This window comes from Blastococcus sp. TF02-8 (assembly GCF_003319175.1).
Classification (GTDB): Bacteria; Actinomycetota; Actinomycetes; order Mycobacteriales; family Geodermatophilaceae; genus Blastococcus.
Window position 1 is genome coordinate 1 of sequence record NZ_QOHK01000002.1, and the last position, 115343, is coordinate 115343.

The 115343-nt window shown below is 72.4% G+C and carries 101 protein-coding genes, 2 tRNA genes and 1 pseudogene (1 of these 104 running past the window's edge); 60 read left to right on the forward strand and 44 right to left on the reverse strand.

The features are described 5' to 3' along the window. Window positions 1–106 (forward strand): integrase core domain-containing protein (locus DQ237_RS04095; protein WP_147251739.1); only part of this gene is annotated, 106 nt, incomplete at its 5' end. Window positions 107–128: 22 nt separating this feature from the next. Here the strand turns inward: DQ237_RS04095 and DQ237_RS04100 are convergent. From DQ237_RS04100 to gyrB, 8 genes are all read right to left on the reverse strand, one after another. Continuing rightward, complete coding sequence (locus DQ237_RS04100; RefSeq protein WP_240619393.1) at window positions 129–989, reverse strand: rhomboid family intramembrane serine protease; 861 nt, start codon at window positions 987–989, stop codon at window positions 129–131. Between the two features lie 53 nt (window positions 990–1042). Further along, a complete protein-coding gene (locus DQ237_RS04105) occupies window positions 1043–1576 on the reverse strand; it encodes a peptidylprolyl isomerase (RefSeq protein ID WP_113797518.1) in 534 nt (177 codons plus the stop codon). 108 nt (window positions 1577–1684) lie between these two features. Beyond that, window positions 1685–1757 (reverse strand) — tRNA-Ala (locus tag DQ237_RS04110). Window positions 1758–1780: 23 nt separating this feature from the next. Beyond that, on the reverse strand, window positions 1781–1921 hold the full coding sequence (locus DQ237_RS19590) for a DLW-39 family protein (RefSeq protein ID WP_166509490.1): 141 nt from the start codon (window positions 1919–1921) through the stop codon (window positions 1781–1783). Window positions 1922–2002: 81 nt separating this feature from the next. Further along, window positions 2003–2076, reverse strand: a tRNA-Ile gene (locus DQ237_RS04115). Window positions 2077–2132: 56 nt separating this feature from the next. Then, window positions 2133–2792, reverse strand: coding sequence for a DUF3566 domain-containing protein (locus DQ237_RS04120; RefSeq protein WP_113797520.1), 660 nt, complete (start codon window positions 2790–2792; stop codon window positions 2133–2135). Between the two features lie 104 nt (window positions 2793–2896). Then, entirely contained in the window at window positions 2897–5365 is a 2469-nt protein-coding gene (gyrA, locus tag DQ237_RS04125) for a DNA gyrase subunit A (RefSeq protein WP_113797522.1), read from the reverse strand. Between the two features lie 122 nt (window positions 5366–5487). Then, a complete protein-coding gene (gene gyrB, locus DQ237_RS04130; protein WP_113797524.1) occupies window positions 5488–7518 on the reverse strand; it encodes a DNA topoisomerase (ATP-hydrolyzing) subunit B in 2031 nt (676 codons plus the stop codon). 284 nt (window positions 7519–7802) lie between these two features. Between gyrB and DQ237_RS20090 the strand changes: the two genes are divergently transcribed. Further along, window positions 7803–7991 carry an NAD-dependent epimerase/dehydratase family protein gene (locus tag DQ237_RS20090; RefSeq protein ID WP_240619394.1) on the forward strand — a complete coding sequence of 63 codons (189 nt, stop codon included), beginning with the start codon at window positions 7803–7805 and terminating at the stop codon, window positions 7989–7991. Then, window positions 7969–9294 carry an SDR family oxidoreductase gene (locus tag DQ237_RS04135; protein ID WP_240619395.1) on the forward strand — a complete coding sequence of 442 codons (1326 nt, stop codon included), beginning with the start codon at window positions 7969–7971 and terminating at the stop codon, window positions 9292–9294. The genes DQ237_RS20090 and DQ237_RS04135 overlap by 23 nt, the downstream gene beginning before the upstream one ends. 84 nt (window positions 9295–9378) lie before the next feature. On the opposite strand, the gene DQ237_RS04140 is transcribed toward DQ237_RS04135, so the two are convergent. The 6 genes from DQ237_RS04140 to dnaA all read right to left on the reverse strand — a co-directional run bounded on the left by DQ237_RS04140 (window position 9379) and on the right by dnaA (window position 17176). Beyond that, on the reverse strand, window positions 9379–10386 hold the full coding sequence (locus DQ237_RS04140; protein ID WP_113797526.1) for a hypothetical protein: 1008 nt from the start codon (window positions 10384–10386) through the stop codon (window positions 9379–9381). Between the two features lie 52 nt (window positions 10387–10438). Beyond that, window positions 10439–10939, reverse strand: a complete 501-nt coding sequence (locus DQ237_RS04145; protein ID WP_113797528.1) for a DUF721 domain-containing protein — start codon at window positions 10937–10939, stop codon at window positions 10439–10441. Continuing rightward, window positions 10936–12114: a DNA replication/repair protein RecF gene (gene recF / locus DQ237_RS04150; RefSeq protein ID WP_113797530.1), complete on the reverse strand. Its 1179-nt coding sequence runs from the start codon at window positions 12112–12114 to the stop codon at window positions 10936–10938. Before recF ends, DQ237_RS04145 begins: the two co-directional genes overlap by 4 nt. Before the next feature lie 93 nt (window positions 12115–12207). Continuing rightward, the gene (gene gnd, locus DQ237_RS04155; protein ID WP_240619396.1) at window positions 12208–13140 is read right to left on the reverse strand and encodes a phosphogluconate dehydrogenase (NAD(+)-dependent, decarboxylating); all 933 of its coding nucleotides are present in this window, start codon (window positions 13138–13140) and stop codon (window positions 12208–12210) included. Between the two features lie 103 nt (window positions 13141–13243). Beyond that, on the reverse strand, window positions 13244–14416 hold the full coding sequence (gene dnaN, locus DQ237_RS04160) for a DNA polymerase III subunit beta (protein WP_240619397.1): 1173 nt from the start codon (window positions 14414–14416) through the stop codon (window positions 13244–13246). A 1002-nt stretch (window positions 14417–15418) separates the two neighbouring features. Continuing rightward, the gene (gene dnaA, locus DQ237_RS04165) at window positions 15419–17176 is read right to left on the reverse strand and encodes a chromosomal replication initiator protein DnaA (protein ID WP_304557653.1); all 1758 of its coding nucleotides are present in this window, start codon (window positions 17174–17176) and stop codon (window positions 15419–15421) included. 666 nt (window positions 17177–17842) lie between these two features. On the opposite strand from dnaA, the gene rpmH reads away from it, so the two are divergent. The 8 genes from rpmH to DQ237_RS04205 all read left to right on the forward strand — a co-directional run bounded on the left by rpmH (window position 17843) and on the right by DQ237_RS04205 (window position 23443). Next, on the forward strand, window positions 17843–17980 hold the full coding sequence (gene rpmH, locus DQ237_RS04170; protein ID WP_091368159.1) for a 50S ribosomal protein L34: 138 nt from the start codon (window positions 17843–17845) through the stop codon (window positions 17978–17980). A 1-nt stretch (window position 17981) separates the two neighbouring features. Beyond that, entirely contained in the window at window positions 17982–18356 is a 375-nt protein-coding gene (gene rnpA, locus DQ237_RS04175) for a ribonuclease P protein component (protein WP_113797533.1), read from the forward strand. Beyond that, complete coding sequence (gene yidD / locus DQ237_RS04180) at window positions 18353–18739, forward strand: membrane protein insertion efficiency factor YidD (RefSeq protein WP_113797535.1); 387 nt, start codon at window positions 18353–18355, stop codon at window positions 18737–18739. Before rnpA ends, yidD begins: the two co-directional genes overlap by 4 nt. Next, window positions 18732–19811 (forward strand): membrane protein insertase YidC, encoded by a 1080-nt coding sequence (gene yidC / locus DQ237_RS04185; RefSeq protein ID WP_205730070.1) that lies wholly within the window; start codon window positions 18732–18734, stop codon window positions 19809–19811. The genes yidD and yidC overlap by 8 nt, the downstream gene beginning before the upstream one ends. An 82-nt stretch (window positions 19812–19893) precedes the next feature. After that, a complete protein-coding gene (locus tag DQ237_RS04190) occupies window positions 19894–20496 on the forward strand; it encodes a protein jag (protein ID WP_113797539.1) in 603 nt (200 codons plus the stop codon). A gap of 32 nt (window positions 20497–20528) precedes the next feature. Beyond that, on the forward strand, window positions 20529–21176 hold the full coding sequence (rsmG, locus tag DQ237_RS04195) for a 16S rRNA (guanine(527)-N(7))-methyltransferase RsmG (protein ID WP_205730071.1): 648 nt from the start codon (window positions 20529–20531) through the stop codon (window positions 21174–21176). Between the two features lie 136 nt (window positions 21177–21312). Next, window positions 21313–22365 carry a ParA family protein gene (locus tag DQ237_RS04200; RefSeq protein WP_113797544.1) on the forward strand — a complete coding sequence of 351 codons (1053 nt, stop codon included), beginning with the start codon at window positions 21313–21315 and terminating at the stop codon, window positions 22363–22365. A 25-nt stretch (window positions 22366–22390) separates the two neighbouring features. After that, window positions 22391–23443 carry a ParB/RepB/Spo0J family partition protein gene (locus DQ237_RS04205; RefSeq protein WP_113797546.1) on the forward strand — a complete coding sequence of 351 codons (1053 nt, stop codon included), beginning with the start codon at window positions 22391–22393 and terminating at the stop codon, window positions 23441–23443. Window positions 23444–23478: 35 nt separating this feature from the next. Here the strand turns inward: DQ237_RS04205 and DQ237_RS04210 are convergent, their stop codons facing one another. The 9 genes from DQ237_RS04210 to DQ237_RS04250 all read right to left on the reverse strand — a co-directional run bounded on the left by DQ237_RS04210 (window position 23479) and on the right by DQ237_RS04250 (window position 35426). Beyond that, entirely contained in the window at window positions 23479–24474 is a 996-nt protein-coding gene (locus DQ237_RS04210; RefSeq protein ID WP_113797548.1) for a D-alanine--D-alanine ligase, read from the reverse strand. Continuing rightward, on the reverse strand, window positions 24471–25895 hold the full coding sequence (locus DQ237_RS04215; protein WP_240619398.1) for a PLP-dependent aminotransferase family protein: 1425 nt from the start codon (window positions 25893–25895) through the stop codon (window positions 24471–24473). The genes DQ237_RS04210 and DQ237_RS04215 overlap by 4 nt, the downstream gene beginning before the upstream one ends. Before the next feature lie 31 nt (window positions 25896–25926). Next, window positions 25927–27081, reverse strand: coding sequence for an N-acetylmuramoyl-L-alanine amidase (locus DQ237_RS04220; RefSeq protein ID WP_240619399.1), 1155 nt, complete (start codon window positions 27079–27081; stop codon window positions 25927–25929). Window positions 27082–27238: 157 nt separating this feature from the next. Continuing rightward, window positions 27239–27565 carry a thioredoxin gene (gene trxA / locus DQ237_RS04225; protein WP_113797550.1) on the reverse strand — a complete coding sequence of 109 codons (327 nt, stop codon included), beginning with the start codon at window positions 27563–27565 and terminating at the stop codon, window positions 27239–27241. A gap of 89 nt (window positions 27566–27654) precedes the next feature. Next, window positions 27655–28635, reverse strand: a complete 981-nt coding sequence (gene trxB / locus DQ237_RS04230; RefSeq protein WP_113798468.1) for a thioredoxin-disulfide reductase — start codon at window positions 28633–28635, stop codon at window positions 27655–27657. Window positions 28636–28742: 107 nt separating this feature from the next. Continuing rightward, window positions 28743–30425, reverse strand: coding sequence for a protein kinase family protein (locus DQ237_RS04235; RefSeq protein WP_166509492.1), 1683 nt, complete (start codon window positions 30423–30425; stop codon window positions 28743–28745). Between the two features lie 74 nt (window positions 30426–30499). Further along, a complete protein-coding gene (gene murJ / locus DQ237_RS04240) occupies window positions 30500–32593 on the reverse strand; it encodes a murein biosynthesis integral membrane protein MurJ (protein WP_240619401.1) in 2094 nt (697 codons plus the stop codon). Between the two features lie 14 nt (window positions 32594–32607). Further along, window positions 32608–34953, reverse strand: coding sequence for a DUF6049 family protein (locus DQ237_RS19595; RefSeq protein ID WP_166509493.1), 2346 nt, complete (start codon window positions 34951–34953; stop codon window positions 32608–32610). Beyond that, a complete protein-coding gene (locus DQ237_RS04250) occupies window positions 34950–35426 on the reverse strand; it encodes an NUDIX hydrolase (RefSeq protein WP_113798474.1) in 477 nt (158 codons plus the stop codon). The genes DQ237_RS19595 and DQ237_RS04250 overlap by 4 nt, the downstream gene beginning before the upstream one ends. Before the next feature lie 245 nt (window positions 35427–35671). On the opposite strand from DQ237_RS04250, the gene DQ237_RS04255 reads away from it, so the two are divergent. Together DQ237_RS04255 and DQ237_RS04260 are read left to right on the forward strand one after the other, a co-directional pair. After that, window positions 35672–37159: a CCA tRNA nucleotidyltransferase gene (locus DQ237_RS04255; RefSeq protein WP_113797554.1), complete on the forward strand. Its 1488-nt coding sequence runs from the start codon at window positions 35672–35674 to the stop codon at window positions 37157–37159. Window positions 37160–37278: 119 nt separating this feature from the next. Beyond that, on the forward strand, window positions 37279–38163 hold the full coding sequence (locus tag DQ237_RS04260; RefSeq protein ID WP_240619402.1) for a matrixin family metalloprotease: 885 nt from the start codon (window positions 37279–37281) through the stop codon (window positions 38161–38163). Between the two features lie 3 nt (window positions 38164–38166). Here the strand turns inward: DQ237_RS04260 and DQ237_RS04265 are convergent, their stop codons facing one another. Beyond that, the gene (locus tag DQ237_RS04265) at window positions 38167–39444 is read right to left on the reverse strand and encodes an MFS transporter (RefSeq protein ID WP_113797556.1); all 1278 of its coding nucleotides are present in this window, start codon (window positions 39442–39444) and stop codon (window positions 38167–38169) included. Window positions 39445–39519: 75 nt separating this feature from the next. Between DQ237_RS04265 and DQ237_RS04270 the strand changes: the two genes are divergently transcribed. After that, on the forward strand, window positions 39520–40173 hold the full coding sequence (locus tag DQ237_RS04270; protein WP_240619403.1) for a YqgE/AlgH family protein: 654 nt from the start codon (window positions 39520–39522) through the stop codon (window positions 40171–40173). 127 nt (window positions 40174–40300) lie between these two features. Here DQ237_RS04270 and DQ237_RS04275 read toward each other — a convergent pair whose 3' ends face one another. The 3 genes from DQ237_RS04275 to DQ237_RS04285 all read right to left on the reverse strand — a co-directional run bounded on the left by DQ237_RS04275 (window position 40301) and on the right by DQ237_RS04285 (window position 42962). After that, window positions 40301–41053: a hypothetical protein gene (locus DQ237_RS04275; RefSeq protein ID WP_113797560.1), complete on the reverse strand. Its 753-nt coding sequence runs from the start codon at window positions 41051–41053 to the stop codon at window positions 40301–40303. 104 nt (window positions 41054–41157) lie between these two features. Continuing rightward, a complete protein-coding gene (locus DQ237_RS04280; protein WP_113797562.1) occupies window positions 41158–42237 on the reverse strand; it encodes an inositol-3-phosphate synthase in 1080 nt (359 codons plus the stop codon). 95 nt (window positions 42238–42332) lie between these two features. Continuing rightward, a complete protein-coding gene (locus DQ237_RS04285; RefSeq protein WP_113797564.1) occupies window positions 42333–42962 on the reverse strand; it encodes a PadR family transcriptional regulator in 630 nt (209 codons plus the stop codon). Window positions 42963–43118: 156 nt separating this feature from the next. Here DQ237_RS04285 and DQ237_RS04290 point away from each other — a divergent pair, with 156 nt between their 5' ends. The 3 genes from DQ237_RS04290 to DQ237_RS04300 all read left to right on the forward strand — a co-directional run bounded on the left by DQ237_RS04290 (window position 43119) and on the right by DQ237_RS04300 (window position 47699). Next, window positions 43119–43535 (forward strand): DUF5318 family protein, encoded by a 417-nt coding sequence (locus tag DQ237_RS04290; RefSeq protein WP_113797566.1) that lies wholly within the window; start codon window positions 43119–43121, stop codon window positions 43533–43535. 141 nt (window positions 43536–43676) lie between these two features. Continuing rightward, entirely contained in the window at window positions 43677–46166 is a 2490-nt protein-coding gene (locus DQ237_RS04295; RefSeq protein ID WP_240619404.1) for a transglycosylase domain-containing protein, read from the forward strand. 75 nt (window positions 46167–46241) lie between these two features. Then, window positions 46242–47699 (forward strand): glycosyltransferase family 87 protein, encoded by a 1458-nt coding sequence (locus tag DQ237_RS04300; RefSeq protein WP_240619405.1) that lies wholly within the window; start codon window positions 46242–46244, stop codon window positions 47697–47699. Here the strand turns inward: DQ237_RS04300 and DQ237_RS04305 are convergent. Beyond that, window positions 47679–48491 carry a deoxyribonuclease IV gene (locus DQ237_RS04305; RefSeq protein ID WP_113797570.1) on the reverse strand — a complete coding sequence of 271 codons (813 nt, stop codon included), beginning with the start codon at window positions 48489–48491 and terminating at the stop codon, window positions 47679–47681. The two genes, DQ237_RS04300 and DQ237_RS04305, sit on opposite strands and share 21 nt — an antisense overlap. Window positions 48492–48661: 170 nt before the next feature. Here DQ237_RS04305 and DQ237_RS04310 point away from each other — a divergent pair, with 170 nt between their 5' ends. The 7 genes from DQ237_RS04310 (at window position 48662) to DQ237_RS04340 (ending at window position 55495) form a co-directional block, all read left to right on the forward strand. After that, complete coding sequence (locus DQ237_RS04310; RefSeq protein WP_113797572.1) at window positions 48662–49633, forward strand: hypothetical protein; 972 nt, start codon at window positions 48662–48664, stop codon at window positions 49631–49633. A gap of 219 nt (window positions 49634–49852) precedes the next feature. Next, the gene (rpsF, locus tag DQ237_RS04315; RefSeq protein ID WP_113798480.1) at window positions 49853–50140 is read left to right on the forward strand and encodes a 30S ribosomal protein S6; all 288 of its coding nucleotides are present in this window, start codon (window positions 49853–49855) and stop codon (window positions 50138–50140) included. A 2-nt stretch (window positions 50141–50142) separates the two neighbouring features. Further along, window positions 50143–50634: a single-stranded DNA-binding protein gene (locus DQ237_RS04320; RefSeq protein WP_113797574.1), complete on the forward strand. Its 492-nt coding sequence runs from the start codon at window positions 50143–50145 to the stop codon at window positions 50632–50634. 88 nt (window positions 50635–50722) lie between these two features. Next, window positions 50723–50959: a 30S ribosomal protein S18 gene (rpsR, locus tag DQ237_RS04325; RefSeq protein WP_012951016.1), complete on the forward strand. Its 237-nt coding sequence runs from the start codon at window positions 50723–50725 to the stop codon at window positions 50957–50959. A 2-nt stretch (window positions 50960–50961) separates the two neighbouring features. Beyond that, window positions 50962–51417, forward strand: coding sequence for a 50S ribosomal protein L9 (gene rplI, locus DQ237_RS04330; protein ID WP_240619406.1), 456 nt, complete (start codon window positions 50962–50964; stop codon window positions 51415–51417). A 625-nt stretch (window positions 51418–52042) separates the two neighbouring features. Continuing rightward, window positions 52043–53413 carry a replicative DNA helicase gene (gene dnaB / locus DQ237_RS04335; RefSeq protein WP_113797576.1) on the forward strand — a complete coding sequence of 457 codons (1371 nt, stop codon included), beginning with the start codon at window positions 52043–52045 and terminating at the stop codon, window positions 53411–53413. A 168-nt stretch (window positions 53414–53581) separates the two neighbouring features. Then, window positions 53582–55495, forward strand: a complete 1914-nt coding sequence (locus DQ237_RS04340) for a hypothetical protein (RefSeq protein ID WP_147251740.1) — start codon at window positions 53582–53584, stop codon at window positions 55493–55495. Window positions 55496–55578: 83 nt separating this feature from the next. Here DQ237_RS04340 and DQ237_RS04345 read toward each other — a convergent pair whose 3' ends face one another. Next, window positions 55579–56775 carry an acyl-CoA desaturase gene (locus tag DQ237_RS04345; protein ID WP_113797580.1) on the reverse strand — a complete coding sequence of 399 codons (1197 nt, stop codon included), beginning with the start codon at window positions 56773–56775 and terminating at the stop codon, window positions 55579–55581. A 28-nt stretch (window positions 56776–56803) separates the two neighbouring features. Continuing rightward, entirely contained in the window at window positions 56804–57904 is a 1101-nt protein-coding gene (locus tag DQ237_RS04350; RefSeq protein ID WP_113797582.1) for a ferredoxin reductase, read from the reverse strand. 95 nt (window positions 57905–57999) lie between these two features. Between DQ237_RS04350 and DQ237_RS04355 the strand changes: the two genes are divergently transcribed. The 3 genes from DQ237_RS04355 (at window position 58000) to DQ237_RS04365 (ending at window position 60618) form a co-directional block, all read left to right on the forward strand. Continuing rightward, entirely contained in the window at window positions 58000–59208 is a 1209-nt protein-coding gene (locus DQ237_RS04355; RefSeq protein WP_240619407.1) for a CdaR family transcriptional regulator, read from the forward strand. Between the two features lie 32 nt (window positions 59209–59240). Next, entirely contained in the window at window positions 59241–60131 is an 891-nt protein-coding gene (locus DQ237_RS04360; protein WP_113798486.1) for a hypothetical protein, read from the forward strand. 109 nt (window positions 60132–60240) lie between these two features. Continuing rightward, window positions 60241–60618 (forward strand): hypothetical protein, encoded by a 378-nt coding sequence (locus DQ237_RS04365; RefSeq protein ID WP_113797584.1) that lies wholly within the window; start codon window positions 60241–60243, stop codon window positions 60616–60618. 7 nt (window positions 60619–60625) lie between these two features. Here DQ237_RS04365 and DQ237_RS04370 read toward each other — a convergent pair whose 3' ends face one another. The 3 genes and pseudogenes from DQ237_RS04370 to DQ237_RS04380 form a co-directional block, all read right to left on the reverse strand. Beyond that, window positions 60626–61219, reverse strand: a complete 594-nt coding sequence (locus DQ237_RS04370) for a bifunctional 2-polyprenyl-6-hydroxyphenol methylase/3-demethylubiquinol 3-O-methyltransferase UbiG (protein WP_113798488.1) — start codon at window positions 61217–61219, stop codon at window positions 60626–60628. A 22-nt stretch (window positions 61220–61241) separates the two neighbouring features. Continuing rightward, entirely contained in the window at window positions 61242–62813 is a 1572-nt protein-coding gene (locus DQ237_RS04375) for an FAD-binding oxidoreductase (protein WP_113797586.1), read from the reverse strand. Next, a pseudogene (locus DQ237_RS04380) lies at window positions 62810–64158 on the reverse strand (DNA polymerase IV). The gene DQ237_RS04375 and the pseudogene DQ237_RS04380 overlap by 4 nt, the downstream one beginning before the upstream one ends. A 56-nt stretch (window positions 64159–64214) precedes the next feature. Between DQ237_RS04380 and DQ237_RS04385 the strand changes: the two are divergent. Then, entirely contained in the window at window positions 64215–64754 is a 540-nt protein-coding gene (locus tag DQ237_RS04385) for a DinB family protein (RefSeq protein ID WP_113797587.1), read from the forward strand. 3 nt (window positions 64755–64757) lie between these two features. Here DQ237_RS04385 and DQ237_RS04390 read toward each other — a convergent pair whose 3' ends face one another. Continuing rightward, the gene (locus tag DQ237_RS04390; RefSeq protein ID WP_113797589.1) at window positions 64758–65183 is read right to left on the reverse strand and encodes a hypothetical protein; all 426 of its coding nucleotides are present in this window, start codon (window positions 65181–65183) and stop codon (window positions 64758–64760) included. Window positions 65184–65252: 69 nt separating this feature from the next. Continuing rightward, a complete protein-coding gene (locus DQ237_RS04395; protein WP_113797591.1) occupies window positions 65253–66992 on the reverse strand; it encodes a helicase in 1740 nt (579 codons plus the stop codon). Window positions 66993–67064: 72 nt separating this feature from the next. On the opposite strand from DQ237_RS04395, the gene DQ237_RS04400 reads away from it, so the two are divergent. The 5 genes from DQ237_RS04400 (at window position 67065) to DQ237_RS04420 (ending at window position 73371) form a co-directional block, all read left to right on the forward strand. Then, window positions 67065–67913, forward strand: a complete 849-nt coding sequence (locus tag DQ237_RS04400) for an alpha/beta fold hydrolase (RefSeq protein ID WP_113797593.1) — start codon at window positions 67065–67067, stop codon at window positions 67911–67913. Beyond that, on the forward strand, window positions 67910–68245 hold the full coding sequence (locus tag DQ237_RS04405; RefSeq protein WP_113797594.1) for a YnfA family protein: 336 nt from the start codon (window positions 67910–67912) through the stop codon (window positions 68243–68245). The genes DQ237_RS04400 and DQ237_RS04405 overlap by 4 nt, the downstream gene beginning before the upstream one ends. Window positions 68246–68366: 121 nt before the next feature. Beyond that, window positions 68367–71084, forward strand: a complete 2718-nt coding sequence (locus DQ237_RS04410; RefSeq protein ID WP_166509494.1) for a DEAD/DEAH box helicase family protein — start codon at window positions 68367–68369, stop codon at window positions 71082–71084. After that, window positions 71081–72457: a restriction endonuclease subunit S gene (locus DQ237_RS04415; RefSeq protein ID WP_113797598.1), complete on the forward strand. Its 1377-nt coding sequence runs from the start codon at window positions 71081–71083 to the stop codon at window positions 72455–72457. The genes DQ237_RS04410 and DQ237_RS04415 overlap by 4 nt, the downstream gene beginning before the upstream one ends. Beyond that, window positions 72454–73371: a restriction endonuclease gene (locus tag DQ237_RS04420; protein WP_113797600.1), complete on the forward strand. Its 918-nt coding sequence runs from the start codon at window positions 72454–72456 to the stop codon at window positions 73369–73371. Before DQ237_RS04415 ends, DQ237_RS04420 begins: the two co-directional genes overlap by 4 nt. 27 nt (window positions 73372–73398) lie before the next feature. On the opposite strand, the gene DQ237_RS04425 is transcribed toward DQ237_RS04420, so the two are convergent. Then, window positions 73399–74613 (reverse strand): HNH endonuclease signature motif containing protein, encoded by a 1215-nt coding sequence (locus DQ237_RS04425; RefSeq protein WP_113797602.1) that lies wholly within the window; start codon window positions 74611–74613, stop codon window positions 73399–73401. A gap of 224 nt (window positions 74614–74837) precedes the next feature. Between DQ237_RS04425 and DQ237_RS04430 the strand changes: the two genes are divergently transcribed. The 6 genes from DQ237_RS04430 (at window position 74838) to DQ237_RS19880 (ending at window position 80414) form a co-directional block, all read left to right on the forward strand. Further along, window positions 74838–76340 (forward strand): class I SAM-dependent DNA methyltransferase, encoded by a 1503-nt coding sequence (locus DQ237_RS04430; protein WP_113797604.1) that lies wholly within the window; start codon window positions 74838–74840, stop codon window positions 76338–76340. Window positions 76341–76364: 24 nt separating this feature from the next. After that, on the forward strand, window positions 76365–77219 hold the full coding sequence (locus DQ237_RS04435) for a helix-turn-helix domain-containing protein (RefSeq protein WP_113797606.1): 855 nt from the start codon (window positions 76365–76367) through the stop codon (window positions 77217–77219). Continuing rightward, window positions 77216–77605, forward strand: a complete 390-nt coding sequence (locus DQ237_RS04440) for a VOC family protein (RefSeq protein ID WP_113797608.1) — start codon at window positions 77216–77218, stop codon at window positions 77603–77605. Before DQ237_RS04435 ends, DQ237_RS04440 begins: the two co-directional genes overlap by 4 nt. After that, window positions 77602–77928: an MmcQ/YjbR family DNA-binding protein gene (locus DQ237_RS04445; protein WP_113797610.1), complete on the forward strand. Its 327-nt coding sequence runs from the start codon at window positions 77602–77604 to the stop codon at window positions 77926–77928. Before DQ237_RS04440 ends, DQ237_RS04445 begins: the two co-directional genes overlap by 4 nt. 44 nt (window positions 77929–77972) lie before the next feature. Beyond that, entirely contained in the window at window positions 77973–79607 is a 1635-nt protein-coding gene (pgm, locus tag DQ237_RS04450) for a phosphoglucomutase (alpha-D-glucose-1,6-bisphosphate-dependent) (RefSeq protein WP_113797612.1), read from the forward strand. A 69-nt stretch (window positions 79608–79676) separates the two neighbouring features. After that, on the forward strand, window positions 79677–80414 hold the full coding sequence (locus tag DQ237_RS19880) for a hypothetical protein (protein ID WP_205730072.1): 738 nt from the start codon (window positions 79677–79679) through the stop codon (window positions 80412–80414). A gap of 24 nt (window positions 80415–80438) precedes the next feature. Here DQ237_RS19880 and DQ237_RS04460 read toward each other — a convergent pair whose 3' ends face one another. Continuing rightward, the gene (locus DQ237_RS04460) at window positions 80439–81341 is read right to left on the reverse strand and encodes a GGDEF domain-containing protein (protein WP_113797614.1); all 903 of its coding nucleotides are present in this window, start codon (window positions 81339–81341) and stop codon (window positions 80439–80441) included. 152 nt (window positions 81342–81493) lie between these two features. Between DQ237_RS04460 and DQ237_RS04465 the strand changes: the two genes are divergently transcribed. From DQ237_RS04465 to DQ237_RS04475, 3 genes are all read left to right on the forward strand, one after another. Continuing rightward, window positions 81494–82432 (forward strand): hydroxymethylglutaryl-CoA lyase, encoded by a 939-nt coding sequence (locus tag DQ237_RS04465; RefSeq protein WP_113797616.1) that lies wholly within the window; start codon window positions 81494–81496, stop codon window positions 82430–82432. After that, complete coding sequence (locus tag DQ237_RS04470; RefSeq protein WP_240619408.1) at window positions 82429–82935, forward strand: flavin reductase family protein; 507 nt, start codon at window positions 82429–82431, stop codon at window positions 82933–82935. The genes DQ237_RS04465 and DQ237_RS04470 overlap by 4 nt, the downstream gene beginning before the upstream one ends. 81 nt (window positions 82936–83016) lie before the next feature. Next, window positions 83017–83790 (forward strand): hypothetical protein, encoded by a 774-nt coding sequence (locus tag DQ237_RS04475; RefSeq protein ID WP_113797618.1) that lies wholly within the window; start codon window positions 83017–83019, stop codon window positions 83788–83790. 26 nt (window positions 83791–83816) lie between these two features. Here the strand turns inward: DQ237_RS04475 and DQ237_RS04480 are convergent, their stop codons facing one another. From DQ237_RS04480 to DQ237_RS04490, 3 genes are all read right to left on the reverse strand, one after another. Further along, a complete protein-coding gene (locus tag DQ237_RS04480) occupies window positions 83817–84269 on the reverse strand; it encodes a hypothetical protein (RefSeq protein WP_205730073.1) in 453 nt (150 codons plus the stop codon). Beyond that, the gene (locus DQ237_RS04485; RefSeq protein WP_113797620.1) at window positions 84262–84627 is read right to left on the reverse strand and encodes a hypothetical protein; all 366 of its coding nucleotides are present in this window, start codon (window positions 84625–84627) and stop codon (window positions 84262–84264) included. The genes DQ237_RS04480 and DQ237_RS04485 overlap by 8 nt, the downstream gene beginning before the upstream one ends. 84 nt (window positions 84628–84711) lie before the next feature. Further along, window positions 84712–85704 (reverse strand): aldo/keto reductase, encoded by a 993-nt coding sequence (locus DQ237_RS04490; protein ID WP_113797621.1) that lies wholly within the window; start codon window positions 85702–85704, stop codon window positions 84712–84714. A 108-nt stretch (window positions 85705–85812) separates the two neighbouring features. On the opposite strand from DQ237_RS04490, the gene DQ237_RS04495 reads away from it, so the two are divergent. From DQ237_RS04495 to DQ237_RS04510, 4 genes are all read left to right on the forward strand, one after another. After that, window positions 85813–87294: a S8 family serine peptidase gene (locus DQ237_RS04495; RefSeq protein WP_113797623.1), complete on the forward strand. Its 1482-nt coding sequence runs from the start codon at window positions 85813–85815 to the stop codon at window positions 87292–87294. Window positions 87295–87499: 205 nt separating this feature from the next. Further along, a complete protein-coding gene (locus DQ237_RS04500) occupies window positions 87500–89284 on the forward strand; it encodes an N-acetylglutaminylglutamine amidotransferase (protein ID WP_113797625.1) in 1785 nt (594 codons plus the stop codon). Window positions 89285–89294: 10 nt separating this feature from the next. Further along, complete coding sequence (ngg, locus tag DQ237_RS04505; RefSeq protein ID WP_205730074.1) at window positions 89295–91049, forward strand: N-acetylglutaminylglutamine synthetase; 1755 nt, start codon at window positions 89295–89297, stop codon at window positions 91047–91049. Window positions 91050–91153: 104 nt separating this feature from the next. Further along, on the forward strand, window positions 91154–91549 hold the full coding sequence (locus DQ237_RS04510) for a hypothetical protein (protein ID WP_147251741.1): 396 nt from the start codon (window positions 91154–91156) through the stop codon (window positions 91547–91549). 6 nt (window positions 91550–91555) lie between these two features. Here the strand turns inward: DQ237_RS04510 and DQ237_RS04515 are convergent, their stop codons facing one another. Next, window positions 91556–92653 (reverse strand): CaiB/BaiF CoA-transferase family protein, encoded by a 1098-nt coding sequence (locus DQ237_RS04515; RefSeq protein WP_113797631.1) that lies wholly within the window; start codon window positions 92651–92653, stop codon window positions 91556–91558. Window positions 92654–92740: 87 nt separating this feature from the next. On the opposite strand from DQ237_RS04515, the gene crcB reads away from it, so the two are divergent. The 7 genes from crcB to DQ237_RS04550 all read left to right on the forward strand — a co-directional run bounded on the left by crcB (window position 92741) and on the right by DQ237_RS04550 (window position 101487). Beyond that, window positions 92741–93124 carry a fluoride efflux transporter CrcB gene (gene crcB, locus DQ237_RS04520; protein ID WP_113797633.1) on the forward strand — a complete coding sequence of 128 codons (384 nt, stop codon included), beginning with the start codon at window positions 92741–92743 and terminating at the stop codon, window positions 93122–93124. Next, window positions 93121–93480: a CrcB family protein gene (locus tag DQ237_RS04525; RefSeq protein ID WP_113797635.1), complete on the forward strand. Its 360-nt coding sequence runs from the start codon at window positions 93121–93123 to the stop codon at window positions 93478–93480. Before crcB ends, DQ237_RS04525 begins: the two co-directional genes overlap by 4 nt. 50 nt (window positions 93481–93530) lie before the next feature. After that, entirely contained in the window at window positions 93531–94946 is a 1416-nt protein-coding gene (locus DQ237_RS04530) for a trehalose-6-phosphate synthase (protein ID WP_113797637.1), read from the forward strand. Further along, window positions 94943–95689 (forward strand): trehalose-phosphatase, encoded by a 747-nt coding sequence (otsB, locus tag DQ237_RS04535; RefSeq protein ID WP_113797639.1) that lies wholly within the window; start codon window positions 94943–94945, stop codon window positions 95687–95689. The genes DQ237_RS04530 and otsB overlap by 4 nt, the downstream gene beginning before the upstream one ends. A 324-nt stretch (window positions 95690–96013) precedes the next feature. Further along, entirely contained in the window at window positions 96014–97621 is a 1608-nt protein-coding gene (locus DQ237_RS04540) for a methyl-accepting chemotaxis protein (protein ID WP_113797641.1), read from the forward strand. Between the two features lie 295 nt (window positions 97622–97916). Beyond that, window positions 97917–99524: a methyl-accepting chemotaxis protein gene (locus tag DQ237_RS04545; RefSeq protein WP_113797643.1), complete on the forward strand. Its 1608-nt coding sequence runs from the start codon at window positions 97917–97919 to the stop codon at window positions 99522–99524. A gap of 397 nt (window positions 99525–99921) precedes the next feature. After that, window positions 99922–101487 (forward strand): methyl-accepting chemotaxis protein, encoded by a 1566-nt coding sequence (locus DQ237_RS04550; protein ID WP_369832198.1) that lies wholly within the window; start codon window positions 99922–99924, stop codon window positions 101485–101487. A 220-nt stretch (window positions 101488–101707) separates the two neighbouring features. On the opposite strand, the gene DQ237_RS04555 is transcribed toward DQ237_RS04550, so the two are convergent. Continuing rightward, window positions 101708–102163 (reverse strand): ATP-binding protein, encoded by a 456-nt coding sequence (locus DQ237_RS04555; protein ID WP_113797647.1) that lies wholly within the window; start codon window positions 102161–102163, stop codon window positions 101708–101710. A 227-nt stretch (window positions 102164–102390) separates the two neighbouring features. Beyond that, window positions 102391–102684 (reverse strand): STAS domain-containing protein, encoded by a 294-nt coding sequence (locus tag DQ237_RS19600; RefSeq protein ID WP_166509495.1) that lies wholly within the window; start codon window positions 102682–102684, stop codon window positions 102391–102393. A 174-nt stretch (window positions 102685–102858) separates the two neighbouring features. On the opposite strand from DQ237_RS19600, the gene DQ237_RS04565 reads away from it, so the two are divergent. Both DQ237_RS04565 and DQ237_RS04570 read left to right on the forward strand, forming a co-directional pair. After that, window positions 102859–103281, forward strand: a complete 423-nt coding sequence (locus tag DQ237_RS04565; protein ID WP_113797649.1) for a MarR family winged helix-turn-helix transcriptional regulator — start codon at window positions 102859–102861, stop codon at window positions 103279–103281. A gap of 249 nt (window positions 103282–103530) precedes the next feature. Next, entirely contained in the window at window positions 103531–105069 is a 1539-nt protein-coding gene (locus DQ237_RS04570; RefSeq protein ID WP_166509496.1) for a bifunctional diguanylate cyclase/phosphodiesterase, read from the forward strand. Between the two features lie 21 nt (window positions 105070–105090). Here the strand turns inward: DQ237_RS04570 and DQ237_RS04575 are convergent, their stop codons facing one another. Then, window positions 105091–107193 carry a SpoIIE family protein phosphatase gene (locus DQ237_RS04575; protein ID WP_113797653.1) on the reverse strand — a complete coding sequence of 701 codons (2103 nt, stop codon included), beginning with the start codon at window positions 107191–107193 and terminating at the stop codon, window positions 105091–105093. Between the two features lie 400 nt (window positions 107194–107593). On the opposite strand from DQ237_RS04575, the gene DQ237_RS04580 reads away from it, so the two are divergent. The 5 genes from DQ237_RS04580 to DQ237_RS04600 all read left to right on the forward strand — a co-directional run. Continuing rightward, complete coding sequence (locus DQ237_RS04580; RefSeq protein WP_113797655.1) at window positions 107594–109237, forward strand: methyl-accepting chemotaxis protein; 1644 nt, start codon at window positions 107594–107596, stop codon at window positions 109235–109237. Between the two features lie 341 nt (window positions 109238–109578). After that, complete coding sequence (locus DQ237_RS04585) at window positions 109579–111177, forward strand: methyl-accepting chemotaxis protein (protein ID WP_113797656.1); 1599 nt, start codon at window positions 109579–109581, stop codon at window positions 111175–111177. A 260-nt stretch (window positions 111178–111437) separates the two neighbouring features. Beyond that, window positions 111438–113039: a methyl-accepting chemotaxis protein gene (locus DQ237_RS04590; protein WP_240619411.1), complete on the forward strand. Its 1602-nt coding sequence runs from the start codon at window positions 111438–111440 to the stop codon at window positions 113037–113039. A 289-nt stretch (window positions 113040–113328) separates the two neighbouring features. Further along, window positions 113329–114993, forward strand: a complete 1665-nt coding sequence (locus DQ237_RS04595) for a methyl-accepting chemotaxis protein (RefSeq protein WP_240619412.1) — start codon at window positions 113329–113331, stop codon at window positions 114991–114993. Between the two features lie 159 nt (window positions 114994–115152). After that, window positions 115153–115343 carry the start of a chemotaxis protein CheA gene (locus tag DQ237_RS04600; RefSeq protein WP_113797660.1) on the forward strand. 2200 nt of this gene lie beyond the right edge of the window, so only the first 191 of its 2391 coding nucleotides appear in the window; its start codon is at window positions 115153–115155; the stop codon falls past the right edge of the window.

Below are 115343 nucleotides of genomic sequence, written 5' to 3' on the forward strand. Positions count from 1 at the left end.
CGACGAGCGCACCACGGCCCTGGACAGCTGGCTGAGCCACTACAACACTGCCCGCAGCCACTCCGCCCTCGGAGGCCACCCACCGGTCAGCCGCCTCGCCGTGTGAACAACGTGTCCGGTCGCGACATCTAGCCGCCCAGCACGGCGACGGTCGGGACGCTGAGCGCGACGACCACGAGGAGAACGGCCAGGAGCGCCAGGGCGGCCCACTGGGCCCGCGGCTGCCGGCGGGTCAGGACGAGCACGCCGGCCGCCAGCACACCGCCGACCAGCCCGCCCAGGTGCCCGAGCAGCGAGATGCCGGGCAGGAAGCTGACGACGACGTTGATCGCGAGGAGGGCCAGCAGCCCGCGCAGGTCCTGCTTGCGGAAGAGCAGCAGGACGCCGAGGCCGCCCATGAGGCCGTAGATCGCGGTCGACGCCCCGGCGACGGCCACGCTGGGATCACCGAACAGCTGGATCGCCACGGCGCCGCCGAGCGCCGAGAGCAGGTAGAGCGCCAGGAAGCGGGCCCGGCCGACGGCGCGCTCGAGCTCGGACCCGAGCATGAGCAGGGCCAGCATGTTCATGACCAGGTGGACCGGTCCGATGTGCAGGAACGCCGCGGTCAGGATGCGCCACCACTCGCCGAACAGCGAGACCCCGTAGGGCCACTGCGACAGCGCGTCGAACACCGGTGAGTCCGCGTTGGACAGCGGGGGGTTGCCCGCCGTCACGGCCGAGACCATGGTGACGACGAACATCGCGACGTTGACCGCGATGAGCGCGACGGTGACGACGCCCCAGCGACCGGTCGCCGTGCGCCACGCGCCGGTCGGACGGGCGGCCCGGACGGAGGCGTTGCCGGCGCGGACGCACTCCGGGCACTGGAAGCCGACCGAGGCCGGGATCATGCACTCCGGGCAGATCGGCCGGCCGCAGCGGGTGCAGCTGATCCCGGTGGGGCGGTCGGCGTGCCGGTAGCAGGCCGAGGGCCCCGTCCCCCCCACCCCTGGCTCGCCCGGGGTGGGGTCCTGGACGGGGCCGCCTCCAGATTCCTGCGTCAGCTGCGCTGCACCTCGACGGACTCGATCACGACGTCCTCGACGGGACGGTCCTGGCGTCCGGTCTGCACGGCAGCGATCCGGTCGACGACGTCCCGGCTCTCCTGGTCGGCGACCTCACCGAAGATCGTGTGCTTGCCGGTCAGCCAGGTGGTCGGGGCGACGGTGATGAAGAACTGCGAGCCGTTCGTGCCCGGACCGGCGTTGGCCATGGCCAGCAGGTACGGCTTGGTGAAGGCCAGGTCGGGGTGGATCTCGTCGCCGAACTGGTAGCCCGGGCCGCCGATGCCCTGACCGAGCGGGTCACCGCCCTGGATCATGAAGCCGGAGATGATGCGGTGGAAGATCGTGCCGTCGTACAGCTTGTCGGTGGTCTTCTCGCGCGTGGCGGGGTGCGTCCACTCACGGGCACCCTCGGCCAGGTCGGCGAAGTTCGCGACCGTCTTCGGCGCGTGGTCGGGGAACAGGTCCACCGTGATGTCGCCGTGGTTGGTGTGCAGGACCGCGCGGCGGGCGGGAGTCGATTCAGTCACGGCTCCACTCTCCCACTGTCGTCGGAGCAGCTGTCCCGCGGCCCGGTGGACGCGCTCCACGTGGAACATCGCCGACGCCCGCCGGCCCGCCGCGGAGGCGGTGTGCGGTGGAGACGAGGGGAATCGAACCCCTAACCCCCGCCTTGCAAAGGCGGTGCTCTGCCAATTGAGCTACGTCCCCGAGGGCCCTTGCGGGCCGGTGGATCAGCGGGTGGGGGTGCTGACCGCCCCCGGGCCGCTCGTGGCCTCGTGCCACAGGTCCGCCTCGCCCTTGCCGCCGGACCGCCGGCGCACCGCGGCGAGTGCACCGGCCGCGATCGCGGCGAGGGCCAGCTTCTTCAGCACGCGGAGAACCTCCTCGAGCGCAACGCCGGCCGTGGGACGGCGACCGGAGGGGCGCGGAGTCGTCTGACTCCGGCACACGGGTGGGCCTGGGAGGACTTGAACCTCCGGCCTCATCCTTATCAGGGATGCGCTCTAACCGCCTGAGCTACAGGCCCGTGAACCTCCGACAGCGTACCTGGCCGGCGGAGCCGCTCCGCAGGGGGGTCCTCGTTCAGTCCCGCTCGGACAGGGTGACCTCGAGGCCGCCGACGAGGTCGGAGCAGAGGTTGTAGATGTAGGTCCCCACCGTGCACAGCGCGGTCAGCAGGACGACGTTGATGGCGCCGATGATCGCCGCACCCCAGAAGAAGACCCCCGGCGTGATCACGTCGTTGCCCTCGCCGGCCTCGGAGCCGAGCTGGCCGACCAGGCCGTTGAGGGTGTCGAAGACGCCCAGCCCGTTGAGCACGAGGTAGAGCAGGCCGACGGCGACCATCCAGATGAAGAACAGCGCGATGGACAGCGCCAGGGAGATCTTCAGGGCCGACCACGTGTCGACGTGCCGCAGCTGCAGCCGGGCCCGCCGCGGGCCGCGGCCGACGCTCTTGGCGGCCGGACGAGAACCGGTCGCCGTGACCGCCGGGCCGGCTCCCGTGGTGGGAGAGGCCCCAGCGGCGGATGGCGCCTCCGACGAGGGACTGCTCGCAGGAACCTGCCCCTCACCGGTCAGCGGCTGGGGCACGACGGGCATGGCACCCGAGCCCGGAGCGACGGCACGCTGCGCGCCGGTGGCCGGAAGGGCCTGCGTGGCCGATGCCGGCGACTGCCCGTCGGCAGGCGCCGCCTCGGCCCGGGAGTCGGTGCGCACCGAACCCTGAGTCCGGTCGCTCATACCAGTCTCCCGTTCCGCAGCGGCCATACCGCTCCCTCAGTGCCGGGTCCCGCGGCGACCGAGGCCGCCGCGGGACACGTCGCGTGCGTGACTAGCTGCTCACACTAGGCCGCGGGCTCGTCGTTGTCCGTCGTACGCGCGATCGCCACGATCGACACGTCCTCAGGCAAGTTCATGAGCTTGACACCCATGGTGGCGCGGTCCTTGTTGTGCCGCACCCCGTTGACCGGCGTCCGGATCACGCCGCCGCCGGAGGTGATCGCGTACAGCTCGTCGCCGAGACGGACGGCCAGCGCTCCGACCAGGTTGCCCTTGCGCGCCTTGGGGTCGGCGGTGAGCACACCCTTGCCGCCGCGCCCCTGGGCCGGGTAGTTCTCGATCCCGGTCCGCTTGGCGAACCCGCGCTCGGTGGCGACCAGGACGTCGACGCCCTCCTCGACCACCATCATCGACAGCAGCGCGTCGTCGTCGGCCAGCGAGATCCCGCGGACACCCTCGGTGGCCCGGCCCATCGGCCGCAGCGCGGCGTCGTCGGCCTTGAACCGGATGGACATGGCCTTCTTCGTGACCAGCAGGAGGTCCTGCTCGGAGCTGATGAGCGCGGCGCCCACCAGCTCGTCGGTGTCGCGGAGGTTGATCGCGATGACGCCGCCCTGGCGCGGGGAGTCGAAGTCGGTGAGCCGGGTCTTCTTCACCTGCCCCCGCGCGGTGGCCAGCACGAGGTACGGCGCGACGCCGTAGTCCTTGATCTGCATGACCTGGGCGATCTTCTCGTCCGGCTGGAAGGCCAGGATGTTGGCCACGTGCTGGCCGCGGGCGGTGCGGTTGGCCTCGGGCAGCTCGTAGGCCTTCGCCCGGTAGACCCGGCCCTTGTTCGTGAAGAAGAGGATCCAGTCGTGGGTGGAGCCCACGAAGAAGTGGTCGACGATGTCGTCCTGCTTCAGCTGGGCCCCCATCACGCCCTTGCCGCCGCGGCGCTGCGACCGGTAGAGGTCGCTCTTCGTCCGCTTGGCGTACCCGGTGCGGGTGATGGTGACGACGACCTCCTCCTCCGCGATGAGGTCCTCGATGGAGACGTCGCCCTCGTTGGCCACGAACTGGGTGCGACGGTCGTCGCCGTACTTCGCGACGATCTCGGCGAGCTCGTCCCGGACGATCTGCCGCTGCCGCTCGGGGGAGTCGAGGATCGCCTGGAGGTCGGCGATGCGGGCCTCGATCTCGGCCAGCTCGTCCATGATCCGCTGCCGCTCGAGGGCGGCGAGGCGGCGCAGCTGCAGGTCCAGGATCGCGACGGCCTGGATCTCGTCGACGTCGAGCAGCTCCATCAGGCCCGACCGGGCCTCCTCGGCCGAGGGGCTGCGGCGGATGAGGGCGATGACCTCGTCGAGGAGGTCCAGCGCCTTGGCGTAGCCGCGCAGGATGTGCGCCCGCTCCTCGGCCTTGCGCAGCCGGTAGCGGGTCCGCCGCTGGATGACCTCGATCTGGTGGTTGACCCAGTTGCGCACCAGCTCGTCCAGGCGCAGCGTCCGCGGGACGCCGTCGACGATGGAGAGCATGTTGCAGCCGAAGGAGGTCTGCAGCTGGGTGTGCTTGTAGAGGTTGTTCAGCACGACCTTGGCGACGGCGTCGCGGCGCAGGGTGATGACCAGCCGGCGGCCGACGCGGTCGGAGGACTCGTCGGCGATCTCGCTGATGCCCTGGAGCCGGCCTTCCTTGACCAGCTCGGCGATGTTCTCGGCGAGGTTGTCCGGGTTGACCTGGTAGGGCAGCTCGGTGACGACCAGCTGCACCCGGCCCCGGGAGTCCTCCTCGACGGTGACGACGGCGCGCATCTTCACCGAGCCGCGGCCGGTGCGGTACGCGTCCTCGATGCCCTCGCGGCCGACGATCAGGCCGTGGGTCGGGAAGTCCGGGCCCTTGATCCGCTCCATGCACGCGGTGAGGGCCTCCTCGGCCTCCGCGTCGGGGTGGTCGAGGATCCAGTAGGCGGCCTCGGCCACCTCGCGGAGGTTGTGCGGCGGCATGTTGGTGGCCATGCCGACCGCGATGCCGGCGGAGCCGTTGATCAGCAGGTTCGGGATGCGCGCCGGCAGGACGACCGGCTCCTGGGTGCGGCCGTCGTAGTTGCCCTGGAAGTCGACGGTCTCCTCGTCGATTCCGGCCAGCATCTCCATGGCCAGCGGGGTCAGGCGGCACTCGGTGTACCGCATGGCGGCCGCCGGGTCGTTGCCCGGCGAACCGAAGTTGCCCTGGCCGTCGATGAGCGGGTACCGCATCGACCACGGCTGGGCGAGGCGGACGAGGGCATCGTAGATCGCCGAGTCGCCGTGGGGGTGGTAGTTACCCATGACCTCGGCGACCGGACGGGCGCACTTCACGTACCCGCGGTCGGGCCGGAAGCCCTGGTCGTACATGGCGAACAGGACGCGGCGGTGCACCGGCTTGAGGCCGTCGCGCACCTCCGGCAGGGCGCGGCCGACGATCACGCTCATCGCGTAGTCGATGTAACTGCGCTGCATCTCCTGCTGGAGGTCGACCGCTTCGACGCGGTCGCGGGCTGGGGTCTCCGTCACGGTTCAGGTCTCCACAGGTCGGTGCACAGGGGTGGACAAAAGGCCAAGTCGACCGCTAAGGGCCGTGGCCCCGTCCGGAGGCTCACCCCGAGCGTGCGAGGGGTGAGAGGGACGGGGTCCTCTCAGACGTCGAGGAAGCGGACGTCCTTGGCGTTGCGGGTGATGAAGCTGCGGCGGGCCTCGACGTCCTCGCCCATGAGGATGCTGAAGATCTCGTCCGCGGCTGCGGCGTCCTCCAGCGTCACCTGGCGCAGGATGCGGGTCTCGGGGTTCATGGTGGTCTCCCAGAGCTCGCTGGCGTTCATCTCGCCGAGACCCTTGAACCGCTGGATCATCTCGTCCTTGATCTTGCGGCCGCTCTCGACGCCGGCCTTCACGACGGCATCGCGCTCGCGGTCGCTGTAGGCGTACTCGTCGCCGACCTTGCCGCCCCACTTGATCTTGTACAGCGGGGGCTTGGCCAGGTACACGTACTGCCCCTCGACCAGCGGCCGCATGAAGCGGAACAGCAGGGTCAGCAGCAGCGTGCTGATGTGCTGGCCGTCGACGTCGGCGTCGGCCATCAGGACGATCTTGTGGTAGCGGAGCTTCGAGATGTCGAACTCGTCGTGGATACCGGTGCCGAAGGCGGTGATCATCGACTGGACCTCGGCGTTCTTGAGGACCCGGTCGATGCGCGCCTTCTCGACGTTGATGATCTTCCCGCGGATCGGCAGGATCGCCTGGTACATCGAGTCGCGGCCGGACTTGGCCGAGCCGCCGGCCGAGTCGCCCTCGACGATGTAGACCTCGGAGTTGCGCGGGTCGGTCGAGCGGCAGTCCGCCAGCTTGCCGGGCAGGCCGCTCACCGAGAGCAGGCTCTTGCGGGCCAGCTTGCGTGCGTCCTGGGCGGCGCGGCGGGCCCGGGCGGCCGAGGCGGCCTTGGTGATGATGGTCTTGGCCTCGGTCGGGTTCGCCTCGAACCAGTGGCCGATCTGCTCGTTGCAGATCTTCTGGACGAAGCCCTTGACCTCGGTGTTGCCGAGCTTGGTCTTCGTCTGGCCCTCGAACTGCGGGTCGCCGAGCTTCACCGAGATGATCGCGGCGAGACCCTCGCGGATGTCGTCGCCGGTGAGCTTCTCGTCCTTCTCCTTGAGCAGCTTCTTCTCGACGGCGTACCGGTTCACGATCGAGGTGAGCGCCGCGCGGAAGCCCTCCTCGTGCGTGCCGCCCTCGTGGGTGTTGATGACGTTGGCGAACGTGTGCACCGACTCGGAGTAGGCGTCGGACCACTGCATCGCGATGTCCACGGACATGGCCATGTCGTTCTTGCCGGTGCCCTCGGCGGAGAAGCCGATGACCGACTTGTGGATCGCCGTGCGCCGCCGGTTGATGTGGGAGACGTAGTCGACCAGACCGCCGTCGTACCGGTAGACGACCTCGGTGGGCTCGAAGGCCTCCTCCTCGGCCTCCACCGGGGCGGCCGCCTCGGCCAGAGACTCCTCGCCCATGCCGGTCTCGGCCTTGGCGTGGCCCGGGCGCTCGTCGCGCAGGATCATCGTCAGCCCGGCGTTCAGGAACGCCATCTCCTGGAGCCGGCGGTTGATCGTGTCGAACGAGTAGGTGGTGGTCTCGAAGATGCCGCCGTCGGCCCAGAAGGTGATCTGGCTGCCGCGCTTGTCGGTCGGGCCGACCTCCTCGAGCGGGCCCGGCTTGGCCTCCGTGTACTCCTGGTGCCACTCCTTGCCGCGCGTCCAGATGCGGACGTCGAGCTTGGTGGAGAGGGCGTTGACGACGGTGACGCCGACGCCGTGCAGACCGCCGGAGACGCCGTAGCTCTTGCCGTCGAACTTCCCGCCCGCGTGCAGGACGGTCATGATCACCTCGACGGTGGGCCGCTTCTCCACGGGGTGCAGGTCCACCGGGATGCCGCGCCCGTTGTCCTCGACCCGGACGCCGCCGTCGGCGAGCAGGGTGACCTTGACGGTGTCGCAGTACCCGGCCAGCGCCTCGTCGACGGCGTTGTCCACGACCTCCCACACCATGTGGTGCAGGCCGCGCTCACCGGTCGAGCCGATGTACATACCCGGGCGCTTCCGGACCGCCTCGAGCCCCTCGAGGACGGTGATGGAGCTGCCCGAGTAGTCGGACTCGGTCTGGGGTGCTGCGACCACGTGGGGCCTTCCTCTCGAGCATCCGGCGACCTCTCGCCCCCGACACGGGACAGGGGGCGGAACGGCGCACAAGGGCGCTCAGCCGGATGCTGACGGTTTCCGTCGTCCACGATACCGCGACGGCTGACAGGAATGCCGCCGTCCACGCCCTGACGTCGTGTCTGCGGTCCTCCCGGAAGCTCCGCCACCAACGATGTTGGGTGCCCGGTCGACACGCCGTCCTCGGTCCCGTGAGCGGTTCGCGGCGTCGGGCGCCGGCACGGAACCGACCGCAGACTCCACCCATGACCTCCGCGGCCCCCTCCTCGCTCACCTGCCTGGTCACCGGGGCCACGGGCTACGTCGGCGGGCGCCTGGTCCCGGAACTGCTGGCCGCCGGCCACCGGGTGCGGGTCATGAGCCGTTCCCCCGGAACGGCTGCGCGACCACCCCTGGGCGGACGACGTCGAGGTGGTGCGGGCCGACGCCGGTGATCCCGAGGACGTGACCGCCGCGTGCGCCGGGACCGACGTCGTCTACTACCTGATCCACGCCCTGGGGACCGGCCCGTCGTTCGAGGAGACCGATCGGCGGACCGCCCGCGTCATGGCCGACGCCGTGCGCGCCTCCGGCGTCCGGCGGTTGGTCTACCTCGGCGGTCTCGAGCCGCAGGACGAGGAGCTCTCACCGCACCTGCGGTCCCGGGCCGAGGTCGCCGCGATCCTGCTGGGGTCGGGCGTGCCCACCGTGGTGCTGCGGGCCGCCGTCGTCCTCGGCTCCGGCTCGGCGTCGTTCGAGATGCTCCGCTACCTGACCGAGCGACTGCCGGTCATGGTCACCCCGCGCTGGGTGCACAGCCGGATCCAGCCGATCGCCATCCGCGACGTGCTGCGCTACCTCGTGGCCTGCGCCCGGCTCCCGGCGGACGTGCACCGGTGCTTCGACATCGGCGGCCCCGACCGGATGAGCTACGCCGAGATGATGCAGCGCTACGCGCGGGTCGCCGAGCTTCCCCGCCGCCGGATCCTGCCGGTGCCGTGGTTCAGCCCGTCGCTCTCCAGCCACTGGGTCGGACTGGTCACGCCGGTGCCGGCGGGCATCGCGCGGCCCCTGGTGGAGTCGCTGCGCAACACCGTCGTCTGCACCGAGCACGACATCGCCGCCTACGTGCCCGACCCTCCCGAGGGGCTCCTCGGGTTCGACGAGGCCGTGCGGCTGGCCGTGCAGCGGGTCAAGGACTCCGCCGTCACCACCCGCTGGGCGACGGCCTCGGTGCCCGGCGCCCCCTCCGACCCCTTGCCCACGGACCCGGACTGGGCCGACGGGAGCCTGTACGTCGACGAGCGGGTGCGCGCGACCTCGGCACCGGCCGACCGGCTGTGGCGGATCGTGGAGGGCATCGGCGGCGATCGCGGTTGGTACTCCTGGCCGCTGGCGTGGAAGGTGCGCGGCTGGCTGGACCGCGCCGTCGGCGGCGTCGGTCTCCGTCGCGGACGCCGTGATCCGGACCGGCTCTACGTGGGCGATGCGCTGGACTTCTGGCGGGTGGAGGAGCGGGAGAGCGGGCGCCTGCTGCGGCTGCGCGCGGAGATGCGCCTGCCCGGCCTCGCCTGGCTGGAGTTCCACGTGGAACACGGGGACGGCGGCGGGGCGGTGGTCCTGCGCCAGCGGGCCACGTTCGCCCCACGCGGGCTGGCCGGGCACGCGTACTGGTGGGCGGTGGCGGTGTTCCACGGGTTCGTGTTCGGCGGCATGCTGCGCGGCATCACCCGCGCGGCCGAGGAGGCCGACACCTGACCCGCTGCCCCCCGGCGAGCGTCGTCCTCCCTCACCGTTCCGGGTCCCCCCTCACCGTCGACCGCGAGGGAGGACCCATGACGATCAGGTCACCTGATCATCAGGGCGCCCGAGGGTGCTGACGATCGCCGTCAGCAGGCGGGCGTGGTGCTCCAGCAGCTGAGGTCGGTGCCCGTCGGGCCGGATCGCCGCGACGTGCCCGGCCCCGGACCAGAACTCGTCCCCGTCGTCGGTGCCCAGCAGCAGCGCGTGCACCGCGGGATCCTGCGCGAGCCGGTGCAGCCGCGGGTCGTCCTCACCGGCCAGCAGCAGCCAGCGGGCGTCGAACGCCGGGTCGCCGGTGCCCAGCGGCACCAGCCCGCCGGTGCGGTGCCGCCAGAAGCGGGAGGGCAGCAGCCGGAAGACCGGGAGCCGGTCGAGCACGGGCGCCGCGGTGATCGCGTACTCCGGGACGACGTAGCGCCCGGAGGCGTAGACGACGTCGAAGGCGACCAGCTCCAGACCGCCGGCACGACCACGCAGCACGCTGCCGGCACGGTGGTCCTTCGTGGCGCGCACCGGGGAGCTCGCGATCAGGTCGGCGAGGGGCGCGTCCTGCGGAGCGGTTCCGTCGGAGACGGTCCACCCCTGCTGCAGCGCCCAGCCCTGCGCACCCACGAGGTCGCCCTGGTAGGCGAAGACCTGGTCGGCGGACCCGCGTGAGCGGCTGCCGCGCCGGCGGTCCTGCCCCCAGGACGGAGGCGGCGTCGACCCCGGCGGGACCCCGGGCACCGGCGGGCCCTGAGGCGGTGGGGCGTCGAACGACGGCGGAGGCTCGACCGGCGCCGGGGCGGGCTGCTGCGCCCCGGCGGACGGCGGGGTCGGGCGCTGCGGCTCGGCCGCCGGCAGGTCCCAGCCCGGCGGCTGCCAGGACGCGCTGCTGAGCGAGTCCGACTCGTCCCGCGGCGTGCGGCGCCGGTCGGCGAAGTTGGGGCGGTCCACGTCGTCGTCGGAGCCGGAGCCCGGACCGAGGTGCGGTGGCTCCCGCCAGCCGCTGCCGTCGGCACGGTCGTCGAAGCCGTCCCGGTCGTCAGGGTCGCGCGGGCTGCTCATCGGTCCATCGTCCTCTCGGGCCGTGCGGGTGGGCGAGCCGGCTGGGCGGGGCTCAACCGTAGGTGTCGCGCGGCCCCCGGCCGCGCACGGAGCGCGGGCCCTTCTTCCAGCTGGGCGCCGTCGGTCCGACAACGCGCAGCTTCGTCACGACGTCCCCGCCCACCTGGGCGCGCAGCTTCCCGAGGATCGACGGCGCGAGCAACCGCAGCTGGGTGGCCCACGCCGTGGACTCGGCGACGACGAGCAGCTCGCCCTCGCTCAGGGTCTCGGGGCGGCAGTGCGAGGCGATGTCCGGGCCGACGATCGCGTCCCACCGGCCGAACACCGAGCCGACCCGGGTCCGCTCCGACCAGTCCTGCTGGCTGATGAGCGAGTCGACCAGGCGCCCGAAGGGCTGTGGGTCGTCGGCGCCGGGCCCGGGGCCGCTCCAGCTGCGCCGCGGACCGGCCACCCGCCGCCGGGTGGGCTTTGGCCGGGCGGCGGACGCCGCGCGCGCCGCCTCGAGCGCGGCACGGGCGATGTCGCTGGGCCGGGCGGGCCGGTCCTCGCTCACGCCGTGCCCCCTTCCCCGACCGGGATCGCGTCCTTGACGACGACGGCGAACCCGTCGCCCACCTCCACCCGTGCCCCGCGCAGCTCGGGCGGGACGTCGTCCACCACCGCGGCGGTGATCAGCGTCTGCTCCGCCGACCGGGCCACCGCCGACAGCGCCGCCCGACGCTCGGCGTCGAGGGTGGCGAAGACGTCGTCCAGGACCAGGATGGGGTCCTCGCCCTCGGCCCTCAAGAGCGCGAAGGTCGCGAGCTTCAACGCCAGTGCCAGCGACCAGGACTCGCCGTGGCTGGCGAACCCCTTGGCCGGCGCGGGGCCCAGGTGGATCACCAGGTCGTCCCGGTGCGGGCCCACCAGCGTCATACCCCGGTCGAGCTCGTCCCCCCGCCGTTCGGAGATGCGGGTGCGCATCGCCTCGGACAGCTCCGCCACGGTGGGCAGCCGATCCTCCGGCACCAGCGCGGTCCCGTCACCTGCCAGCGGCACGGTCGAGGTGTAGCCCAGACCGGCGGCCGCCGCGCCGGCCCCGGCCACGCCCGCGTAGGCCTCCGCCACGTGCGGGGCCAGGTCGGCGACGAGCCCCAACCGCGCCGCCAGGAGCTGACCACCCAGCTCCGTCAGGTGCCCGTCCCACACGTCGAGGGTCTCCATCGCTTTGCCCCGCGCCATCCGGGCGGTCTTGAGCAGGGCGTTGCGCTGCTTGAGCACCCGCTCGTAGTCGCTGCGGACGCCGGCCAGCCGCGGGGTCCGGGTGGCGAGCAGCTCGTCGAGGAAGCGGCGCCGCTCGGTGGGGTCGCCCCGGACCAGGGACAGGTCCTCGGGGGCGAACAGCACGGTGCGGACCAGCCCGAGCAGCTCGCGCGGGCGGGGGAGCGGGGCGCGGTTGACCCGCACCCGGTTGGCCTTGCCCGGGTTGATCTCGATCTCCACCAGGAGTTCGCGGTCGCCACGGCGCAGGGCGGCGCGCACGACGGCCTGCGCGGCACCGTGCCGTACCAGCGGTGCATCGCCGGAGACCCGGTGGCTGCTCATGGTGGCGAGGTAGCCCACCGCTTCGACCAGGTTCGTCTTGCCCTCACCGTTGCGGCCGACGAAGACGGTCGGCCCCGGCTGCAGCGCGAGGTCCACCCGTTGCCAGCTGCGGAAGTCACCGACCTGCAGATGGCGGACGTACATGACCTCAGCTTCCCAGCAGCGCTGTCAGCGAACGGCCCCCGTGCAGGGACCCGCCGCGAGCCTGCGAGCGGTGGGGGGCACGGGGGTCCTCTGTCAGGCCGGGCGCTCGGCCTCGGCGGCCTGGACGGCGCGCACCGCGTGCCCGCCGAACTGGTTCCGCAGCGCGGCCACGGCCTTCATCGTGGGGGAGTCCTCCTGGCGCGAGACGAAGCGCGCGAACAGCGACGCCGCGATCGTCGGCATGGGGACGGCGTTCTCGATCGCCTGCTCGACGGTCCAGCGGCCCTCGCCCGAGTCCTCGGCGTAGCCCTTGACCTTCTCCAGCGCCGGGTCCTCGTCCAGGGCGCGGACCAGCAGGTCCAGCAGCCAGGAGCGGATGACCGTCCCCTGGGTCCAGGAGCGGACGACGCCGGGCACGTCCTCGATCAGGTCGACGGCGGCCAGCAGCTCGTAGCCCTCGCCGTAGGCCTGCATCATCGCGTACTCGATGCCGTTGTGGACCATCTTGCTGAAGTGGCCGGCCCCGACCGGGCCGGCGTGCACGAAGCCCGCCGCCGGCAGCTCCTGGCCGGACTCGTCCACCGGCGCCGGGGGCTTGAGGGCGTCGAAGATCGGCTGCACCTTCGCGACGTCGTCCGTCGACCCGCCGACCATGAGGGCGTAGCCGTTCTCCAGGCCCCAGACACCGCCGGAGACGCCGGCGTCGACGTAGCCGATGCCCTTCTCGCGGGCCATGACGTCGTGCACCTGGTCGTCGGTGTACTTGGAGTTGCCGCCGTCGACGATGACGTCGCCGGGCTCGAGCAGCTCGACCAGCTCCTTGACGGTCCCGCGGGTCGGCTCCCCCGCCGGGACCATCACCCAGACCACCCGCGGAGCGGAGAGCGCCTGGACCAGCTCCGGCAGCGTCTCGACGTCGCGCTTGCCGGGGGCCCGGTCGTAACCGACCACCTCGTGACCGGCGCGGCGCACGCGCTCGGCCATGTTGCCGCCCATCTTGCCCAGCCCGATCAGCCCCAGCTGCACGTCTGCTCCCTCGGTGACACTGCTTCGTGGTCTTGGTTGCACGGCCCCGTCGCAGGGTCCCACGCCGAGCGGAGCGAGGCATGGGGGGCGACGGGGCCCTTGCTCACCCCGGCAGCCGCACCGGCATGATCAGGTAGCGGTAGCTGCCGGGCCGCTGGGCGGGAGCCGCCGGGGCGTCGTCCGCGGGCGGCTCCTCGACCCCGGAGAGGACGGCCGGCTTCAGCGGGCTGGTGAAGTCCATCCGCGCCCGCTCGGTGTGCACGGCGGCCAGTCCGTCGAGCAGGAACGTCGGGTTGAAGCCGATGGTCAGCGGGTCACCGTCGAAGTCGACGTCGCAGCGCTCCTCGGCCTGCCCCTCGTCGTCGGTGCCGCCGGCCCGCAGGGTGACCTGACCAGGCGTGAACTCGCAGCGCAGCGGCGTGCCCCGCTCGGCGACCAGGGCGACGCGCTTGGCGGCGTCGGTGAACAGCCCGACCGGCAGCGTGGCGTGCGACAGCGACTCGCTCGGCATGATCGCCCGGTACTTCACGAACTCGGCGTCCAGCAGGCGGGTCGTCGTCTGCCGGTCCTTGCCCGACAGGCCGAGGATGCCCTCGCCGGAGCTGCCCGAGGAGAGCGACAGCGTGATCTCCGGCCCGCTGGTCAGCGTCTTGGCCGCATCGGCCAGCGTGCGCGCGGGCACGAGGACGGCGGCGGAGAGGCCCGAGGTCTCTGGTCGCCAGGCGAACTCGCGGACGGCCAGCCGGTAGCGGTCGGTGGCCGCCAGGGTGATCAGGTCGTCCTCGATCTCCAGCCGCACACCGGTGAGCATGGGAAGGGTGTCGTCCCGTCCGGCGGCCACCGCGACCTGGCTGACCGCCTCGGCGAACACGTCGCTGTCGACGAGGCCGGCCGCCGAGGGCATCGACGGCAGGGACGGGTAGTCCTCCACCGGCAGGGTCGGCAGGCTGAAGCGGGCGTTGCCACAGGTGATCGCCAGCCGCGGACCCTCGGCGGTGATGTCGACGGGGTGCGGCGGCAGCGCACGGGTGATCTCGGCGAGCAGCCGGCCGGGGACGAGGACGCGACCGATCTCGCTGGTCTGCACGTCGATCTCCGCGCGGGCCGACACCTCGTAGTCGAAGCCCGACACCGACAGGTGGCTCCCGTCGACCTCGAGCAGGATGCCGGCCAGGACCGGCACCGACGGCCGCGGCGGCAGGCTGCGCGCCGTCCAGGCGACGGCGTCGGCGAGCACCTCACGTGCCACCCGGAACTTCATCTCTGACCCACCCATGTTCGGTCCGTGCCCACGGTCGCCAGGTCGTGGCATCCGGTGCGGCACGGAGCTCGTGCTCCGTCGTGCATCCGGCGGGAAGCCGCGATGCGGTGCTCATCGTGCCTGGTGCGGTGCCCTGTCGGGCAACCCCGTCCCTCGGTAGACCGACTCTCCGGCCCCAGGTGCCTCCTGCTGCCCGTCCAGCTGCCTCTCCTGGGGCCGGTCGAGCCCTGCCCAGCGCAGCGTCCCCACCCAGAGTGTGGTTCGAGAATTCTCCGGGATAACTCCTTCATCCTCGTCATCACTGGTGTGGAAGCTGGGGATCGGACCCGTTCTCCCAGGTCAGCGGCCGATCGGGCCTGTTGGTGCGGTGTGGGTGGTCGGCGTCTCCCTGTTGTCGACACGTGGACAGATCGACGGTTGTTCACCGTCGTGCGCCGTCGTCCACGAACCGTCCCCCGTCCACCCCCGGCCCGTCCCCAGTCCGTACCCAACCCCCGCGGCCCGGCCGACGGCGGTCCGTCGCCCTCGCACGGGCTCTGGATGCATCCGTGCAGGTCAGCGGGGGGATCGAGGCAGTTGGAGGGGTGTCCCGGCCATCCGTGGAAGACGGGGCCGGGAGGACGCCGGCAGGTCCCGGGGAGAGATCTCCCCAACCTGTGCACATTCCTGGGGACAACTTCTCGATGTGTCGACCACGACCGATCGCCGTAGCCCCGCCAACGGCCCGGAATCCTGGGCTTCCTCCGTCCCCAGGGATCCACACAGGTGTGGACAACGACTTGTCGACCGCTTCGAGCAGGTGACCGGACCCGGTGGAAACGATGACCGTCCGGTGCCCGGCCACGGGTACGAAGCGGACGTCGAGCGAGCCGGGGTACGGACCTGCGGACGTCGGGAACGGGACCACCAGGGGTGCTACCGAGTGGTGGCCGCGGGCCCCGCGCAGGTACGACGAAGCGGCTCCGGCTCAGGCGGGGAACGGCACCTGGCCGCGGTGCGGTCCGGAGGACCGCGATGTCACTGCCGGGCGCGGCTCTTGATGCGGGCGGTCAGCTCCGTCACCTGCGTGTACGTGGCCCGCCGCTCGCTCATCAGGTTGGTGATCTTCTTGACCGCGTGCATGACCGTGGTGTGGTCCTTGCCGCCGAAGGAGGCACCGATCCGCGGCAGGGACAGCTCGGTCAGCTCGCGGCACAGGTACATCGCGATCTGCCGCGCGTTCACGAGCGTGCGGCTGCGGTTGGTCCCCTGCAGCTCCTCCATCGTCACGGAGAAGTACTCGGCGGTGGCGGCCATGATGATCGCGGCGGTGATCTGCGGGCCCTGCTCGTCGCTGATCAGGTCCTTCAGCACCAGCTCGGCCAGCGGGAGGTCGACCTGCTGCTTGTTGAGCGAGGCGAACGCCGTCACCCGGATCAGCGCGCCCTCGAGCTCGCGGATGTTGGTCTGCACCTTGCTGGCGATGAACTCCAGCACCTGGTCGGGGACCTGGAGCCGCTCGCCCCAGGCCTTCTTGCGCAGGATCGCGATGCGGGTCTCGAGGTCGGGCGCCTGGACGTCGGTGATCAGGCCCCACTCGAAGCGGGTCCGCAGCCGGTCCTCCAGCGTCGTCAGCTTCTTCGGGGGACGGTCGGAGGTGATCACGATCTGCTTGCTGGCGTTGTGCAGCGTGTTGAACGTGTGGAAGAACTCCTCCTGCGTCCGCTCGGCGCGCTCCAGGAACTGGATGTCGTCGATGAGCAGGAAGTCGATGTCCCGGTAGCGCCGGCGGAAGTCCTCGGCGCGGCCGGAGTGCACCAGGTTGATGAACTCGTTGGTGAACTCCTCGGTGCTGACGTAGCGCACCTTGACGTTCGGGAACATGCGCGCGGCGTAGTGGCCGATCGCGTGCAGCAGGTGGGTCTTGCCCAGCCCGGACTCGCCGTAGATGAACAGCGGGTTGTAGGCGCGCGCCGGTGCCTCGGCGACGGCGACGGCCGCGGCATGGGCGAAGCGGTTGCTGTTGCCGATGACGAAACTGTCGAAGACGTACTTGGGGTTGAGGCCCGGGTCCAGACCGGCGGGCCGGCCACCCTCGGGGCGGCGCGTGCGGCCTCCCCCTCCCCCGGAGCCACCGCGGCGCGGCTCCCCCGGCCCGGCGTCGACGTCGAAGGGCAGCACGTCGGCGGTCCGCTCTTCGTCCGGGGAGTCCGTGGCGTCGGGCCCCCACGGCGTCGTGCTCCAGTCCTCGGGCGCACCCCGGTCGACCGGTGGCCGCTGCGGGCCGTCGGCCGGGTGCAGCTCCCTGACCTCGGGGAACTCCGACGGCGCCGGCCGCTCCGCGGAGCCGTCCCGGTCCCAGGGCGCCGGTCCGACGGCATCGGTACGGACACCGAAGGCGCTGCGGCCGTCGTCGGCGCGGTCGCGCGTCGCGCGGTCCTCCTCGGCGCGCTGCGCCTCGGCGGCGGACCACGGACGGCGGACGGGCTCCTCCTCGCGCGGCTGCTCCGGCTGGGCAGGGGCGTCCTCGAGCTGGACGGCGACGCGGATGTCCCGCCCGAACCGCTCGGACAGCGCCTCGGCGAGCACCCGCCGCATGCGCGACTCGAGCACGGTCTGCGTGAACTCGTTCGGCGCGGCCAGCACCGCCGTGTCCTCCACCAGCATCAGCGGCCGCGTGAGGTTGAGCATGGCGTTCTGCTGCGGGCTCAGGCTGGTGGCCAGCCGCTCCCGGATCTGGTCCCAGACCGTGGCCAGGTCCAGCGTGGCGTCGGCCATGCCGTCTCGTCCTCCCATGCAGTCGACCCCGCGGCCGCTCCCGGTGCGCCGGCAGCTGGTGCCGGACCCTCGTGCTCGCGCCGGGCGTCCCTGCAGAGGATGCCCGCTGTGGACACGTGAACACACGTGTTCCACACCGGTGTCCACAGGCTGTGCACGGTCGGCGGCGCAGTGCGCCGGCCCCGCACGGGACGTCGGCCTGATCAGCATCCGTGGTGGTCAGCGGCCTGTTCGGGCGGGTCGGAGGGGTGTTCGACGGTCGGTCGACCGACGGGGTCGGCCCGCGCGCCGTGACCCTGACGTCCGACGCGGAGCGACGGCGACGCTAACAGCTTCGTCCACAGCCCGGCAACGACGGTCGGTGCCGCGGGGACGGCGTTCCGGACTCCGCCCATCGGGCTCCGCGCGGCGTGCCGTCGTCCCGGGGAGGGCCCGGCAGGGCGACCATGGGCGGTCGGCCGCGACCGGCCACCACCCGCCGCCGGTCCTCGGTTATGCTTGCCGGAGTCTGTGGACGGGTCTGCCCGTTCCCGGTCGCTGCAGCCTGCCTGTGCGGTCGGGTGCGGTGCTCGTCCCAGTGCCAGCTTCCGGGCGATCAGGAGCGGCCGCCGTGCCGGTCCGACGCCCCGCGCCTCCGTCCACCGACGGGAGCGCACCGCCGATGTCGTGTAGTGGGAGTACCTCGTGAGCAAGCGCACGTTCCAGCCGAACAACCGCCGCCGGTCCAAGACCCACGGCTTCCGGCTGCGGATGCGTACCCGCGCGGGCCGGGCCATCCTGACCGGCCGTCGGCGCAAGGGCCGCGAGAAGCTCTCCGCCTGACGTGCTGCCCGCGCAGGCACGCCTGCGCCGGCGCCCGGAGTTCACCGCCGTCGTCCGTACCGGCCGGCGGGCCGGGCGGCCGACCATGGTGCTGCACTACCTCCCCGAACGGCCCGCGCAGCCGGCCGGCGACCTGGCGTCCCCGGCGGTTGCTCGGGCCGGTTTCGTGGTGGGGAAGAGCGTGGGCAACTCCGTCGTCCGCCACCGCGTGACCCGACGCCTGCGCGCGGTCGTCCGCGCCGAGCTGGACCGGCTCCCGCGGGGGGCGGATCTCGTCGTCCGGGCCCGACCCGAGGCAGCGGAGGCGACGTCCGCGGTCCTGCAGCGCGATCTGACCAAGGGCTTGGACCGCCTGCTGGGGGACGGCGCCCGATGACCGCGACCGCAGCTCGCCGCGTCTCCCCGGTGGCCCGGGCACTGCTCGCGGCCGTTGGCTTCTACTCCCGGGCGATCAGCCCGGCGTTCCCGCCGCGGTGCCGGTTCCACCCCACCTGCAGTGCCTACGCCGCCGAGGCGGTGGCCGTGCACGGTGCCGGTCGCGGCTCCTGGCTGGCGCTGCGGCGGCTGCTGAAGTGCGCTCCCTGGCACCCCGGCGGCGTCGACCTGGTGCCGCCCGCCGTCCCGGCCGGAACCGCGCAGGCCGCCCGCTCGTCCAGTTCCACGGTGTCCGTGCCCCGGACGCCGTCCGATGCCCCGGGTTCCGGCCCGGTCACCCCGCCGGCTGCCGGCCAGGCGTTCGAGGAGACCTCCGTTGCTTGACTGGCTCTACACCGCCATCTCCTTCGTCATGGCGCTGTGGCACTCGCTGTGGAACTCGCTCTTCGGTGACCCGCCCACCGAGAGCGGGCTGTCGGGCCTGGCCTGGGCGCTGGCCATCGTCTTCCTGGTGGTGACGATCCGGCTGATCCTGTTCCCGCTGTTCGTCAAGCAGGTCAAGTCGCAGCGGGCGATGCAGGAGATCCAGCCGGAGCTGATGAAGCTCCGCAAGCAGTACGGCAGCGACCGCCAGGGCCTGGCTCTGGCCATGCAGAAGCTGCAGAAGGAGCGCGGGGTCAACCCGCTGGCCGGCTGCCTGCCGATCCTCCCGCAGATCCCCGTGTTCCTCTCGCTCTTCCACGTGCTGCGCCGCCTGGCACCGGGCAAGCCCGGTCTCTACAGCTGGGACGCGCAGCTCACCGACGAGGCGGCCAGGGCCAAGGTCTTCGGTGCCCCGATCTCGGCATCGTTCAACATGACCGGCGCCAAGGAGCAGGCGATCCTCGGGTTCGCCAGCTACGGCACGATCCGCACGGTCGCCTTCGTGCTGATCATCGTCATGTGCGTGACGACGTTCTTCACGCAGAAGCAGATCATGAAGCGCTCGGGGCCGGTCGAGGGTCAGGCCGCGATGGTGCAGAAGCTGATGCTCTACGGCGTCCCGGCCAGCCTCTTCGTCTCCGGGTTCATCTTCCCCATCGGTGTGCTCATCTACTGGATGACGAACAACCTCTGGACCCTGGGCCAGCAGTTCTTCATCCTGCGCAAGATGCCCCCGCCCGGCTCGGACGCCGCCAAGGCCAAGGCCGCTGCGGACAAGCCGGCCGTCGACCCGCGTGCCCTCGCCCCGAAGCCCGGCGCCAAGCCGGTGCGCACCAAGGGCGGCCGCGCCACCGTCGCGCCGGCCAGCACCACCTCCGCGGACACCGCGCTGGACGCCGACAGCGACGCCGGCCACGGTGTCGACGGCGTGGCGCCCCCCGGCGGGGCCTCCGGCTCCACCCGGAGCGGAGGCGGATCCCGCCCCGGCTCGGGGCAGGGCCCGGCCAACCGGGGCAAGCGCAAGCGGCGCTGAGCGCTCCGCCCCCCGCCGGCCCGTCCGGCACACAGACCACCGGGTTCGCCCGGATGCCCGCACCGACCTGGGAGGAACACCCGTGAGTGCTCCGCAGCAGCCTGCCACCGACAGTCAGCCCGCCCTGCCCGACGCCGACCCCGCCAGCGACGACGCCGTCGTGGAGGCGGTCGAGCTGGAGGCCGGCGGGACCGACGGGGCGCGTGGGACGCAGGGGGCGTCCGACGACCTCCTCGTGCGCGAGGGGGACGTCGCCGGGGACTACCTCGAGCGGCTCCTCGACATCCTCGACGTCGACGGCGACATCGACCTGGACGTCGAGGGCGACCGTGCGTCGGTCGCGATCGTCGGCGGCCGGCTGAACGACCTGATCGGTCCGGACGGCGCCACGCTGGAGGCCCTGCAGGAGCTCACCCGGCTCGCCGTCGCCCAGTCCACCGGGGTGCGCAGCCGGCTGATGCTCGACGTGGGCGGCTACCGCGCCAAGCGTCGCTCCGACCTCACCTCACTGGCCGGCGAGACCGCCCGCCGGGTGGCGTCCAGCGGTCAGCCGGAACGCATGAGCCCGATGAACCCCTTCGAGCGCAAGGTCGTCCACGACGTCATCGCCTCCGTTGCCGGGGTCCACAGCGAGTCCGAGGGCGAGGAGCCCAACCGCCGCGTCGTGGTCCTGCCCGACAGGTGAGCGACGGCCCTTCTGCGGGGCAGGGCGGCCCCGTGAGCGCCCCAGTGGCCCCTCCCGCGGCCGAGGCGGTGTTCGGAGAGGCCTTGCCGCTCGCCTGCCGGTACGTCGAGCGACTGGCGACCGACGGGGTCACGCGCGGGCTGATCGGCCCGCGTGAGGTGCCCCGGCTCTGGGAGCGGCACGTCCTGAACAGCGCCGCGGTGGCGGAGGCCGTTCCCTCCGGTGCCCGTGTGGTCGACGTGGGCAGCGGGGCGGGGCTCCCCGGCATCCCCCTCGGTCTGGCGCGGCCGGACCTCGGACTCACCCTGGTGGAGCCGATGGCGCGCCGGGTGGAGTTCCTGGAGGAGGCGGTGAGCGAGCTCGGCGCGGCCGCGTCGTCCTGGCGCGTCGTCCGCGGGCGGGCAGAGGACCGCTCGGTCGTCTCCACGGTCGGCCCGGTCGACGTCGTCACCGCTCGTGCGGTCGCTCCGCTGCCCCGGTTGGTGGCCTGGTGCCGCGGGCTGCTGCGCCCCGGGAGCCAGCTGGTCGCGCTCGTGGGCGCGCGTGCCCTGGAGGAGCTCCCCTCCTTGTTGCCCGAGCTGCACGCCGCGGGGATGCGGGACGTCGAGCCACGGGCCGTCGGTGCATCCTTCGGGGAGGCTGCCACTACCGTGGTGGTCATGACGCGCGGAGCTCGGTGACCCGGCTCCCCGCAGGGGCCCACTGCGAGCTCGCAGGTCGTGGGGGGCGGGGTGTCCTTAGTCTGTTCCACGTGGAACAGGAACAGATGCCCACCCCGTTCCACGTGAAACGCCGTCGGCAGAGGAAGGATTCGCGATGACCGACCCGGGCGAACGGCTGCGCAGCAGTCTCGCCGGCGACCAGTCGTCCGGCGCGTCCTACGGGCTGGCCGACTTCGACAGCCCCATCGCGATGGAGGCCCTCCGGGCGACCCGCGTCCTGCACGCGGCCGACCAGGAGCCCTTCCCGGCGCCGGGCCGGATCCGCGTCATCACCATCGCCAACCAGAAGGGCGGGGTCGGCAAGACCACGTCCACGGTGAACCTCGGTGTCGCGCTGGCCCTGTACGGCCTGCGGACGCTGGTCATCGATCTGGACCCCCAGGGCAACGCCAGCACGGCACTCGGTGTCGAGCACACCGTCGGCACGCCGTCGATCTACGACGCCCTGGTCGGCGACAGCACGCTGTCGGAGGTCGTGCACCCCACCACGGCCAGTCCGAACCTCTTCTGCGTCCCCGCCACCATCGACCTCGCGGGCGCGGAGATCGAGCTCGTCTCCGTCGTCGCCCGCGAGCACCGGCTCCGCCGGGCGATCGAGGCCTACGTGGCCGCGCTCCCCCAGGACCGCCGACCGCACTACGTGCTCATCGACTGCCCGCCGTCCCTCGGCCTGCTCACGCTGAACGCGCTGGTGGCCGGTGACGAGGTGCTCATCCCCATCCAGTGCGAGTACTACGCGCTCGAGGGTCTGGGGCAGCTGCTCAACAACATCGACCTGGTCCGCCAGCACCTCAACCCGGGGATCGCGGTGCGGACCATCCTCCTCACCATGTACGACGGGCGGACCAAGCTCGCCGACCAGGTGGCCGACGAGGTGCGCAACCACTTCGGGGACCTCGTCCTCGAGGCGGTCATCCCCCGCAACGTCCGGGTGTCCGAGGCGCCGGGTTACGGCCAGTCGGTCCTCACCTACGACCCGGGTTCCCGCGGCTCGACGAGCTACGTCGAGGCCGCGCGGGAGCTCGCCCGCCGCGGCGTCGACCTGCAGCCGCTCGACGCCGCGACCGGCGGCGCCGGCGCGACGCCGGTCGGCGCCCTGTCCTTCGGCGAGACGGCCGAGCCGTTCCGCACCCAGACCTCCCAGTGAGCACCATCCCCGACGAGGAGCAGTCATGACGAAGCGAGGCGGCCTCGGACGCGGGCTGGCGGCGCTGATCCCCACCGGGCCCGCGCCCACGCCCGCGCCGGTCGCTCCCCCGGCACCGGTGGCCGACGCGACGCCGGAGCCCCGACGGGACGACGAGACGCCCGGTGCCGCGGCGACCTCGGCCGCGGACTCCCCCGCTCCGGCGTCGCCGGTCAGCCTGGTCCCGGCTCCCGCGGCTGAGCCGGAGAGCGCGGCCGTGGGTGTCCCCGGCGCGCAGCTGCGCGAGGTGGCCGTCGACGACGTCGTCCCGAACCCGAAGCAGCCACGGCAGGTCTTCGACGACGAGGCGCTGGAGGAGCTCACCCACAGCGTCCGCGAGTTCGGGTTGCTCCAGCCCATCGTGGTGCGCGAAGCCGGCGACGGCCGCTACGAGCTCATCATGGGCGAGCGGCGGCTGCGGGCCTCGAAGGCGGCGGGGCTGGAGACCGTACCGGCCATCGTCCGCGACACCACCGACGACGCCATGCTGCGCGACGCCCTGCTGGAGAACATCCACCGGGTCCAGCTCAACCCGCTGGAGGAGGCGGCGGCGTACCAGCAGCTGCTGGAGGAGTTCGGCGCAACCCACGAGGAGCTGGCAAGCCGGATCGGTCGCAGCCGCTCGCAGGTCACCAACACGATCCGGTTGATGAAGCTGCCGGTAAAGGTGCAGACCCGCGTGGCCGCCGGCGTGATCTCGGCCGGGCACGCCCGCGCCCTCCTGGGACTGCAGGACCCGGTGGCGCAGGACGCCCTGGCCACCCGCATCGTCGCCGAGGGCATGTCGGTGCGCGCCACCGAGGAGGCCGTGGCGATGGCCGCGGCCGACGAGCCGGCGACCAAGCGGCGCACCCGGCGCATCTCGGCGCCGGGCGTCGAGGAGCTCGGCTCGCGGCTGTCCGACATGTTCGAGACCAAGGTCAAGATCCAGATCGGCCGGTCGAAGGGCAAGATCGTCGTGGAGTTCGGATCGGTCGACGATCTGCAGCGGATCATCGGCGTGATGGCGCCGGACATCACCGGGCGACGCAGCGAATAGCCCGGCAGCCTTTCGTCGTGTGACGAAAGGCTGCCTCAGGTGGCGGAGGCCGCCCGGCGCTGCAGCAACCGGGCCAGGACGTCGCCCAGCTCGTGCCCGGCGGCCTCGACGGCCATCGGGAACATCGAGGTCTCGGTGAGCCCCGGCGAGACGTTCACCTCGAGGAAGTGCACGACGCCGTCGGGAGTGACGATCGCGTCGGTACGCGAGATGTCGGCAAGACCCAGCGCTTCGTGCACCCGCACCGCCAGGGCCGCCGCGCGGGCCGCGACGTCCTCGGGCACCCGGGCCGGTGCGTGGTACTCGGTCAGCCCCGGCGTGTAGCGGGCGGTGTAGTCGAAGACCCCGGAGGCCGGCTCGATCTCGACCGCCGGGAGCGCCTGCGGCCCCTCCCCCAGGTCGACGACGGCGAGCGCCAGCTCCACGCCCTCGACGTAGCGCTCCACCATCACGGTGTCCCCGTAGGCGAAGCAGCTGACCATCGCCGCCGGGAGGTCCTCGACCCGGCTCACCTTCTGGACGCCCAGCGCGGAGCCTCCCGACGCCGGCTTGACCATGAGCGGCAGACCCAGCCGGGCCACCATCAGGTCCAGGACGGCGCCCGCCCCGAGCTCGCGGAAGGTGCTGTGCGGCAGGGCGACCCAGTCCGGCGTCGTCACACCCGCGGAGCGGACGACGGACTTGGCGGCCGGCTTGTCCCACGCCAGCCGGCAGGCGGCGGCCGGGGAACCGACGTAGGGGACACCGGCCAGGTCGAGCACGGCGCGCAGCGCCCCGTCCTCCCCCGTGGCGCCGTGCAGAGCGATGAAGACGGCGTCCGCCGGGGCGGCGGCCAGGCCGGGCAACAGCTCGGAGTCGGCGTCGCGCAGCTCGGCGTCCAGACCGGCTCGGGTGAGCTCTTCCACCACCTGCGTACCGGAGGAGAGACTGACCTCGCGCTCGAAGGCCAGCCCCCCGGCGAGGACGACGGCGCGCAGCGGGTGGGAGCGGGTCGCGGCTGCGGTGTCGGCTGCGGGCGCGGTCTCGCTCATCGGCCGTCCTCGTAGGTGTCGCTGTTGGCCGGGCCGACCATCGACTCGGCGTCGTGACCGGAGCCCGCCGGGATGGCCCGGAAGGTACCGGTGTCGACCTTGTCGAAGGTGGAGTGCAGGTCCAGTTCCGCCTCGATCACCCGGGCCAGCCGGCGGACGCCCTCGCGGATCTGGTCGGGCTCGGGGTAGCAGTAGGACAGGCGCATGAACTCGCGGCCGTTGCCGTCGGCGAAGAAGCCGATCCCCGGCACGTAGGCGACGTGCGCGTTCACCGCGCGCGGCTGCATCAGCTTGGCGTCCAGGCCGTGCGGGAGCTTCAGCCACACGTAGAAGCCGCCCTTGGGTTGCGTCCAGACCGTGCCCGCAGGCATCAGCGCCGTCAGCGATTCCAGGGTCGCATCACGCCGCTCGCGGTACAGCTCGGCGAAGACCTTGATCTGCTCGCGCCACGGCTGGGTGTCCAGGTACCGCGCGACCGCGTACTGGGTGAGCGACGGCGGGCAGAGGACCTGGGCCTCGGTGGCCAGCACGAGCTTCTCGCGCACGGCGAGCGGGGCCAGCACCCAGCCCACGCGCAGTCCCGGGGAGAAGGTCTTGGAGAACGAGCCCAGGTAGATGACCCGCTGGTTGTTGCGGGCCCGCAGCGCCCGGATCGGCTCCTGCTCGAAACCGAGCAGGCCGTAGGGGTTGTCCTCGATGATCAGCAGGTCGTGCCGCTCCGCGATGGCCATGACCGCCTCGCGGCGGGCCTCGGAGAGGGTGACGCCGGCCGGGTTGTGGAAGTTCGGCACGGTGTAGAGGAACTTGACCCGCTCGTTGTTGGCCCGGCAGTCGGCCAGGGCCTCCTCCAGCGCCTCGGGGATCAGCCCGTCGTCGTCCATGGCGACGTGCCGGACCCGGGCCTGGGCGGCCTGGAAGACGCCGAGCGCGCCGACGTAGGACGGCCCCTCGGCCAGGATCACGTCACCGGGGTCGCAGAAGACGCGGGTCACCAGGTCCAGCCCCTGCTGGGACCCGACGGTCACCACGACCTCGCTGGGCGAGGCGTCGGTGATGCCCTCGAGGGCCATGACGTCGCAGATCCGCTCGCGGAGCCGGGGGTCGCCCTGACCCGACCCGTACTGCAGGGTCTGGGCGCCCATGCCGGTGACGAGCTCGCCGATCATCGACCCGACGGCGTCCAGCGGCAGCGCGGTGACCGCCGGCATGCCACCGGCCAGGGAGACCACCTCGGGGCGGCTCACCACGGAGAACAGCGCGCGGATCTCCGACGCCTGCATCCCGTGCGTGCGTGCTGCGTACCGGTCGGCCAGGGGGTCCAGCCGCGGGTGACGCGGGACGACGTGGGGCTGCGCACCGGTGCTCAGGTGCGCGCCCGGCTGACCGGGACCGGCAGGAGTGCCGGGCGGGAGGGTGGCCACCTTGAGCAGTGTATGCCCGGGCGGAACCGGCTCAGACGCGCGTGGGCAGCTGGAAGGTCCCGGTGGGGGGATCGGCCTCCGCGGGGAGGTAGAGGCGCTGCACGGCGGCCAGGACGGCGTGGGCCATGGCGCTGCGCACCCGGGCGTCCAGCAGCAGGAGCCGGTCGACCGGGTGGGAGAGGTACCCGCAGTCGAGGCGGACCGCCGGCATGCGGGTCATCCGGAGCAGGTCCCACGTCTTGGGGTGGGAGCCGAGGTCCAGCATCCCGGTGCGCGCCACCACCTCGCGACGGACGAGCTGGGCGAACTCCTCCCCCACCGTCGAGGAGGCTCCCGAGCCGGTGCCGTAGTAGTAGCTGGCCACACCGCGGGCGTGCTCGGAGTCGTGCGCGTCCAGGTGCAAGGAGATGAACAGGTCGGCGCGGGCGTCGTTGGCGAACGCGGTCCGCTCGGCCAGCGCGGGGTTCTGCGAGCGCCCGCGGGTGAGGTAGACCGTCGCGCCGGCGGCGGCCAGGCGGCCCTCGATGCGCGACGCGAGGTCGAAGACGAGATCGGCCTCGGTGGTCTCGCCGGAGGTGTTGCCGGGGTCGGAGCCGCCGTGCCCGGCGTCCACGACGATCCGCCGGCCGATCAGGTGCGGGCCGCTCTCGACGAAGGACGCGCTCTGCCGCAGCAGCTGAGGGCGACCGCCGGTGACCTTGCGGCCGAGCTGGCGCAGGGCGCGCAGGGTGGCCGGCCCGCAGGTGCCGTCGGAGGTGAGCCCGTAGTCCCGCTGGAACGCGCGCAGACCGGCCTCGGTCTCGGGGCCGAGGATGCCGTCGGCCCGGCCTGCGTCGTACCCGAGCTCGAGCAGTCGCTCCTGCAGGTTGGTGACGTCGTCGCCGCGCATGGGTCGCTCGGGGTCGAAGCGCAGCAGCCGGTCGCCCAGCGACCAGCGGGCCTCGCTGAGCGCCCGGTAGGTCTCCTCGCCGACCCGGCCGTCGACCGAGAGGCCGCGGACCTGCTGGAAGTGCCGGACAGCGAGCTCGGTGGCGTCGTCGTACTCGGCGGTCTCCAGCGCCGGCTCGGCGCCGTCGGCCGCGACCGCCGGCAGGAGGCCCAGGCTGCGGAGGGCGGCGTGGACGTCGGCCACGGCCGGCCCACGGTCTCCCCGCCTCAGGATCTGCATGCGGCTGTCGGTTCCCATCGTGTCACCGATTGTGGTCCCTCGGTCCGGGCGCGGCCCACCGGGGGCTGCCCCGCTCCCCCGAGGACGACGGAGGCCCCACCCGTCCGGTGGACGGCTGGGGCCTCTCGCCTACGCAGAGTCACCCGGATCGCGGGGTGACGAGCCGCGGTTCGGCTCAGATGTAGTCGGCGAGGTCGCTCAGGATGGCGCCCTTGGGCTTCGCGCCGATGATGCTCTTGACCGGCTTGCCGCCCTGGAAGACCGTCATGGTCGGGATCGACATGACCTGGTAGTCGCGGGCGATCTGCGGGTTCTCGTCGATGTTCAGCTTGGCGATGGTCAGCTTCTCGCCGTGCTCCGACGCGATCTCCTCCAGCACGGGGGCGACCATCTTGCACGGTCCGCACCACTCGGCCCAGAAGTCGACGAGCACGGGCTTGTCGCTGCCCAGCACGTCGGTGGCGAAGGTGGCGTCGGTGACCGTCACGGTGTTGCCTGCCATGGTCGTTCTCCCTCTCGGTCGTCCTGGCTCGTTGTGCCCACCGGTCCAACCGGGGGCACCGTCGTTCTATTTCGCGGGTCGGCGCCCGCTCAGCGCTCGTCGAAGGTGTCGGCGAGCCAGCGCTCGGCGTCGATGGCTGCGGCGGCGCCGGTGCCGGCCGAGGTGATGGCCTGGCGGTAGATGTGGTCGACGACGTCACCGCAGGCGAACACGCCCTCGACGCTGGTGCGGGTGGTGGGGTGCTCGACGACGACGTACCCCTCGTCGTCCAGCTTCAGCTGGCCGGCGAACAGCTCGCTGCGGGGGTCGTGCCCGATCGCCACGAACAGCCCGGTCACCGGCACGGTCTCGGTCGAACCGCTGTCGGTGTCGGTCAGCTGGACGGCGGAGACGGTGTTCTCCCCCAGGACGTCGGTGACCTGCTTGCCCAGTGCCCAGCGGATCTTCTCGTTGTCCTGCGCCCGCTTGACCATGATCTTGGAGGCGCGCAGCTCCTGGCGGCGGTGGACGACGGTCACGCTCTTGGCGAACCGGGTGAGGAAGGTGGCCTCCTCCATCGCCGAGTCGCCTCCTCCGACGACCACGATGTCCTGGTCCCGGAAGAAGAAGCCGTCGCAGGTCGCGCAGGCGGAGACGCCGCGGCCGAGCAGTCGCTGCTCGTTGTCCAGCCCCAGGTACCGGTACTTCGACCCGGTGGCCACGATGACGGCGTGGGCGCGGTGCACCGTGTCGCCGACCTTGACGATCTTGGGCGTGGCGGTGAGGTCCACCTCGGTGACGTCGGCGGGCACGAGCTCGGCACCGAACTTCTCCGCCTGGGTCCGCATGTCGTCCATCAGCTGGGGACCCTGGATGCCCTCGGGGAACCCGGGGAAGTTCTCCACCTCGGTGGTCGTCATCAGCGCGCCGCCGAACTGCGACCCCTCGAAGACCAGGGGGTGCAGGTTGGCGCGGGCGGCGTACGTCGCCGCCGTGTACCCGGCGGGACCGGAGCCGATGATGATCAGGTCGCGGATGCCGTCGTGCTCGGCCGGCGGGATGACCGGGTCCACGATCTCCTCGGTCGTCACGGCGGGGCCCGGCGTCGGGTTGTTCTCGGTGCTCGCGCTCACGGGGTCCACAACCCAGATGGTAGGGGCGGCATTCCGCCCTCACCCGTCCCGGGGAGGGGGCGCGCTCAGCCGGCGGTGCGGATCGCGACCTCGCCGAGCTGGGCGGAGAAGCCGTCGGTGCCGTCGACCAGTCCGGTGACCCAGACGAGCACGTAGCGCGCGGGAACGCCCTTGTCGAAGGCGAGGTCGGTGCTCGCGCCGAGGGTGCCGTCGGCGGCGAGGGTGAAGTCGTCCAGTGCCTCGCCGGCCTTCTCGCTCGTGCGGATCTCGACGGTCGCGCCGGGCACGGGAGAGGCGACGGTGACCCCGGAGACCGACTGGGAGCTGCCCAGGTCGTAGAGGACGCCGACGCCCGGCTTGAGGTTCCCGAAGGCGGGGGAGCCGCGGTACACCAGGGTGGACCAGGAGGTGGCCGGGTCCCCGTCGTAGGAGAGCGGCACGTCCTTGTCGTTCTCCGGTTCGCCGTCGCCGTAGGGGTCGAAGACCGCGGCCGCGCTGATCGTGGCCGTCGGGCCGCCGGCCGGTGCGGAGGAGTCGCCCGCGGGGGCGCTGACCGACGGCGTCGAACCCTGGGTGTCGTCCACCGAGCCGGTGACCGACAGGACGCTCGAGCCGAACCAGAAGGCCAGCCCGATCACGACCGCCAGCGCCAGCAGCGGGAGCCCGACGATCACCAGGCGGTGCCGCCGGGCGCCGTCCTCCTCGTCCGCGTCGCGGTAGGCGTCGGGGACGTCGTACTCGCCCGTTCCGCCGGCCCCGTCGGAGAGCACGTCGAACGGCTCGTCCTCCGCCACCCGCTCGTCCGCGTGCCGTCCGGCCACCGAGGCGCCGCGGCCGACAGCCGAGGCGTCGATCGTGTCCCCGCCCAGCGCGCCGGCGGGCAGGGGGCCCTGACCCGTGGCGGGCCGGACCGGCGGCAGCGGCGGCACCGGCGGGAGGGTGCCCGGCTCCAGCTTCTGCGGGGCCTCGTCCTCCGGCTCGGTCCGGCGGTCGCGCAGCTTCCACCGTCGGCCCTCGTCCTCCCCCCGGCCGGAGACCGAGGAGGTGGGGCCGGTGCGTGGCCGCTCGGCCAGCAGTGCGGCCATCGCGGCGACGCTGGACAGCCCCTGGCCGGGGTCGGAGGAGCGGGCCCGCCGCGCCAGGGCCACGAGGTCGGAGGGGCCGTTCAGCGGTTGCGCGCCCGGGCCCGTACCGGTGAGGCAGGCCTCCAGCAGCAGGCCGAGCGCCGTGACGTCGCCGTCGAAGGTGCCGGCGGCCGCGGGGACCGCCCGCAGACCGACGAGCCCGTTGGGCCGCAGCACCACGTTGTCCAGGGTCAGCCCGCCGACGGCCAGCCCGGCCCGGTGGGCCTCGGCGACGCCCTCGGCCAGGCGGCGCAGGACGAGCCGGACCTCGCGCTCGGGCATCGGGCCGGACCGCAGCCGATCGGCCAGGGTCTCGCCGTCGATCCACTCGTTGACGACGTAGGCCGCGCCGCCCGGGGTGGCGTCGTCACCGGCCCGGCCCTCGGAGGCGTCGTAGACCATCGCCAGCGCGGGGGTGGCCAGGCCGCCGGCGGTCAGCGCCCGGGTGATCCAGGTGTGCGCGGCAGGGCCGGCGGGGGTGTGCACGCGGACCGCGACATCGCGGTTGAGCACGCGGTCCTTGGCTCGCCAGCACTGGATGACGCCGGTCGGCGTCGTCTCGTCGGGGCCGATCTGGTCCAGCGGCCGGTAACGGTCGGGCAGTCCGGTGGTCGTGGACGCCATCGACACTGTCGACTCCCTGTGCTGCTCCGGCCGCCGGGGCGGCTGCTCCGGCACGGTCGGCTCCTGCGGGCGGCTCACGGTCGGCCCCGTCCCAGCCGGGCCCTGACCGCAGCCAGGGGCTCCCGGACCTCCGGAACACGGGCCACCACGAGACCGACCACCGCGACGCCGCCGATGACCACGGTACCGATCAGCACCTGCAGGAGCGACCCTGTGAAGGAGCGTCCGCCCAGGTCGGAGGTCACGATCCGGACAAGGAGGCCTGCGAGGGCGGCCGCCACGGCCACCAGCGTGACGCGGAGCACGGGAAGCAGCGTCTCACCGGTGCGCATCCCGCCGAGCCGCCGGCGCAGCGCGACGTCGCCGATCACCCAGCCGGCGACGTAGGTGACGCTGGTGACGAGCATCAGCCCCGCGACGACCTGCTCCGGCCCGACGACGGCGGGGACGAGCAGCAGCAGCGGTACGCGCACCGCCACCATGCCCACCTGGATCAGGGTGGGGGTGCGGGCGTCCTTCATCGCGTAGAAGACGCGCAGCTGCAGGAGCGTCACGGCCATGGGCAGCAGACCGAAGGCGCCCACGGCGAGGGCGGTGCCGATGCCCTCCGCCTCGTCCACCGACGTGTTCCCCCGGGCGAAGGCGAGCACTCCCAGCGGAGCGCCCAGCACGACCAGGACCGCGGTGACCGGCAGCAGCCCGAGGGCGGAGAGCCGGGTGCCCAGCGACAGGTCGGAGACCACGGCGGGCACGTCGTGCCGGGCGGCCGCGCGGCTCATCCGCGGCAGCAGCGCGGTCAGCAGGGCGACGCCGATGATCCCGTAGGGCATCTGGAAGAGCAGGCTGGCGTTGGCGAAGGCGAGCGACCCCAGGCCGCCGGAGCGGCCGGCCCCGTTGGCGATCCGCATCGCCACGGCGACGCCGACCGCGCTCACCGCCGAGTAGGCGACCACCCACAGGCCGAGGGTCCCCGCCTCGCGCAGGCCGGTGTCCTTGAGTCCCCACCGGGGGCGCAGCGGCACACCGACCCTGCGGAGCAGCGGGAGCAGCACGACGGCCTGCAGGGCGATGCCCAGGGTGGTGCCGATGCCCAGGAGCCACACCTGACCGGGGGTGATGGTGGCGGGGGTGAGGTCGCCGGGGCCGGCGGCGGCCAGGAAGAGCAATCCGGTGGCGATGACGACGACGTTGTTCAGCACCGGCGCCCATGCCGGCGGGCCGAACACCCCGCGGGAGTTGAGGATGGCCTGGGCCAGGGCGCCGACGCCGTAGAACACGATCTCGACCAGCAGCAGGCGGGCCAGCCAGTTCGCCAGCCGCACCTGCTCCGGGTCGTCCACGATGCCGTAGAGCCGGGTAAGCAGCGGCGCGGCCAGCACCGCGAGCGCCGTCACGACCACGAGCCCGGAGACGGCGATCGTGGCGAGCCGTTGCGCGTACGCGGTGCCGCCGTCGCGGTCGCGCTCCTGGGCGTGGACCAGCAGCGGCACCACCACGGAGGCGAGCACCCCGCCGAGGAGCAGCTCGTAGACGATGTTGGGCAGCGTGTTGGCGGTGTTGTAGGCATCGCCCACGGCCGCGACGCCGAGCGCCGCGGCCAGCACCATGGTGCGCAGCAGGCCGGTGATGCGGGAGACCAGGGTCGCCACCGCCATCGTGCCGGCGGCGCGGAGGATCCCCCCGCTCGCCCCCGCGGTGCCCTCGCGCTGCTCGACGTCCTCGTCGGTGTCGTGGGCGGCCCGTGGCACCGGCGGGAGCACGGTGATGGGGAAGACCTGCGTCTCGTCCGCCGCGGGCACCCAGCGGTGGCGCAGCGGGGGGAGGGGCGGGAGCGGCGCGGCCGGCCGCGGCGGCCGGGGAGCCGGCGCGGGGCGCGCCGACGCCGGCGGTGGCACCGGTCGGGGGGTGTCCGCGTCGACGGGGCCGGAACCGGGGCCGGGGCCAGAGGCCGCGGGCTGCCCCTCGACCTGCGGGTGCGGGGCCACGACGGCGTCCCGCGGCGGCGTCGCGAGGTAGGGCGCAGGCGGCAGGGGGCGACCCGTGCGCCGGGCGGGAGCGGGTCGCGCCGGGGGCGGGGGAGGCATGCGGACCGGCCGCGGCCGGCGCTCGTCCTCGGGAGGGCCGGGCCGGTCGCGCTCGTCATCGCCGGTGTCGGGGCGGTCGGTCACTTCGGGACGGTCGCTCACACCGGGCTCCGGGTGGGCGGCGCGGACAGGCCGGGCGGGGGGACCTCGGCGGCGGCCGCGCTCCGCCGGCGGCGACGCAGGAGGTTCACGAACCGGCGCAGGAACAGGAGGGCGAGGAGTGAGGCGGCGCCGATGGTGATCGACAGCGAGATGGGGCCGTAGGCGGTGCTCTTCACCTGCATGTCGACCTGCTGGCCCAGCGGCGTGCCCGAGGGCGTCGTCACCATCGCGGTGACCGCGAACCCGCCGGACTGCCGGACGTCGGTGGGCACCTCGAGGATCGTGCGCTCCGCCGGGGCGAGCGTCTGCGCACCGATGTCGCCGATGGACAACCCACGGCTGCCCCGGGTGCGCACCTGCAGCAGCACCTGCACGGCGAAGGGCAGGTCGTTGTCGACGGTGAGGACGAGGGGGGCGGTGCTGGAGGCCAGGCTGTAGGTGCCGTCGGCCGGCGCGACGACGGTGACCCGGCTGCGCAGCCGCTCGACGGCCCTGCGTGCCGCGGTGGCGGCGGCCCGGAACCCCTCGGGGTCGCCGGACCACAGCACCGAGGCGGTGCGCGCGATGCCGGCGTCGTAGGCCTGCAGGGCGGTCCCGGCGTCGCCCACGACCGCGCCGGCGAGGTCGTCGCGCGCGGCGACGGCCGCGGCGAGGGTGGCCGTCCCCTCGGGGTCGAGCCGTCGCACGTCGGGCGGGCCGGTGAGGCCGCCGGCGTCGGCGGTGGGCACGGCACCGAGCCCCTGCAACGTCTCGGGTCGCAGCCACGGCAGGCCCGCGGTGTCGGCCATCATCGCCCCGGCGCCCTCCGGGCCGGAGCGGACGTCCCGTGGTGGGGCCACGAGCAGGGTCTGCTGGCTACCCGGTGGTGACTGGAGGGTCAGCGCCGCAAGCTCGGCCAGGTAGCGCTGCTCGGCGAGCCGGGGACCGCCGGGGGTGTCCTCCGCGCCGCCGACGACGGCGGTGAGGGCCGGGTCCGCGACCAGGACGTCGACCGTCCCACCCTCGACCGGCACCGTGGTGTGCGCGACCGCGTCCGAGCCGTCCCGGCCGACGGCGGAGTCGCCCTCGGTGAGGGCGTCGCCGGCGAGCACCACGCGGTCGATCCCGCCGTCGTGCAGGACCTCCAGGCTGGGCTGCTCGAAACCGCCGTCCGCGGCCCAGGCCAGGTCGGTCACCGGGTCGACGTCCAGCACGTCGTTCAGGATCTCCGCGCCCGCCCCGGTGGTGCGCGGCTCCGTGTCCTCGGGGGCGGGGGCGTCCCCCGTGGGCGTGGCCGGCTGCGGAGCGGCGCCGGGCGGGTCCTGGGCGGTGCCGTCGGGAGAGCCCGGGAGGCTCCGGGAGAGGACGTCGGCGAGCCCTGCGCCCAGCAGGGTGTCGGCATCCACGTCCCCGTAGGGCAGCGCCACGACCGGGTGCCGGTCGGCGACCGCGCGCAGCCGATCGAGGTAGGCCTTCGCCTGCTCGGTGCCGGTTCCCGCGCCCGCGTCCCCGGCGACCGCGTACGGGCCGTCTGCCATGATCGCCAGCTCCTCCACGAGGGCGGGATCGATGGCCAGGGTCACGGAGAGGGCAGGTGCTCCCCCGTCGGCCCCGGCGGGCAGGCGCTCGACGACGGCGAGCGCGCGGTCGAGGCGGCCGCCCTCGGCGACGGCGTCGGCGAGCCCGTCGTCGGCGAAGCCGCCCGCGGGCGTGCGGTGGCTGCGCTCGGAGAGCGGCCACAACCAGGCGACGGCGGTGCTGGTCGGCGGCTGGACCTGCTGCTGGATGAGGAAGGTCGACAGCTCACCGACGCGGCGCTCCTGGTCGCCGTCCACGGTGCCGTTGACGTTCAGGAGCGCGGGGTAGACGCCGTCCCGGTCCAGTCGCAGCTCGTCGGACGGGACCGTGTAGTTGAAGTCGGTGCTGCTGCCGGGGGCGAGTTCGTCCTGGAGGGGGCTGAAGGAGGCGAGCACCGTGGTGGCCGGATCGGGATCGGCGACCGCCTCGGCGAGCTCCGACCGGTTCGTGCGGACCTCGCCGCGCTGCAGCCGCACGGAGAGGTCGCTGATGGGCTGGGACCCGGTGTTCGTCAGCCTGCCCGTCACGGTGATCAGCGATCCCGGGGTGACGGTTCGGGGCTCGAAGCGGCCCACGTCGATCCTCACCGGACGCTCGGCGTCGACGGTCCCGTCCGGGGCGGCCGGGAGTGGCGGCGCGGCCGACGCCGGGGCGGGGAGCAGAGGCGCGAGGGTCAGGGCGCCGGCGACGAGAGGGACGAGCGCGGCGACGCGCCGGGAGGCACCCGGCCGGGATGCGTCGGCGGCGGGGCGGCCGCCGGCGCGGGCGGCAGCCGGCCGCGTCACGCGCTGTCGGCCAGGAGTCCGGGAGCGCGCTCCACGAGTGCCCGCTCGTCGGCGTAGGCCAGCCGGGTGCTGAGCTCCTCGAGGGGCACCCAGGCCACCTCGGTGACCTCGACGTCGGCGTCGGAGAGGGCGCCACCCACGGCGCGGAGCAGGAAGTGGTGCACCGTCTTGTGCACGCGGCGCCCGTCGGCGACGAACCAGAAGTCGATGATGCCGAGCGGCGCGACGACCTCGCCGAGGATCCCGGTCTCCTCCTCGACCTCGCGGACGGCGGTGTCCTCCGGGGTCTCACCGGCCTCGATGTGGCCCTTCGGCAGGGACCAGAGCAGGCGACCGCGGCGGTCGGTGCGCCCGATCAGGGCGGCACGGGGCCCGGTCACCCCGTCGTCGGCGACCACCAGGCCCCCGGCTGAGGTCTCGTCGACCCGGCGCAACCGGCGGCCCGGGCGCCCTCGCCCGCCCGTCCCAGCCATGTCGAGAGGGTAGCGCGCGTCCGGCGACAGCTCCGGGAGCATCGCAGCGAGCAGAAGGACCCCGTTGCCCCCCGCGGCTCGCAGGCTCACCGCGGGACCCTGCAACGCGGCCGGCGGGAGCATCGCAGCGAGCAGAAGGACCCCGTTGCCCCCCGCGGCTCGCAGGCCCACCGCGGGGCCCTGCAACGCGGCCGCCGGGAACATGCCCACAGGGGCACCGCTGCGGCGCACTAGGCTGGCTCGTCGTGTCCGCGCAGCTTCCGAGTCGTCCCGACCCCGAGCCCGTGCCGGCGGCCGTCCAGGAGACCGTCCGCCGGCTGGTCGACGTCTCCCCCGTGCTGACCGAGCTGGGTCGGCGCTTCGCCGCGGCGGGCTTCGAGGTCCACCTGGTCGGTGGCTCCGTGCGCGACGCCCTCCTCGCCGCGGGCTCCGGCGAGCCGCGCGTGCCCGGCGACCTCGACCTCACCACCGATGCCCGGCCCGAGCAGGTGCTCGAGCTCCTGCGTGGCTGGGCTCGTTCCACGTGGAACACCGGCATCGCCTTCGGCACGGTGGGCGCCGACATCGGCGGCGACCGCGTGGAGATCACCACCTTCCGGGCGGACCGCTACGACCGGGAGTCCCGGAACCCCGAGGTCGCCTGGGGGGACTCACTCCTGGACGACCTCGTCCGCCGTGACTTCACGGTCAACGCGATGGCGATCAGCCTGGGTCCGGACCGGACCGTGACCGACCCCTTCGGCGGCCTGGGCGACCTGCTCGCCCGCCGGCTGCGCACGCCGGGGGCTGCGGTCGAGTCCTTCGCCGACGACCCCCTCCGGATGCTGCGGGCGGTCCGGTTCGTGGCCCAGCTTGGCCTGAGCCCGGTCGACGAGGTCGTGGAGGCGATGACCTCACTGGCCGGTCAGCTGTCGCGGATCACGCCCGAGCGGGTGCAGGCCGAGTTGTCGAAGACCCTGCTGCAGGACTCCCCCCGGGCGGCTCTGGAGCTGTTCGTCTCGACCGGCCTGGCCGACGTCGTGCTGCCCGAGCTCTCCGCCCTGCGCATGGAGATCGACGAGCACCACCAGCACAAGGACGTCTACACCCACTCGCTGACCGTGCTGGACCAGGCGATCGATCTCGAGAAGGCCGATCCCGACTCGGGCTCGCCCGACCTCGTGCTCCGCCTGGCCGCGCTGCTGCACGACATCGGCAAGCCGGCCACCCGCCGGCACGAGCCGAAGGGCCGGGTCTCGTTCCACCACCACGAGGTGGTGGGGGCGAAACTGGTGCGCAAGCGGCTGCAGGCGCTCAAGTACTCCAAGGAGATCGTGGAGTCGGTCTCCCGGCTCACCTTCCTGCACCTGCGGTTCCACGGCTACGGGTCGGGGGAGTGGACCGACTCCGCGGTCCGCCGGTACGTCACGGACGCCGGCGACCTGCTCCCCCGCCTGCACAAGCTCGTGCGCTCGGACTCCACGACCCGCAACAAGCGGCGGGCCGCCGCGCTCTCGGCGACCTACGACTCCCTCGAGCGGCGGATCGCCGAGCTGGCGGCGCAGGAGGACCTCAACCGCGTCCGCCCGGACCTCGACGGCAACGCCATCATGGAGATCCTCGGCCTGGGGCCCGGCCCGGAGGTCGGCGCCGCGTGGCGTTTCCTCAAGGACCTGCGCCTGGAGCGTGGCCCGCTCGACCCCGACGACGCCGAGGCCGCGCTGCGCGCCTGGTGGGCGGAGCGCGCGGGCTGACCGATGGGCCGGCCGACGCCTCGCTCCAGCACCGCGGCAGGAATGCCGAGATAGCACTCGTGCACCCGCAGGACCCGGTAGACGGCGGAGCGCACCTGCCGGCGTCCCCGACGGGGCGGGTGCCGCACTGGGTCCTCGACGAGGCCGCCGGACCGACGTCCCCGTCGGTGCCTCCCCGCCGTCGCCGCCGCTGGCTGCCCTGGAGCGGTCTGCTCGTGACCGCTGCGGTCGCCGGCGTGGTCACGTTCACCGACCCGGGCGACCTGCCGTGGGGAGACCGCCTGCCGCAGGCCTCCCCCGACCTCCCGGCGCCGTCCGCGCCGGCCCGACCGACAGACCGCCCGGCTCCCGGTGGACTGGTGGTCCCCCTGGGACGTCCGGCGGCGCCGCCGCCGGGCGGGGGCCCGCACGCCTTCACCGCCCTGCAGGACGACGGCGTCACCCCCGTGGCCTACGACCCGTGCCGGACCATCCACTACGTGCTGCGCCCGGACGCCGCTCCCCCGGGCGGCGAGGAGCTGGTCCACGCGGCGGTGCGGCGCGTCTCCGAGGTCACCGGCCTGCGCTTCGCCTTCGACGGCTACACCGACGAACCGCTCGCCGACGACCGGCCGGTGTACCAGCCCGAGCGCTACGGCGACCGCTGGGCGCCGGTGCTCGTCGGCTGGCAGACCGAAGCGGAGAACCCGGCGCTGACCGGCGACGTGGTGGGTCAGGCCGGCAGCTCCGCGGTCTCCCTGGGCGACGGCCCCAAGGTGTTCGTCACCGGCACGGTCGGTCTCGACGCCGGGCAGCTGCCGGAGATCCTGGACGGGCGCGACGGCATGTCGGTCGTCCGGGGCATCGTGCTGCACGAGCTGGGGCACCTGGTCGGTCTCGCGCACGTGGACGACGAGGCCGAGCTGATGTACCCCGAGGCACGGCGGGCGGTGGCCGACTTCGCCGACGGCGACCTCACCGGCCTGGCGGCCCTGGGCGCGGGCCCGTGCGTGCCGGATCTCTGAGCGTCAGACCCGTTCCCGGCTCATCCGGGCGTGCAGGACGGCGGTGAGCACGTATCCCCCGCCGACCACCGCCACGAGCGGTCGCGAGACGCCGCCGGACGGCAGGACGAACGCCGACACCACCAGTGCCGCGACAAAGCTGACGTTGACGAGGGTGTCGTACACGGAGAAGACCCGACCGCGGTGGTCGTCGTCCATCCGTTCCTGGAGCGTGGCGTCCACGCAGATCTTCACGCCCTGCCCCAGGAAGCCGAGCACGAACCCGGCGGCGACGGTCGCCGGAGGCGACACCAGCAGACCCAGCCCCAGCTGGGCCAGGCCGCCGACCACCAGGAGGGCGCCGATCCACGCCCTGGTCCCGGTCCGGCGCACCACCACGGGGGTGACGGCGGCGGCGCCCAGGGTGCCGAGCGCGCCGGCCGCGAGGACCTGCCCCAGGCCGGTCAGGCCTCCGGGGAACAGCCCCGAACCGTTGGTGAACGTCCCACGGTGCAGGAGCAGGGTCATCAGGGTCAGCACCCCGAACCAGCACCGGTGCAGCGCGATCACGGTCAGCGCCGCCCGCGCGGGCCGGTCCCGCCAGGCGTGCCGCGCGCCCGAGACCATCCCGGCCAGCACCGCACGGGCCGACAACCGCGCGGTGCGGGCAGCGTGGTCCGGGCCGAGCGCGCCCCGTCCGAACGCGGCGACGACGGCGGCCGCACCCAGGTACGGCAGCGCAGCGGACAGCGCCAGGGCTGCGTACCCGGCGTCCCCGCCCCCGGTCACCGGCGAGAGCACGAGGGCCGCTCCCCCGCCGGCGACCGTCGCCACGGCACCCGACGTCGTCGAGAGGGCGTTGGCGGGGACCAGTGCCGTCTCGTCGGTGGTGTGCGGCAGCCCCGCGGAGAGCGCGGACAGGACGAAGCGGTTGACGGCGAACACCGCCAGTCCCGCGACGTAGAAGGCGGGACCCTGCACACCGGCGAGGATCGCCGCGGCCACGACCGCGACGAGCAGGCCTCGCACGAGGTTCGCCCGGAGGAGGATCTGCCGGCGGCTCCAGCGGTCCAGCCACACCCCGGCGAACGGCCCGACGAGGGAGTAGGGCAGCAGGAGGACGGCGAAACCGGCGGCGACGTCGACCGGGTCCGCGGCGTGCTGGGGGTTGAACAGGACGGTGCCGGCCAGCGCCGCCTGGAAGACCCCGTCGCCGAACTGGGCGAGCAGGCGCGTGCCGAGCAGCCGCCGGAAGTCCCGCCGGCCCAGGAGTCCGCGCACCGCCGTCCCCGCACCGGCCACGCGGTCACCTTAGGGGCGCGGACGCAGGCCGCACCCAGGGCCGCTCGGTGGGGCACACTGGGGAGGATGTCCCCGGTGCCCGCGTCGCCCGATCCCGAGTCCGGTCCGCCCACCACGCCCGTGACCGGCCGTCGCCGCGCGCCCGCCGTGCCGACGCTGTCCATCGGGTGCCTCGACGACGTGAGCGCGGGGACCCTCCTGGTGGCCATGCCCTCGCTGCAGGACCCGACGTTCGCCGGCACCGTCGTCTACGTCCTCGACCACTCCGACACCGGCACGCTGGGCGTCGTCCTGGGCCGGCCCAGCCAGGTGGAGATCCGCGACGTGCTGCCGGGTTGGTGCGATCTGGCCGTCGAACCGGGCGTCTTCCACGTCGGCGGGCCGTGCGAGACCGACACCGCGCTCTGCCTGGCCACGGCCGAGGAGTCCGATCCGGACGCCGGACTGCGCCCGGTCGCCGGCGACGTGCACCTGGTCGACCTCGACGGGAACCCGGACGACCTGGCCGGGCGGCTGACCGGGCTGCGGGTGTTCGCGGGCTACGCGGGCTGGTCGCCCGGCCAGCTGGCCGGGGAGATCGCCGAGGGCGCGTGGGCGTGCGTGCCGAGCCGGCGTGGCGACGTGCTCAGCGAGCTGTCCGGCCTGGAGCTCTGGCGCCGGATCATGGGCCGCCAGACCGGCCGCCTCGCGGTGCTCTCCACCGCTCCCGCCGACCCCGCCGCGAACTGAGCCGCGCGCCGCGCCGGAGAACGGGCTGCGCGACGGCGCTCCGTCTGGTAGGAAGGACACCGGGAAGGGCGGTCTGGGGAAGAGACCGCCCTTCCCACTTGTCTGTGGCCCTGGAGAAGGCCCTTCCTCAGACGCCGAAGTCCGCCGCCACCTGCGGGTGGTCCGCCGCGGCCGCCGCCTCGCCGTCCTCCGGCAGCGTCACCCGTCGGGTCCCGTGGTCGGCCAGCGTGAGCGTCACGTCCAGCCCGCTGTCGGGCAGCGTGGCGCGGTACTGCACCAGCGTCCGGTCGGCCGCGTCGACCGCGACGCTGCGCCCGTCGCGCAGCCGGTACACCACCGTCGCCCGGCCGTCGATCGGCTCCTGGGCCTGCCACCGGTAGGGGCCGTCGAGGAAGAGCTCGGGATCGTCGGCCTCGGGCTGGGCCAGGTTCAGCAGCATCTGCACGAGCACGTCGAGCAGCTCGGGGTCCTGCGGGTCGGCCGGGAGCGGCCGGCGCAGGTACGCCGCGTCCGGGGCGCCGTCGGCGGCCAGCGCCTCGGGGAGGCCCGGGACGTCGCCGGCCCACAGCTCGTCGCGGTCGAAGAAGAGGGTCCGGGCGTCGCGCTCCTCGTCGTCGACGACGGTGACCGCCTGGGCCCGGCCGGCGCCGGTGCGGAAGTCCACCTCACCGGTGAGGGTGAGCAGCGCGTCGTCCCCGAAGGGCACGGAGACCACGAAGTCGGCTCCGCCCTCCTCGTGGTTGCGGTGCAGCAGCTCGGCCAGGATCTGCGCGTCGTCCTCCGTGACCGGCTCGCCGGGTGCGCGTTCGCCGTCGGAGCACGCCGTCAGGGCCAGCACCGCCAGCGCGACCGCGGTCGCGAGTGGTCGGCGCGCAGGCATGTCCGGAGCCTAGGGAGCGCGCGCCGCCAACCGGGGGAGGAACGCGGCAGGGCCCGCATCTCCACCGGAGATGCGGGCCCTGGTGACCTGCTGGGGGACGGTCCTCAGCGGTCGACGTCGCCCTTGATGAACGCCTCGACGGCGTCACGGGCCTCGCTGTCGCTGTACTGCACCGGCGGCGACTTCATGAAGTACGAGGACGCCGACAGGATCGGGCCACCGATCCCCCGGTCCTTGGCGATCTTCGCGGCGCGGACGGCGTCGATGATGATGCCCGCGGAGTTCGGGGAGTCCCAGACCTCGAGCTTGTACTCCAGGTTCAGCGGGACGTCGCCGAACGCGCGGCCCTCGAGCCGGACGTAGGCCCACTTGCGGTCCGACAGCCACGGCACGTGGTCCGACGGACCGATGTGCACGTTGTCCTTGCCCATGTCGCGGTCGACCTGGCTGGTGACGGCCTGGGTCTTGGAGATCTTCTTGGACTCCAGGCGCTCGCGCTCGAGCATGTTCTTGAAGTCCATGTTGCCGCCGACGTTCAGCTGCATGGTGCGGTCCAGCTGGACACCGCGGTCCTCGAAGAGCTTGGCGAGCACGCGGTGGGTGATGGTCGCGCCGACCTGGCTCTTGATGTCGTCACCGACGATCGGCACACCGGCGGCGGTGAACTTGTCCGCCCACTCCTTGGTGCCCGCGATGAAGACGGGGAGGGCGTTGACGAACGCGACACCGGCGTCGATGGCGGCCTGCGCGTAGAACTCGGCGGCCTGCTGCGAGCCCACGGGGAGGTAGCAGACGAGGACGTCGGCACCCGAGTCGCGCAGCGCGGCGACGACGTCGACCGGCTGCTCGTCGGACTCCTCGATGGTCTCCCGGTAGTACCGGCCCAGGCCGTCCAGCGTGGTACCGCGCTGCACGGTCACGCCGAGCGGCGGGACGTCGCAGATCGAGATCGTGTTGTTCTCGCTGGCCACGATGGCCTCCGAGAGGTCCCGACCGACCTTCTTGGCGTCGACGTCGAACGCGGCGACGAACTCGATGTCGGAGACGTGGTACTCGCCGAAGCGGACGTGCATCAGCCCGGGCACCGAGCCCGTCTCGTCGGCGTCGCGGTAGTAGTGCACGCCCTGCACGAGCGATGCGGCGCAGTTACCGACGCCGACGATGGCGACCTTGACCGATCCCATGACTCTCCTTCTCCCTGGACCGTTGGTCCGGTGTACGTGAACCGCGAACGGTCCGGTGATGACTGACGGCCGGGCCGGAGCCCCGCCGCCCTGGTTCAGGTGCTGACCGGTGGCTCCGACGGCGGTTCCGAGGACGGCTCCGACGCCTGCCGGCGCTCCGGTGACGGCTCCGACGCCTGCCGGCGCTCGCTGTCGATCAGCTCCGACAGCCACCGGACCTCCCGGTCCACCGAGTCCAGGCCGTGCCGCTGGAGCTCCAGCGTGTACCGGTCGAGCCGTTCGCGGGTACGACCGAGCGAGGCACGCAGGCCCTCCCGCTGCCGCTCCACGGTGCGGCGGCGACCCTCGAGGATCCGCAGCCGCACGTCGCGCGCGGTGTGCCGGAAGAACGCCAGCCGGACGCCGAAGGAGCCGCCGTCGTCGTAGGCCTCCGGGCCGGTCTGGCCGACCAGCTCGTGGAAGCGCTCCTTGCCCTCCGCGGTGATCGTGTAGACCACCTTCCCGCGCCGTCCGGTGAGCGGCGGTGCATCGGCCGGCAGCAGGGCACGCGGCGTGGGCTCGTCGGTGGTGATCAGCCCGGCCGCCTGCATCCGCCGCAGCGCGGGGTACAGCGATCCGTAGGAGATGCTGCGCAGCCCGCCGAGGACGGCAGCGAGCTGCTTGCGCAGCTCGTACCCGTGCATCGGCGACTGGTGCAGCAGGCCGAGGATGGCGAACTCGAGCATCTCGCCCTCCCGTCGTCTCCGAATCGATGTATCGAGACGATACATCGACGCTCAGCGGGCCACGACCCGGGACGGCGGGGACGGGTGTGCACAGCGCGACGGGTGTCGCCGCACGGGAGACCCCATCCGCGACGCGCCCTGCGTACATTGGCGGCCGTGCCCGGACGTCGATCCGTCGTGGACTACTCGCTGCAGCGGCGAGCCGTCCTCGCCGACGTGCACTCCGGGCGCACCGGTCTGTTCGAGGTGTGCGACGCCAGCCCGTACCTCTCGAGAGCGGCGAAGTACCACGGGCAGCCCACCGACGTGCCGTGCCCGGTGTGCCGCAAGGACCGCCTGACCCTCGTCAGCTACGTGTACGGCGACCACCTGGGCCCGGTGGCCGGCCAGGCCAAGACCGAGGTCGAACTCGCCCGCATGGACCGCGCGCAGGACGAGTTCTCCGTGTACCGGGTCGAGGTCTGCCGTACGTGCGGCTGGAACCATCTGGACTGCTCCTACGTGCTCGGCGCCGAGCCGGAGCCGGGGCGCCAGCCCCGGCGCGGACGCCGTCGCGCGGCGACGGAGCAGTAACCGGTCGACCGGTCCGCGACCTGCACGTGCGGGGAACGGGCCGGCGACCCGGCGGGCCGATCCCGCCCCACAGCTGAAGACGCTCCACCGTGTCCGGGCAGGTGTCCCGGCGCCCATGACAGTCCAGGAAGGGGTGTGCTCGTGCCCAGCCACGACGAGACCTCGCCCGTCGCACCGCGGGCCGGTTCGGTCCGCCGTCCCCCGGCCGCGCGTACCCGCAGCACCGGAGGCGGCGGCGGCCGGCCGCCGGTCCCGCCCGGCCGTGGCCGCACCACCGCATCCCGGGGTGGCACCACTGCCTCGCGCGGGGGGACGACGGCCTCGCGTGGTGGCACGTCGGCATCCCGCTCCGGGGGCGGCTCGGGCCGCCCGCCCGGTCGTAACGGCACCGCTGCCAAGGGTCGGCCCGCTCGCAGCAAGAAGCAGCGTCGCAAGCGCCGGCTGAAGATCGCCGCCGCCGTCGTCGGCGGCATGCTGGCGCTGCTCTGCGTCTTCGTCGGCGTCGTCTACGCCAGCACCGAGGTGCCCAGCCCGGACTCGGTCTCCACCAAGCAGACGACGATCATGTACTACTCCGACGGCACCACGGAGATGGCGCGTCTCGGCGACGAGAACCGCACCAACGTGACGCTCGACCAGATCTCGGAGCCCGCGCAGCGGGCCGTGCTGGCCGCGGAGAACCGCAGCTTCTACACCGACCCCGGCATCTCCTTCAGCGGGATCGTGCGCGCCGCCTGGAACAACGTGACCGGCGGCTCCACGCAGGGCGGCTCGACGATCACCCAGCAGTACGTGAAGAACGCGTTCCTGACCTCGGAGCAGACCTTCAGCCGGAAGTTCCAGGAGCTCTTCCTGGCGATCAAGCTGGACAACAACTTCTCGAAGCAGCAGATCCTCGAGAACTACCTGAACACCATCTACTACGGCCGCGGGGCCTACGGCATCGAGGCCGCGGCCAACACCTACTTCGGCGTTCCGGCCGCCCAGCTGACCGCGCAGCAGGGTGCGGTGCTCGCCGTCCTCGTGCGCAGCCCCTCCAGCTACGACCCGGAGACCAACCCCGAGGGCGCGCAGGACCGCTGGGGCCTGGTGCTCGACGCGATGGTCGAGGAGGGCTGGCTGACCAAGGGCGAGCGGGAGGCGTCGGTGTACCCGCCGGTGCTGCCCAAGACGGGCTCGACCCTCGGCATGCCCGACGGGCCGGAGGGCCACATCGTCAAGGAGGTCCGGGCCGAGCTCGAGCGCCGCGGCTACGACGAGCAGCAGATCAACGCCGGTGGCCTCCGGGTGACGACGACGATCAGCAAGCCCGCACAGGACGCGGCCGTGGCCGCGGTCGACGCGGTGATGACCGACGCCCAGCCGCCGGAGCTCCGGCAGGCGCTGGTGGCGATCGACCCGCGCACCGGCGCCGTGGTGGCCTACCACGGCGGCCGTGACGGCACCGGCACCGACTACGCCCAGGTGAAGCGCCAGCCCGGCTCGTCGGTCAAGCCCTACGTGCTGGCCACCGCGCTGGAGCAGGGCATCGGCATCCAGTCCCGTCGCGACGGCAGCGACAACCAGAAGTTCAAGGACCGCGAGAAGCCGGTCACGAACTCCGGTGGCGCCAGCTGCCCGGCCTGCACCCTGACCGAGGCGATCACCCGCTCGCTGAACACCACCTTCTACAGCCTGGCCTACGAGGTCGGGCCTGAGAACGTGCGCGACACGATCATGGCGGCCACCGGCCTGCCCGACACGTGGGGCGGCAGCGACTTCTTCGCCAACAAGAAGGTGCTCGCCAACGGTGACGGCAAGACCGGCTCCTCCATCGGCATCGGCGAGTACGAGATGCGACCGATCGACCAGGCGCAGGGCTTCGCCACCCTGGCGGCCGGCGGCGTCCGGCGCCCGGCGCACTTCATCGCGAAGGTGACCGACAGCGAGGGCACCGTGCTGATGGAGAACGGCGGGGAGGCCGGCGAGCAGGTGCTCCCGAGCGACGTCGTCAACGACACCACCGTCGCCATCAAGGGCGTCGCGGCCTACTCCAAGCGTGCCCTGGACGGGGGGCGCGAGGTGGCCAGCAAGACCGGTACGCAGGGGCTCAACTCGACCGACAACTCCGACGCCTGGATGGTCGGCTACACGCCGTCGCTGTCGGCAGCCGTCTGGGTCGGCGCCGACGAGCGCATCCCGATCCGTGACTCCTCGGGGCGGATCATCTACGGCTCCGGCCTGCCGGGTGCCATCTGGCAGCGCTTCATGAACGCCGTCCTGTCGGGCACGCCGAAGGAGAAGCTCCCGGACAAGGCGCTCATCACCGGCGACACCGGCAAGGGTGTGCCCGAGCCGACCACCGAGGCGCCTGCGCCGGTCACCCCGGAGGCGCCGGTGACCTCGGCGGCACCGACCACCAGCGCTGCGCCGACGACCCCGGCCAAGCCCAAGCCGGTGGACAGCGACGGCGACGGCGTCACCGACGACAAGGACCCCGCGCCCAACGATCCGACCATCCCGGTGCGCGGTCGTCCCGCGGTGGACAGCGACGGCGACGGCGTCACCGACGACAAGGACCCCGCGCCCAACGACCCGACCATCCCGGGTCGCAGCAACGGTGAGCCGGCGCTGCCTCCGCCCAGCCGCTGATCGTCGGGGTCCGTCCCGCACACTGCAGCCATGAGCACCACGCCCACGGGCCCGTCCGCCACAGCGGACGGGTCCGTGGTCGTTCCACGTGGAACCGGGCGCGGCGAGGAGCCCGACCGCGTCGTCCCCACGTGGACCGATCCGGTCGCGCGGCAGGCCAGCGAAGCCGTCGGGGGCCCGTGGGGCCGGTTCGCCACCACCGGCCGGGCGTTGTTCTGGACGCCGCTGCGCGTCTGCCTGCTCTTCGCGGTGCTGGCGCTGTCGCTCGCCTGGGTCAAGCAGGCGCCGTGCGCCGACGGCGACTGGTCGGGCCACGTGCAGTACACGCACTTCTGCTACTCCGACGCAGTGCCGCTGTTCGGGCTGCACGGGCTGGACGACGGCGCGATCCCCTATCTCGACAGCGAGGTCGAGTACCCGGTGCTGACCGGTGGCTTCATGGCCGCCGCGGCGGCGCTGTCGCGGGCCTACGACCGCGCGGCCGAGGCGTCGGCCCTGCTGCCCGCCGTCCCACCGGTCCAGAGCTACTACGTCGTCACCTGCCTGCTGCTCACGGCCTGCGCCTTCCTCGTCGTCCGCGCCGTGCTCGCCCTGACCGGCCGGCGCCCGTGGGACGCGGCGATGATCGGGCTCTCCCCCCTGCTGGTGGTGCACGCGTTCACGAACTGGGACCTGTTCGCCGTGGCGCTGGCCGCCCTGGGCATGTGGGCCTGGGCGCGGCGGCAGCCCGTCCTGGCGGGCGTGCTCCTGGGCCTGGGGGTGGCGGCCAAGCTCTACCCGGTCTTCCTGCTGGGCGGGCTCCTCCTGCTCTGCCTGCGTGCCGGGCTGCTGCGCGTGTGGCTGCGCACCGCGCTGGCCGCGGTGGCGGTGTGGGTGGTGGTGAACGCCCCGGTGGCCGCGCTGGCTCCGGAGAACTGGGCACGGTTCTTCCGGCTCAACAGCAGCCGCCCGGCCGACCCGGACTCGCTCTGGAACGTGGCCCTGCACCTGACCGGCAACCGCATCCTCGACGGACCGCTGGCGGAGGGGCAGACCCCGACGGTGCTCAACGCGCTCGTGGCGGTGACCCTGCTCGCCGGCGTCGCGGCGGTCGGCTGGCTCACGCTGTCGGCGCCGGTGCGCCCCCGGGTCGCCCAGGTCGCGTTCCTGCTCGTCGCCGTCTTCCTGCTGACCAACAAGGTGTGGAGCCCGCAGTACTCGCTGTGGCTGCTGCCGCTCGCCGTCCTCGCCCGGCCGCGGTGGCGCTCGCTGCTGCTCTGGCAGGCCACGGAGGCGCTGCTGTGGGTCCCCCGGCTGCTCTGGTACCTGGGGCCCCAGGACCGCGGTGTCGACGTCGAGTGGTTCCTGCTGGCCGTGGGTGTGCGCGACATCGCCGTCCTCGCGGTGATGGCCCTGGTCGTCCGGGACGTGCTCGAGCCCGACCGGGACGTCGTCCGCACCAGCTGGCCGGGGGTCGACGATCCGGCGGGCGGACTGCTCGAGCACACCCCCGACGCCGTCGTCCTCGGGCGCTCAGGCCAGCGCCTCCCGTAGCCGCGCGACCTCCTCCGCACGGCTCGCCGCGTCACCCGGGGTCTCCAGGACGACGGGGCAGTCGGCGGCGCGCGCCACCTCCAGGAGCAGGTCCTCGGGGATCTCCCCGCCGGCCAGCGGTGCGTGCCGGTCACGGCTGGAGCCGGCGGGGTCACGACTGTTGTTGAGGTGCACCAGGTCGATCCGGCCGGTGACCGACCGCACGTCGTCGACCGCGGTCGCCAGGTCCCACCCGGCGGCCCAGGCGTGGCAGGTGTCGAGGACGAACCCGGCGCCGAACTCCCCCACCGCCTCCCACAGCCGGGCGAGCGCATCGAGATCGCGGGCCATGGAGTTCCCGCCACCGGCGGTGTTCTCGATGAGGACGGGCACGGGGAAGCCGCCGTCGTCGGCCTGCCGGGCGAAGGTCTTGCGCCAGTTGTCCACCCCGGTGGCCGGGTCGTCGGCGGCCAGGACGTGCCCGCCGTGCACCACCAGTCCCCGGGCACCGATCGCGGCGGCGGCCTCGGCGTGCTTCCCGAGCAGCTTCCGGCTCGGGATGCGGATGCGGTTGTTCGTCGTGGCCACGTTCAGCACGTACGGGGCGTGCACGACGACGGCGAGGCCGGAGGTGCGCAGCGCCTCGGCGTCGGCACGGGGCGCCGGGGCCTTCCAGTCCTGCGGATCGGCGAGGAAGACCTGGACCCCGTCGGCGTCCACCTCGGCCGCGCGGGCGACCGGCCCACCCGCGGCGAGCTCTCCGGCGTCGGGCAGGCCGGCGCCGACGTGTACGCCGATCGGGTGCGATCCCATGCGTGCTCCTCGAATCAGCGACGAGATCCAGGGTTACCCGTATCGCCCGCGTCACATCATCGTTGAGGGCGTGACGGGGGTTACTCGCCGGTAGTGGTGTGGCGTCGACGTGGAGGTAGCAGAACATGGCAACGGGTCGCATACGACGGACAGCCCGCCGCGGTCTCGCCGTGGCCGTGCTCGCCTGGATCGGTGTCGCCACGGCCTCCGTCTCCGGTGCCCCCGAGGCGCAGGCCGCGCCGACGGCCACCGTGCCCATCCGCGACCTCACCCAGCTGGTCGTCTCCGTGGACCAGGGCGGCACGGTCACCTTCGTCAACGAGCTGCAGGACAAGCAGCTCAAGGTCGGGGGCACGCTCCTCCCGGCACTGGTCGACGTCACGGTGAAGACCGACGTCGCGCTCACCCTGCCCGGCCAGCAGCAGCCGAAGACGCTGGCGCCGAAGGAGCAGTTCGCCCAGAAGTTCGACGCCAGCTGTGTCGTGGGCTGCTGGCTGACCTTCACCTACCGGTACGAGAGCCGCGCCGCGATCACCCAGCCGCTCATCGATGCCACGAACAAGCTGCTGCCCCCGCTGCCGCGCCCCCAGCCGCTCGTCGTCAACACCCTCCTCCCGCTGCCGAACCTGGCCGGCGTCAACCTGCCCCAGCTGCCGCCCGTCCAGCTGCCGCCGCTGCCGCAGGTCCAGGTGCCGGGGGGCCCCGGGCAGACCCCGGTGACGCCGCCGATCGAGCAGCCGAACCAGGACGGCCCGGCCCAGCAGGGCATCGACGGCAGCCAGTACCAGTACCCGCTGGGCGGCGGCGGTGCCGCGAACCTGGCTCCTGCCACGCGCAGCGCGATCGCTGCCTTCGACCCGTCGGCGTTCTTCGTCCCGGCCACCGGCGGCGGCGCGCGCTCGGCCACCGGCGGCGGCTCCGGTGGGCTGGCCGGTTCCTACGACGGCGCCTCGGTGCCCGTCTTCGGCCAGCTGGCCGGCCTGGACGGTGCCGCCCTGGACGCGGAGAGCGCCGAGACGGTGAACGCCTCCGCCGAGCAGCCGGCGACGCTCCCGGCTGCGGCGCTGGCCGCCGTGGTCGCACTGGCCGCCGTCACCGCGGCGCTCGTCCGCACCCACCAGGCGTCGCGCGCCAGCCGCTGATCCACTCCGCCACCGTGGCCGCCGCCCCCGCCGGGGACGGCGGCCACGGCCGTTCCCGGGGGCCAGGTGGACGGCGGCCGGGGGCGCGAACCGCGTCGCTGGTAGGCTGGACCTGCGCGTTCCGGGTCTCGTAGGAGTCCCCGGGGCGCGCGACGCATGTACGACCCTCCTGCTGCAGATGCTCTGCAGCCGCTGAGACCAGAGGAGGTGGGGTTCTCCGTGCGCAATTACGAACTGATGGTCATCCTCGACCCCGATCTCGAGGAGCGCACCATCGCTCCCTCGCTCGACCGGTTCCTGACCGTCGTCACCAAGTCCGGTGGCACCGTCAAGACCGAGATCTGGGGCCGCCGTCGGATGGCCTACGAGATCAAGAAGCAGGTCGAGGGCATCTACGCCATCATCGACATCCAGGCCGAGCCGGCCGCCGTCCAGGAGCTGGACCGCCAGCTGAACCTGAACGAGTCGGTGCTGCGTACGAAGCTGATGCGGCCCGAGGTCCACTGACCATGGCCGGCGAAACCGTCATCACCGTGATCGGCAACCTCACCGCCGATCCGGAGCTGCGCTTCACGCCGTCCGGCGCTGCCGTCGCCAACTTCACCGTGGCGTCGACGCCGCGGACCTTCGACCGTCAGTCGCAGGAGTGGAAGGACGGCGAAGCCCTCTTCCTCCGCTGCAACGTGTGGCGTCAGGCCGCCGAGAACGTCGCCGAGTCGCTGACCCGCGGCTCCCGCGTGATCGTCAGCGGTCGCCTCAAGCAGCGCTCCTTCGACACGAAGGAGGGCGAGAAGCGCACCGTCATCGAGCTCGAGGTCGACGAGATCGGCCCCTCGCTGCGCTACGCCACCGCCAAGGTCACCCGCGCCTCGCGCGGTGAGGGCGGCGGAGGCGGCGGCTTCGGCGGCGGTGGCGGTGGCGGCTTCGGCGGTGGCGGTGGCGGCGGCGTGAGCGACCCCTGGTCGACGCCTGCCGGTCCGTCCGACGAGCCGCCCTTCTAAGAGGACCCCCTCGCCCCCCACGCCTCGCTCCGCTCGCCGCGGGGCCCTGCGAGGGGGCCGTTCCATCACACTTTTCTGGAGAGAGACAGTGGCCAAGCCCCCTGTTCGCAAGCCCAAGAAGAAGGTCTGCCAGTTCTGCAAGGACAAGGCGACCTACATCGACTACAAGGACACGACCCTGCTGCGGAAGTTCATCTCCGACCGCGGCAAGATCCGTGCCCGCCGCGTCAGCGGCAACTGCAGCCAGCACCAGCGTGACGTCGCCACGGCCGTGAAGAACAGCCGTGAGATGGCGCTGCTGCCCTACACCTCCACGGCGCGCTGATCATGAGCACGATGAAGCTGATCCTCACTGCTGAGGTCACCGGTCTCGGGTCCTCCGGCGACACCGTCGAGGTCAAGGGTGGCTACGGCCGCAACTTCCTCCTGCCCCGCGGGCTGGCCATCGTCGCCACCCGAGGTGCCGAGAAGCAGGTCGAGTCCCTGCGCCGGGCGCGTGCCGCCCGCGACGTGCGCTCGCTCGAGGAGGCGCAGGCCGTGGCCGGCCGCCTCGCCGGGCTGACCGTCCGGGTGCCGGCCCGTGCCGGTGACGGCGGCCGTCTGTTCGGCCGGGTCACCACCGCCGACGTCGCCGCTGCGGTCACCGCCGCCGGTGGCCCGGAGCTCGACCGTCGTCGCATCGAGCTGCCCAGCAGCATCAAGACCACGGGCCACCACACCGTCACCGTGCGGGTGCACCCCGAGGTCTCCTCCCAGCTGACGATCGACGTCGTCGCTGGCTGAGCCCGGTGAGCCGCTGAGAGGCTCTGCACCGCCCGCGAGGGGCGTCGGACATCCATCCGGCGCCCCTCGCCGCGTTCGTGGGTCAGGAGGCCACTGGGCCTGGTGCTGGACATCCGTGGCCGCCGAGCTCGTCGCCGCCGGTCAGCCGTGCCGGCCCTTCCCGGCGATGCCGTCCTGACCAGCACGCGTCGTCCCCTCCGCCCCGGAACGGTCGGGTGCTGCCGGTTCTGGGACCCGTCCGTCACGCGGGCACCACCGGTGACAGCGGTGGAAAAAAGTTCCGGAGAACTTCGCGTCCACAGCCGGGGGACGACGTTCGCGCAGGTCGGGAGCGGCTTCCCCGCCGTCGACCACCGCCCGTCCCCTGCCTTCTCCACATGTCGACACGCGTCCGTCCACCGACTTGTCCACAAGTTGTGCAGATCGGCGTGCACATCGGTGTTGGACGCGGGCCCCTCCCGGTTCCTAACGTCCTCCTCGGCCACCGCGCACCCGGGACTGTCGGTCCCCTGCGGTAGGCAGGAACCGAACAGCTGTTCGGTCCGGCGCAGTCCGCCGAGCTCGCGTACTTCCCCTGCGCGCAGTGGTGTCGCGGGCGCGCCCGCAAGGAGATGGAGGTACCCCCGTGGCGGTGGCCGACGAGTTCAGCCGACCGTCCGTGACGGCGCCGGAGTACGACCGGCAGCCGCCGCAGGACGTCGCGGCGGAGCAGTCGGTGCTCGGCGGCATGCTGCTGAGCAAGGACGCGATCGCCGACGTCGTGGAGGTCTTGCACGGCAACGACTTCTACCGTCCGGCGCACCAGGTGATCTTCGACTGCATCATCGACCTGTACGGGCGCGGCGAGCCGGCTGACGCGATCACCGTGGCGGCGGAGCTCAACCGCACCGACCAGCTGTCGAAAATGGGTGGCGCGGTCTACCTGCACACCCTGATCGCCTCGACGCCGACGGCGGCCAACGCCGGCTACTACGCCGCCATCGTGGCCGAGCAGGCGGTGCTGCGGCGGCTGGTCGAGGCCGGTACCCGCGTGGTGCAGCTGGGCTACGGCGCCGCCGGCGGCAAGGGCGACGTCGACGACATCGTCGACCGCGCCCAGCAGGAGATCTACGACGTCACCGAGAAGCGCATGAGCGAGGACTACTCGCGCCTCGAGGACGTCCTCCAGCCGACGATGGACGAGCTGGACGCGATCGCCTCCCGCGGCGGCACCGCGCGCGGCGTGCCCACCGGCATCCGCGACCTCGACGAGCTGACCAACGGCCTGCAGGCCGGTCAGATGGTGGTCATCGCCGCCCGGCCCGGTGTCGGCAAGAGCACCCTGGGCCTGGACATCGCCCGCTCCGCGACGGTCAAGCACGGCATGCCGGCCTGCATCTTCTCCCTGGAGATGAGCAAGCACGAGATCACCATGCGACTGCTGTCGGCCGAGGCGAAGGTGCCGCTCCACCACATGCGCGCCGGAACGCTGTCCGACGAGGACTGGGCGAAGCTCGCCCGCCGGATGGGCGAGGTGGCCGATGCGCCGCTCTACATCGACGACTCGCCGAACATGACGATGATGGAGATCCGGGCCAAGGCCCGGCGTCTCAAGCAGCGCAACGACCTCAAGCTCATCGTCATCGACTACCTGCAGCTGATGACCTCCGGCAAGAAGGTCGAGAGCCGTCAGCAGGAGGTCTCGGAGTTCTCCCGCGCGCTGAAGCTGCTGGCCAAGGAGCTCGAGGTCCCGGTGATCGCGATGTCGCAGCTGAACCGTGGATCGGAGCAGCGCCAGGACAAGAAGCCGATGCTGTCCGACCTCCGCGAGTCCGGCTCGATCGAGCAGGACGCCGACATGGTCATGATGATCCACCGCGAGGACATGTACGAGAAGGAGTCCCCGCGGGCCGGCGAGGCGGACATCATGCTGGTGAAGCACCGCAACGGCCCCACCGCGAACGTCACCGTCGCCTTCCAGGGCCACTACAGCCGCTTCGTGGACATGGCGAACTGACCGACGCAGCAAGCGCGCGACGAGAGGCCCGGGACCCGATCGGTCCCGGGCCTCTCGTGTCGTCGCGGGGTCCCCCGAGCGGGTGCAATCAACCGCTGCGCGCGACCCGGTGGTGTGTCGCCGATCACGCTCAGCTAGGAAGGAGCTCCCCGACACCGAGGAGTACCAGTGCCCTCTCGTGCCTGGCGGCGGACGACGACGTCCGCTGCTGCCGCATTCGCCGTGACCGCGACGCTCGCGGCCGCGGCCCCCTCCGCGCTCGCCGCCCCGAACAAGGCCGACCCGGTCTCGCTGTTCCCCTCCGACAGCCTCACGGTCGCCGACAAGGGTCAGCTGACCGGTCGCCGCGTGAACCTGCCGACGGCGAACTGCGGTGCGCCGATCAGCTGCGGGCTCACCGCGCAGCTCAACCAGCTCGACGGCTTCGACCTCGACCCGCGCATCGCCGTCCGCTTCGACGGGCCGGTCGACCCGGTCGAGGCCGCCGCGCGGATCACCCTGCAGGACGCGCACGGCGGCTGGCGCACCGGCGTCGACCGGGTGGTCTACGACCCGGCCACCACGACGCTGTACGCGCACCCCGAGCAGCAGCTCGCCCCCGGCACCACCTACAAGCTGCGCGTGCAGGGTGGGCCGGCGAACAAGTCCGCTCAGGACACCTTCACCACCATGAGCGCCACCGACGGCCTCCTGGACCTGCGCAAGCAGATCGACAGCGGCCGGGCGTTCAAGGACTCCGGCATCACCATGCCGGGGCTGCAGATCGACGGGGTCTTCCCGACCGCCGGCACCCTCGTGCAGCTGGTCGCCGACGTCACCGTCGGCGCACCCGACGCCGCTCCCACGACCGTCGGGTTCACCCAGGCCCCGGGGACCTACGTCTTCGGCTCCTACCTGGCGCCGAACTGGCTGCGCTCCGACGTGACGATCCAGCAGACGCCGACCCGCGACGCCGGGCCCACGGCGCTGGGCGCCGTCCGGCTGCCGTTCGTCGCCGTGCTCCCGGCCGGTCCCGCTCCCGCGGGAGGCTGGCCGGTCGCCGTCTTCGGGCACGGTTTCACGGGAAACGCCACGAACGTCATCACGGCGGCCAGCACGAACATGCAGCGTGGCATCGCCACGATCGGCACCAACGTGGTCGGCCACGGGTACGGTCCCGAGGGAGCGCTCCGGATCACCAGCGGCGGCAAGGTCACCACGCTGCCCTTCTACGGACGGGGCGTGGACCAGGACGGCAACCGCACGATCGGCAACACCGAGGGCTCCTCGGCCACCGGTGCCGCCACCGCGCAGTCCTCGCGTGACGCGCTGCGGCAGACCAGCGCCGACATCATGACGCTGATGCGCTCGCTGGGCGGCACCGACGTGGACGGGAACGGGACCGCCGACCTCTCCGGCACCGACGTCACCTACTTCGGGCAGAGCTTCGGTGGCATCTACGGCACCATGCTCACCGGCGCCGACCCGAAGGTCGCCCGCGCGGTGCTCAACGTGCCCGGTGGGCCGATCTCGGAGATCGCGCGGATCTCGCCGTCGTTCCGCCTGCTCACCACCCAGCAGCTCCAGGCCGCGAACCTGCTGAACAGCACCGACGCGACGCGGTCGTTCTTCCAGGAGCAGATCCCGCTGCGCGGCGAGGCCCCCGTGGTCGCGCCGGTGCCGGGCGCGCTCGCGATCCAGGACTACCTGGCGCGGGCGACGTGGCTGAGCCGCTCCGGGAGCCCGGAGACCTTCGCGCCGCTGATCGACGCCGAGCGGGTCCTGCTCCAGGTCGCGTTCGGTGACCAGACCGTGCCGAACCCGACGTCGTACACGCTGATCGACGCCGGGGACCTGTGGTCGCGCACCAGCCTGTACCGCAACGACCGGACGGCGAACGCGCGCAACAACCCGCACGGCTTCCTGCTCTCCGCGCTGCCCGCGGCGGCCGAGGGCAAGGAGCAGATCGCGGCATTCCTCGGCCGTGGCGAGGTCGTCGACCCGGATGCCGCCGGGAACGTGTGGGAGGTGCCGATCAGCGACCCGGCCCTGCTGCTCACGCTGAACTGGCCCGAGGGCACCCCGGTGCCGTCGCGCCGCTGATCGGCAGCAGGACGACGGAGGGGCCCGGAACCGTGACGGTTCTGGGCCCCTCTGCGTAACGTCTGCTCAGGCGCAACCCTTGCTCAGGCGGCGGCCCTCATGAGCTGGCGACGGACCTGCTTGCCACCGAAGGTCATGCGGGCCAGCTTGACGATCTGCGCCGGGGCGTTCTTCGGCGTCGTCTCCGCCAGCCAGCCGTTGGGCAGGGAGAGGCGGATGACCTTGTGCCACGCGCTTGCGACCTGCTTGTACAGCGGAGCGGAGTGATAGGTCAGCCCGTAGCGGTCGAAGACGTCCTTCACCTTCGGCGCGATCTCCGCGTACCGGTTGCTCGGGATGTCCGGGAACAGGTGGTGCTCCACCTGGTGGCTCAGGTTGCCGGTCATGATGTGCATGGCCTTGCTGCCCGAGATGTTGGCCGAGCCCAGCATCTGCCGGACGTACCACTCACCGCGGGTCTCGCCGTCGATGGAGGTCTTCTCGAAGGTCTCGACGCCCTCGGGGAAGTGCCCGCACATGATCACCGAGTGCGACCAGAGGTTGCGCACCACGTTGGCGGTGAAGTTGGCGACCAGGGTCGGCACGAACGAGGGGCCCGACAGGATCGGGTGCGCCAGGTAGTCCTTGGCCGCCTGGTTGCGGATCTTCTTCAGGACGTTCTTGGCATCGGCCCGGAACTTCGGGTTGCTGCGCCGCTTCTTGGTGGCCAGGTTCTTGCCCAGCTCGAGGTCGTAGGCGGCGATGCCGTACTCGAAGAAGCACGCGTTGATGAAGTTCCAGAGCGGCTGCGCCAGGTACATCGGGTGCCACTTCTGGTCCTCGTCGACGCGCATGATGCCGTAGCCGAGGTCGTTGTCCTTGCCGACGACGTTCGTGTACGTGTGGTGCAGCTCGTTGTGCGAGTGCTTCCACTGCTCGGCGGGGCTGGCCATGTCCCACTCCCACGTCGTGGAGTGGATCTTCGGGTCGCGCATCCAGTCCCACTGGCCGTGCAGGATGTTGTGCCCGATCTCCATGTTCTCCAGGATCTTGGCGACCGAGAGGCCGACCGTCCCGAGCACGAAGGCCGGCGGGAAGATCGAGGCCAGGAGGACGGCGCGGCTGCCGAGCTCGAGCTTGCGCTGCACGTCGATGACGGTGCGGATGTACTTCGCGTCGTTCTCGCCGAGGCTGTCGCGCACCTCCTGGCGGATGGTGTCGAGCTCCTTGCCGATGAGCTCGATGTCCTCCGCGCTCAGGTGGGCGATCGGGTTCTCGGGCTTCTTCTGGATGACGGTCATGGTGTCCGGCTCCTCTGGTTCAGCTGGATCAGTGGTCGATGGAGCAGGCGCCGGCGGGCGCGCTGATGCAGGTCTGGACGAGGACGCCGTCGCCGACGTCGTCCGCGGAGGTGATCTCGCCGTTGCGCAGGTCGCGGACCGCGCCCTCGCGGAGGGGGAGGACGCAGCCGTAGCAGATGCCCATGCGGCAGCCGCTCGGCATGAGGACGCCGGCCTCCTCGGCGGCGTCGAGGATCGGGGTGGTGCCCTCGACCTCGACGGTGGTGCCGTTCTTCGTGAAGCTGACCGCGCCGCCCTCACCGGCACCTGCCAGGACGCGGGGGCGGAAGCGCTCGGTGTAGAGCCGGTCGGCGATGCCAGCGGACTCCCAGTGCTCCTCCAGCGCCTCGAGCATGCCGACCGGCCCGCAGGCCCACGTCGCGCGCTCGTGCAGGTCGGGGACCAGCTCGGCGATGGACCGGGCGTCGAGCATCCCCGCGGTGTCGGTGTGCTGCTCGATCAGCGTGATCCGGCCCTCGGCCGCCATCTGCCGCAGCTCCTCGCCGAAGACGACGTCGTCGGCCGTGGGGGCCGAGTGCACGAGCACCGTGTCGGTGAGCTGGTCGGCGTGGTTGCGCAGGATGCCCATGACCGGCGTGATCCCGGACCCGGCGGTCACGAAGAGGGACTTGGCGGGCACCTCGACCGGCAGGCAGAACTCACCGGTGGCCTGGTCCAGCTGGACGATGGTGCCCGGCTGGACGCGGTGGACCAGGTGGTTGCTGACCTTCCCGTCGGGGATGGCCTTCACCGTGATGGTGAAGCAGCCGTCGGCGCGGCCGAGGACCGAGGTGATCGAGTAGGCGCGCCACTGGCGGACGCCGTCGATGTCGATGCCGATGCGCACGTACTGGCCGGGCACGTGCGGCAGCCAGTCACGGCCGGGGCGGATCAGGATCGTGGCGGCGTCCCGCGTCTCGGGGAACACGGCCTCGATGCGACCCCGCAGGGCCGCGCCGGAGCGCAGCGGGTCGAACAGGTCGAGGTAGTCGACCGGCAGCAGCGGGGTGGTGACCACCTCGGCGAGCTTCAGCACGCGGTCGCGCAGCGTGCTGCGGGCCGGGGAGGGCCGTGGCGTCGTCGCTGTCATGCATCCAGCTTTCCCAGCAGGAGAGCCAAATACCTGTGCTCTCGACGTGAATCGAGGGGTAGGTTCTGTTCGCTGAGGACAAAGGAGGCCGGACGGTGTCGGAGCTGCGGGGGTTCCCCGAGGCGGTCGCGGACGCGATGCGGGCGGAGTTGCCGCAGGTGGCGGAGCGCGCCGTCGAGGCGATCATCGTGGCGGTGCCCAGCTACGCCGACGCGTTCCAGGGGCCGATGGGCCGGAAGATCTCCAACGCCGTCGAGCTCACCCTGCGCGGCTTCCTCCAGCTGGCGGCCGCCGGTGGGACGGCCGATGCCGGCACCCCCGGTGGCCCGGTGGTCGAGGCCGCGTACGCGCTGGGGCGCGGGGAGGCGCGCAGCGGCCGCTCGATGGACGCGCTGCTGGCGGCCTACCGGGTGGGGGCGCGGGTCTCCTGGCGGGACATGAGCGCCACGGCGGTGGCGAACGGCCTCGGTCCGGAGTCGACGGCCCGGTTCGCCGAGCTGGTGTTCGCCTACATCGACCGTCTGTCGGCAGCCAGCGTGTCCGGCCACGCCGACGAGCTGGCCTCCAGCGGTCGCGCCCGGCAGCGGCTGCTCGAACGGCTCGCGCAGGGGCTGCTGCTGGGCAGCCCCCACGCGGAGCTGGTCGAGGCGGCCCAGCGCGCGGAGTGGGCACCGCCCCGCACGCTCACCGTCGTCGTCCTCCCCGCGGCACGCACGCAGGGGGCGCTGGTCTCGCTGGACGCGCGGACGCTGCGCTCCGTCGAGGAGGTGCCCGACGTGGAGCCCGAGGGCGAGCTCACCGTCCTCCTGGTGCCCGATGCCGACGGCCCGGCACGCCCGGCGCTGCTGCGCTCCCTGGAGGGCCGGGAGGCCGTCGTCGGCCCGGCCCGGCCCTGGTCGGAGGCGCACGCCTCCTACGCGCGCGTGCTGAGGGCCCTGCGGCTGGGGCTGCGGGCCGAGGAGCGCGCGCCGTTGGACACCGACGCCTGCCTGGCCGAGCTGGTCGTCCGCGCCGACGCCGAAGCCCTCGCCGACCTGCGGACACGGGTCCTGGCGCCGCTGGAGCGGCTCGGCGACACCGCACGGGAGAAGCTCACCGAGACGCTGCGCTCGTGGCTGCTGCACCACGGCCGGCGCGACCAGGTCGCTGCGGACCTCTTCGTCCACCCGCAGACCGTGCGCTACCGCATGACCCAGCTCCGCGAGCTGTACGGGGACCGGCTGGAGGACCCGCAGGCGGTGCTGGAGCTGACCATCGCCCTCGGGGTCGCCGACCGGCCCGAGCCGGCCGGCGACCGCGGCTGACAGCTGTCGGTGGCGTGCGGCAGGGTGACGCCGTGACCGTCGACCTCGGCGCGGCCGCCGACTTCCTCGCCGGAGCCGCCCGCGCACTGGACCGCCGTCGCTTCGAGCTGCTCTTCGCCGGCGGTGGAACGGCTCCGGTGCTGGCGGCGCTCGACGGCTACCGCAATCCCGACGGCGGCTACGGCTGGGGCCTCGAACCCGACCTCCGGTCGGCCACCAGCCAGCCCGGCGGCGCGCTGCACGCCCTGGAGACGCTCGCCGAGACCGGCGCCGACGGCCGCGACCGCGCGCTGGAGGTGTGCGACTGGCTGGCGTCGGTCACCCTTCGCGACGGCGGTCTGCCGTTCGCGCTCCCGATCCCCGATCCCGCCGCCTGCGCACCGTTCTGGGTCGGGGCCGACCCCACGCGGTCCTCGCTCCAGATCACCGCGGTCGTCGCGGCGACGGCGTACCGCGTGGCGGTGGCCGTGCCCGACGTGGCGGAGCACCTGTGGCTGCGGCGGGCGTCGTCGCACTGCTTCGACGCGATCGAGGAGCTACCGGCCGACGTGCACGCGATGGAGCTGGCGTTCGCGGTCCGGTTCCTGGACGCGGTGGCGACGGCCCGGCCGAGGATCGCGGAGGCCATGGTGGGCCTGGTGCGCTCGCACGTGCCGGCCGACGGGATGCTGCACGTCGCCGGTGGGGCGCCCGACGAGTACATGCGCCCGCTGGACTTCGCGCCGTTCCCCGGCGGCCCGGCGCGGTCGCTGTTCGCTCCCGAGGTGGTCGAGGCGGAGCTGGACCGGCTCGCGGCGGGGCAGCAGCCCGACGGCGGCTGGGCCGTGGACTTCGACAGCCACTCCTCCGCTGCGACGCTGGAGTGGCGTGGTCACCGCACCGTGGAGGCGCTCTCCCTCCTCCGGGCGAACTCTCGGCTCTGAGCGGCGTCTCGTAGCGCCCTCGCAGCCGGGTACCAGGGTTCTGCCAGGGACCGGGTCGACGTTCCCTCCTGTCCGGCCCACCGTGGGCCGGACAGGACAGGGGGACAGCATGAGCACCGACAACCCGCAGCAGCCGCAGCAGCCGGAGGTCGTCGAGCAGGCGATGGCGGCCGAACCGGCCCCGGCGCCGACCCGGCGGGCGCGGCTGCGGAGGGCCGTCGCCGCCCGCCGGCCCTCCCGGGCGACGCTGCGCCGCGGCGCGAAGCCGGCCGGCCTCGTGGCAGCCGGGCTGGTGGCCGGGCTGCTCCTCGGCCTGGGCGTGGGGTCCCTCGCCCACGACGGCGACGGTCGCCGGGATGCCGGCTACAGCGCCGAGGACGGGCGCGGCGGTCCGGGGCACCACGGAGGAGGGCCGGGCGCTCCGCACGGGGACGCCCCCGAGCGCGGTCACGACAGCGTGGACGGCGGGTCGACGGGCACCGCCTGACGTCGGGTCAGGCGGGGCGCAGGACCGCGACGAGGAACTCCGACTCCGGCGTGAACGGCCGGAGGTCCCAGGTGGACAGCAGCAGGTCGGGCACCCAGCCCTCGGCTCGAGCGTCGGTGAGGAACTCGCCGAAGTCGTAACCGCGTCCCGCGCCGAACCCGATCACCGCCCGGGACTCCTCGTGCACGTGGGCCCGCAGCCGCGCGAGCACCGTGCGCCGGGTGGAGGGGGCCAGGAACGCCATGACGTTCCCGGCGCTGACGATCGCGTCGAACTCCTCCCCCGGCAGGTCCAGCTCCGCCAGGTCGCCGACGAGCCAGCGCGGGCCGGGGTGGTCCTCCTCCGCGGCGGCGATCAGCACCGGGTCGACGTCGACACCGGTGACCTGGTGGCCCACCGAGGCGAGCCAGCCACCCACGCGGCCGGGGCCGCAGCCGGCGTCGAGCACCCGCGAGCCGCGCGGCAGCATCGCGTCGACCAGGCGGGCCTCCCCCACCAGGTCCACGCCCTGGGCGGCGAGGTCGCGGAACCGCTGCACGTAGGCCCGCGAGTGGTCGGGGTCCTCCTGGGTCATCCGCGTCCACGCGCTCGGCTCGGTCATGCCGGCCATTCTCGCCGACGCGTCAGCGGACCGGGACCTCGTCCACCAGCACCCCCGGGTTGAGGATCCCCGCCGGGTCCAGGGCCGCCTTCGCCGCGCGCAGGGCCAGGGCGAAGGGCTCCGGTCGCTGCCGGTCGTAGCCGGGCCGGTGGTCGCGGCCGACGGCGTGGTGGTGGGTGATCGTGGCGCCGAGCCGCCCCAGCACCTCCGACGCCGCCGTCTTCACGTCGTCCCACATGGCCACCTCCGAGCCGGGCCGCCCGGCGGCGATCACCGTGAAGTACGGCGCCGCGCCGTCGGGGTAGACGTGGGTGAACCGGCAGTTGACGTGGCCCTCGGCGCCGGTCACCTCGCGCACGGCGGCTCCCACCTGGGAGCGGACGGCCGAGTAGAGCTCCGCCACCCGGTCCCAGGTGCAGGCCGTCTCGAAGGTCTCCACGATCGCGCTCATCCGGGCCATCCCGTCGCGCACGTAGGGCATGCGCAGGAAGGTGCTCCGCCAGGCGTCGGCCGCGGCGTCGCGGCTCCCGTCGGCGACGGCCACCGTCCCGCCGTGCGCGCGGGCCAGGTCGGCCAGCTCGGCCAGCCGGCTCCCGACCGGCACGGCGGCGGACTCCACCCCGAGCACCAGCACCGCCTCGCCACCCGACGCGCCCGAGAGCGCCGCCTCGCCGGGGTCCAGCAGCCGGCAGTTGGCCGGATGGAGGGCGGCCTGGGCGATGGCCCGCACGGCGTCGATCGCCGCCGTCATCTCCGGGAAGGTCACCGAGGCCGACGCCTTGAACCGCGGGCGGTCCTGCAGCCGCATCCACGCCTCGGTGATGACGCCGAGCGTGCCCTCCGAGCCGAGGAAGAGCCGGTCGGGCGAGGGGCCCGCGCCGGAGCCCGGCAGCCGCCACGACTCGCTGACCCCGGCGGGGGTGACGACGCGCATCGACTCGACCAGGTCGTCGATGTGCGTGTGCAGGGTGGCGTAGTGCCCGCCGGCGCGCGTGGCCAGCCAGCCGCCGAGGGTGGAGAACTCGAAGCTCTGCGGGAAGTGCCGCAGGGTCAGGTCGTGCGGCCGCAGCTGCGCCTCCAGGGCCGGCCCCAGGGTGCCGGCCTGGATGCGGGCGGCCCGGCTGGTGCGGTCGATCTCCAGCACCTGGCCGAGGGTGGTGAGGTCCAGGGAGACCCAGGGACGGTCACCGCGGTACTCGACGCCGCCGACCACGGAGCTGCCGCCGCCGAAGGGAACCACGACCACACCGGCGCCGGCGGCCCAGTCGAGCAGGTCGACGACGTCGGTCTCGCTGTGCGGCAGGGCCACGGCGTCCGGGGCGCCACGCAGGTCCCCGTCGAGCGCCCGGACGACGTCGCGGTAGGCCTTGCCGAAGGTGTGCGCGGCGCGGACGTCGGGGTCGGTGGTGACCGGCAGCGCGGCGGGCGGGACGACCCGGGAGGGCGCCAGGATCAGGTCCCGCACCTCGGGGACGGCCCTCGGACGCTCGGGCAGGCCCGGGATGAGCCCGGCGAGCGCCACGCACTCGTCGTCGGGCAGGGCCCGGTCGGTCGTGCCCCAGCCCCACCAGGAGCGGGTCGCCGTCGCGGTCATCCGGGAGTCCTCCAGGGGGGTGGGTCGGCGGCGTGCAGCGCCGGGTCGTCGGCCGACAGCGTGCGCACCGGCCCGGGCGGCGTCAACGGCCCCTCGAAGCGGACGGTCACCCGGCCCAGGCCGCGGCCCCACACCCACCCGGCGCCGTGCTCGTCGTGCCGCACGTCCTGGCCCGGCCACCAACGTTTCTCCACCGGCAGCGCGACCGGCTCCGCGGCCCGCTGGATCTCCTGCTGGGGCTCGTCCGGGTCGTCGTCCTCGGCGAGCATCCCCTCGGCGAAGAGGTCGCCCTGGGCGTAGACGGACAGTCCCGAGACGCCGACTCCGAGCAGCCGCAGGCCGCCGGCGGTGCCGGCCTCGGTCAGCAGCCGGCGGGCCGTGGTGGCGATCAACCGCGGGTCGTCGGTCGGCTGGGGGAGGGTCTGGGAGCGGGTGAGGGTGGTGAAGTCGTAGCGGCGCAGCTTGAGCGTGACGGTGCGCCCGAGATCGCCCCCTTGCGCAGCCGCTCCCCCACCCGGGCGGCCATCGAGTCGATCTCCCGGCCCAGGACACCGACGTCGGTGAGGTCGCGCTCGAAGGTCTCCTCGTGCGAGACCGACTTGGCCTCCCGGTCGGGGACGACGGCCCGGTCGTCGTCGGCCCGCGCGAGGGCGTACAGGCCCGCGCCGTGCGCCCGGCCGGCGAGCGCCACCAGGTCGGGCAGCGAGCGGGCAGCGAGGTCGCCGACGGTCTTCACACCCACCTGGTGCAGCCGCTCGGCGGTGGCCGGGCCGACCCCGCCGAGCCGGGTGACCGGCAGCGGGTGCAGCACCTCCAGCTCCTGCCCGGGGGCGACGACGACCAGCCCGTTCGGCTTGTCGAGGTCCGAACCGATCTTGGCCATGAGCTTGGAGCTGCCGATGCCCACCGAGCCGGTCACCCCGCCCGTGGCCTCGGCGATGCGGTCCTTGAGGTCGCGGGCCAGGGCGGTGACACCCTCGACCGAGAGGTCGTGCGTGCCGGCGGCGGCCAGGTCGACGTAGGCCTCGTCGATCGACACCGGCTCCACCAGCGGCGAGAGCTCGCGCAGCAGGCCCATGACGACGTCGGACGTGCGCCGGTAGGCGGCGAACCGGCCGCCCAGGAACGCCGTGCCGGGTGGGCAGCGGCGGCGCGCCTCGGCGGTCGACATGGCCGACCTGGCGCCGTAGGCGCGGGCCTCGTAGGAGGCGGTGGCGACGACGCCGCGGCCACCGACGCCGCCGACGACGACCGGCCGGCCGCGCAGTGAGGGCTTGTCGCGCTGCTCGACCGCGGCGAAGAAGGCGTCGAGGTCGAGGTGCAGGATGCTCGCGGCTCCTCTCACGACCAGCGCCTCACCGCTCCATCATCCGCGTCGTCCGGGCGCACTAGGTTCCGGGCATGACGATCCTCGACGAGCAGGGCCGCCCCGAGCCGCCGATGGCGGGTGACGAGGTGTCGACCCTGCTGGGCTTCCTCGACTTCCACCGGGCCACGCTGGCGTGGAAGACGGCCGGCCTGGACGCCGACGCGCTGCGGGTCACGGTCGGTGCCTCGTCGATGAGCCTCGGTGGCCTGCTCAAGCACCTGGCCTACGTCGAGGAGACCTGGTTCGCCTGCCGGGTGCACGGCCTCTCCCGCAGCCCGGTCTGGGACGGCGTGGACTGGGAGAGCGACCCCGACCACGACTGGCAGTCGGCGGTGGCGGACTCCCCCGGTGAGCTGCGGACGCTGTGGGAGGACGCCGTGACGCGCTCGCGTCGGCTGGTCGCCGAGGCGTTGGCCGACGGCGGGCTGGACCGCCCGGCCGCCGTGGCGCTGCGGGACGGCCGGACCCCGACCCTGCGCTGGATCGTCGTCCACATGATCGAGGAGTACGCGCGGCACAACGGTCACGCGGACCTGATCCGCGAGTCGATCGACGGCGCGGTCGGCGAGTAGCGCTCAGGTCGCGGCGTCGACGATCGCCCGCGCCCTGTTCCAGGCGAAGCCGCAGTTGAGCCGGAAGATCTGCTGGCCCGTGGCCCGATCGGTGAAGTGGACCGTGGCGAGCAGCCCGGTCGTGTACGACAGCTGGACCGCGGCCCGGGGGAAGTCGATGACGAGCTCACCCACCGACGAGCCCATCTGCGGCTTGATGAACGCCGCGATCCGGAGGTCGGTCACGGCGACGTAGACCGGGGACGGCGTGCTCAGGCGCATCATGCCGACGCTGGTGACCGCGGCCACCGCGGTGCTCAGTGCCACGTTCGCCGCGATCCGCCGCCCCCCGCCGCCGGGCTTGAGCTGGGCGACGGTCACGTACCGGATCAGCTCGCCGGGCGGCAGCAGGTCCTGGATCCGCTGCCGCACCTTGTCCTTGACCGCCATGACGTCCTCCTCGCGTGGAACCCGCCCACCCATGGGAGCACGGAACGGGCGCCGGCATCGGCGCAGCGCTCAGGCGTCGGTGAGTGCGGCCCCGGGCAACCAGTCGGCGTCGAGCAGCTCGGCGATCTCCTGCAGCGACGCCGTGTCCGCGCCGGCCGTCGACCCGCTGACCGCCAGCCGCTCGACCATCACCTTCGCCACCTGCTCCTCCACCGTGTCGGCCGCGAAGGCGACCCGCCACGGCGAGGTCTTCCCGTCGCGGTGCGTCCGGCCGGTGACCTGCCGGGCCTGGATGCCGGAAAACCGCGGCTGGTGGAACAGGCCGACCCGCGGGTTCGCAGAGGCCGGCGACCCGTTCGGCAGGAGTTCCTCGGCGTGCAGGCTGATCGACGCCGTCACGGTGAAGACGCAGACCATCGCCTCGCCGCGCTGGAAGCGCAGCCGTTCGGCCTCGACGTCGAAGCGGTCGCGCCCGTAGATGCCGGCGACCGGGATCTTCGCGTCGAGCAGTGCCTCCCGGATCGGGTCGGCCGCCGTCTCGACGAACTCCACGGAGACGGCGACCTGGCGTTCGGCCTCCACCTGCGCCTTGATCCAGTCGACGGTCGCCTGCACGCGGATCAGCCCGGCCTTCTGCCGGAACCGGAGCAGCGCGGCCCGGCCGCGGGCGGTCTGCCGGCCGCGCCGGGCCAGCTGCATCTCCGCGCGGAACTCCGACCACTCCGCCTCGTACTGCGCGCGCTCGGCGGGGGTGAGCAGCACCGGCGTGCCGGTCACCGACACCGGTCCCCAGGGCGCCGGGCGGTGCAGCGTCGCGGGCGGGTGGGCATCGGCCAGCCAGGACTGCAGCCGCGCCAGGTCGGCGCGGCGCTCGTCGGCGTCCTCGGTCCACTGCCAGCCGTAGCGGCCACGTTCCACGTGGAACCCGTGCCGATCCAGCGCCGTGGGGAGGTCCGCCCACTCCTTGATCGACTCGCCGTGCCGGGCGGCGAACTCCGGCGCCAGGTAGGGCAGCTCCAGCGGGGTGTGCGCCGGGGTGGCCGTCGCGGCCAGGACGTAGGGGGTGTCCTTGACCCGCGCGGCACCGGAGACGGCCTTCCAGTGCTTCCAGCGCTGGGTGGTCGTGTGCCGCACCATGTGGGCCTCGTCGGCGACGACGACGTCGAACTTCTGCTTGGCCACCTTGCCGAGCCGGTCCCAGGTGGTGACGCACCAGCGCAGTCCGCCGTCGCCGAAGCCGGCGATCGAGCGCGCCCAGTGCGGGATGGTGATCGCGGCCGGCCGGTCGGCGATCACCAGGACCGTGCGCACCGGTCGCTGGGCGGCGATCTCGTGCACCGCGAGGATCGCCGTCCCGGTCTTGCCGACGCCCGGGTCGTCCCCGAGCAGGAAGACCCGGCCGCCGGCTGCGGCGTGCGCTGCGACCGCCTCGGCGCCGGTCTCCTGCGGCTCGCGGGGCACCAGGGCGGGGGTGACGGGCAGCGGGCGCGGGGTCTCGTTGAGCTCGTCCTCGAGGAAGCGTTCCAGGCTGTACGGCGGAGGGTCGTAGGGCGCGAGCTCGGCCGGCAGCGCGCGGCCGACCCACACGTGCGCCTGGAGCCCCGGGTGCCAGACGGCGCCGGGCGCCGGCGCGCGGAACGGCACGGCGAGCACCCACACCCGCTCCCCGGGGGCGGCCGTGGGCATCTCGGGAGCCGGCTTCTTCGCGGCGGGTCTCCGCGGCGCCGCCTTGCGGGCGCGGGTGTCGGTCGTCTTCGTGGCGGTGGTCTTGGTGCTGCGGTTGCTCGTGCTGCGCCGTCGTCCTGGCATGCGTCGGTACTCCCCCTCGTTCCCCGGCACGGTAAGCGGCGGGGACGACGACCCGTCTGATGGAATCGCCGGGTGACGGAGGAGACCGGCGCCGACGAACGCCTGGCGGCCCGCACGCTGGGCGAGGCGGGACCGCGCGTCGTGTTCGTGCACGGGCTGTTCGGCCAGGGCAAGAACTGGACCACGATCGCCAAGGGTCTGGCCGACGGTCACCGGGTCACGCTGCTCGACCTGCCCAACCACGGCCACTCGCCCTGGACGGAGCGGGTCGACTACCTGGACATGGCCGAGCTGGTCGCCGAGGAGCTGTCGTCGTTCGGCGAGCCGGTGACGCTCGTCGGGCACTCGATGGGCGGCAAGGTCGCGATGCAGCTGGCGCTGCGCCGCCCCGAGCTGCTGCGGGCGCTCGTCGTCGTGGACATCGCACCGGTCGAGTACCCGCTGCAGGGCGGGCGGACCGACGACGCCGACGAGGAGGCATCCCCCTTCGAGGAGTTCATCGCCGCTATGCGCGCGGTGGACCTGGAGTCGCTGAAGACCCGCGACGAGGCCGACGCCGCGCTGAAGGCCGCGGTGCCGAGCCGCATGGTGCGCAGCTTCCTGCTGCAGAGCCTGGTCCGGGAGGGCGTCGGCGCCGACGGGGGCTGGCGCTGGCGGCTGAACCTGGACCTGCTGGCGCGCGATCTGGGCGAGCTGCGCCGCTTCCCGGACCCGCCGCCCGGCGCCACCTACGACGGGCCGGTGCTCTGGATCGCCGGGGCGAACTCGCACTACGTGCTGCCGCGGGACCGCGAGCGCATGGACGAGCTGTTCCCGGCCGCCCGGCTGGTGCGGATCAAGAACGCCGGCCACTGGGTGCACTCCGAGCAGCCGGAGATCTTCCTGGAGACGCTGCGCCGCTTCCTGGACGCCGTCGAGTGACGGTCGCCCGGTCGCTGGTGCTGTTCGCCTTGGCGGCGCTGGCCGAGATCGGCGGTGCCTGGCTGGTCTGGCAGGGCGTGCGCGAGCACCGCGGCTGGGCGTGGATCGGCGCCGGGGTGATCGCGCTTGGGCTGTACGGGTTCGTCGCCACGCTGCAGCCCGACGCGAACTTCGGCCGGATCCTCGCCGCCTACGGCGGGGTCTTCGTCGCGGGCTCGCTGGCGTGGGGCATGGTCGTGGACGGCTTCCGCCCCGACCGGTACGACGTCGCGGGCGCGCTGATCTGCCTCGCCGGTGTCGCCGTGATCATGTACGCCCCGCGGGGCGCCTGACAGGACATGGCGCTCGATCTGGGTGGTGCGCTGGTTGCGAGACGCATCAAGTCCTATCGTCCCCAGGGCCATGGAGAACACGGGGGACATCTCACAGCTTGCCGCTGAGCAGCGGGCGTGCGTGCTGATCGACCGACAGCTACGGGCAGCCGGTTGGTCGGTCCAGGACCGTGGCGGGGCAGATCTGAGCCAGACGGGGGTCGCCATCCGCGAAGCCGTCATGGCGGCGGGCCACGGCCGGGCGGACTACCTGCTCTACGTGGACAAGCGCGCCGTGGGGGTCATCGAGGCCAAGCCAGAGGGGACGACGCTGTCCGGCGTCGAGTGGCAGTCCGCGCGGTACGCGGCCGGGCTGCCGCCGGCCGTGCGTCTCAAGGCGCTCACGCTGGACGACCGGCTGCCGTTCGTGTTCGAGGCGTCCGGCTCGGAGGTGCACCTCACCAACGGCTACGACCCGGTACCGCGGGCCCGGCGCGTGTTCAGCTTCCCGCGGCCAGAGACGCTGGCCCGCACGATCCGGCAGGCGGAGGCAGATCCGGCTGCTGCCACCTGGCGCGCGCGTGTGCGGTCGATGCCGCCGCTGATCACGGAGGGCCTGCGGCCGGCGCAGATCACCGCGATCGAGGGGATCGAGCGATCGCTGGCCGAACAGCGGTACAGCCGGTCGCTGGTCCAGATGGCCACCGGCGCCGGCAAGACGTACACCGCCGTGACGACCTGCTACCGACTGCTGAAGCACGGCGGCTTCCGGCGGATCCTCTTCCTCGTCGATCGGAACAACCTCGGTAGCCAGACCCTGGCCGAGTTCCAGAACTACGCCACACCGGACGACGGGCGGCGGCTGACCGAGATCTACAACGTGAACGCGCTGACCAGCGCCGGGATGCTCGACTCGTCCTCGATCGTCGTCTCGACGGTCCAGCGGGTCTACGCGGCGCTCAACGGTAAGACGGTCGAGGACATCGATGACCCGGGCGTGGACAACTACGTCCCGGACGCGCCGGTCGACGTCTCCTACAACCCGCAGATGCCGCCGGAGGCCTTCGACCTGGTCATCGTCGACGAGGCGCACCGGTCGATCTACGGCGTCTGGCGGGGCGTGCTCGAGTACTTCGACGCGCATATCGTGGGGCTCACCGCGACGCCGGTGAAGCAGACGTTCGGCTTCTTCCAGCAGAACCTGGTCTCGGAGTACACCTACGCCGAGTCCGTGGCGGACAACGTGAACGTCGACTTCGACGTCTACCGGATCAAGACCCAGATCTCCGACGCCGGAGCGACGATCGAGGCGGGCACGGTCATCCCGAAGGTCGACCGCCGGACGCGCGTGCAGCGGTACGAGTCCCTGGACGACGACGTCACGTACACCGCTACCCAGCTGGACCGAGCGGTGACGGCGAAGAACCAGATCCGCCTGGTGCTGGAGACGTTCCGGGATCGGTTGTTCACCGAGATCTTCCCGGGCCGCTCGACCGTGCCGAAGACGCTGATCTTCTGCAAGGACGACAACCACGCCGAAGAGGTCGTGACGGCGGTCCGCGAGGTGTTCGGCCAGGGGAACGACTTCGCAGCGAAGATCACCTACAACGCCAAGGACCCGAAGGGCGCGCTCAAGGCGTTCCGGACCTCGCCGACCCTCCGTGTGGCGGTGACCGTGGACATGATCGCGACCGGGACCGACGTCCGGCCGCTGGAGTGCGTGTTCTTCATGCGGGACGTGCGCTCGGCGTCCTACTTCGAGCAGATGAAGGGCCGCGGGTCCCGGACCATCGCCCCGACGGACTTCCAGCTGGTGACGCCGGACGCGGAGAACAAGATCCGGTTCGTGCTGGTGGACGCCGTGGGTGTCACCGAGCACCCGCACGTGGACGCGACGCCGCTGGAGCGGAAGAAGTCGGTCTCGCTCGGCCGGCTGCTGGACAAGGCCGGGATGTACGAGCTGGACGAGGACGAGACGGCGTCGCTGGCGTCCCGGCTTGCGAAGCTGGAGCTCGATCTCACCCCGGCGGAGCGCGCCGAGCTCGACGAGGTGGCCGGTGGGTCGATGCGGTCGATCGTCCAGGGGCTCGTGCACGCCGTGGACCCCGACGAGCAGGCCACGGCGATCGCTGCCCGACCCGACGACCCGGCGGGAGCGGTGCAGGACCTGCTCGATGCGGCGCTGGAGCCGCTGGTGTCGCGTCCGGAGCTGCGGGAGCGGATCAAGGAGCTGCGGCGCCAGCACGACCAGCTGATCGACGACGTGACGCCGGACGTGCTGCTCGATGCCGGTGGCGTCGTGGACACCGCGAAGGCGCGTTCCGTCGTGACGTCGTGGAAGGCGTACCTGGAGGAGAACCGCAGCGAGATCACGGCGCTGGAGCTGCTGTACTCGCAGCCCGGGGACAAGAGCGTGACGTTCACCGAGCTCCGCGAGCTGGCCGACCGGATCAAGCGCCCGCCGCACAACTGGACGCCGGACCTCATCTGGGCGGCCTACGAGGCGATCGAGGTCGGCAAGGTCACCCACGCCGACCGGCACACGGTGACGGATCTGGTGTCGCTCGTGAGGTTCACTCTGGGGGCCGACGACCGACTCGAGCCCTTCGCCACGAAGGTGACCGAGCGGTACCAGGCGTGGTTGGCGCAGCAGGAGCAGGCCGGAGCGGCCTTCACCGAGCGACAGCGCTGGTGGCTGGACCGGATGGCCGACGTGATCGCCGCGTCGGCCGGCATCACGGAGGACGACCTGGACAACGTGCCCTTCACCGAGCACGGCGGCGTGGACGGCTTGATCCGCGACCTCGGCGACAAGGCGGCCGTGTATCTCGCCGACCTCAACCGCGAGCTGACCGCGTGACGCTTCGTATTACGCCCGCAGAGATCGTCGCCAAGGCGGAGGCGTCTGGGCGTCCGGGTCTGCTTGCTACGGCACCGGGCTGGCCGCGCGTTCGGCTCGGCGATGTTGCGACCGTCGTGAACGGCGCGGCATTCTCTTCGCAATTCTTCAATATCGATGGCGACGGAATGCCGCTCATCCGGATTCGCGATGTCGGCGCTACCAGGATTGGTACTTGGTACAGCGGCCCCTGGGAGGAGCGGTATCGCGTCCGCCGGGGCGACCTCCTGGTCGGTATGGACGGTGACTTTCGTGTCACCACGTGGAAGGTTGAAGATGGCCTGTTGAATCAACGGGTCTGTCGCATCGACGTGGATGAAGAGCAGTACGATCGGCGATTCCTGGTATTGGTGCTGCAGGGGTATCTGGACGCAATCCAGAAGGCCACGTCTTCTACAACCGTGAAGCACTTGTCGTCCAGGTCCGTCGCAGACATCCCCTTGCCCCATCCGGACCTCACCCACCAGCGGCGCCTGGCCGACCTGATGGAGGACCACCTCTCCCGCCTCGACGCTGGCAACGACTACCTGCAGGCTGCCCGCCAGCGCTTGGACAACATGCGCAGGGCAGCCGTGTGGGACGCGCTGACCGGGTCCGATGCGCCAGGGGATCGCAACGTCACGCTGGCCCGTGCAGACACCGAGGACGGGGGCCTTCCTGCGCTGCCGCACGACTGGACCTGGACGCGCCTCGGTGACGTGGCGGACGTCGTCGGCGGCGTCACCAAGGACGCCAAGAAGGAGTCCGCGCCCGATGTCGTCGAGGTCCCCTACCTCCGCGTGGCCAACGTGCAGCGTGGGCGGCTGGACCTCGGCCACGTGACGGCGATCCGGGTGCCCCGGGCGAAAGCCGAGAGCCTGCGCCTCCTGCCAGGGGACGTCCTGCTCAACGAAGGTGGAGACCGCGACAAGCTCGGCCGGGGCTGGGTGTGGGAAGGCCAGATCGAGCACTGCATCCACCAGAACCACGTCTTTCGAGCCCGCGTCCGTGACGATCAGCTCGACCCCTATCTCCTCTCCTGGGCCGGCAACTACATCGGTGGCGCATGGTGCGAGCGAAACGGTCGGCAGAGCGTGAACCTCGCATCCATCAGCTTGTCGAAGATTCGCTTGATGCCCGTTCCGGTTCCACCTCGCCACCTGCAGGCGGTCATCCGTGGCCGCGTCGAGGCAGTGTTCGAATCGACCGCGCGGCTTGAAGCAGCACTCCTCACCGGCGAACGACGTGCGGTCGGCTTGCGCCGGGCGCTCCTCAACGCAGCCTTTTCGGGGCGGCTGACCGGCCGAAACACCGATAGCGACGTCGTCGAGGAGCTGGTTGAGGTGGCTTCGTGATCCCCGACTTCCAATCGCTGATGCGGCCGTTGCTGGAGGCGCTCAGCGACGGCTCGGTCCGGCGCACGCGGGATCTCGTGGACATCATGAGTGACCGGTTCGAACTCACCGATGAAGAACGGGCGGCGATGCTGCCCAGTGGACGACAGCGGCTCATGCACAATCGGGTGGGCTGGTCGATCACCCATCTCTTCCAGGCGGGCCTGCTGGAACGGCCGACGCGTGGGCACATCGTCATCACGGACTCGGGCCGCGAGGTGCTGGCCACTCATCCCGACCGAGTGGACATGTCCGTGCTCTACGGCTTCGAGTCCTACCGCGAGTTCCGCTCCCGGAGCAGCGCCCGGGAGTCCTCGGATGACGCGTCCGCCGCCGCCGAACCGCAGGCGGAGTCCGCTTCTCCACAAGACCTCCTCGCCCAGGCGGTCACCGAGAACCGCGCCGCGGTCGAGGGTGAGCTGCTCAAGCGCGCCCTGGCGCTCTCCCCCACCGAGTTCGAGCGTCTCGTCGTCCGGCTGCTGGAACGGATGGGCTATGGCCGGGCCGGCGCGGTGGAGCATTCAGGGCGCAGCGGTGACGCGGGCATCGACGGGATCATCAGCCAGGACCCGCTCGGGCTCGACCGCATCTACCTCCAGGCCAAGCGCTACGCGCCCGACCAGTCGGTGCAGCGTCCCGCTATCCAGGGATTCGTCGGCGCCCTCATGGGCGCGCAGGGCGACCGAGGCGTCTTCATCACTACCAGCAGCTTCTCGGGCGGTGCCCGTACCGAAGCCGAGCGCGTCAACGCACGCATCGAGCTCATCGACGGGCAGCGGCTTGCCGAGCTCATGCTGCGGCACGGCGTGGGTGTGCAGGCAGAGGTCACCGTGACGCTGCACCAGCTCGACGAGGACTTCTTCGAGTCCCTGTGAGCACCAGGCGGCCGAGCCGCCGGTGGATCAGGGGCCGGCCCGACTGAGGACTTCCGTCCCATCCGGCCGGTACGTGTGCCAGCGGCCGGTGCCGGGATCTCGGCGGATGGTGAAGCCACCCTCGTGGCAGCTCGTGTGGTGGCGCTCGCAAAGAAGAGCGCCGTTGTCGCAGCTGGTCGGGCCCCCGTGCGCCCAGTGGACGACGTGGTGGACGTCGCACCACTCCGGCGGGGCGTCGCAGCCGGCGAAGACGCAGTGCCCGTCGCGGAGCTCGATAGCTCGGCGGATCGCCGCGCTCGCGGTCCGCTGAGCGCGGCCGACGTCTAGCGGCAGGCCGTCGGGGCCGGTGATGATCCGGACGACGCTGGCGTCGCAGGCCAGCCGCCGCGCCGTCTCCGGGTTGATCGGACCGGCCCAGCCGAGCGAGCCACCCGAGACGCCGGGGGCACCACGCTCGGCGCACAGGGCGAACCAGTCGATCGTCACCCGCACGTGCGGCCGCTCGCCCCGCACGGCGGGCAGCGAGCCGCCGACGAGGGCCCCGCGAGCCAGCGCGACCAGCGCCTCGCCCTGCCGCTCGGCGTGGGAGCGGAGATCGCCGGCAGGGCGGTCGCCGTTCATGAGGGCGCCGAGAGCGGTGTGTAGGCACTCGCCGCCGGTGGCATCGAGCTCGCCCCGCAGGTACACGCGCCCGTCCATGCCCGTGGCCATGGTGAACCGCCGGCGGACGTCGGCGGCGTCGTCGAGGCTGCCGTCCGGGTCGACGCCGGCGACCCACGCCTTCACGCCGCGGGCCGTCTCGTGCGGAGCCGTCGCCCGGGCCAGCCCGGCCAGGATGGCGTCGGTCTCGCCGAGGTCGACCCCCGCCTCCGCCGCCTTGGCCATTCGTCCCGGCGTCAGGGCCTTCGTGATGACCCGGGCGTGCGCGGCGCTGATCGCTCCGTCGGCGAACGCGCCCGCGGTCTCCGGCAGATGCTCGAGCCGCCGCCCCGTGGAGACCGTCGCCGTCGCCTGCTCCGGCGCCATCCGGCAGCTGCCGCGCAGCCAGGCCTTCATGGACACCGCGCCGTCGAGGCAGTAGGCCTCACGGCGGTCCGCGGCGCGGACGGCCGAGGTGAGCGCCGCCGCGACGCGGTTGGCCGCGGTGCTCAGTTCCCCGACGAGGTCGAGCAACGTGTCGTCCGACAGCTCGGCGAGGTCGACGCCGGCCAGCTGGTCCAGGGCGGAACGGAGCTCGGACACGTGCTCGCTTCCCTCCTGAACGGCTTCACCGACACCCCAACCCTAAATGGGGGGTCTGACAGAAAAGCCCAGCTCAGAGCGGCTACGAGAGGATTGCGTCAACGAATCCTGAGCCGCTCTGCAGACGCCCCGACGCGCCGGGCCGCCCACCTCGGGGAGACACCCGTGCAGCGTGCGAGCATCGACCCGACGCGGGGAGAACGCCCGCCGACGCGGGGAGAGCAGTGACCGAGGCACGGCGGCTCGTCGACAAGCTGTGGAGCTACTGCAACGTCCTGCGCGACGACGGCGTCTCCACCATCGAGTACACCGAGCAGCTGACCTACCTGCTCTTCCTCAAGATGGCCCACGAGCGCGAGACCCGGCCGCTCAAGCCCGAACGCATCGTCCCGGCGCACTGCTCGTGGCAGCGCCTGCTCGATGCCGACGGCGACGAGCTGGAGCTGACCTACCGGCACATCCTCGAGGACCTCGCCCGCCAGCCCGGCGTCCTGGGCGTCGTCTTCCGCAAGGCGCAGAACCGGATCCAGGACCCGGCGAAGCTCAAGCGCCTCATCGTCGACCTGATCGACAAGGAGAACTGGTCGGCGTCGGGCACCGACATCAAGGGCGATGCCTACGAGTCGCTGCTGGCCAAGGGCGCCGAGGACATCAAGTCCGGCGCCGGCCAGTACTTCACGCCCCGGCCGCTCATCGAGGCCATGGTCGACTGCCTCCAGCCGAATGCCGCGGACACGGTCATCGACCCCGCGGCCGGCACCGGCGGCTTCCTCCTGGCCGCCCACGACTACGCCTCGAAGCACGCCCAGGACATGACGCCGGAGGAGCGCGACCACCTGCGGGACGGCTTCGCGCACGGTGTCGAGCTGGTCGACGGCACCGCCCGGCTGGCCGCGATGAACCTCATCCTGCACGGCATCGGCAAGCCCAGCGGGCAGAGCCTCATCGAGGTGAAGGACGCGCTGCTCGCGGACCCGGGTCAGCGGTACTCCGTCGTCCTCTCCAACCCGCCGTTCGGGCGGAAGAGCTCGATCACGATGGTCGGCGCCGACGGCCGTGAGGCGCGCGAGGACCGGGAGATCGAGCGGGCCGACTTCGTCGTCACCACGGCGAACAAGCAGCTCAACTTCCTGCAGCACATCGCGACGATCATGAAGATGTCCGGCCGGGCGGCCGTGGTCCTGCCCGACAACGTCCTCTTCGAGGGCGGCGCCGGCGAGACGATCCGCAAGAAGCTGCTGCGCGACTACGACGTGCACACCTTGCTGCGCCTGCCGACCGGCATCTTCTACGCGCAGGGCGTGAAGGCGAACGTGCTGTTCTTCGACAAGAAGCCGGCCGCCGACCACGCGTGGACCGAGAAGCTGTGGGTCTACGACCTGCGGACCAACCAGCACTTCACGCTCAAGCAGAACCCGCTGCGGCGCAGCCATCTCGACGAGTTCGTCGAGTCGGTCCGGCCCGGCCGTCCGCGCACGGAACGGGTCGAGAGAGAGCGCTTCCGTGCCTTCACCTACGACGAGATCGTCGCCCGCGACAAGGCCAACCTCGACATCACCTGGCTGAAGGACGCCTCCCTGGAGGACCTCGACGACCTCCCAGCTCCCGAGGTCATCGCCCGGGAGATCGTCGACGACCTCACCGCAGCGCTCGCCGAGTTCGAGGCTGTCGCGCTGGCGCTGGAGGAGGCTGGCGGCTCGACCGCAGAGGCAAGCCTGGAGGTCTGAGTGGTCCGCTGACATCCTGCGGGCATGCGGCAGGAGTCGGTGGTGCACCGTCCCCACCCCGCCCTGCGCCCGTACGTCGCCGCGGCCGTCGGCTACCGCCACGAGGGCTTCCCACCCGGGGAGCACCTCGGCCTCCCCTCCCCCTGGCCGACCCTGGTCGTCACCCTCGACGAGCCCCTCGTCATGGCCGCGCACCCCGACCCCACCCATGCGCCGGGCAGCTTCGAGGCCCTGGTCGGAGGCCTGCACACCCGGCCAGCCCGGATCGCCCACGCCGGCCGGCAGTCCGGCATCCAGCTCTCCCTCACCCCCGCCGGCGCCCGGGCGCTGCTTGGCGTCCCCGCCGGCGCCCTGGCGTCGCTCGACTGCCCGCTCGAGGAGCTGCTGGGCGCCCGCGGACGGGAGGTGGTCGAGCGGATCCGCGCCGCCGACGACTGGCCCGGCCGGTTCGCCGCCCTGGACGCGGTGCTCCTCCGGGACCTCCGGGACGACGACGTCTCAGCGCCCGAGCTGGCCGAGGCGTGGCGGCTGACGACGGCGGCCCACGGCCGGCTGCGGGTGTCAGAGGTCGCCGCCCGGATCGGCTGGTCGCCGCGGCACCTGGAGCAGCGGTTCCGCGCCGAGACCGGGCTCGCGCCCAAGGAGGCCGCACGCGTCGTCCGGTTCGACCGGGCCCGCCGAGCGCTGGCCGGCCGGGTGTCGGCCGGGCGCCCGGCCGACCTGGCCGGGCTGGCCGCGGCCGCGGGCTTCGCCGACCAGGCGCACCTGACCCGCGAGTGGCGGGCGTTCTCCGGCTTGCCGCCCACCCGCTGGCTGGCCGCCGAGTTCGGATACGTCCAAGACACCGCGGCCCTCGACGCGGCACTCTCCGCATCATGACGACTCCCACGCCTACCGTCTGGCCGGCGTTCCGTGCGGCCGACGCGCCCGCACTGATCCGCTGGCTGGTCGACGTCCTGGGTTTCACCGAGACCCTCGTGGTCCGTGACGGCGACCTGGTGGTGCACGCCGAGCTCGCCTGGCCGCCCGGCGGGGGCGTCATGCTCGGCTCGGTCCGCGACGACGGGAACTGGCACGCGCAGACCGCCGGCGCCTACCTCGTCACGGACGACGTCGAGACCGTCTGGGCGCGCGCGCAGGACGCCGGAGCGGAGGTCCTCCGCCCGCTGCACTCCCCGGACCACGGAGGGCAGGAGTTCTCCGTGTGCGACCCCGAGGGCAACAACTGGAGCGTGGGCAGCTATCGCGGGGCGCCGAGGCCGTGACGCCTGACGACGTCCGGACCATCGCGCTCGCCCTGCCCGAGGTGACCGAGGGCGATCACCACGGCCATCCCGCCTACCGGCTCGGGACCAGCGTCCTGGCCACGCAGTGGACCACCGCCCAGCTCAACGTGCTGCTCGACGAGTCCGCCGCTCGCGCCGCCGAGGGCGGCCCGTGCGCGCTGCTCTGGTGGGGCCAGCGGCTCTCCGGCATCCAGGTCGACCTGACCGAGGCGACGCCGGAGCTCGTCGCAGACCTCCTGGAGGAGGCCTGGGCGCGGCCGGCCCCGGCCCGGCTGCGGCGCCGACACCACCCGGAGGGCTGACCCGCCGGTCGCGAGAGGCGCCGGCGCCAGCCAAGATCAGCCGCATGAGCGACGCCCGTGCCGGACAGCCCGCGCAGCCCCGCGACCTGATCGACGTCGCCTCGCTCGTCACGGCCTACTACACGCGCGAACCCGATCCGACCGACCCCGGTCAGCAGGTCGCGTTCGGCACCAGCGGGCACCGCGGCTCGGCCTTCGACGCCGCCTTCAACGAGGCGCACATCCTCGCCACGACCCAGGCGATCTGCGAGTACCGCGCTGCCCAGGGCTACGACGGGCCGCTCTTCCTGGGCCGCGACACCCACGCGCTCTCCGAGCCGGCCTGGGCCAGCGCACTGGAGGTGCTGGCCGCCAACGACGTTCACGTCCTGGTCGACGCCGCCGACCGGTACACGCCCACCCCAGCGGTCAGCCACGCCATCCTCCGGGCCAATCGGGGGAAGCGGACCGGCCTGGCCGACGGCATCGTCGTCACCCCCTCGCACAACCCGCCGCGCGACGGCGGGTTCAAGTACAACCCGCCGTCGGGCGGCCCGGCCGACACCGACGCCACCAGGGTGATCGCCGACCGCGCCAACGAGCTGCTGCGCAGCGGGCTCGACGGGGTCCGCCGCATCCCGTTCACCCGCGCCCGCGCGGCCGCCCGGGCCCACGACTTCCTCGGCGACTACGTCGACGACCTGCCCACCGTCCTCGACCTCGACGCCGTCCGGGAGGCGGGCGTGCGCATCGGCGCCGACCCGCTGGGAGGCGCCAGCGTCGACTACTGGGCCGCGATCGCCGAGCGGCACGGCCTGGACCTCACCGTCGTCAATCCGCTCGTCGACCCGACGTGGCGGTTCATGACGCTGGACTGGGACGGCAAGATCCGCATGGACTGCTCGTCGCCCTCGGCCATGGCCTCGCTCATCGACAAGCGCGGCGACTACGCGATCGCCACCGGGAACGACGCCGACGCCGACCGGCACGGCATCGTCACCCCCGACGGCGGGCTGATGAACCCGAACCACTTCCTCGCGGTCGCGATCGACTACCTCTTCCAGCACCGCCCCGAGTGGGGTGCGGGCACCGCCGTCGGAAAGACGCTCGTCTCCTCCTTGCTCATCGACCGGGTCGTCGCCGGCCTCGGCCGGCGCCTGGTCGAGGTGCCCGTCGGCTTCAAGTGGTTCGTTCCCGGCCTCCTCGACGGCTCCGTCGGCTTCGGCGGCGAGGAGTCGGCCGGCGCCTCCTTCCTCCGCCGGGACGGCGGGGTGTGGACGACGGACAAGGACGGCATCCTGCTGGCCCTGCTGGCGAGCGAGATCCAGGCCGTGGCGGGCCGGTCCCCCTCGCAGCTGCACGCCGAGCTGACCGCGCGGCACGGCGAGTCGGCCTACGCCCGTATCGACGCCCCGGCGAACCGCGAGCAGAAGGCGGCGCTGGGCAAGCTGTCGCCGGAGGCGGTCACCGCCACCGAGCTGGCCGGCGAGCCGATCGTTGCCAAGCTGACCCGCGCCCCCGGCAACGACGCCGCCATCGGTGGGCTCAAGGTGGTCACCGAGAACGCCTGGTTCGCCGCGCGCCCGTCGGGCACCGAGGACGTCTACAAGATCTACGCGGAGTCCTTCGGCGGACCGGAGCACCTGGCCCGGGTCCAGGAGGAGGCCCGGGCGGTCGTGGGCGAGGCGCTGGGCGGCTGACCTGCCCACTCGGGTGACGCGGGTCGTGTCGGTCTCGGTAGGGCTCGGCCGGCCCGGCAGACTGGTCGCATGACCGACGCTCAGCAGTGGGGCCCGCCGTCCGCGGACGGACCGGGACAGCCGGGCTCCGGTGGCGTGCCCCAGCAGCAGCCGGGTCACGGTCAGTTCCCGCAGCAGCCCTACGGCCAGGCGCCCTACGGGCAGGCGCCCTACGGCCAGGCGCCGTACGGCCAGCAGCCCTACGACCAGTACGGGCAGCCGGTCCTCGGCCAGCCGCCGTACGGCCAGGGCCCGTACGGTCAGCACGCCCAGCAGCCCTACGCCCAGCAGCCCTACGCCCAGCAGCCCTACGGCCAGCAGCCCTACGGCCAGTACGCACCGCCGGCGTGGGCGGTGCCCACGTGGCCCTACGGTCCCGGCCGCCCCGGCACGGCGACCACCGCCGCCGTCTTCGGCTTCGTCACCGGCGGGCTCACCGCGTTCGTCTCCCTCGGCACGCTGGTCGGGGTCCTCAGCGGCGGCGGCGATCCGGTGACCACCATGCTGTCGCTCGGTGCGCCGTGCGCCGCCGGCCTGATCACCGGTGGTGTGCACCTGATGCAGCGGCGGTCCGCACGGGTGCTCTTCTGGTCGGCCGTCGCCTCGATCGGAGTCCTGGCACTGGCCGTGCTCTCCGCTCTCATCAGTCTGACCGGCGACGACCAGGTCGGCGCGGTGGTCGTCTGTCTGGTCGCTGCCGTCCTGCCGGTGGTCACGGCCGTGCTCGCCCGCACCAGGATCGTCACGGAGTGGGGCGACTCCTTCTGACGCCCCTGCCGAGCCGCGAGAGGGTCAGCGGCGGGCGTCGGGACGGCGGCGTGCCTTGTCGGCGTACATGTCGTCGTCGGCCTCACGGACCAGGCGCTCGTAGACCTCGTCCGGGGCCTCGCCCCCGCGCGCGGTGCCGATGCCGATGCTGATGCCCACCGGCACCTGGGCGCCGTCGAGCTGCAGCGGCTCGGTCACCGTCGTGCGCAGCCGCTCGGCCAGCGCCTCGGCGTCGGCCCGCTGCGTGTTCTCGCAGACGATGCTGAACTCGTCGCCGCCCAGCCGGGCGGCGGTGTCGCTGGCCCGCAGCACGGAGCGGAGTCGGTCGGCGAAGGCGACGAGGACCTGGTCGCCCATCGGGTGCCCCAGCTCGTCGTTGATCGCCTTGAACCCGTCGAGGTCGATGACGAGCACGCAGGTCGGCGTGTTCTCCCGGTGCCCGCGGTCCAGGGCGTGCCGGAGCCGGTCGTGGAACAGCAGCCGGTTCGGCAGCCCGGTCAGCGGGTCGTGCAGCGAGCGGTGCACGAGCTGGGCCTCGAGCGCCTTGCGCTCGGTGATGTCCTCGATGATGAGGACGAGGTGCGCGGCCTGACCGTCGCTGGTCTCCGCCACCCACGAGGCGGTGATCTGCACCGGCAGGTGTGCCCCGTCGGCACGGGTCAGCCGGGTCTCGTGCCGCATCGGCCGGTCCGGTTCGGCCGTCAGCGTCATGTGCGCCTCGCGGGCGGCCCCGACGGAGTCCGGGTGCACCAGGTCCATGACCGAGCGCCCGTGCAGGTCCTCGGCCGAGCGGCCCACCATGACGCACAGCGCCGGGTTGACGTCGACGAGGAGCCCGCCGGGGGTCGTCAGCGCGATCCCCATCGGCGCGTTGGCGAAGGCGCTCCGCCGATCCGCCGGGGGAAGGGCATCCGCCACCTCGATCACCCGAGCACCTCCTCTCCGGCACCCATCTTGCGGGACGCCCCTGACGATCCGCCGGGTGGACCGGCCGGCGTCGTCGTCAGACGCCTGATCGGGCGAACGATCGGCAGGGGTGCAGGATGCTGAGATACCCGCGACGCACCGAGGAGACGCAGATGTTCGAGTTCGACCTGGTGCTGCCCGCCTCGGTCGACGTCCGCGAGGTCGGCATGCGCGACGGCCTGCAGCTGGAGGCCCCGGTCCCGCTGGCGGGCAAGCTCGCGATGCTGGAGGCCCTGGTCGCGACCGGTGTCCGCCGGATCGAGGCGACGTCGTTCGTCTCGCCCCGGGCCGTGCCCGCTCTCGCCGACGCCGACCAGGTGGCCGCGGAGCTGGCCCGCTGGCCGGAGGTCCACTGGTCGGCGCTGGTGGCCAACGCCCGGGGCGCCGTCCGCGCCGTGGACTCCGGCGTCGCCGACCTCGAGTACGTCGTCTCCGCCTCCGACGGCCACAGTCGTGCCAACGCCGGTCGCAGCACCGCCGAGGCGGTCGCCGCGGTGGGGGAGGTCGCCGCCCTTGCGCACGGGGCCGGCGGTTCGCTCGAGGTCATCATCGCCACCGCGTGGGACTGCCCCTTCGACGGGCGCACCCCCGTCGCGCGCACCGTCGACGTCGCCCGCGCCGCCGTGACCGCCGGCGCCGACCAGCTCTGCCTGGGCGACACGATCGGGACGACGACGCCGCTGCGCGTGGTCACGCTCGTCGACGCGGTTCGGCGGGCCTGCCCGGGTATCGCCGTGGGCGTGCACTTCCACGACACCCGCGGAACCGGCCAGGCCAACGCGCTGGCGGCGATCCAGGCGGGGGTGACGCAGCTCGACGCCTCCGTGGGCGGCCTCGGCGGCTGCCCCTTCGCGCCGGGTGCGAGCGGCAACATCGCCACCGAGGAGCTGGTCTACATGCTGGAGGAGTCGGGCGTGCGCACCGGGCTGGACCTCGATGCGGTGCTCGCCGCCGCACGGGTGACCGAGCAGCAGGTGGGGCACGAGCTGCCCAGCTCGCTGTACCGCGCCGGGGGCCGATCCGTCCCGCGGGGCGCGGAGGCCCGCTCGTGACCGCCGGCGATACGCCCCGCATCGTCGACCCCCGGCTCATGCGCGACGTGCTCGGCCACTTCGCCTCCGGGGTCACGGTGCTCACGGCGCAGACCCCCGACGGCCCTCTCGGGTTCACCTGCCAGTCGTTCAGCTCGCTGTCGCTGGACCCGCCGCTGGTGGCCTTCGCCCCGGCGCGCACCTCGCGCACCTGGCTCCGGCTGCGCGAGATCGGCCGGTTCTGCGTCAACGTCCTCGCCGAGGACCAGGACGACGTCTCGCAGAACTTCGCCCGCTCCGGCGTCGACAAGTTCGCGGGCGTGCCGTGGACGCCGAGCCCGCACGGCTCCCCCGTGCTCGACGGCGTGACCGCGTGGATCGACGGCGAGCTGTGGGCCGAGTACGACGGCGGTGACCACACGATCGTCGTCGCCCGGGTCCTGGACCTCGGTGCCTCGGCCGAGCGGCGTCCGCTGCTCTTCCACCGCGGCGCCTACGGCCTGCTGCACACGCGCGAGCGCTGAGCCGCACGGTTCCCCGCGCGGTTTCCGGGGCACGGAGAGGGCGGGCGCGCCCGCCGTGCCCGGATGCGAGGAGGGATCGCGATGGGACTGCTCGACCTGATCTTCGGCCGCCGGAGGCGGAACGATCGCTCGTACGGCCGGGGCTACGACAGCGGGTACGACAGCGACTACGGGCAGCCCCGTGCCGCGCGCACACCCGACGAGCAGGCCCTCGAGCGCTACCGGTACCTCCTGCGGACCGCACCGCCGGACAAGATCGAGGAAGCGCACGCCGAGGCCTTCGCCCAGCTCACGCCCGAGCAGCGGCGCCAGGTCCTGACCCAGCTGGGCGACGCCGTCCCCGCGAGCGAACGGCCGACCAGTGACGACCCGCGCACGCTCGCCCGGGCCGCGACCCGCGCCGAGATGCGCCAGCCGGGCTTCCTGGAGCGGGCCTTCGGCCCGGGGCCGGGCCGCTACGGCACCGGGTACGGCGGCGGGTACGGCGGTGGCTACGGCCCCGGCTACGGCCCCGGTTACGGCCCGGCCTACGGCGGCGGCTTCGGCGGCATGGGCATGGGCGGCATGATCGGCGGCAGCATGCTCGGCACCATCGGGGGCCTCGTCGTCGGCAGCGCCGTCGCCGACGCCCTGTTCGACACCGGGCTGGGCGACGGCGGCCTGTTCGGCGGCGGTGACGAGGAGGCCTACGCGGCTGGGTACGAGGACGGCGCCGGAGCCGACGGCGGCGACTACGGCGGCGACTACGGAGGAGACTTCTCCGGCGGTGCCGACGGCGGCTGGGGCGGGGACTACGGCGGCGGGGACTTCGGCGGCGGGGACTTCGGAGGGGACTTCGGCGGCGGGGACTTCTGACCGCCGGCTACTGACCGCGGTGCCGGTCAGGCCGGGCTGTCCGTCCGGTCCGACCGGTTCCGGGTCCGCCTGAGCAGCAGCAGGCCCAGCACCGGCAGTACCAGGGGCACGTAGCCGTAGCCGCTGCCGTAGCCCGACCACACCGTGTCGTCGGGGAAGGCCGCCGGATCCGCCAGGGAGAGCGTGCCGACGGCGAGCACGCCCACGAGCTCCACGGTGATCGCGGTCAGCGCCGTCCGTCGGCCGGTGGCACCCCCGCGGACCAGCCCGACGGTCGCCACCACGTAGACGACCGCCGCCAGCGCGGAGAGCAGGTAGGCCAGCGGCGCCTCGGAGAACCGGGTGCCGATCTGCACACCGGCGCGGGCTCCGGCGGCGAGGGCGAAGATCGCGTAGAGGACCACCAGGACACGGGTGGGGCCACCGGACGGTGCGCCGGAGCTCTCGGCCGCGGGACCCAGGGCGGAACGATCAGACACGCGTGGCCTCCCACAGCTGCAGCAGTCGCCAGACCATGACGCCGATCGCCGCGGCCGCGACCGCCAGCACCGTTCCCGCCCAGCGGGTCCGCTCGTTGCGGGCCCACAGCCCGCCGGCCACCGGGATGAGCAGCACCCCGAACAGGTAGCCGAGGAACGTCGCCGTCTCGACGGGCCGGTCGCCGCGGGCCAGGTCCACGCCGGCGAGAACGGCCTGGACCACCAGGAGCGCCTCCAGCAGGCAGACGCCGGCCACGTGCAGGAGTCCGATGCGCCTCCGGGCGAGGGTGGAGGCGATGCCCAGCAGCGTGAGCAGCCCCGCCACGACCGTGATGGCGACGACGAGCGGGAGCGTCACCGCGCGGATCCGGCAGCCAGGAGCACGCGGTCATCCTCCCGCGTCCACCTGGGAACCCCCTCGCGGGGGCGGTCGGGCCGCTCCTCAGCGGTGCACGGAGGACATGTCCGGGTAGCGATCGCCCACGGCAGCGCCCAGCGGCGCGGCCTCGTCGAGTCGCCGGAGGTCGCCGTCGGAGAGCGTGACATCGGCGGCCGCGGCGTTCTCCTCCAGGTACGACACCCGCTTGGTGCCCGGGATCGGCACCACGGCCGGGTTGCCGTTCCGGCCGCTCTGCGCCATGACCCAGGCGAGCGCGAGCTGGCCCGCGGTCACGCCCTTCTCGTCGGCCAGCTCGCGCACCCGCTCGACCAGACGCAGGTTCTGCTGGAACGCCTCCCCCTGGAACCGGGGGTTGTGCCGGCGGAAGTCGTCGGCCGCCAGGTCGTCGACGCTGCGGATCTGCCCGGAGAGGAAGCCACGCCCCAGCGGGGAGTACGCGACGAACCCGATCCCGAGCTCGCTGCAGGTGGCCAGCACGCCGTCGTCCTCCGGGTCGCGGGTCCACAGCGAGTACTCGGTCTGGACGGCGGTGATCGGCTGCACGGCGTGCGCGCGGCGGATGGTCTCGGGTGCGGCCTCGGAGATGCCCGCGTGCCGGATCTTCCCCGCCTGGACCAGCTCGGCCATGGCGCCCCAGGTGTCCTCGACGGGCACCGAGGTGTCCACCCGGTGCTGGTAGTAGAGGTCGATGACGTCGACGCCGAGACGCTGGAGCGAGGCGTCGCAGGCGCGGTGCACGTACTCGGGGCGACCGTTGATCCCGACGAACGAGCCGTCCTCGCGCCGCTCGTTGCCGAACTTCGTGGCGACGACGACCTGCTCGCGACGCCCCTCGATCGCCCGCCCGACCAGCCGCTCGTTGGTGAAGGGGCCGTACATGTCGGCGGTGTCGAGGAAGGTCACCCCGAGGTCGAGCGCCCGGTGGATCGTGCGGATCGACTCGTCCTCGTCCCGGGTGCCGTAGAAGTCGCTCATCCCCATGCAGCCCAGGCCCTGGGCGGAGACGGTCAGGTCGCGGAGCGTCTGCGTGCGCATGGACCGGTCCTGCCCGGGAGGAGCGGTCACCAACCGGCCGGTAACCCGGCAGGCGCTTCGTCGTTGTCCGGTCACGTCCCGATGCCGTGACAGACACCGAGGAGAGCCATGACCCGCTCGTCCCGTCGCCTGCTGGGGGTGGTCTCCGGCGCGGTCGTCGTCGGCGCCCTCGTCGCGGGCCCCGCCCAGGCCGCGCCCGCGCCGGCCCCGGTCCAGGACTTCCTGGCCGAGCAGCTGACCACGCTGACCGGTACGACCACCGTGATGGTGCACGGCACCGATGCCGCCGCCGCCAGGTCCGCGGTGGCGGCGACCGGCATGCGGACGGTGACCGAGTTCGAGCGCATCGGCGTCGTGGTCGCCTCCGGCACCGCCGACCAGATCGAGGCGGCGCGCACGCAGCCCGGGGTCACCTACCTCGAGGGCAACACCCCGATCGAGTTCGCCCAGGAGACGTCGAACACCGCCACCCGCGGGGCCGAGGCGGTCGCCACGCTCACCGGCGCCAACGGCGAGGCCCTCGACGGCAGCGGCGTCTCCGTCGCGGTCATCGACTCGGGCGTCGACCCGAACCACCCCTACTTCCGCGAGCCCGACGGAGGCAGCGCGGTCGTCGCCAGCCTCAAGAGCCTGTGCCTGCTCGAGACCAGCACCAGCCCCGGCTGCGTCGTCCCGGTGCCGACCGCTCTCGACACCGACACCCTCGCCGTCGGTGGGCACGGCACGCACGTCAGCGGGATCGTGGCCGGCCGGCCGACGACCCTGTCCGACGGTGCCACCCTCCAGGGCGCGGCCCCGGGCGCGAGCCTGGTCTCGATCTCGACCGGCGCGGTGCTGCTGATCGTCGGGGCGGACTCGGCGCTGAACTGGGTGCTGGAGAACCACGAGCACCCGTGCGGCGCCGCCGTCCCCGCCTCGGTCTGCCCGCCGATCAAGGTGACCAACAACAGCTACGGGCCGAGCGGGGGCGGCGAGTTCGATCCGAACTCCGCCACGGTGAAGCTGCAGCGGGCGCTGGCCGCCGAGGGCGTCGTCACCGTCTGGGCCGCCGGCAACGACGGGGGCGACGGCTCCACCTCGCTCACCAACCCGCCCGGCCAGGACCCGACCGGCGGCATCCTCTCCGTCGCCTCCTTCTACGACCAGGACACCGGCACCCGCGACGGCACCGTCAGCGAGTACTCCTCCCGCGGTGCGGCGGCCGACCCCGCCACGTGGCCCGACCTCTCGGCGCCCGGTGAGAACATCACCTCGTCCTGCCGCCCGTACCTGCCCATCTGCTCGACCGGGCTGGACTTCCGCAACGGCCCCGGCCTGCTCGACGTCGGCACCTTCAACACGATCAGCGGCACGTCGATGGCCGCGCCGCACATCGCCGGCATCGTGGCGCAGCTGCTCCAGGCCGACCCGACCGCGACCCCGGCGGAGGTCGAAGCGGCGCTCAAGGGCACGGCGTACCGCTACACCGACGGCGCCGCGTACCGCGCGGTGGGCGGCTACACGACGTCGTTCGACAAGGGCACCGGCCTGGTCGACGTCGTCGCCGCGGTGCAGCGGCTCACCGGCGCCACCGCCACCGCCACCGGCTGACCCCCGCCCCGCCCGCCCCCACCTCACCTCCGACGTGATCATGAAGTCCGGGAAGCAACACACCGCGCCTCGCCGGCGTGGCGCTTCCCGAACTTCATGATCACGGGGAGAGGGGTGCGGACCGTTCCACGTGGAACAGTCGCCGGCCTGGGTGATCTTGGTCTCGACGCGCGTGGATCGGCGGTCGCGGGTTAGATCAAGTCGCATGTGCGGCCTCTGTGGCGAGATCACGTTCGACGGGTCCATGGCCGACACGGCCGCGGTCGACCGCATGGTGCAGGCCCTGGTGCCGCGCGGGCCGGACGGACAGGGCTCGTGGAGCAACGGCCGGATCGCCTTCGGGCACCGACGGCTGTCGGTCATCGACCTCTCCACCTGCGGCTCGCAGCCCATGGTGGACAACGAGCTGGGGCTGACGGCGGTCTTCAACGGCTGCATCTACGACTACCAGGAGCTGCGCGCCGAGCTCGAGGGCCACGGCTACCGGTTCTTCTCGCACAGCGACACCGAGGTGATCCTCAAGGGCTACCACCACTGGGGCACCGACGTCGTCTCCCACCTGCACGGCATGTTCGCCTTCGTCATCACCGAGCGGGACACCGGCCGCGTGGTCATGGCCCGCGACCGGCTCGGGATCAAGCCGCTCTACCTGTCGGAGACCCCCGGCAAGCGGCTGCGCTTCGCCTCCACGCTCCCCGCCCTGCTGCGGGCCGGTGACGTCGACACCTCCATCGACGCCGTCGCACTGCACCACTACCTGACCTGGCACGCCGTGGTGCCGGCGCCGCGCACGATCCTCAACGGCGTCCGCAAGCTCCCGCCCGCCACCGTCCGGGTGATCGAGGCCGACGGCACGAGCCGTGAGCACCGCTACTGGAACGCCACCTACGAGCGGCGCGCCGAGTACGCCAACTGGTCCGCCCGCGACTGGGAGGACGCGATCGAGGAGGCGCTGCGGGTCGCCGTGCGCCGTCGCCTGGTCGCGGACATCCCGGTGGGGGTGCTGCTCTCCGGTGGGCTGGACTCGAGCCTGATCGTCGGCCTGCTCGCGCAGGAAGGGCAGAAGGACCTGGCGACGTACTCGATCGGCTTCGAGTCCGTCGGCGGGCGCGAGGGCGACGAGTTCGTGTACTCGGACGTGATCGCCGAGCGGTTCGGCACGAACCACCACCGGATCCGGGTGGCCTCCGACGAGCTGGTCGGGGCCCTCGGTCATGCTGTCGGGGCGATGGCCGAGCCCATGGTGAGCCATGACGTCGTCGCCTTCGACCTGCTCAGCGAGCGCGTCAGCCAGACGATCAAGGTCGTCCAGTCCGGTCAGGGCGCCGACGAGGTGTTCGCCGGTTACCACTGGTACCCGCCGCTGCAGGGCGTGGGCCGCGAGCAGGCGGTGGAGACCTACGCGAAGGCGTTCTTCGACCGCGACCACGCGCAGATGGCCGCCGTCGTCTCCGACCGGTACGCGCTGGCTGCGGACCCCAGCCTGGCCTTCGTGCGCGCCCACATGGAAGCCGCCGGCGCGGAGACCGCGGTGGACGCGGCCCTGCGCCTCGACAGCGAGATCATGCTGGTCGACGACCCGGTCAAGCGCGTGGACAACATGTCCATGGCGTGGGGGCTGGAGGCGCGCGTGCCGTTCCTCGACCACGACCTCGTCGAGCTGGCCGCGCTGTGCCCGCCCGAGCTGAAGCTGGCCGACGGCGGCAAGGGCGTGCTCAAGGCGATCGGCCGCCGGATCATCCCGCCGGAGGTCATCGACCGGCCGAAGGGCTACTTCCCGGTCCCCGCGATCACCCACCTCGAGGGCAAGGTCCTCGGTCTGGTGAAGGACGCGCTGTCCAGCGACGCTGCGCGCGACCGGGGAATGTTCCGCCCCGAGTACGTGCGTGAGCTGCTGGCGGACCCGAACGGTGAGCTGACGCCGCTGCGGGGGAACAAGCTCTGGCAGCTCGGCCTGCTCGAGCTCTGGCTGCAGACGCACGCGGTCTGAGGAGATGACCATGGCACCCCGGCTCGCGGGCCACCGGCGCCGCAATCCGGTTCCCCCGGCCCTGACCGACCGGTCCTGGCGCAAGCCGTCGGAGCACCAGCTCCAGGGGATGCAGCACGACGTCGTCATGGACATGGGCTGGGGCCGGCTGGTCTTCGGCCAGACGTTCGCCGACCTGCGCGGCATCGTCGACGCCCTGCGGGCCGAGGAGAGCGGCGAGCGGGACATCTGCATCTACCCCCGCGACCCGCACGTGCTGGTCGGCCTCGCGCCCGACGAGCTGTTCATCGACCCGAGCTACACGTTCCGGCTGGACCTCTACCGTTACCGCCCGCGTCACGAGCTGATCCGGGGCGTGTTCGTGCGGACCGCGACCTCGCGCGCGGAGATGGAGGCGATCAACGAGATCTACGCGCTCAACGGCATGGTGGTCGGCGACGCCGACGTCATGTGGGACAACCACCGCACGCGCTGCTTCACCTACCTCGTCGCCGAGGACACCCGCACCGGCCGGATCGTCGGCACGGTCACCGGCGTCGACCACACCCTGGCCTTCGACGACCCCGAGGGTGGCACCAGCCTGTGGTGCCTGGCCGTGCACAACCAGGACGCCCCGCCCGGGACCGGCGAGGCGCTGGTACGCGTGCTGGCCGAGCGCTACGTGGGCCGCGGCCGCGCCTACCTGGACCTCTCGGTCATGCACGACAACGAGGGCGCGATCAAGCTCTACCGGAAGCTGGGCTTCAGCCGGGTGTCGGCGGTCTGCGTCAAGCGCAAGAACCCGATCAACACGCCACTGTTCGCCGCCCGCCCGCCGGGGCTCGAGGAGCTCAACCCCTACGCGCTGATCATCGCGGAGGAGGCGCTGCGCCGCGGCATCCGGGTCGAGGTGCTGGACGCCGAGTTCGGTGAGCTCCGGCTGTCGGTCGGCGGCCGGACCGTGGTGACCCGCGAGTCGCTGTCGGAGTTCACCACGGCGGTGGCGATGAGCCGCTGCGACGACAAGCGGGTGACCCGCCGGATCATGGAGCGCGCGGGGGTCCGCGTCGCCCGCGGTGCGCTGGCCTGCGAGGGCGAGCTGGACGACGCCGTCGCCCTGGTGCGCGAGGTCGGCGGTGTCGTCGTGAAGCCCGCGCGCGGTGAGCAGGGCCGGGGCATCACCGTCGGGGTGAAGGACGAGGCGGGGCTGGAGAAGGCGGTCCGGTACGCGCTCCAGTTCTGCCCGGACGTGCTGGTCGAGGAGCTGGTGCCCGGCGACGACCTGAGGGTCCTCGTCATCGACCGCCGGGTGGTGGCGGCCGCTGTCCGGCGTCCTGCCGAGGTGGTCGCCGACGGCCGGAACACCGTCACCGACCTGGTCCGTGCCACCAGTCGCCGGCGCGAGCGGGCCACGGGCGGGGAGTCCCGCATCCCCCTGGACGACACCACCGCCGAGGTGGTGGCCGACGAGGGCTGGAGCATGGACGACGTCCCGCCCAACGGGGAGCGGATCCAGGTGCGCCGGACGGCGAACCTGCACACCGGCGGCACGATCGAGGACTGCACCGCCCGGCTCCACCCCGAGATCGCGGCCGCCGCCGTGCGGGCCGCCGAGGCGCTGGACATCCCGGTCACCGGCATCGACTTCCTGGTGCCCGACGTCGCCGGGCCCGACTACGTGTTCATCGAGGCCAACGAGCGTCCGGGCCTGGCCAACCACGAGCCGCAGCCGACCGCGGAGCGCTTCGTCGACCTGCTGTTCCCGGAGACCCGCCGCCGTTCCTGATGATCAGGTGACCTGATCGTCATGGGTCCTCCCTCGTGGTCGGTGCTGAGGGAGGACCCGGAACGGTGAGGGGGAGGCGCCGGAGGTCGGGCTATCGTCCGCTCATGGCACGTGGGGGCCGGCGCGAGGAGCCGATGCTCTTCCTGAGCCCGGAGCAGTACCGGGCGCGGTTCGGTGTCGAGCCCGACCTGTCCGATCTCCCGGAGCCGCCTCCCCCGCGGCTGCCGTCCGTGGTGCTCCTCCTGCCCGACCACGGCCCGTTCCTGTGGGACCGCTCGCCGGACGGCCGCGCGGGCCAGCTCGATCCCGCGGACCTCGGGCTCAGCGCCCGGCTGACCGAGCGGCTGGAGGCCTGGGCGGAGCGGCAGACCCTCTCCGGGAGCCGCGACTGGGCCCGGGAGGGCGAGGTGCTGGCCCGTGAGCTGCGGCGGGAGTTCGACCGTCGCGGCCTCGACGTCGCCGTCCACCTCTGGAGCGTTCCCGCGGACGACGACGCCTGACCCCTCTCAGAGGCCGAGCTCGGCGCGGATCTCCTCGGTGTGCTGGCCGGCCCGGGGCACCGAGCCCACGCGACCGGGGGTCACCGAGAACCGCGGGGCGACGTCGGGCTGGAGGACGCCGTCGACCTCGACGAACACCCCGCGCTCCACGTTGTGCGAGTCCGTCGTCGCCTCCAGCAGCGACCACACCGGCGCGACGCACGCGTCGGTGCCCTCGAACACCTGCCACCACTCCGCGCGCGTGCGGGAGGCGAACAGCTCGGTGAACCGCTCCCGCAGGGCCGGCCACTGGCGCGGGTCGTTGCGGTCCGGCAGCGTCTCGTCCCCGGCCAGCCCGAGCCCTTCCAGCAACGCCGCGTAGAACTGCTCCTCCAGCGCCCCGACGGCGAGGAAGGTGTCGTCGGCGCAGCGGTACACGTCGTAGAACGGCGCACCGGTGTCGAGCAGGTTGCGGCCGCGCCGGTCGGTCCAGACCCCGGCGTCGAGCATGCCGTGGATCATCGTGGTGAGGACGGCGGTGCCGTCGACGATCGCCGCGTCGACCACCTGCCCCTCCCCCGTCGACCGCGCACGGATCAGCGCCGCGAGCGCGCCCAGGGCGAGGAACACTCCCCCGCCGCCGAAGTCGCCGAGCAGGTTCAGCGGCGGCGCCGGGCGCTCGTCGGGCCGGCCCGAGGCCCCCAGCGCGCCGGTGAGCGCGATGTAGCCGATGTCGTGCCCGGCCGAGTGCGCCAGCGGGCCGGTCTGGCCCCATCCGGTCATCCGGCCGTACACCAGTGCGGGGTTCTCCCCCATCAGCTCGTCGGGCCCGAGCCCCAGCCGCTCCATGACGCCCGGCCGGAAGCCCTCGAGCAGCACGTCCGACCGTCGCACGAGGGCGCGGACCACCTCGAGATCCGCAGGCTCCTTGAGGTCGAGGGCGATCGAGCGCTTCCCCCGGTCCAGCAGCGACGTCGCCCCGAGCGAGCCCAGCAGTCCCCCGCGCGCGCCCTTGCGGTCGATGCGGACGACGTCGGCCCCGAGGTCGGCGAGCAGCATGCCGCAGAAGGGCCCCGGGCCCAGCCCCGCGAACTCGACGACCCGGACACCCTCGAGTGGACCCACGTGCGCTCCCCTGCTCCCGGCCGCCGGCATGCGACCCTCCCGGAGGCACTCTGCCGCACGCCCGGGACGAGAGGAGGGGCAGGTCACATGGCCTATCTCCTCGCCGCGGTCGGCGGCGCCCTCGGTGCCCTGGCGCGCTGGGGTCTGGCCGAGGCGGTCCCCGGCTCCCCTCCCGGATGGCCCTGGGCGACGCTCCTGGTCAACCTGGTCGGCTGCCTGCTCCTCGGGTTGCTCGTCGCACTGCTGGCAGCCCGCTCCCCCACCCCGACGTGGGCGCGTCCGTTTCTGGGCGTGGGGGTCCTGGGAGGCTTCACCACGTACTCGACGTTCGCCGTCGAGACCGTGCGCCTGGCCGACGCCGGAGCGGCCGGTACCGCCGTCGGCTACGTCGTCGTCTCGGTCGTGGGTGGCGTGCTCGCCGCGGCCGCGGGCACCCTCGCCGGACGGCGGATGACCCGGGGCGCATCGTGACCCCGTGGCTGGTCGTGGCCGGTGCCGTGCTGGGCGCCCCCCTGCGGCTGCTGGCCGAACGCGTCGCCGTGCGCAGGCGGGGGCCGGGGAGCGTGCTCGGCACGGTGACGGTCAACGTCGTCGGGAGCGCGCTGCTCGGGCTGCTGCTCGGCAGCGCGGACTGCCCCGCCTGGCTGGTGGCCCTCGTGGGCACCGGGTTCTGCGGCACGCTGACGACGTTCTCCACCTTCGGCACCGACGTCGTCCGGCTGGCCGAGCAGCGCCGCAGCCGGGTGCTGGGGGCGTACCTGGCTGCCACGCTGGTCCTCGGTCTCGGTGCGGCCGGAGCCGGTTACGCACTCGGCCGGGTGCTCTGAACCGCGCCCGGAGGGCGACCGGCCGCCGCTCTGGATAGGGTCGGGGCGGTATGGCCGAGAACAACGAGGTTGAGGTCAAGGCGGACAGTCCCGTCGTCGTGGTCGCGAACCGGCTGCCGGTCGACCAGGTCACCGAGCCTGACGGCTCGACCCGCTGGCAGCGCAGCCCCGGCGGGCTGGTCACCGCGCTGGAGCCGTTCGTCGCGGGTCGCGGTGGTGCCTGGGTCGGTTGGTCCGGCTCGGCGGGAGAGGCGCCCGAGCCCTTCGAGTCCGGCGGGATGCAGCTCATCCCCGTGCCGCTCTCCGAGGAGGAGGTCGACCGCTACTACGAGGGCATGTCGAACGCCTCGCTGTGGCCGCTCTACCACGACGTCGTGGAGAAGCCGGAGTACCACCGGACCTGGTGGGACACCTACGTGCAGGTCAACAAGCGGTTCGCCGAGCGCGCCGCGGCTGTCGCGGCCGAAAACGCCATCGTCTGGGTGCACGACTACCAGCTCCAGCTGGTGCCGGCGATGCTCCGCCAGCGCCGACCCGACCTCACGATCGGGTTCTTCCTGCACATCCCGTTCCCGCCCTACGAGCTGTTCACCCAGCTGCCGTGGCGGTCGGCGATCGTCGAGGGGCTCCTCGGCGCGGACCTGGTGGGCTTCCAGCTGCCCTCCGCCGCGGCGAACTTCGTCCAGCTGGCCCGACGGCTGCACGACCTGACCTGCCGGCGCGACCAGATCACGTACGACCAGCGGACCGTCACCGCGAAGGCCTTCCCGATCTCCATCGACGTCGCGGCGTTCGACGAGCTCGCCTCCTCCCCCGAGGTGCTCGCCCGTGCCAAGGAGATCCGCGAGGAGCTGGGGAACCCGAGCAAGATCATCCTGGGCGTCGACCGGCTGGACTACACCAAGGGCATCAGCGTCCGCCTCAACGCCTTCCAGGAGCTCCTGGAGGACGGCATCGTCGAGGCGCCGGACACGGTGCTGGTACAGGTCGCCACCCCGAGCCGCGAGCGGGTCGAGCACTACGTGCACATGCGCGAGACGATCGAGCAGCAGGTCGGGCACATCAACGGCGTCTTCGGCTCCATCGCCGGCCCGGCGGTCCACTACTTCAACCAGTCGATGCCGCGTGAGGAGCTCGCCGCTCTGTACCGCGCGGCCGACGTCATGCTCGTGACCCCGTACCGCGACGGCATGAACCTGGTCGCCAAGGAGTACGTGGCCGCGCGGGGCGACGACGGCGGCGCGCTGGTGCTGTCGGAGTTCGCGGGCGCCGCCGCCCAGCTCAAGCAGGCGTTCCTGGTCAATCCGCACGACATCGCCGGGGTCAAGAACCAGCTGGTGCGCGCGCTGCGGGCCGAACCCGCGGAGCTGTCGAAGCGGATGCGCGCCATGCGCCGGCACCTGGCGAAGAACGACCTGGACCACTGGGCCAGCTCCTTCTTCGAGGCTCTGCGCAGGCAGGCGTGAGCTCGGACCTCGATCCTGCGCTGGAGGCCGCGCTCGCCGCAGTGGCCGCGCGGCGTCCACTGCTCGTCGCCAGCGACTACGACGGGGTGCTGGCCCGGCTCCGCGACGATCCCTCCGCCGCCGTTCCGGAGCCCGGCGTGTCCGAGGCGCTGGCGTCGCTCGCGGCCGTCGACGGCGTGGCCGTGGCTCTGGTCAGCGGCCGGGGGGTCGAGGACCTGCAGCGCACCAGCGGGCTGGCCGGTCCCTTCCGCTGGGTCGGCAGCCACGGCGCCGAGTACGACGGTCCGCTCAGCGGCGACCTCGCCGAGCACCGGGACGAGCTGGCCCGGCTGCTCGGACCGGAGGTGGCCGGCACCCCCGGCGCGCGACTGGAGGTGAAGCCGGCGAGCGTGGCCGTCCACGTCCGGCAGGTCGCCGACCGCGATGCCGCTGCCGAGCTGCTCGCTCGCGCCCGGGCGCTGGTGGATTCGTCACTGACGATGAAGCCCGGCAAGGACGTGCTGGAGATGGCGGTCACCGACGCCGACAAGGGCTCGGCGCTCCGGCGGCTGATGGCCGACCTCGGCGCGGCGGGGGCGGTCTACCTGGGCGACGACGTGACCGACGAGGACGGCTTCCGGGCGCTGGCCGGGAACGGCGTCTCGGTCAAGGTCGGCGAGGGGGAGACCGCCGCGCACCACCGCGTCCCGGACCCCGCGGGCGCCCTCCGCGTGCTGACCCGGCTCCGGGAACTGCTCGCCTGATCACGGCGTGTCGGGCTTGCCAACCAGGCGACCAATAGGCCCTGGATGGTTCCGGAGCCCTGCCGGAGACCGCCGATCGGACGGCGCTCGAATGCCGCGGCCGTCGCGACCTGCGCATTTCCCGGCCGATGATGTGCCCGGCGAACTATCTCGGGAATCGCGGGATGTCGACAAATGGCCATCTCTCGAGCCGCTGACCCGAACGGTCGATCACAATTGTTCCGGCACGTTTGAATTGCGTGTCGCGTGCTCGTTGGAGTGACCACAATCAGCGCTGTCACCAGGAGCGGTGGCGCAGGCCCTTCATCGTCAGGACGGTTTCCCGTGAGCACCCGTATCTCTTCTCCCGTCGCGCAGCGGCGCGCGGGCTGGTTCGCCGACCGCCCCCTGGCGGTGAAGTTCGGCATCCTCGTCGGCGTCGTCATGGTGGCGTTCGCCGGCGTCGTCACCGCGCTCCTCGTGGGCACGTCCGCGGTGAACGACGCGAGCGACGAGCTCGACCGCCTCAACCAGGCGGAGAAGCTGGTCCTCCAGCTCGACACCCGCGCCAGCGAGCTCAAGGTCGACGGCTTCAAGGCCGCCACCCGCCCCGACCCGACCGAGCAGCTCGCCGAGCTGGCCGACGACATCGCCACCCCGCAGGAGATGCTCGAGGAGCTGGGCACGATCGAGCTGCACGGGGAGTCGGCCGACACCGTCGGCGCCCTCGAGGAGGCCTACGCCGCCTACACCGACGCCATCACGGTGTACGTCAACTCGGCGATCGCCGACCAGGCCGGCGCCCGCGCCCGCTGGGAGGAGATCCAGGCGGCCAACGACCTGAGCGACGGTGCCGTCGGTGCGGCCAAGGACGCCCTGGCCGCCGAGAGCGCCATCGCCCAGAAGGAGCTGGACGACGCGATCAGCAGCGCCGAGACCCAGAGCATCACGGTCGCCGTCGCCGCCGTCCTGCTCATCCTCGCGCTGAGCCTGCTGACCATGCGCTCGATCGCCCGCCCGGTGCAGCGGGTCAAGCTGTCGCTCGACGCCCTGGCCAAGGGTGACCTGACGGTCGTCACTGGCGTGACCTCGCGGGACGAGATCGGCCAGATGGCCGGCTCCCTGGACTCGGCGCAGGCCAGCCTGCGTGCGGTGATGGCCTCGGTCGTCGCCTCGGCGGACGCGGTGGCTGCCTCCTCCGAGGAGCTGTCGGCCTCGTCGGCGCAGATCTCGGCCTCGGCGGAGGAGACCTCGGCCCAGTCCGGCGTGGTCGCCGGTGCCGCCGAGGAGGTCTCGCGCAGCGTGCAGACCGTCGCCGCCGGAGCCGAGGAGATGGGGGCGTCGATCCGCGAGATCGCCACCAACGCCGCGGAGGCCAGCCAGGTCGCCGCCCGCGCCGTGGACGCCGCGGCCACCACCACCGCCACCGTGGCCAAGCTGGGCGACTCCTCGGCCGAGATCGGCAACGTGGTCAAGGTGATCACGAGCATCGCGGAGCAGACCAACCTGCTGGCGCTGAACGCGACCATCGAGGCCGCGCGTGCTGGTGAGGCCGGTAAGGGCTTCGCGGTCGTGGCCAACGAGGTCAAGGAGCTGGCGCAGGAGACGGCGAAGGCGACCGAGGACATCGCCAAGCGGGTCCTGGCCATCCAGGGCGACACGACGGCCGCGGTGACCGCGATCGAGGAGATCAGCAGCATCGTCGCGCAGATCTCCGACCGGCAGACCACCATCGCCAGCGCGGTGGAGGAGCAGACGGCGACGACGAGCGAGATGTCGCGCTCGGTGCAGGAGGCCGCCGGCGGCACCACCCAGATCGCCGACAACATCTCCGGCGTCTCGGGTGCGGCCGATGCCACCACCCAGGCCCTGGGGCAGACCCGGGTCGCCGTCGACGAGCTCTCCCGGATGGCTGCCGACCTGCGCACCACCGTCGGGCAGTTCACCTACTGACGCGAGCCTCGCCCCGCACCACCGCACGCGGAGAAGCGCACGACCGACCGGTCGTGCGCTTCTTCGCGTTCCTGCTGTGGCGCGAGTTCCCGGTGTGAAGAAAGCAGCCTTGTCGACATTTCCGAGACGGTTATCGAACTATTCGGTCGCGCACAATGCGACACGCGTGTCGATGGGGTCGGTCCAGTGACGCTGCCCCTACTTTCCTTGGTGCACGGGAATCCCGCGACGATGGCGTCGGAGAGGAACCCGTTCCATTCCACCCCGCCCGTCACACATTTCACAGGAGTTCGTCATGACCGTTCCCAGTGCGCCCGCCCGGCGCGGCAACTGGTTCGCCGACCGCCCCGTCGGCGTCAAGCTGGGGGCGGCGATGGTTCTCCTCGGCGGCGTCGGCCTGGCCGCCGGCGGCGTGGCCGTCGACCGGATCAACAGCCTCGCCGACGCCCAGCAGGGGCTCTACGACGAGAACGTCGCGCCGATGGTGCAGCTGAACGAGGCGCAGCGGCACTTCCAGGGCGTGCGCGCCCGCGTGCTGCAGTACGCGGTCGCCGACGTCGCGACCCGCGCCGAGCTGCGCACCGAGATCGACGAGCGCTACACCAAGCTCCAGGACGTCCTCGAGGCCTACGCCCCGCACGCCAAGGACGACGCCGCCATCGTCGGACTGAAGGAGGACGCAGCCGCGTTCGTGCAGGCGTCGACGACGACCCTCTTCCCCCTCGCCGACGCCGGCAATGCCGCCGGGTTCGGTGCGCTCTACCAGGGCCAGGTCCGCGGCATCGGCGACGACGCGCTCGACGCGATCGTCGCCGAGGGTGAGGCGCAGTCGGCCTCGGCGACCACGCACGTCGACGACGACCAGGACTCTGCGAAGGCGGCCGTCTGGATCGTGCTGGTCCTCCTCGGCGTCGGCATCGTCATCTCCGGTGCGCTGGCCGTGCTGATCGTCCGCCGGCTGGTCCGCACCGTCCGCTCGGTGCAGACCTCGGTCGAGGCGCTCGCCGAGGGTGACCTGACCGTCTCCCCCGCCGCGAGCGGCAACGACGAGCTGGGCCGGATGGCTTCGGCCCTCGGCCGGGCCCAGAGCTCGCTGCGCGAGGTCATGGCCGGCGTGGCCGCCTCCGCCAGCGCTGTCGCCGCCTCCTCCGAGGAGCTCTCTGCCTCCTCGGCGCAGATCGCCGCCTCGGCCGAGGAGACCGCCGCCCAGTCCGGTGTCGTGTCCTCCGCCGCGGAGGAGGTCTCCCGCAGCGTGCAGACCGTCGCCGCGGGTGCCGAGGAGATGGGCCTGTCCATCCGGGAGATCTCGCAGAACGCCGCGGAGGCCAGCGAGGTCGCCAACCGTGCCGTGTCGGCCGCGGAGACCACCACGGCCACCGTCGCCAAGCTGGGGGAGTCCTCGGCCGAGATCGGCAACGTCGTCAAGGTCATCACCAGCATCGCCGAGCAGACGAACCTGCTCGCGCTGAACGCCACCATCGAGGCGGCGCGGGCCGGTGAGGCGGGCAAGGGGTTCGCCGTCGTCGCCAACGAGGTCAAGGAGCTGGCGCAGGAGACCGCCAAGGCCACCGAGGACATCGCGCAGCGGGTCCTGGCCATCCAGGGCGACACCACCGCGGCGGTGACCGCGATCGAGGAGATCAGCAGCATCGTCGCGCAGATCTCCGACCGCCAGACCACCATCGCCTCCGCGGTGGAGGAGCAAACCGCGACCACCAGCGAGATGTCCCGCTCGGTGCAGGAGGCCGCCGGCGGCACCACCCAGATCGCCGACAACATCAGCAGCGTCTCGACGTCGGCCGACTCCACCACGCAGGCGCTGACCCAGACCCGGACCGCCGTCGACGAGCTGTCGCGGATGGCGTCGGACCTGCGCACCACCGTGGGCCGCTTCACCTACTGACACGACCGGGGCCACCGGCCGCACACCCGCCACATCCCGAGGGCGCACGGCAATGCTGCCGTGCGCCCTCGGTCGTCGTGGAACGGGCACATGGTGGCGTCACCAACCATTCCCGGCTCATGTCGACATCCGAGGGAATGGTGGGACGACTTTCTGGGAGTTTCCTGGCAACACGCTGGCGATAGGGCCGACCGAGATCCGGTACCCCCGCATCCTTCTGGGGTCGGACGAGCACTCCCGCGGCCTCAGGTGATCCGGAGCCGCACGCCCTGGACTCCCCTCCCCCACGCACTGGAGCAACGCCATGACCGAATCCACCGGCCCAGCCCTCGCGGACGACCGCCCCACCACCTCCGTCGGGGGGCGCTCCCGACTCTCGTGGTTCCTGAACCGGTCGGTGAGGACCAAGGTGCTCAGTGCCGTGGGGGTCACCGCCGTGGTGGCCGCAGGCATCGGTGCCCTGGGCATCGCCGGCCTCAGCGAGGCTGCCAGCCAGGCCGACGAGCTCTACTCCAGCAACCTGCTGGGTGCTGTCGAGGTCGCCACCATGGACTCGATCGTCAGCGACATCCGCATCGTGACCCGTGATGCTCTCCTCGCCGAGTCGCCCGAGGCGACCCAGGAGAAGTTCGCGATCATCGACGGCTACCGCGCCGACTTCCAGCACTCGGCGGAGGCCTACGTGGCGACGGGCATGAGCCCGGACCGGCAGGCTCTGCTGGACGACGTCCTCGCCGGCATGGAGAGCTACACCGCCATGCAGGAGACGGTGCTCGGGCCACTCGCGGTGGCCTATGACATCCGGGGCTGGGTCGCAGCCAACCAGACGCAGGTGGCCCCGGTGATCACGGCGCTCTCCGAGGACCTGCAGGCTCTGCGCGACCTCGAGGAGCGCTACGCCGCCGAGGCTGCTGCCGCCGTCCGGGAGGACTACGAGTCCCAGCGGAACCTCACCGTCGTGGTCATCGTCGTCGGCATCCTCGTGGCCCTCGGCATCGGGTTCGGTGTCGCGCGGAACATCTCGGGCACCGCCCGCCGGGTGCAGGCCGTGACCGAGGCGCTGTCCCGCGGGGATCTCACGCAGGAGGTGGGTATCCGGGGTGGCTGCGAGCTCGGCCAGATGGCCGTCGCGCTGGACGAGGCCGTGGTGAGCCTCCGTGGCGTCATGGGCGCCGTCGCCTCCTCGGCGGACGCCGTGGCCGCGAGCTCGGAGGAGCTGTCGGCGTCCTCGGCGCAGATTTCGGCGTCGGCGGAGGAGACCTCGGCGCAGTCCGGTGTCGTGTCCTCCGCCGCGGAGGAGGTCTCGCGCAGCGTGCAGACCGTCGCCGCGGGTGCGGAGGAGATGGGTGCCTCGATCCGGGAGATCGCGACCAATGCGGCCGAGGCCAGCGAGGTCGCGCACCGGGCGGTCCAGGCCGCTGCGACGACGACGTCGACGGTCGCGAAGCTGGGGGAGTCCTCGGCGGAGATCGGCAACGTCGTCAAGGTCATCACCAGCATCGCCGAGCAGACCAATCTGCTGGCGCTCAACGCGACCATCGAGGCCGCGCGTGCTGGTGAGGCGGGCAAGGGCTTCGCGGTCGTGGCCAACGAGGTCAAGGAGCTGGCGCAGGAGACGGCGAAGGCGACGGAGGACATCGCGCAGCGCGTGCTGGCCATCCAGGGCGACACGACGGCCGCGGTGACCGCGATCGAGGAGATCAGCAGCATCGTCGCGCAGATCTCCGACCGGCAGACCACCATCGCCTCCGCGGTGGAGGAGCAGACCGCGACGACGAACGAGATGTCGCGGTCGGTGCAGGAGGCCGCGGGCGGCACCACCCAGATCGCGGAGAACATCACCGGCGTGGCCGGTGCCGCGGACTCGACGAACCAGGCCCTGGGGCAGACCCGCGTCGCCGTCGACGAGCTCTCCCGGATGGCCGCCGACCTGCGCACCATGGTCGGACGGTTCACCTTCTGATCCAGGAACATCCTGGGCGGACCACTGCACCGCCAGATAGAGGGCGCACGGCATCCCGCCGTGCGCCCTCGGTCGTCCATGGCGAGGACGTGGTGCCGTCACGAACTCCTGCTGGCCTTGCGTCGACAAGCGACGAACGGCACGGACAGTCGCGATTCGACACTCGGTACCGCCGCCCGCGGGGCGGCCCATCCGCTCAAGCGCGATGGAAGGGGTTCGCTCAACCAGCAGGAGTGACAGGGGCGATGCCAGGTGTGCACAAAGCCCAGACGTGCTTGCGCCCCGCCCGGCGCGCCCAGCCATGGGCAGAGGTCAGCGCTGCGACAAGCCCGAGACCGAGACCACCTCTCGATGGATCGCGATCGACGGCTGGGGCCGGCGGAGACGCGACAGCAGCGTCGCACACGTCGATCAACAAGCCGCCGGGACCGGCGACTACTCGAGCGCTCACCGGACGACCGCCGTGGCGGATGCCATTGGAGGCCAACTCGTCGAACGCCAACAGGAACGTCTCCTGGACGTCGGCGTCTTGGACAGGGTCGAGCCCCCTCAGAGCAAGAAGGGCGCGAAGCTCAGCGCGTACAGCCGGCAACTGACCAGTGCTCAGCAACTCCCAGGACCAGATGATGCCTTCGACGTCGGGGGGCGGCTGCTGCGCCCAGAACTGATCGCTCACGCGGCCTTCTGTCTCTCGAGTGCGATCCCGACTACCCCGGGTCGAGATCCTTATGTGTCCGACTCCCCTTTTGTCAGTGACTCGGTGCCTCGCCCGCCACGATCGGGCTGTCGCCAGGTCCTGCAGCGGCACAACGGGACGTGCCGATCTCGACGCCGTCAGCTCGAGGGCAAGTGGCTAGGAGCTCGCCAGGCAGCTGAGACGGTGAGGGACACTACGGGGCGCCGTCACTCTGTCTCGGGCGGAACGACGTCGAAGATGGTGGAGAGGCCGGTCAACTCGAACACCCGGAGCACCGTGCGGGGTGCTCCGCGCACGAGGGGCCGCTCACCGCCGTCGCGCATGCGCTGGGTCATCCCCAAGACCAGGCGTAGACCGGTCGAGCTGAAAAAGGTGACTTGGGAGCAGTCCACCGCGACGACCCCTCCGTCTGCGCTGGGGTCCCGGTGATCCTCGTACGCCATCACGGTGGCGATGTCGATCTCGCCCGCGAGATGGAGAACAGGGCCACCGTCCTCCATGACCAACGTGATGCGTCCCGGCGCATCGGGCGACGCTGATCGAGGGGGCACGACACCTCTCCAGGTGGGAACGGCCAGTGGGCCGCGACCGCTGTCGGCCGCCGCGTCAGGGTACTTGACGATGGGTTGCGTGCAACCGGACGGGTACCGGCTAGTCGACCTAGTGTCGGGAGCATGTCCGAGCAGTATTTCGGCGTCGACCCGCCGCTCGCGCGCCTCCTCCTGCTCGCCAGCCGCTGGTTCGATGCCGTGTCCCGAGAGCAGCTGGCGCGGCTGGGCTGGCCCCGGTTGAGTGCAGGCCAGACGCTGTTCTTCGCGCACCTCCTTCCCGATGGGGTCTCGGTAGCGGAGCTGGCTCGACGACTCGGGAACAGCCGGCAGGCCACGCATCAGATGGTTCGAGGGCTGGTGGACCTCGGCTTCCTCCGGGTGGAGGACGACCCGTCCCGGCGCGGCGGGCGCCTGGTGTTCCTGGCCCCTCGAGGCCACGACTTGTTCTCCGACTCGGTCAAGGTGCTCGGCGACATCGAGAACACGTTGGAGCCACGGCACGTCCAGGCGCTCCGGGGAGCGCTGCAGAGCTTGCGACTCGAATAGTCGGAGCCTGCGTCCAGGCGGTCGCCCCTGGGAGATGCGCTGCGTCACCCGGTGTGAGGACTCAACGGAACGAGATCGCTCTGATGCTCAAGATTCCTCGTGCGCAATTCGATGGAAGGCAGGTACCGGCATGGAGGGGGTGAGCACATGGCACGGCAGAGACGGCGCGGAACTGCGGATCGGACGCCTCGTCGGCACCCTGTGGTCCCGTCAGAGCTGCGTCGGACAGTTCTGCGCGAAGCCTCGATCGTGGCCGTCTTCACCGGGCTCATCGCCGTGGGCAGTGTCGTGTGGGATCTCCCTCGCGACGTCGCGGCGTGGGCTGACAGAGGGCTGCCGCTCGATGACATCGTGTTCGTCCTGGCCGCGTCGCACCTGCTGATGATGGGGTTCGGTGCCCGCAGGGGGATTCAGCTGAAGCGAGAAGCGGCGGGCAGGCTGGCCGCGGAGGCGGCGGTGTCCAGCCATGCAGACCGCGATGCACTGACCGGCCTCGCGAGCCTCTCCGCGTGCCTCGTGGCGGTCGCTCGCGATCACGAGCGTCGGACCCCGAGCGACACCGCAGCGGCTGTCATGGTGGACATCGACCGGTTCGCGGCGGTCAACGACACCATGGGCCATGAGGCCGGTGATGCGCTGCTCGTCGAGGTCGCCCGGCGTCTGGTCGATACAGCCCCGGAGGGGATCGTCGCCGCGCGCAGCGGGAGCGACGTGTTCATCGCATTCTTCCCTGCCGATCGGGTCGAGGAGGCCGCAGGCGTCGCGGCCGCTCTCCGCGCCGCCCTCTGCGAGCCCTATGTGATCAACGGTGAGGCTCTGGACGTCGACGTGAGCATCGGTATCGCGTATGGGTACGGGCCCCAACCCACCGATCTCCTGCGTCGGGCCGATGCTGCGCGCATGCTCGCCAAGCAGCAGTCCGCCGGCATCGCGGTGCACGATCCGCGGACCGACACCTTCGATCCGCAAGCCCTTGCCCTCCATGCTGATCTCCGCCGCGCCGTGCGCGACGGCGGGTTGTCGGTCCACTACCAGCCGAAGGTTCGGCTGGTCGACGGGCAGGTGACCGGCTTCGAGGCGCTGATTCGATGGCATCACCCGCAGCGAGGGCCGCTGGCGCCCGGCCAGTTCATCCCGCTGGCCGAGCAGACGGCGATCATCGGTCCGCTCACCGATGCCGTGCTGGAACGGGCACTTCTGGACTGTCGGCGCTGGCACGATGCGGGGCGGCACTACACCGTCGCAGTCAATGTCTCGCCGCGGCTCCTGCAGGACGAGGACTTCCCGGGCCGGCTCGCGTCGCTGCTGCGCGAGCATGACGTGCACCCTCACTGGCTGGAGCTCGAGATCACCGAGACGGCAGCCCTGGACGAGCACGGGCGGGCGCTCGTGGTGCTCGATCAACTGCGCCTGCTCGGAGTCCAGTTGTCGGTCGATGACTTCGGGACCGGGCATGCGTCGCTGACGCATCTGATCCAACTGCCGATCACCTGCCTGAAGATCGACCGTTCGTTCGTCGCCAGGATGGACGCGGATCCTGCGAATCGAGCCATCGTGCGGCACACGATCCGGTTGGCTCATGCTCTGGGCCTCACTGCGGTGGCCGAAGGAGTCGAGGACCAGCAGCAGTGGAAGCAGTTGCAGGAGTGGGGCTGCGACCTCGCTCAAGGCTACTGGCTCGGCAAGGCTGTGCCGGCCGAGCAGCTGCCTGGCCAGGTGCGGGACATCGAGCGGCGGTGCGCTCCGCGGTCGCAGCGTCCGGGGCTCTTGTCCCGAGTCATCGCGTAGCGGCAGACGGACGCGTGCCGCTCAGGGGACCGGGGGCTCCTCCGACACCGTCTCGGGCAGCCGCTTCGGCCCCGCCTCAGCAGGACGCGGTCGGTCCTGCCGGTGCAGGCGGACGGCGATGAGCGCGACGTCATCGTCGGGTCGGTCCTGGACGAGGCGCTCGATGAGCTGATCGCACAGCTCTTGCAGGGGCAGGTGTGCCAGGACGGCGAGCTCTTCCTTCAGGCGGTCGAGTCCGGCATCGAGGTCGCTGTCGCGGCGCTCGACGAGTCCGTCGGTGTACAGCAGCACCGTTGCCTCGCGCCCCAAGGTCGCGACGGCTTCCGTGCGCTCGCTCTCGTGATCGACACCCAGTAGGAGCTCCGGGCGCCCGGTCGCCAGCTCGGCGATGGTGCCATCGCTGTCGATGAGCAGCGGCGGTAGATGGCCCGCGTTCGACCAGCGAAGCCTCGTGACGCCGCGGAGCCGCTCTTCCATGGTCTGCTCGAGCCTGGCCACGACGCCGGTGGCCATGGTGCGCATGTCGAGCAGCGACATGGAGCGGTCGAGACGCGAAAGCATTCCGGCCGGTCCGATGTCGTTGCTGGTGGCGATGCCGCGGAGGAGGCCGCGGAGCTGGCCCATCGTGGCCGCAGCGGCGATGTCGTGTCCGGCGACGTCGCCGATGACCAGCACCGTCGCGCCGTCGGCTTGGAGGAAGGCGTCGTACCAATCGCCACCCACGGCGGAGGACTCGGCAGCGGGCAGGTAACGCACGACCACTTCGGAGTGGTCGGGCTCCGGTGGCGCCGTGAGCAAGCTGCGCTGCAAAGCCTCGGCGACCACGCGCTGCTGTCGATACAGGCGAGCGTTGTCCAGCGCCAGGCCGGCGCGACCGGCCACCTCGGCGGCTGTCGCCAGATCTGCAGGTGAGACGGGGCCGCGGTCGGCTCCGTTGAAGAGCGTGAGCAGACCGACGGTGCGGTCCCGGCCCGGCAGCGGGATCACGACGAACGCTTCGGGCGCCAGCTGGGCTATGAGGTCCCGGGCCGTCCCAGGGTGGAGCACACCCTGTATGGCCTGCGTGGCGCCGCTCTCGAGGAGGATGCGTCTGCCCGTCGCCAGTGATCGCATGAGGAAGGACTCGTCGCTCAGCGCCGGAATCCGAGCGGCGGCGTACTGACCCAGGACGGTCTGCATGGCCTCGTCACGATGCCACCAGCCGACGTCGCGGGCATTCCGTCGGGCCCCGCCCGGCTCTCCCTCGTCGACCAGCGTGACGAGGCACCAGTCCGCGAGTTCCGGTACCACCAGCTTTGCCAGTCGCGCAACGGCGAGCTCGGCCTGCATGGTGCCGGCGAGCTGATCGGTCACGGCACTCAGCAGCTCCACCCGGTCCTGCTGACGACGGCGTGCGGTGATGTCCGAGAAGTACACCGCCAGACCATCGGGTCCCGGCCAAGCGAGGACCTCGTACCAGGCGTCCAGCGGCGGCGGGTAGTACGCCTCGAAGGTGACGGTCTCCCCCGACTCCAGGGCGTGTCGGTAATGGGTCTCGAACGGGCTGCCCACCGCGGCGGGGAACTGTTCCCAGAGGTCCTTGCCGATGAGATCGACCTCGACCGCTTCCAACAGCCGCTGGGCGTGCGCGTTGACGTAGGTGAATCGCCATGTCGGGTCGACGGAGAAGAAGGCCGCCGGCATCGTTTCCAGCACACGCGCGACGCCTTGCTCGGCTTCGTGCCGACTCGTCACGTCCGTCGCTGCGCCCAGGAGGCGCACGGCGACACCCTGGGGGTCGCACAGAGTGCGCCCCCGGGCCGAGATCCACCTCATGTCCCCGGAGGGCAGACACACCCGGTAGAGCGACTCGAACTCCCCGCAGGAATCGATCGCCGCCGTCAGTGCGTGAGTCACGCGCTCCGTGTCATCCGGGTGCAGGCGAGCGTTGAAGTCGTCGATGGTGCGCGCGAACGAGGCAGGTTCATAGCCGAACATGGCGATGAGGCGGTCGTCCCAGTCGAGAGCCCCCGTCACCAAGTTCCAGTCGAACGTGCCGATGCCGGCCGCGTCGATGGCGAGCTCGGCGCGTAGGCGCTCCGTCTCGTGGGCGTCGAGAATCAGCGGATCGCCGTACTCGTTCACCGCTCCCCCTTCGTTCCGGAGCCCGTGACATCCGGCCTGTCGCGAATGCAACACGAGGAAGGGGCGCCGGCCGCAGATCGTAGCCGCTCTGTCAGGGAGCCTGACACGTCTGCAGAGGCTCGCCCGCCGTCCGCGGCCGCCGTGCGGATGCGGCCGTCGGTCGGCGGCCGGATCGGCGCAGGCCTCGATCTCCTCCTCCGGTGCCCGGCAGAAGGTCATGTCGACAGCTGCGAGACGGTCACCTGACGAATTCCGCGGAGCGCTCCGACACCTCCCCATTACGAGACAGAAACGCAAGATTTTCTCCTACCGTCGTGTTGCTACCGCACCGCGACCACATCGACGTGGCCTCGGACCGCCGGTACTCCTCCCAGTTCCTCGCGTCTCCTGGAGCACGACCATGCGCACCACCCGCACTTCCCCTGCGTCGGGCACGACCCCCTCGGCCGGCCGCTCGTTCTGGTGGGGCGACCGTGGCGTCAGCACGAAGATCCTCACCGCCGTGGGCGCCGCGGGAGCGGTCGCCGCGACCATCGGCGTCATGGGCATCACGACGCTCGGGGACTCGGCGGAGACCAGTCAGGGGCTGTACGACAGCAACATCGCGGGGATCTCGGCGGCCAACGAGATGTCGCTGAAGCTCGCCGACAGCCGGCGCCTGATCCGCGACGTGTCGCTCAACCCGGACGACGCCCAGTCCGCCCAGCTCCTGGCACAGATGCCGGCCATCGGCGATGACTTCCATGCCGCCGCCGACGCTTACGCGGCCGCCGGTCCGACCAAGGACAGGCAGGCGCTGGTCGACGAGGCGGTGACCACGTTCGACGACTATCTGCAGATCAACGAGCAGGTGGTGGGCCCGCTCGCGGTCGGCGACGACACCACGGTCTTCTACGCGGCTCTGCAGAACCAGGCCGTCCCTCTCGGCTCGCGGGTCGACGAATTGCTGACCCAGGTGCGTGAGCTGGAGAACGAGGATGCCCTGAACGACGCCGTCGCCGCTCAGAACGCGTACGAGTCCAACCGGACCCTCGCGATCGTGCTGCTGGTCGGCGGGCTGGCGCTGGCGTTCGGTGTCGGCCTGTTCGTCGCCCGGGGCATCGCGCGGGGCGTCGGTCGAGTGCAGCGCGTCGCCGAGGGGCTGTCCGCCGGCGACCTCACCCGCACCGCCGGCCTGACCACCAACGACGAGCTCGGTCGCATGGGCAAGGCGCTGGACGCCGCCGTGACGGACCTGCGGGGCCTGATGGCCACCGTCGTGTCGTCGGCCGACGCCGTCGCCGCGTCCTCCGAGGAGCTCTCCGCCTCGTCCGCGCAGATCTCGGCGTCGGCCGAGGAGACCTCGGCGCAGTCCGGCGTGGTGTCCGGTGCCGCCGAGGAGGTCTCGCGCAGCGTGCAGACCGTCGCCGCGGGCGCGGAGGAGATGGGTGCCTCGATCCGGGAGATTGCGACCAACGCCGCCGAGGCCAGCGACGTCGCCGCGCGCGCCGTCACCGCCGCCGCCAGCACCACCGAGACCATCGCCAAGCTGGGCGATTCCTCGGCCGAGATCGGCAATGTCGTCAAGGTGATCACCTCCATCGCCGAGCAGACCAACCTGCTGGCGCTGAACGCCACCATCGAGGCGGCGCGGGCCGGGGAGGCCGGCAAGGGCTTCGCGGTCGTGGCCAACGAGGTCAAGGAGCTGGCGCAGGAGACGGCGAAGGCCACCGAGGACATCGCCCGCCGGGTCGAGGCGATCCAGAAGGACACCGGGGCCGCGGTCGGTGCCATCGAGGAGATCTCGGCGATCGTCGCGCAGATCTCCGACCGGCAGACCACCATCGCCAGCGCGGTGGAGGAGCAGACGGCGACCACCAACGAGATGTCCCGGTCGGTGCAGGAGGCCGCCAGCGGCTCCACGCAGATCGCCGAGAACATCACCGGCGTGTCCACCGCGGCCGACTCGACCACGCAGGCGCTGACCCAGACCCGCACCGCCGTGGACGAGCTGTCGCGGATGGCCGCCGACCTGCGCACCACCGTCGGTCGGTTCACCTACTGACAGGACCCTGCTCCCCTCCCCCTGGCAGGCCCGGGCTGAGCCCTCACGGGGCCGTCCGGTGGACGCCGGTGGTGACCGCTTAGGTCATCACCGGCGTTCGTCGTTCTCGGGGTGGTCCGGCAGGAAGGCGCCGAGTCGACTCGATGCGTCCGGTGACAGGACGATCTGCGCCGTGTCAGCGACACGCGGTCATTCCGATACCTTTCCGCCCTTTTCGGACCTACCGTTTTCCGCACACACCCGGCCGCGACGTCCGCCGCCGAGAGGTGACCCGGCCGGTGTGCCACTTCCCCCGGCCGGTGCGGATCCCCCAGTGACACCCCCCCCTCCGGAGAACCGAGATGACCGACGTGCTGCCGCAGAAGAAGAAGGCCGGATGGTTCGCCAACCGGTCCATCCCCGCCAAGTTCGGGCTGATGACCGGCGCTGTCGTGGTCACCTTCGGCGCGCTGTCGGCCAGCACCTTCAGCGCCAACGCGGAGGTGCTGCGGCTCTGCGAGGAGGTGCACGGTTACGTCGCTGCTCGCGCCGACGTCCTGCAGTTGGACACCCGTGCCAGCGAGCTCAAGGTCGACGGCCTCGCTGCCCTGGTCTCCGACGACCCGGCGGCGGAGCTGGCAGCCCTCCAGGAGGACGTCGCGACGACGCGGGAGCTCCTCGCCCGCCTGGACGCGGCCGCGGTCAGCGGCGACGCGGCCGAGGCGGTCCAGGCGATGGAGTCCGGCTACGCGCCCTACATGGACGCCGTGACCGCGTTCGTCCAGCAGGCGGTGGCAGACCCGGCCGCGGCCCGCGCGCGGTGGACCGACGTGCTCGACGCCAACCAGCTCACCGACGCGGTCGTCGCGGACGCGACCACGACCATCGTCGCCGCCGAGGAGCGGATCGAGCAGGAGCAGGAGGACGCGGTTCGCCGCGCCGAGCTGCTCAGCGTGCTGCTCGTCGCGATCGGGACCGTGGTCGTCGTGGGCATCTGCTGGGCCACCGCCCGGGCGCTGACCCGCCCGCTGGCCCGGGTGCGTGCCTCGCTCCTGGCGATGGCGACCGGAGACCTGACGGTGGCGGCCGACGTGCGCTCCACCGAGGAAGTGGGTCGGATGGCCGCAGCACTCGAGCACGCCCAGGCCGGCCTGCGAGAGGTCCTCGCCTCGGTCGTGACGTCGGCGGACGCCGTGGCGGCCAGCAGCGAGGAGCTCTCGGCGTCGTCGGCGCAGATCGCGGCCTCGGCCGAGGAGACCTCGACGCAGTCCGGTGTGGTGGCCGGGGCCGCCGAGGAGGTCTCCCGGAGCGTCGAGACCGTCGCCGCGGGTGCCGAGGAGATGGGGGCCTCGATCCGGGAGATCTCGCAGAACGCCACGGAAGCCAGCCAGGTGGCGGCCCGCGCGGTCGCCGCCGCGGAGACGACGACGGCGACGGTTGCCAAGCTGGGCGAGTCCTCGGCCGAGATCGGCAACGTCGTCAAGGTGATCACGAGCATCGCCGAGCAGACCAACCTGCTGGCGCTGAACGCGACCATCGAGGCGGCGCGGGCCGGCGAGGCGGGCAAGGGCTTCGCGGTCGTGGCCAACGAGGTCAAGGAGCTGGCGCAGGAGACGGCGAAGGCGACCGAGGACATCGTCCGCCGGGTCGAGGCGATCCAGGGCGACACGACTGCCGCTGTGTCGGCGATCGAGGAGATCTCGACGATCGTCGCGCAGATCTCCGACCGGCAGACCACCATCGCCAGCGCGGTCGAGGAGCAGACCGCGACGACGAGCGAGATGTCCCGGTCGGTCCAGGAGGCCGCGAGCGGCACCGGACAGATCGCCGAGAACATCTCCGGGGTCTCGGGTGCCGCGGACGCGACCACGCAGGCGCTGACCCAGACGCGCACCGCCGTCGACGAGCTCTCCCGGATGGCCGCCGACCTGCGCACCACCGTCGGTCGGTTCACCTACTGACAGGACCCTGCTCCCCTCCCGCCGGACGCCGGTGGTGACCTCCTCGGTCGCCACCGGCGTCCGCCGTTCTGCGGCAGGACATCGGGAATGGCGTGTCGACACGGCCCGAGGGTCACCGAACAATGGTTGTCGACTTGTGCATTTCGATTCCAAATCGTTGTAGTGGGTAAAGTGCGACGCGCCGGGAAATGAACGCGAATGGTTCTTGCGGGCCCTAGCTTCTTCCTCGACTCGCCCCACTCGAAGAACGGACAACTCCCGTGGCACAACCCGCTCGGCGCGCGATCGGCTCGATGTCGGTCTCGGGCAAGATCCTCGCCTCCGTCGCCGTGGCGGTCACCGCCGGAGTGGCGGTCGGAACCGTCGGTGTCGTCTCCCTGAACGAGGCCGCCGACAAGGCCGCGACCAGCTACCGGCAGAGCACCCAGGCGCTCGAGCAGGTCGAGGAGATGCGCGCGCAGCTGCTGAGCATCCAGCTCAACCAGACGGCCGGACTGCTCTCGAACACCAGCGCCGAGAACCGCAAGGCGTGGGCCGACGGTGCCGCGGCCGCCGCCGAGGCCTTCGGCGTCGCGGGCGAGCAGTACCTGAAGACCGCGCCCACCGCCGCGCAGCGCGGCCTGGCCGAGAAGTCCCTGGCCGACTACGCGTCGTGGACCGAGACCTACGCAGTCACGACCAAGGCATTCGCCGCCGGTGACCTGGCGACGGCCGGCGTCAAGTACGCCGAGTCGACCAAGATCATGGCGGCGCTGACCGCGGAGATCGGCGAGCTCGTCAAGTCCGAGAACGTCGAGGCCCGCACCACCGCGGCCGAGGTCGGCAAGACCAGCGACGACGCGCGGACGCTGCTGGTCGCGGTGCTGGCGATCGGCTCGGCCATCGCCCTCGGAGTGGGCTACCTCGTCGCCCGTGGCATCCGCCGGCGGCTGCTCAAGGTGCAGGACGTCATCCAGGGCCTGGCCGAGGGTGACCTGACCCGGACGACCGGCATCGAGCAGCGCGACGAGATCGGTGGCATGGCCGCGGCCCTCGACGTCGCGCAGGAGAGCCTGCGCGAGGTGATGGCCTCCGTGGTGGCCTCGGCCGACGCGGTCGCCGCCTCCTCCCAGCAGCTGTCGGCCAACTCGGCCCAGATCTCCGCCTCGGCGGAGGAGACCTCGACCCAGTCCGGCGTGGTCGCCGGCGCCGCCGAGGAGGTCTCGCGCAACGTGCAGACCGTCGCCGCGGGCGCCGAGCAGATGGGTGCCTCCATCCGGGAGATCGCCAGCAACGCCGCCGAGGCCAGCGACGTCGCCGCGCGGGCCGTGACCGCGGCCGAGACGACGACGGCCACCGTCGCCAAGCTCGGGGAGTCCTCGGCCGAGATCGGCAACGTCGTCAAGGTCATCACCAGCATCGCCGAGCAGACCAACCTGCTGGCGCTGAACGCCACCATCGAGGCCGCCCGCGCCGGTGAGGCGGGCAAGGGCTTCGCGGTCGTGGCCAACGAGGTCAAGGAGCTGGCCCAGGAGACCGCCAAGGCCACGGAGGACATCGCGCAGCGGGTCCTCGCCATCCAGGGCGACACGAGCGCCGCCGTGACCGCCATCGAGGAGATCAGCAGCATCGTCGCGCAGATCTCCGACCGCCAGACCACCATCGCCTCCGCGGTGGAGGAGCAGACCGCGACCACCAACGAGATGTCCCGCTCGGTCCAGGAGGCCGCCGGCGGCACCGGCCAGATCGCCGCCAACATCTCGAACGTCTCCGGCGCCGCCGACGCGACCAACCAGGCGCTGGGCCAGACCCGCGTGGCCGTCGACGAGCTCTCCCGGATGGCCGCCGACCTGCGCGGCGCGGTCGGGAGGTTCACCTTCTAGGACAACCGGTCCGCTAGAACAACCCTGTCCGGCAGACGCCGGTGGTCCCCGGATATCGGGGGCCACCGGCGTCCGTCGTCTTCGGAGGCCGGGAGAAATGGCTCGTGTCGACATGGGAAATGCGGTCACCGACCTTTCTCGACCGGCCCGTCCGACACGCACGGAACGGCTTCGGACACCACGTCACCCCCTTTATCGTTCGGTCACCGGTCGCGCCGTTCGCGCACCGTTCCCCGGGGCTGCCGCGCATCCGTCGCGCGCATCCACCACATCGTCTGGAGTTCCTCCCGTGAGCACTGCCCGCACCTCCTCGAGCCCGAAGGTCGCCCGGACCGGCCTCCGGCGCCTGGGCGACGTCCGCATCGGCCGGCGACTGGGCCTGGCCTTCGGCGCCGTCGGCAGCCTCGTGCTGGTCAGCGCCGCCGCAGGCCTCATGGCCGTCGCCGAGCAGCAGGACCTGGCCGAGCAGCTGGAGAAGACCGGCGCCGTCCTCCAGATGGCGGAGACCGCCCGCTTCCAGATCGCCGACGCCACCGGGTGGCAGGGGCTCGTCCTCGCGGACACGGCCGCCTACGGCCCCGCTGCGGCGCTCGGGCCGGACGCCTACAACCGCTCGGGGATGCTCGAGGCCAAGGACGCGATCTACGCGTGGCTCGACGGGGCCGACACCTCGGGCATGGACGCCGACGAGAAGGACGCCTTCGACAAGCTGGAGCCCGCCTGGGACAACTGGTGGAACTGGGACGCGCAGGTCGTCAACTGGATCTCCACCGGCGGGGACGCCGGCTACCGCACCGCGCTGGAGAGCATCAACGGCGGTGACGCAGGCGCCGGCTACGGCATCGTCCTCGGTCTCGCCGACCAGATCCAGCAGTCGGCCACCGACCGGATGGCAGACCTCGGCGCACAGCAGCGCGACGCCCGCGAGCGCGCCACTCTGATCCTCTCCGTGGTCGGTGGGCTGGCCGTGCTGCTCGCGGTGATCGCCTCGGTCGCCGCGGCCCGTTCCATCGTGCGGCCGCTCCGCCGGGTGCAGGCCTCGCTGGAGGCCGTCGCCGGGGGCGATCTGACCCGCACGGCCGACGTCACCTCCCGGGACGAGGTCGGCCAGATGGCCGCTTCACTGGCCACGGCCCAGGAGAGCCTGCGCCGGCTGGTCAGCTCCGTCGTCGCCTCGGCGGACGCCGTGGCCGCGAGCAGTGAGGAGCTGTCGGCGTCGTCGGCGCAGATCGCGGCCTCGGCCGAGGAGACCTCGGCCCAGTCCGGCGTGGTCGCCGGTGCCGCTGAGGAGGTCTCCCGCAGCGTGCAGACCGTCGCCGCCGGAGCCGAGGAGATGGGTGCCTCGATCCGGGAGATCTCGCAGAACGCGGCGGAGGCCAGCCAGGTCGCCACGCGGGCCGTCTCGGCGGCGGAGACGACGACGGCGACGGTGGCCAAGCTGGGGGAGTCCTCGGCGGAGATCGGCAACGTGGTCAAGGTGATCACGAGCATCGCGGAGCAGACGAACCTGCTGGCGCTGAACGCCACGATCGAGGCGGCGCGTGCTGGTGAGGCGGGCAAGGGGTTCGCGGTCGTGGCCAACGAGGTCAAGGAGCTGGCGCAGGAGACGGCGAAGGCGACCGAGGACATCGTCCGCCGGGTCGAGGCGATCCAGGGCGACACGACCGCGGCGGTGGCCGCGATCGAGGAGATCAGCAGCATCGTCGCGCAGATCTCCGACCGGCAGACCACCATCGCCAGCGCGGTGGAGGAGCAGACGGCGACCACCAGCGAGATGTCGCGGTCGGTGCAGGAGGCCGCCGGTGGCGCCGGGCAGATCGCCGACAACATCGGCAGCGTGTCGACCGCCGCGGAGTCGACGACCCAGTCGCTGACCCAGACCCGGACCGCCGTCGACGAGCTGTCGCGGATGGCGGCGGGTCTGCGCTCCGAGGTCGGTCGCTTCACGTACTGACCCGGCCACATTTCCGGCGCCGGTGGTCGGTTGTGGGCGATGGACTGCCGATAACCACGGAGACGGCGCGGGCCGACGGATTCACCTTGACTCCGCCCAGCGCCCGCCGATGACACAGCGGGGCCTACCGCGCTCCCGCACAGCAGAGAGAAGGCAGCAGTGGACGGTCTGGACGACATCGTCGAGGAATTCCTCGTCGAGAGCCACGAGAACCTCGACCAGCTCGACGCCGACCTGGTCGCTCTCGAGAAGGAGCCCGACTCGCGCGAGCGGCTGTCGAGCATCTTCCGGACCATCCACACCATCAAGGGCACCAGTGGCTTCCTGGCCTTCAACCGGCTGGAGGAGGT

Bases quoted from the DNA above. Each gene is read 5' to 3' on its own strand.
- DQ237_RS04120 (WP_113797520.1), bottom strand. From the start codon at position 2,792: ATGAGCGACCGGACTCAGGGTTCGGTGCGCACCGACTCCCGGGCCGAG.
- DQ237_RS20090 (WP_240619394.1), top strand. From the start codon at position 7,803: ATGACCTCCGCGGCCCCCTCCTCGCTCACCTGCCTGGTCACCGGGGCC.
- DQ237_RS04140 (WP_113797526.1), bottom strand. From the start codon at position 10,386: ATGAGCAGCCCGCGCGACCCTGACGACCGGGACGGCTTCGACGACCGT.
- recF (WP_113797530.1), bottom strand. From the start codon at position 12,114: ATGTACGTCCGCCATCTGCAGGTCGGTGACTTCCGCAGCTGGCAACGG.
- dnaN (WP_240619397.1), bottom strand. From the start codon at position 14,416: ATGGGTGGGTCAGAGATGAAGTTCCGGGTGGCACGTGAGGTGCTCGCC.
- dnaA (WP_304557653.1), bottom strand. From the start codon at position 17,176: ATGGGAGGACGAGACGGCATGGCCGACGCCACGCTGGACCTGGCCACG.
- yidD (WP_113797535.1), top strand. From the start codon at position 18,353: ATGACCGCGACCGCAGCTCGCCGCGTCTCCCCGGTGGCCCGGGCACTG.
- DQ237_RS04200 (WP_113797544.1), top strand. From the start codon at position 21,313: ATGACCGACCCGGGCGAACGGCTGCGCAGCAGTCTCGCCGGCGACCAG.
- DQ237_RS04205 (WP_113797546.1), top strand. From the start codon at position 22,391: ATGACGAAGCGAGGCGGCCTCGGACGCGGGCTGGCGGCGCTGATCCCC.
- DQ237_RS04210 (WP_113797548.1), bottom strand. From the start codon at position 24,474: ATGAGCGAGACCGCGCCCGCAGCCGACACCGCAGCCGCGACCCGCTCC.
- DQ237_RS04220 (WP_240619399.1), bottom strand. From the start codon at position 27,081: ATGGGAACCGACAGCCGCATGCAGATCCTGAGGCGGGGAGACCGTGGG.
- trxA (WP_113797550.1), bottom strand. From the start codon at position 27,565: ATGGCAGGCAACACCGTGACGGTCACCGACGCCACCTTCGCCACCGAC.
- DQ237_RS04235 (WP_166509492.1), bottom strand. From the start codon at position 30,425: ATGGCGTCCACGACCACCGGACTGCCCGACCGTTACCGGCCGCTGGAC.
- DQ237_RS04250 (WP_113798474.1), bottom strand. From the start codon at position 35,426: ATGGCTGGGACGGGCGGGCGAGGGCGCCCGGGCCGCCGGTTGCGCCGG.
- DQ237_RS04275 (WP_113797560.1), bottom strand. From the start codon at position 41,053: ATGCCTGCGCGCCGACCACTCGCGACCGCGGTCGCGCTGGCGGTGCTG.
- DQ237_RS04280 (WP_113797562.1), bottom strand. From the start codon at position 42,237: ATGGGATCGGTCAAGGTCGCCATCGTCGGCGTCGGTAACTGCGCCGCA.
- DQ237_RS04285 (WP_113797564.1), bottom strand. From the start codon at position 42,962: ATGCTCGAGTTCGCCATCCTCGGCCTGCTGCACCAGTCGCCGATGCAC.
- DQ237_RS04305 (WP_113797570.1), bottom strand. From the start codon at position 48,491: ATGGGATCGCACCCGATCGGCGTACACGTCGGCGCCGGCCTGCCCGAC.
- DQ237_RS04320 (WP_113797574.1), top strand. From the start codon at position 50,143: ATGGCCGGCGAAACCGTCATCACCGTGATCGGCAACCTCACCGCCGAT.
- rplI (WP_240619406.1), top strand. From the start codon at position 50,962: ATGAGCACGATGAAGCTGATCCTCACTGCTGAGGTCACCGGTCTCGGG.
- DQ237_RS04345 (WP_113797580.1), bottom strand. From the start codon at position 56,775: ATGACCGTCATCCAGAAGAAGCCCGAGAACCCGATCGCCCACCTGAGC.
- DQ237_RS04350 (WP_113797582.1), bottom strand. From the start codon at position 57,904: ATGACAGCGACGACGCCACGGCCCTCCCCGGCCCGCAGCACGCTGCGC.
- DQ237_RS04365 (WP_113797584.1), top strand. From the start codon at position 60,241: ATGAGCACCGACAACCCGCAGCAGCCGCAGCAGCCGGAGGTCGTCGAG.
- DQ237_RS04370 (WP_113798488.1), bottom strand. From the start codon at position 61,219: ATGACCGAGCCGAGCGCGTGGACGCGGATGACCCAGGAGGACCCCGAC.
- DQ237_RS04375 (WP_113797586.1), bottom strand. From the start codon at position 62,813: ATGACCGCGACGGCGACCCGCTCCTGGTGGGGCTGGGGCACGACCGAC.
- DQ237_RS04385 (WP_113797587.1), top strand. From the start codon at position 64,215: ATGACGATCCTCGACGAGCAGGGCCGCCCCGAGCCGCCGATGGCGGGT.
- DQ237_RS04390 (WP_113797589.1), bottom strand. From the start codon at position 65,183: ATGGCGGTCAAGGACAAGGTGCGGCAGCGGATCCAGGACCTGCTGCCG.
- DQ237_RS04395 (WP_113797591.1), bottom strand. From the start codon at position 66,992: ATGCCAGGACGACGGCGCAGCACGAGCAACCGCAGCACCAAGACCACC.
- DQ237_RS04435 (WP_113797606.1), top strand. From the start codon at position 76,365: ATGCGGCAGGAGTCGGTGGTGCACCGTCCCCACCCCGCCCTGCGCCCG.
- DQ237_RS04440 (WP_113797608.1), top strand. From the start codon at position 77,216: ATGACGACTCCCACGCCTACCGTCTGGCCGGCGTTCCGTGCGGCCGAC.
- pgm (WP_113797612.1), top strand. From the start codon at position 77,973: ATGAGCGACGCCCGTGCCGGACAGCCCGCGCAGCCCCGCGACCTGATC.
- DQ237_RS19880 (WP_205730072.1), top strand. From the start codon at position 79,677: ATGACCGACGCTCAGCAGTGGGGCCCGCCGTCCGCGGACGGACCGGGA.
- DQ237_RS04465 (WP_113797616.1), top strand. From the start codon at position 81,494: ATGTTCGAGTTCGACCTGGTGCTGCCCGCCTCGGTCGACGTCCGCGAG.
- DQ237_RS04475 (WP_113797618.1), top strand. From the start codon at position 83,017: ATGGGACTGCTCGACCTGATCTTCGGCCGCCGGAGGCGGAACGATCGC.
- DQ237_RS04490 (WP_113797621.1), bottom strand. From the start codon at position 85,704: ATGCGCACGCAGACGCTCCGCGACCTGACCGTCTCCGCCCAGGGCCTG.
- DQ237_RS04495 (WP_113797623.1), top strand. From the start codon at position 85,813: ATGACCCGCTCGTCCCGTCGCCTGCTGGGGGTGGTCTCCGGCGCGGTC.
- DQ237_RS04500 (WP_113797625.1), top strand. From the start codon at position 87,500: ATGTGCGGCCTCTGTGGCGAGATCACGTTCGACGGGTCCATGGCCGAC.
- ngg (WP_205730074.1), top strand. From the start codon at position 89,295: ATGGCACCCCGGCTCGCGGGCCACCGGCGCCGCAATCCGGTTCCCCCG.
- DQ237_RS04510 (WP_147251741.1), top strand. From the start codon at position 91,154: ATGGCACGTGGGGGCCGGCGCGAGGAGCCGATGCTCTTCCTGAGCCCG.
- crcB (WP_113797633.1), top strand. From the start codon at position 92,741: ATGGCCTATCTCCTCGCCGCGGTCGGCGGCGCCCTCGGTGCCCTGGCG.
- DQ237_RS04530 (WP_113797637.1), top strand. From the start codon at position 93,531: ATGGCCGAGAACAACGAGGTTGAGGTCAAGGCGGACAGTCCCGTCGTC.
- DQ237_RS04545 (WP_113797643.1), top strand. From the start codon at position 97,917: ATGACCGTTCCCAGTGCGCCCGCCCGGCGCGGCAACTGGTTCGCCGAC.
- DQ237_RS19600 (WP_166509495.1), bottom strand. From the start codon at position 102,684: ATGGAGGACGGTGGCCCTGTTCTCCATCTCGCGGGCGAGATCGACATC.
- DQ237_RS04565 (WP_113797649.1), top strand. From the start codon at position 102,859: ATGTCCGAGCAGTATTTCGGCGTCGACCCGCCGCTCGCGCGCCTCCTC.
- DQ237_RS04580 (WP_113797655.1), top strand. From the start codon at position 107,594: ATGCGCACCACCCGCACTTCCCCTGCGTCGGGCACGACCCCCTCGGCC.
- DQ237_RS04585 (WP_113797656.1), top strand. From the start codon at position 109,579: ATGACCGACGTGCTGCCGCAGAAGAAGAAGGCCGGATGGTTCGCCAAC.